Genomic DNA, 115343 nt, shown 5'->3' on the forward strand with positions numbered 1-115343 from the left:
CCGCACGGTCACCGAGCACACCGCCCGGGGCGCGCACTACGCCCTCGCGCTGGAGTGCGCACGTGAGAACGGAGACCTGGTCATCGCCCGCAAGGGCGTCGCCGACTTCCTTGTCACTGTGACCGGCCGCGCCGCACACTCGGGTATCGAACCCGAGCGCGGTGCGAACGCCGCTCTCGCCGCCGCACACCTGGTGGTCGCCCTACAAGCCCTGAACGGCCGCTGGGAGGATGTGACCGTCAACGTCGGTGTGGTCCGGGCCGGAACCCGTACCAACATTGTCTGTCCCGAGGCAGAACTGCGGGTCGAGGTCCGCTCGGCCACAGCGGCAGGAATCGTGCGGGCCCGGTCAGCCATCGAACGGGCCGCCGCCCGGCCCGCCGTAACCGGCACCTCTGTCGTCGTGGAGCAGCTCGACCTGTGCCCGCCCATGGAGGACACAGAGGCTACGCATCGCATGATGGCCCACGCACGCGCCCTGGGGGGCGAGTTGGGCATCGGTCTGGGAGCGGCCTCCACCGGCGGGGTCGGGGACGCCAACATCATCGCGGGCGTGGGCGTCCCGGTCCTCGACGGTCTCGGCCCCGTCGGCGGGGCCGACCACAGCCCCGAGGAGTGGCTCGACACCACGACCGTACCCGGCCGCGTCGCTCTCCTCGCCGCCCTCGTCGCCACGCTGGGCGACGCTCGGCACTGCTGACCCCCCTCAACGGCCTGTGCCGCATCGTCTCGTCAGGCGCCGCACAGGCACCACCAGCCCCGACACCCCGGAGGTCCCATGCACACCCCGACCTGCTCCCGGCGCACTGCCCTCACCAGCGGCACCGCCGTGCTTGCGCTAGCCCTGGCGGCCATCCCGGCAATCGCCGCGAACTCTCACCGCCCGTCGCCTCACAGCGGTTCACTGGTGCTCGTCGGCGGCGGCCTCAAGGATGACAACAAGCAGGTCTACGGCGAGATCATCGAACGGGCCGGAGGCGGCCGCGCGCGAATCGGCGTGCTCACCGCCTCCTCCGTTCCCGCCAGCCAGGACCCCGACGCCGCCGACCCCGAGAAGTGCAGCAACTCCGAGTGCAACGGCGTCTACTACGCCGGACTGTTCGAGCGGCACGGGGCGGCCAACGCCCAGTGGATCCCCGTCGACCTGGACCACATCACGAACGCCGACTCCGACGCCGTCGTCCGCCAGGTCGAGTCGATGACCGGCTTCTTCTTCGGCGGTGGCGACCAGTCCCGCTACCTCACCACCCTCCTGCACGGCTCCGCGCACACCGACTCCAAGGTGCTGGCCGCCATCCGGGCCAAGCTGGCAGCCGGCGCGGTGGTGGCCGGGTCCAGCGCCGGGGCGCAGATCGTCGCGGGAGCCGACATGGTCACGGGCGGCGAGTCGTACGAGGGTCTGCGGGACGGCAGCAGTCCGGGCTACTTCGCGGACGCGACCCGGCTCGGGTACGAGCCCGAAGGCGGCTTCGGCTTCCTCAAGTCCGGCCTGATCGACACCCACACCGGGGCGTACGGCCGCGAGGGCCGGGCGATACGGCTGGCCTCCGATACCGGCCACGACCGCGTATACGCCCTGGAGGAGAACACTGCCCTCGTCGTGGAACACTCCGGCAGAGTCCACGAACGGCTACGAGTCCTCGGACAGCGCGGGGTGGCCGTTCTCGACCTGCGCCGAGCCCGCACGGCACGCGAAGGGAACTGGTCGCTGAGGGGAGTGCGGTACAGCTATTTGACCGAGGGTGACCGGTACGATCCGCGCCGATGGCTTACTTTTCCGGCCGTAGACAAGCGCCCGCTCGCGCCGCGCTCGAACGCTCCTGTGCCTGCCAACGCCGACGTGTTCTACTCCGCGGCCAACCCGGCAGGCGTCCCCTATTCCTTCCTCACTACCGCCCGCTCCCTGGCCGCGACCAACGCCCAGCAAACTGCTGCGGCCACCACGTACGAGAACGGGCCGCGCTTCACGGTCACCTTCGCCAAGGTGCCGGGGTTCACCGCCTGGAGCGGCGACGGTTCAACCTCTCAGACCCTGACCGGAATGAGTATCAGCATCACCGCCCGCTAGCCGCCGCGCCCTGAAGCGGGACCGCTCGTGATCAGCGATCGGTCCCGCCAGTAGGCTCACCGGACACCCACATACCTAGAAGGGAGCCGTAGACGATGGCCTCAGGCGCCCTCGCCGACGACATCCGGGAGAAGCTGGGCGAACTCAGCCCCGCCGAACGCAAGGTCGCCCGCGTGCTCCTCGCCGGCTACCCGGCGGCCGGATTTGAGACTGTAGCCGTACTCGCCGGACGGGCCACCGTCAGCGCGCCCACGGTGATCCGCTTCGTAAACCGGCTCGGCTACCGAGGCTTCCCCGACTTCCAGGCCGCCCTGCGCGAGGAACTCGACGAACGCAACGCCTCGCCGCTCTCGCTCTACGAGTCAGCCGACTTCGGCCGCGCGGAGGAAGACCCGAACCCAGACTCGGCGCTCCTCAGGCACGGCAGTCAGGTCTTCACCGGCGCGGTCACCGCCACCCTGGCCGAGCTCCCGCCGCACGACTTCGAACACGCGGTGAGGCTCTTGGCCGACCGCAAACGCCGCATCACACTCGCCGGCGGTCGCTTCACGCACCTGCTCGCCCAGTACCTCGGCCTGCACCTGATGCAGCTGCGGGACGATGTGCGATTCCTCCCCGACCGCGACGTCGAGCGCACCGCCGTTCTCGCCGCTCTCACTCGGCGCGACGTCTTGGTCGTCTTCGATTATCGCCGCTACGAGAGCGACAAGACCACCCTGGCCGCCCTCGTACACGAGCAGGGCGGCAAGGTCGTCCTGTTCACCGACACCTGGCTCTCCCCCGCCGCACCGCACGCCGAGGTGGTCTTGCCCAGCCGGGTCACGGCTCCCTCCCCCTACGACAGCCTCGTGCCGACCCTCGCCGTCCTGGAAACCGTCGTAGCGGGCGTGATGACGGCGCTCGGCGACGACGCGCGCAACAGGATGCAGCACGGGGAGGACGTGGCGCGCCGGGCCGGCCTGTACTGACTGGGCACATGAGCTGTGGCACAGAGGCCCGCCGGGCTACTGCCAAACGGGCCCAGGTCGTGTCCGCCAAGCCATGGAGCCAGAGTTGCAGGCAGGCGAGGGCGACCCTGGCCTTGCGGACGCGGCCTAGGTGTATTGATCACGAGCGTTGTCGACACGGGGATCTTGATGTCCCACCGCAATGCCCGGCTGACTGTTCATGGCAGCCGGCTGTTGATCCAACGTGTCTGCTCCGGCCGCCCGGTCGCGCAGGTGGCCGACGGGATGGGAATCTCGCGTGCGACCGCCCACAAGTGGGTCTGACGGTGGCCTGCCGAGGGCGATCCGGGACTGTTCGACCGCTCGAGCCGCTGCGTGATCGCACAGGACGAGGCGCGCCAGCGCCTGGCGGGTGAATCGGGCACGGTCGCAGCCTCGATGCGGCGGACAGCGGGGTGCGCGGCCAGTTCGTCGACAGTCGCACTGTAGGCGTCGGCGATCCACGGTCCCAGCATGGGCACTGGCGAGGCCGCAGAGATGGCCTGCTGGAGATATTCGTCCAGCCCGTGGCCTTCGGGCAGGAAGAGCAGACCCGGCTTGGTGCACAGCTGGCCCTGGCTGCGGGTGACCGAGCCGATGTACTCGCCTACGAGGGTTGCCCCGCGTGCAGCGAGCGCGCCGGGGGTGATGACCACGGGGTTGCGCGAGCCGAGCTCTCCGTGCCCGGCTGACGGAGACGAACGGGGCCCAACAACAGCGTCGAATTGACGGCCGGGGGCGCCAACCGAAGCGAGGGCCGGAGATGTGCACTCCAGCCCTCGCCTCATGGGGTCAGGTCTCACCTTTAGATGCAATCGGGCCGCTGTGCTACGGCAGTGCCCACTTCTGGTTGGGACCGGTGTGGCAGGCCCACAGATGGACCGGTGTGCCGTCGTTCCAGACGCCCCCGGACGCGTCGAGGCATTTGCCGGACTGCGGGTTGAGTACAGTGCCGTCGGCCCGAGGCTGCCAGGTCTGGGCCGCACTGCCGTTGCAGCCGTAGAGCTGCACCTTCGTGCCGTCGGCAGTGCCGGCGTTGTCGATGTCCAGGCACTTGCCCAGGGCTCGCACGGTTCCGTCACCGGAAACCGTCCACTTCTGGGCCGCGGTGCCGTTGCAGTTCCACAGCTGGATCTTCGTGCCGTCGGCGGTGCTGCTGTTGTCCACGTCCAGGCACTTACCGTTGGCTCCCTTCACCTCGCCGGTCCGGGACGTCACTCCGGGCAGCTGGTTCATTGTGTACCAGGCCTCGGTGCTCCAGAGCTGTTTGCCGTCCGTCGCACTGAAGGGGCGGGCCGAGCGCACATGGACGACTCGGTCGGCCTTGAGCCCGGGGATCGTCAGCGTGACCGTCTTGCGGTCGGCGGAGAGGGTGGCCGACTGGGCGGTGAGGCTCTCCTCGTCGACCTTGGGGCCGCCGTACGCCGCGGTCGGCACGTAGCGCCACTGTTTGATCTTGTAGCGTCCGGCCAGGTTGGCCGCTGTCTCCGTCGACACCGGCTGGGTGTACTCCAGCTCGAAACCGCCCGGGACGGCGCGCATGGCGCGGATGTCGAAGGCGTTGGTGCCGTTCGGCGTCAGCTTCTGCAGGCCGTGGCTGAGCTTGCCCTCCTGGCCCCAGTTGCCGCCCGCACCCAGTCCGCCTGCGTAGAGGGCGCCGTCCGGGCCGACGCTGATCCGGGTGACACCGGCTTCCAGCCCTTGCGTGAGGCGGAAGACCGCCCCTTGGTACTCACCGCCGACCTTCTCCAGGAACGCGCGCTGGATGCCCCCGTACGTCACGTCGCCGAACAGCATCTGGCCGGCGAAGGGGCCATCTTTCAATTGAAGAGGCGTGCTGGGCGAGTTGGCTATCTCGTTCTGTGGGAGCCACAGCACCGGTTTAGTCACCGGCCGGGAGTCGAAGGGCCCGTCCGGGTTCATGTAGTGATTGAAGAAGCGGTCCTGCTTGATGTGCACCAGCTTCGACGAAGGCAGCCAGCCGCCCTGGTTGTCGGTGACGAACATGTCGCCGTCCGGTCCCCACCCGATGCCGTTGGGGGTGCGCAGGCCACCGGCGACGTAACTGACTTCTCCGTTCGCCTTGTTCACCTTGATCGTGGTTCCGCGGTTCGGTGCCGGCTGCGGGTCCGTGGTGGCGCCGCCGTAGTTGATGGACACCGACAGGTTCAGGTAGAAGAACCCGTCCTTGTACAGCAGGCCGAAGGCGAACTCGTGGAAGTTGTTACCGAACGGCCAGGTGGCTATCCGCTTGTACTGGTCGGTGACGCCGTCGCCGTTGGTGTCGTTCAGCTCCGTCAGCTCGTGCTTCTGGGAGACATAGAGTTTGCCGTCCACGTACTTGACGCCCATCGGCTCCTTCAGGCCGCTCGCGATCTTCTTGTACGTCACCTTGTCGGGTCCGGTGGCCCCGGTGACGTTGCTCAGCAGGTACACCTCGCCCGTACTGTTGTCCGTGCCGCCCCAGGTGGTCACCGCGAGGCGGCCGTCAGGCAACCAGTCCATGGCGGAGACCTGGGGTTCGAAGCCAGCCGGCCGTAGGTTCGTCAAGGTGTAGTTCGGGTGGACCTCGGTCAGCGGCAGACCGTCACCGGGCGCGTCGAGGGAGCCTTCACACTCTTTCCGGCCCGGCGATGTGACGCGTACAACGCCTGCGTCGGTGCTCAGCACAGAGTTCGGTACGACGTTGAAGCCGGAGGCGCCCGGGGGTTTCCAAGAGAGCGTGATCTGCTGGCCACCACCCGCCTCGAAGTGCTCGATCCGCAGGGAGTGGTAGCCGGCCGTCAGTGAGACCGTGCCGTCCTCGGGCAGGTCGGAGCCGTGCAGTCCGTCGTGGTCGATGACCAGCTTGTCATCGACGTAGAGGTGGGAACCGTCATCGCTGGCCAGGCGGAAGGTGTGGCTGCCGGCCGCGGCGACGTCGAGGTTCCCGGTGACCTGGGTGACGAAGTTGGACGCAAGCCCGAAGTCTGCGTCGGAGGTCCAGTTGATCACCGACATCTTCTTGTCGATGTTCGGGGTCTGTCCGGGCTTGAGGGTACAGATCGCCTTCAGCGACGTCTGCACGTCAAAGACGCGGAGTGTCACACCCGGTTCCTGCGGGGGAAGAGGTGCGGCCTGCGGGGCGGCCGCGCTCGCGGGGAGCGACAGGCCGAGGGCCAGTAACGGGACGGTGAGCGTGACGGCCAGACGTCTGCCGAGTCGGAGGGAGAACAGCCGTGGATACACGTGACCTCCTGTAGGTCCCCCGAGGTCGGGGAACGTAAATGGGGCTAAGCGCAGAATCCACCGCCGCCGGAGCGCGCCGTCGTTCCGGATACGGAGAGTTGCGGCAATGCGGACGGTGACGCTTGGGGCACGTACCGTCGTCTCATCCCCGCGTCGCACACAGTAGGGACTTCCCCCGGGCGCGTCCATACTTTGTCACGAGCATGCACAAAGTTTGCAGCAGATTCCCTGTAGTCCTTCTCCCCTGAGCCGACTTGGGATGGGAGAGGCGCATGAAGATCATCACCCCGGGGCCTCCTCCAGCCACTTTGTCTCTCGGCTGGAAAAAGTTACGGCCATGTATGTCAAAGGGGTTTCTGGTGCATGAAAAAGCTAATACCTTCCTGCCCTATACCGAACGACAAGGGCGGAACGCCCTCCCTCCGAGGTACCCCAGTCCCTCGGCGCGACAGCGTGCGCCTGTGCTCCAGACCTCGCCCCGTCATCACACGGAGGATGCGCGTGCACAGGAGACACACCAGACCCCACGCGGCGCTCGCCTGCACTTTGCTCGCCGCCGCGGGTGCCCACACCGCCCAGCCCGGCGAGCCCATGACCCGCGCCGTGCTGCCCGACCGGCCCGTCCTGCACACCCCACGGGACGGCACCCTCCGCCGCCGCCGCACCCGCCACCGGCTCTGCGGCTTCGCCCCCTTCGGCCTTCCGGCTGGCGCCGTCCTCCCTAAGGACCGACGGCCCACTCGACTCCGCCCGCGAGGAGCCGTGACCGGCGGCTGGGACACCTTCCGGGACGTGAGCGCGGTACCTGACCACCGCCCGGCTTGCACCTTCGCCGGCGGCAGCGGCCCCCTCTTCGACCTCGACGACTTCACCTTCACCACCAGCGGCGCCACCGCGCCCGGCGGTGTGCCCAAGGCAATCGGCGGCAAATGCGCGGAGGCCGCCGACGGAGCGAGCGCCGACGGGACACAGATCCAGTTGTCGACCTGCCACACCGGCGCCAATCAGAAGTGGACCCTGACATGAGCCGACGACTCACCCGTCTCGCCCGCTGGGCCGCCTGCGGCCTGCTCGGCGCCGCCGTCCTGCCCACGGCGGTCTCCACGGCCTCCGAACCGGCGCCGGCCGCCCACGTCCGCGCAGCGGCGGTGGCCGCGGACCCCGCGTACGACGTGCTGGTCTTCTCCAAGACCGCCGGCTTCCGCCACTCCTCCATCGACGAAGGCATCACCGCCCTGCGCCAGCTGGGCACCGCCAACAACTTCACTGTCACCGCGACCGAGGACGCCGCCGCCTTCACCCCGGCCAACCTCAGCGGTTACGAGGCCGTCGTCTTCCTCTCCACCACCGGAGACGTCCTCAACACCGCCCAGCAGAACGCCTTCGAGGGATACATCCAGTCGGGCGGCGGCTACGTCGGCATCCACGCGGCGGCCGACACCGAGTACGACTGGACCTGGTACAGCGGCCTGGCCGGCGCCCTGTTCAAGTCCCACCCACACATCCAGCCGGCCACCGTGAAGGTGGAGGACCGCGCCCACGACGCCACCGCCCACCTCGCCTCCACCTGGCAGCGGACCGACGAATGGTACGACTACCGCACCAACCCGCGGAGTTCGGCCCACGTCCTGGCCTCGCTCGACGAGTCCACCTACAGCGGCGGCACCATGGGAGGCGACCACCCCATCGCCTGGTGCAAGGACTACGAAGGAGGGCGCACCTTCTACACCGGCGGCGGCCACACCGAGGACTCCTACGCCGACCCCGTCTTCCGCCGCCATCTGCTCGGCGGCATCCGCTGGGCCGCGGAGATGACGGAGGCCGACTGCCGCCCGGAGACCGGCTACACCACCCTGTTCGGCACCTCCGGGACCACTGGCTGGAAGCAGGCCGGTCCGGGCTCCTTCGCCAACGCCGACAACACCCTGACCTCCCGGGGCGGCCTCGGCCTGTTCTGGTACCAGGCGAAGGAGTACAAGTCCTACTCCCTGAAGCTCGACTGGCGCCTGGCCGGTGACGACAACTCCGGTGTCTTCGTGGGCTTCCCCGCCTCCGACGACCCGTGGTCCGCTGTCAACAACGGGTACGAGATCCAGATCGACGCCACCGACACCCTCGAGCGCACCACCGGCTCCATCTACGGGTTCAAGTCCGCTGACCTCGCCGCCCGGGACGCGGCCCTGAACCCGCCGGGGGAGTGGAACACCTACGAGATCCGGGTCGAGGGCGAGCGCCTGCAGCTCCTCCTCAACGGCCACAAGATCAACGACTTCACCAACACCGATCCCGCCCGCAGCCTCCAACAGGGCCACATCGGCCTGCAGAACCACGGCGAGGGCGACGACGTGTCCTTCCGCAACATCCGCATCAAGGAACTAGCAGGCACGACCGGACCCCGGGAAGGCGCTGTCACCGGCATCGGCGGCAAGTGCGTCGACGTCGCCAACGGTTCGAGCGCCGACGGCACACAGATCCAGTTGTGGACGTGCAACCAGACAGCCGCCCAGAAGTGGACTGTCGGCACGGACGACACACTGCGCGCCCTGGGCAAGTGCATGGACGTCAGCGGCAGCGGCACGACCGACGGCACCAAGGTGCAGCTCTACGGCTGCAACAGCACCGGTGCCCAGAAATGGGTGCCTCAGACCGACGGCACGCTGAGGAACCCGCAGTCGGGCAAGTGCCTGGACGCTTCCGGGGTCTCCTCGGCGGACGGCACCAAGATCCACCTGTGGACCTGCCACACCGGTGCCAACCAGAAATGGGCGCTCCCCAGCTGAGCGACCCTCTTGAGACTTCGTCGGCACGCGGAACGCAGCGCCGACGAAACCGGCCGCGAGACCGGGCCGGTGACGGCGGCCGGGCGCCACGCCGAAGCGCCCGGCCGCCGCTCCCCCGCCCCCATGCCGAGCCATAGGAATACGAGGATGCGGTCACCAGCAAGGGCAGGGAGCCGATGAAACACGCGGTCGGCGGGCAGGTCGCCGCCCGTCGCCTGAGCCAGTCGCACCGTCAGTGGTAGGCCCGGGCCGTGGGCGGGGTGCAGGGAGCGGTGCTCGAGGTAGGCCGCCCACGTCTTTCGGAACGCCGGGTCGAAGACCTGCTGGTAGATGAGGCGGTCCTCGGTGGGCAGGTACAGCCCGTCGACGCTCTCGTGTGCGCAGGCGTTGGCCCAGCGCCGAAAGTACGTCGTGTCCCACACCGCACGCGGCACCCGGCCTGCGGCAGCGGGCCGGTAAGGGCAGTGCGTAGGGCCGCGAGGGCGTCCACGCGTTTGATGTCGCCGAAGTGCCGGTCCTGCTCACGCGCTGGAACTGTCCGCACCGACCAGCACCATGACCCGCTCCCTGCTCACCATCGACGCGGCCGCCTGCTTCCACCACGACGGCGACACCGAGCAAGCGTGCCGACGCATGGTCGCGACCCTGGACGCTCTCCCCGATGCCTACCGCACCGGACTCGTCCACCGCCGCGCGCTCGACCTGTACCGCTCGATGCCAGCCCCGAACCACAAGGAGCGCGCTGTACGCGAGCTGCGCGACATCCTCGCCGCTGAGTGACTTCTCTTCAGGGTCGCGGGCGGCGAAGGTTGTCCTGCGGCGAGTGTGTGGAGGCCGAGGAAGTCGTCTCGCCGGACGGCATCGAGCCACTACGGCAGCCTCAGGGCGCGGTCACATCAATGCCCGCCAGCGTCTCTCGCTTGGCGACCACCTCCACCTCGGTGATCAGCCCGCTCTCCCCCTGCACCGCAAACCGCAGCACCAGGCGCAGCCCTCGTCCCTCGGCCATCACCAGCCCGAATTCGCCATCCAGAAGCGCCACCCCGGTCGTCGCGGCCCGCCCGGTCGCGGCCATCGCACCCTTGGCGACGGTGTGCGCGCCGAGCACCACGACCGGTTCGGGTGTCGGGATCACGGCCGGGTCGGCGGTCAGCACCACGTCCGGGTGCAGCAGACCCACCAGTGCCTCGAAGTCCCCGGCTCTGGTCGCGGCGAGGAAGGCGTCGACGACTTCTCGCTTTCGGCCCTGGCGTTCCGGCCCGGTTGGGGGCTGGGTGCCGCGGACGCGCCGCCGGGCGCGGCTGGCCAGTTGGCGGGCGGCGGCCGGCGTCTTTTCCAGCATCACGGCGATGTCGTCGAACGACACCGCGAACAGATCGTGTAGAACGAACGCGAGCCGCTCCGCCGGTCCCAGTGCCTCCATGACGACAAGCAGCGCCACGCCGACCTCGTCCGCCATCTCGGCCTCGGCCGCCGGATCGATCGCCCCCGGCCCGGCCTGTGTGTGGGGTGCCCCGTCGATGTCTTCCTCGCGTCGAGTCTGCCGGGCGCGGAGCAGGTTCAGGCAGACTCGGGAGACGATTGTGGTCAGCCAGCCGCCGATGTTGCGGACATCGGCGATGTCGGTGGTACTCGCCCGCAACCAGGCTTCCTGGAGTGCGTCGTCGACCTCGGTGAGCGAGCCCAGCATGCGGTAGGCCACCGCCCGCAAGTGAGGGCGGTGCGCCTCGTACTGCTCGGACTGAAGAAATTTCTCCGCCATCTGTCACATCCCCTCGCGCGGCCGTGTCAGTGAAGCAGAACGACCACGGCAGACCCCGCACCGCTCACCACGGTGCCGTACCGAGGAGACACCATCATGACCCGCAAGATCAACACCCCCATCCTGGTCACCGGTGGCACCGGCACCATCGGCCGCCTCACCGTCCCGCTCCTGGTCGCGGCCGGTCGCACCGTCCGTATCCTGTCCCGCGGCGGCCGTCCCGAGAACATCGCACCGGACCCGCGCGTCGAGTACGTACAGGCTGATCTACTGGCAGACGGTGAACTGGACCCGGCGCTGGTCGGCGGCGCCGAGACCGTACTGCACCTGGCCGGTGGCCCGAAAGGCGACGATGCGGCGACTGCGCGACTGGTGCGGGCGGCACGGGCCGCCGGGACAGTGAAGCACCTGATCCTGGTGTCGGTGGTCGGCGCGGACGCGATGCCGATCGGGTACTTCCGGGCGAAAGCGGGCGCCGAGCGGGCCGTCATGGAGTCGGGGATCGGCTGGACCGTGCTGCGGGCCGCGCAGGTCAACGAGCTGCTGCTAAAGATGGTCGGGGCGATACGCCGGATGCCGCTGGTGCCGGCGCCGGGCGGTCTACGTTTCCAGCCCGTGGACGCCGCCAAAGTAGCTGCCCGGCTCGCCGAGTTGACCCTCGGGGATCCGGCAGGACGCGTATCCGACCTGGCCGGTCCGGGCGTGTACACGCTGCCCCAACTGGCCGCCGCGCAGCGCGTCGCCGCCGGTGCCAAGCCGCGCCGGACCCTGCCCATCCGTCTCCCCGGCAAGGTGGGCCGCGCCTACCGGGCCGGCGCCAACCTCACCGGCGACGACGCCCTGATCGCCGGCCGCGACTGGAAAGAGTTCCTCGCCGCGTAATCTGTCATCCGACGACAACAGCGGTACAGCGGATCGCAGACGAGATCGGCTTTCCCCAGCCGTTGCAGGCTCATCGACGACGTCTCCCAAGCCCAGACAGGCCCTGGACAGCTCCACCACACCGGAGGTCTTCGCCTTTGATCAAGACCCCCGTGTCAACAACGCTCGTGATCAATACACCTAGCCCTCGCTTGGCGTGTCGAATGATCACCCCCGCCCTATCCCCGGCGGGCACACCCCGTCGATGACGAGCGTCAGGAGGCGTTCGGTCTCGGCGGCGCCGTCGCTGTCAAATTCGGTAGCCAGCGCGATGGCTCCAACGAGTTTGAGCAGTTGGGTGATGGTGACGTCGGGGCGCACGGCGTGCGCCTGGTGAGCGCGCGCGAGTAGTTCGCTGCCGGCGTTCAGGATCATCGTGTGGCAGGTGTCCCCGAACGTCGGATCGCCGGCGTCGGCGCCGGGCATCAGGGATGCCCCCAGACCCTTGTTGGTGACGGCGTGTGCGCCGACGGCGTGGAGCCAGATGATGAGCGCGGCGCCCGCGTCGGGCTCGGCGGCCAGGTCGTGCGCCTTGGCGCACAAGGCCTCAACCCGGTCTTTGAAGACGGCCTCCAGCAGCGCCTGCCGGGAAGGGAAGTGCCGGTGCAGTGTGGCTGAGCCGACCCCGGCGTGTCGGGCGATCTCCTCCAGGGAGGCTTCGGCGCCGTGCTGGGCAATAGCGGCCCCGGCAGCGGCCAGGATTCGGTCGTAGTTGCGCCGCGCGTCGGCGCGCATGGGCCGCCTGGGTGAGGACGGCACTGTGGCGTCTTGGGGCACGGAATCTCCTGACGGCTTGCTAACCGGGGTGGCCCTCCATATCGTAACGACCATTAACCGGAGGGCCACCCCACTTACGGGGAGTCCTCCCTGGTGCGTGCGAAATCCAGGAGAGAAAGTGGAGTTGACGGACAAGACCATCGTGGTGACAGGCGCGACTGGCCTGCAGGGCCGGGCGGTGACCAGGCATTTGCTCGACGGTGGCTGGCAGGTGCGCGCGCTCACGCGCAATCCGGAGGGGGCACCGGCAAAGGCCCTGGCGCGTGCCGGAGCGCGGATCGTACGTGCGGAGATGGAGGACATCTCCTCTCTCGTAGATGCTGCCGAAGGCGCCTACGGTCTCTTCAGCGTCCAGCCCACGGTGGGTTCCCCCGGCACGGCACCCGACTTCTCTGCGGACGACGAGGTCCGCTGGGGAATGAACATCGCCGAGGCCGCCCAAATCGCCAACATCAGGCACCTCGTCTTCAGTTCGGTCGCCGGCGCGGACCGCCATGACAGTGAGATGTTGCCGCAGAACCTGATCAGTAAGTGGCGGATCGAACAACACCTCACGAAGCTCGGCCTGCCCGCCACGATTCTGCGGCCGGTCTCCTTCATGGAGAACTACACCGGTGAATATGCCCTCCAAGGTGGCAGCCTGGTCTCGGGCATCGCCCCGGACGTTGCGCTGCAGATCATGGCCGTGGACGACGTCGGCGTCGTCACCGCACTGGCCTTCTCCCGGCCCCAGGAGTGGATCGGGCGGGCGACGGCCCTTGCCGGCGACGAACTGACCCCGGTCCAGCTCGCCGCGCACATCGAAGCGGCCATCAATCGCCCGCTGCCTTACGCCCAGATCCCGATGGAAACGATCCGGGCTGTCAACGAGGAGTTCGCGTTCGCCCACGAGTGGCTGGGCGAACACGGCTACCGCGCCGACATCCCCGCCACACGACGGATCCACCCCGCTGCGATGGACTTCCCCACCTGGCTACAGCGAACCGGTGCAGCCCAGATCACGGAGTTCCTGGACACCCAGGGAGCACAGGGGCGTGACGCGTGAGCGGCCGACGGCCCCACCTCGGGCGCATCGGGATCTGGGCCTCGCGCCGAAGCGAAGGACACCACCGTGCGCGCAGCACCCAAGTACGACGGGACCGGCGAGGTCGCCGTAGCGGAATCCACGCCGCCCCGAGCTCGGGCGCTGCAGGGCGTCGGGGCGGCGATCCTGGCCCCCTCCGCTCTGTCGCTGCTCGCCCGCAGCTTCGCCGAGGGCCGGGCCCGTAACCGGGCGATGGCCGCCTACAGTGCGGTGGCCGGGCTCGGCGCGGCTCTCGGCCTGGTGGTGGGCGGCTTGGTCGCCGACCTGATCTCGTGGCGGGCGGGGTTCTTCCTCAATGTCCCGGTCGGCATCGCGATGGTGGCGCTGACCGTGCGGTTCCTGCCCGCGACCGAACGCCATGGCGGCCGCTTCGACGTCGCCGGGGCGCTCCTGGCGACTGCGGGCTCCACCGCTCTGGTCTTCGGCATCGTGGTCGCCACCGACATCGGCTGGACCGCTCCGGCCACCGCCGGCCCTGTTCGTCCTGGTGGAGCGGCGGGCCGCGCATCCCCTCATGCCACTGCGGCTGTTCGCCAGCCGTGAGCGCAGCGGCGCCTACGTCACCCGAATGCTCTACATGGGCGCGATGATCGGGTTCTTCTTCTTCACTGCGCAGTTCGTACGGAGCGTCTACCACTGGACGCCGCTGCGGGCCGGTCTCGCCTTCCTGCCGATGACGCTGGTCAACGTCGTCTTCGCCGTCCAGGTGCCGCGGCTGCTTGAGCGGGCGAGCAGGCCGCAGGTGCTCAGCACCGGCCTCGCCCTGACCATGGTGGGCATGGTGTGGCTCAGCCGGCTCGACATGCACACGCCCTACCCGACGGGCGTGGCGTTGCCGATGGTGCTCATCGGCGCCGGCCAGGGCCTGGTGCCGGCCCCGCTGACCTCCAGCGGCGTCGACGGCGTCGCCCCTGCGGACGCGGGGGCCGCCTCGGGCCTGGTCAACACCGTGCACCAGATCGGCAGCGCGCTGAGCCTGAGCATCCTGACCGCCCTGGCCGCCTCCGTCTCCACCGGTCACGGGGCCGCCGACATCGCGGCCCGCTCGGGTGCCGCGCTGACCGGATCCGCTGCCCTGCTTGCCCTGGCCCTCGGGGCCACCCTCACCCTCATCGTCCCCGCACGTACCCGGCCGCACGAAAGGTCCCTGTGATGCAGACCCTCACCCTCAACAACGGCGTCGAGATGCCCGCTCTCGGACTCGGTGTCTTCCAGACCCCGCCGGACGAGACCCGGGCCGCCGTCACCGCCGCGCTCGAACTCGGTTATCGCCACATCGACACCGCCGCCGCGTACGGCAACGAACGTGAGGTCGGCCAGGCCATCCGCGCCTCCGCCGTGCCCCGCGACGACATCTTCATCGAGACGAAGATCTGGATCAGCGACTACGGCTACGACGAGACCCTGCACGGCTTCGACAAGAGCGCCGCCAAGCTCGGCGTGGACCGGATCGACCTGCTGATCCTGCACCAGGCGCTGCCGTCGGACCTCGACAGGACCCTTGCCGCCTACCGCGCCCTGGAGCGGCTCCTGGCAGACGGCAAGGTCCGGGCGATCGGCGTCAGCAACTTCATGGTCGACCACCTGACGACGCTGCTCGACACCACCACGGTCGTGCCCGCTGTCAATCAGCTGGAGATCCACCCGTACTTCCAGCAGCGCGCGGTCCTCGACTTCGACGTCGAGCACGGCATCCTCAACCAGGCGTGGTCTCCCATCGGCGGCATCACCTTCTACCCGGGATACGGCGACGACCGCAGGAGCGTCCTTGAGGACCCGGCCGTCACTGCGATCGCCGAGGTGCACGGCAAGAGCCCGGCCCAGGTGCTGCTGCGCTGGGGCATCCAGCAGGGCCGCTCGGTGATCCCCAAGTCGACCAAGCCCCACCGCATCGCGGAGAACATCGACGTCTTCGACTTCGCCCTGACTGCGGACGAGTTGAAGTCCCTCGACGCCCTGGAGACCGGTCGGCGCGGCGGCCCCGAGCCCACGGACGTCACCCTCGCGGCCTACGGACGCGCCATCCCCGAAGCCTGACATCACCTCGTACCTGCGCAAAGGAATCACCATGCTCACCACCGTCAACGCGTTCGGCTCCCACGAAGCCGGAATGCCGTTCGTTCCCGTCACCATCGAGCCGTGACGTCGGCCCGCACGACGTCAAGCTCGACGTCCTGTACTGCGGGATCTGCCATTCCGACATGAACTACGTCGACGGCACGTTCGGCCCGCTGGCGGTCAGCCCGCTCGGCCCCGGTCACGAGATCGTCGGCCGGGTCACCGGGACCGGCCCCGACGTCACCCGTCACCAGTTCGGCGACCTGGTCGGCATCGGCTGCATGGTCAACTCCTGCCGCGCGGGTGAGAACTGCCAGGCAGGCCAGGCGCAGTACTGCCTCAAGGGACCCAGGCGGCTACTCCGAGGCGATGGTCGCCCCGAGGGCTTCGTCGTCCGCGTTCCCGGAACTCTCGACCCGGCCGCCGCCGCTCCGCTGCTGTGCGCCGGCATCATCGTCTACTCCCCGCTCAAGCGGTTCGGTGCCGGGCCCGGCACCGAGGTCGCGGTGGTCGGCCTCGGCGGGCTCGGCCACCTCGGCCGTGAAGATGGCCAAGGCCTTGGGCGCCGACGTGACCGTCCTGTCGCAGTCCAGGAGCAAGCGGGAGGCCGCCGCGGCCCTCGGCGCCGACCTCTACGCGGTGACCGGTGACGCTTCGGCGTTCACCGAGCTGGCCAACACCTTCGACATCATCCTGGACACCGCCAGCGCGCCTGTGTCCCACCCCCACCAGCTCGGGATGCTGCGCCTGCACGGCACCATGGTGAACGTCGGTGTGACGACTGAGCCGATGCCGATGGAGGTCTTCGCCCTCCTCCAGAACGGCCGGTCCTTCGCGGGATCGCTGTTCGGCGGCATCGCCGAAACGCAGGAGATGCTCGACTTCGCGGCCGAGCACGACGTCACGGCCGACATCGAGCTGATCGACGGCAGGACATCAACACCGCCTACGAGCGGATCCTCGCCTCCGAAGTCCGCTACCGGTTCGTGATCGACGGCGCGACGTCCGCGAAACCGAGACCGGGCGGACATACGGCTCTCCCGTCGGAACGTCCGCTCCCGCAGACGCGCTCGGCCCCGTAGGGTCACGGTTTCCCCGCCCCGCCCCGCCACGCTCGGGCGACGAGACTGCTGCGGCCGGAATCGTGCGCTGAGCCTCGGCAGGTCGACCGCAGACGCCGTACCCGGCTCCCGGCACGTAGCGACCCGCGGGACGGCGGACCACCCGGCCCCCGCGGCTACGACCCCGCTCGTCACTCTCGTCGGGGAGCGCCCGAACCGTTCCTCCCCTCGTTGCCGACCCGCAGTACCCGTCTCATAGGGCTCAGGGCAGTAGACCCACCAGAGTTGGCGGGGGGCGCGCGTCCGGCGCATGGGAGCTTGGTGCGATCTCTGTGTGTAACGGGAGTACGCGGGCGCACGCTGGACGATTTCCGAAAGTGCAGGGTCCAAATCAAGTTCTACCCGCACCATTGGGACATCGGGTGGCTGAATGTCTCTGTGCTTGCCCCATTGGCATATACCCGGGGCGGATTCACCTTCTTCCGGCCGATTTGATACTCATGAGTAACCAGGTGTATATACGCGTTTCGTTGCCTCGGGTCATCTAATATGACGGACGTGCGGGCGAGGTCGGGTTATCCCCGGATCGACCACAGGCACCTTGGCGGTACGCGGGGGCACAGCGAATCTCTGTTCCGCGTACCCGGGATCGCGCTGCGGGGTTTGGGGTTTCCGGTGGAATATCGCGGGAAGGCGACCGAAGCGGTATGCCCGGGCATAACGGATGAACATGTCGTGGAAAAAGTGAGAACCGAGGGGGACTGCCGTGACCAATCCTTTCGATGACGAATCGGGACGGTTCGTGGCGCTCGTGAACGACGAGGGTCAGTACTCGCTGTGGCCCGCGCGCATCGACGTTCCGGCCGGCTGGCGCGCCGAGGGGCCGGAAGGGTCACGTCAGGAATGTCTGGACGTGATCGAACGCGCCTGGACCGACATGCGGCCCGCCGGCCTGGTGCGGTTGACGAGGGCCGACGTCGGGTAGGCCGGCGGCCGGGCCGCTCAGGCTCTCCCCGGGCTGAGCGGCTCGGCGGCACTCCGGCCTGATCAATTTCGATCACGCCTGATCGAAATTGATCAGGCGTGAACAGGTATCCGCCATACCTAGCGCCTAAATACTCACGCCTCCTTCATGTGGCGTTCATTAATCATTACCAGGTCACCGTACGGCCTCCTTCGATGTGCGAAGACGTCGCGATCTCCTATCGGGACTCCATGCCCGGTACGCGATCCCGGCCGTGCCCGACGCCGAGGGTGCGGTGAGGTTTCTCTCCGCTTCCGCCTGCCCTGGCGTCGACGATCGGTGCACTGGTGTGGTCGGTTCACCCGGCCCTTCCCCAACGTCCCCGAAAACTCTCCCCCCAAAGGTGTGGACCGGCATGCAGGAAAATCGTTCTCTCCCGATGGACGCAGCTCTCGAAGGCTTTCTCGAACTGACCACGGCGCAGCAGGGCGTCTGGTATGGGCAACTCGTCGACCCGGACAGTCCGAAATACAACATCGGGGAATGCTTCGAGATCCACGGTGCCCTCGACGAGGAGTTATTCACCGCCGCGGTCGGGCGGGCCGTCGCTCTGTGCGACAGTCTTCACCTCGAGTTCGTCGCGCAGGGAGAGACGGTGCGTCAGCACGTCGCTCACCGCCCGTCGGCCGACCCGGACCGGCTCCACGTCGTCGACGTGTCCGACGCCGACGATCCCGCCGGCACCGCCGAGCGTTACATGGCCGACGACATGTGCACCGTCCACCGGATCGACGCTCCGCACCACCACTTCGCGCTGCTGCGTCTCGGCGTCCGGCTGCACTACTGGTACGTCCGCTTCCACCACATCGCGGTCGACGGCCTCGGCGGGGCCGTCTTCGGGCGCATCGTGGCCGACCTCTACGGGCGTGCCGTACGCGGCGAGGACATCGCCACGGTCGAACCGCCCCCCGCGCCCCTGCGCGAGCTCGTAGCCGACGAGGCGGCCTACCGGAGCTCGGACCGCTTCGACACCGACCGCGCCTACTGGACCGCCAAATTCGCCGACCTGGCAGGCACCGGTGCGGTCGGTGCGGCGGGCACAGCCGGTGCCGGAGACGGGGCGCAGGCGCGCGGCGGCACCGCGCTCATCCGCCGGCGCATCGACACGACAGCACCGGATGTGGCCGGAGCGGACGTCCGGATGCACGGTGGTGAGACCCTGCCCGTCACCGTGCTCGACGACATGCGCAGACTCGCCGCCGCCCACCGCACCAGGTGGTCCGCCGTTCTCGTGAGCGCGGTCGCCGCCTACGTCGGCCGGGTCACCGGGGCGCAGGACATCACCGTGGGCCTCGCCTCGAACGGCCGTCACGGCGGTCTGCGGCACATCGTGGGTATGACCGCCAACATCCTGCCGCTGCGGCTGGCCGTCACCGCAGACATGACGGTCGGCGCCCTCGTACGCGCCGTCGCCGGCGAGATGGGCGGCGCTCTGCGCCACCGGCGCTTCTCCCGCGAACAGCTCGCCCGTGAACTGAACATGAGCGACGGTGCGGCCCGCCTGACCGACGTCGTCGTCAACATCATGGGATATGACTACGACCTCGACTTCGGCGGCAGTCCCGCCGCCTCCCGCGTCCTGTCCATCGGCCCGGTCGACGACGTCTCCCTCTTCGTCTCCGAACGGGCCGAGGGCAAGGGGCCGTTGATCGGATTCGACGCCAACCCGGAGCTGTACCACCCCGAGGACGTACGGCTGCTCCAACAGGCGCTCGTATCCTTCGTCTCGGCCCTGGCCCGCGCAGACGCCGACACGGCTCTCCGCGACCTCCCGTACCTCGACGACACCGCGGCGGAGATACTGCTCACCCAGGGGCGTGGCGCCGGCCTGCCCGCCATGACGTCGTCACCGAGCCTGCCCGAGGCGTTCGGCGCGCGGGCGCGGCTGACTCCCGACGCCCCGGCAGTGACGGACGGTGCCGCCACGCTCTCCTACCGGGAACTGGCGCGGGCGGCGGAAGACCTCTCCGGCGCTCTGGCCGGCTGGGGCATCGGCGCCGAGGACGGCGTCGGTGTCCTCGTGGGCCGGTCGGCGGCGGTGGTGTCCGCCACACTCGGCACGGTCGGCGCGGGGGCCGCCTACGTACCGATGGACGCCGCCTGGCCGGCCGAGCGGCTCGGCCGGGTCGCCGAAGTGGCCCGTATCCGTGCCCTGGTGGTCGACGAGGCCGGCGCCGCCCAGGCCTGGGTCCAGGAGACGGCCGCCACCCTGCCGGTGATCGTCGTCGACGGTCTCGGCGGCGTCGTACGCGGCGCTCCGCCACGGCCGGGACCGCTGCCGGCAGTGATCCACACCGACGGGCTCGCCTACGTCATGTTCACCTCCGGCTCCACCGGCCTGCCCAAGGGCGTCGGTGTCACCCACGCCGACGTCCTGGCGCTGGCCGCCGACACCGCGTGGTCGGAGGGCGCGTGTGACGCGGTGCTGCTGCACTCGGCCTACGTGTTCGATGCCTCGACGTTCGAGATCTGGGTGCCGCTCCTGAACGGCGGCCGTGTGGTCGTCGCTCCTGGAGGCGTCCTGGAGGCGCCGGTCCTCGAAGACGTGGTGGAACGGCACGGAGTGACCGCGATCTTCCTGACGACGGCGCTGTTCAACGTGGTGGCCGAGGCCGAACCCGCGGCGTTCGCCGGGCTGCGGCTCGTCGCCGCGGGCGGTGAGGCCGCCACCCCGGACCTGATGCAGCAGGTGGCCGCCGCCGCGCCCGCCACGCGCGTCCTGCACGTGTACGGGCCCACGGAGAGCACGACCTTCGCCACCCGCCACCAGGTCGCCGCCGGCAGGCCGGGCGTGCCGCCCATAGGCCGGCCCCTCGACGGGATGCGCCTGTACGTGCTCGACGGTGCCCTCGCGCTGGTGCCGCCCGGCGTCGTGGGGGAGCTGTACGTCAGCGGCCGCGGCGTCGCCCGTGGCTACGAGGGCCACGCGGCGCTGACCGCCACCCGGTTCGTCGCCGACCCGTACGACGCACACGGTGGCCGGATGTACAGGACCGGCGACCTCGTGCGCTGGACCGCGGAAGGCGACATCGAGTACGTCGGCCGCGCGGACGGCCAGGTCAAACTCCGCGGCTTCCGCATCGAGCCCGCCGAGATCGAGAACACCCTGCTCGCCGACCCGGAGGTGCGCGCAGTTTGTGTCCTGGTCCGCGAGGACATACCGGGCGACCGGCGGCTCGTCGCCTACGTCGTGCGGACACCCGGCGCCCGGCCGGACGACGAAGGCCTGGCCCGCCGCGTGAGGCGCACCCTGCCCGCGTACATGGTGCCGTCCGCGTTCGTCCTGCTCGACGCGCTGCCCCTCAATCCCAACGGCAAGGTCGACCGCCGTGCCCTGCCCGCCCCTCGCGCCGTCGCCACCACGGGCCGCGCCCCCCGCACGGCCTACGAGGAGGTCCTGGCCGGCCTGTTCGCTGACGTCCTCGGTGTCGGTGGCGTCGGCATCGACGACAACTTCTTCTCCCTGGGCGGCCACTCCCTGCTCGCCACCCGCCTCACCGGTCGTGTGCGGGCTGCCCTGGGCGCCGAACTCGGCATGCGCACCCTCTTCGACCATCCCACCGTCGCCTCCCTCGCCGCGGCCCTCGACACCACCGGGGCGGCCCGGCCTGGGCTCACCCCGCAGCCACGGCCCGAAGCGGTTCCGCTGTCCTTCGCGCAGCAGCGCCTCTGGTTCCTCAACCGGGTCGAGGGACCCGGCGACACCTACACGATCCCGCTCGTGCTCGAATGCGAAGGCCCCCTGGACACTGAAGCCCTGCGCGGCGCGCTCGCCGACGTGGTCGCCCGGCACGAGAGCCTGCGTACCGTCTTCGCCGAGCACGACGGTGTGGCCCGCCAGGAAGTCCTCGACGCCTCCGCCGCCGAGGCACTCGTCCCCCTCGTCGTCGAGCTGCCCCCTGCCGAGGGAAGCGCCGACGCCTGGGCGGAGAGCATGGTGCGCCGCCTGTCCGCAGTGCCCTTCGACCTCGCCGGCGACATCGGTGTCCGCGCCCACCTGCTCCGCCTGGGCTCAGCCCGTCACATCCTGGTCCTCGTCCTGCACCACGTCGTCGCCGACGGCTGGTCCCTCGCCCCGCTCAGCCGTGACCTCGGCGCCGCCTACCGCGCCAGGAGCTCGGGCGCGAGCACGCCCGACTGGCCCGCGCTGCGTGTGCAGTACGCCGACTACACCCTGTGGCAGCGTGCGCTGCTCGGCGACGACGGCGACCCGGACAGCCTGGCAGCACGCCAGCTCGCCTTCTGGCAGGAGGCGCTGCGCGGCGCCCCCGACCTGCTCGACCTGCCCCTCGACCGGCCCCGCCAGGCCGTCGCCGGCCACCGGGGCGACGCGGTCCCCTTCGAGCTGCCCGCCCCCGCACACGCCGCACTCGTCGAGCTCGCCCGGGCCGCGGGCTGCACCCCGTTCATGGTGCTTCAGGCGGCCCTCGCCGTGACGCTGCACGCCCACGGCGCCGGCACCGACATCCCGCTGGGCACCGCGGTGGCGGGACGCACCGACGAGGCCCTCGACGACCTGGTCGGATTCTTCGTCAACACCGTCGTCCTGCGCGCGGACCTGTCGGGCGACCCGACTTTCCGCGAACTGCTGCAGAGGGTCAAGGAGTTCGACATTGCCGCCTTGGGCAACGTCGACATGCCCTTCGAACGGATCGTGGAGGCGCTCAATCCCGAACGGTCCGGCGACCACCACCCCCTCTTCCAGACCATGCTGGTCCTCCAGAACCAGGATCGGGCCGGGCTCGATCTCCCCGGCGTCACGGTCCGGGACCGGTCCCGGCACACCGGTGTCAGCAAGTTCGATCTGACGTTCTCGCTCACCGAAGTCACCGACGTCACCGCCGCGCGCGCGGCGAGGGTCGTCCCCGGCGCCGCGGGCGGCATCGGCGGTTACCTGGAATACGCCACCGACCTCTTCGACGAAGCCACCGCCCGCGCCCTGTGCGCCCGCTTCGCCCGCATACTCACCCTCGCCGTGACCGAACCCGACCGCGCCGTCGCCGACCTCGATCCGCTCGCGCCCGACGAGCGGGACCGCCTCCTCGCCCAGGGCCGAGGTGCGGAGCGTCCGCCGCCCGTACATACCGTCCCCGGCGCTGTCCGGGAGTGGGCCGCGCGCACACCCCACGCGGTCGCCGTGCGTGACGCGGACACGAGCCTCACCTACGCCGAGCTCGACGCCCGCGCCGACGCCCTCGCCCACGTCCTGCGCGAACGGGGCGCGGGCCGTGAGGACCGGGTGGCCCTCGCCGCGCCGCCGTCGGTGGACACCGTCGTCGCCATGCTGGCCGTCCTGCGGGCCGGCGCCGCCTACCTGCCCGTCGATCCGGAGTATCCGCCCGCCCGCATCCGGCACATGCTCGACGAAGCCCGGCCCGTACTGCTGTTGACCACCAAGGCCGTGCACGCGGACCTGCCCGCCTGCGACGTACCGTGGCTGGCCCTCGACGACCCGGCGGCCCGGCCCGAGCACCACGCCGTGGGCGGCGTCGGCACACCACACCCCGCGGACCCCGCGTACGTCATCTACACCTCCGGGTCCACCGGCCTCCCCAAGGGTGTGGTCGTGACGCACGAAGCGCTGGCCAACCACACCAACTGGATGGCGCGGTACCTCGCCGTCACCCCGGAGGACCGGGTCCTCGCCCGCACCTCCACCAGCTTCGACGCCTCCATATGGGAGTTGTGGCTGCCGTTGACGTACGGCGCCGAAGTCTGCGTACTGCCGGACGGCGCCAACCGGGAACCCCGCGCCCTCGTTTCCTGGATGAACCGGTTCGAGGTGACCGTCGCCCAGTTCGTGCCCTCGCATCTGGCCCTCGTCCTCTCCGAGGCCGCGCACGCCGAGCCGCTCCCTGCCCTGCGCGCCGTCCTGTGCGGCGGCGAACCACTTCCGCGGGCCCTCGCCCACGACGCCGCCGAGCTGTGGCGGGCCGAGGTGCACAACCTCTACGGGCCCACCGAGGCCACCATCGATGCCACCGCGCACCGCACGGGCGGCCCCGGGACCGGTGGACAGGAAGACGCCGGTACATCGTCCGAGACCGTGCCGATCGGCCTCCCCGTCGACACCATGCGCGCCTACGTCCTCGACGGCCGGCTGCGCCCCGTACCCCCCGGCGTGACAGGGGAGCTGTACCTCTCGGGTCCCAACCTCGCCCGCGGCTACCTGGGCCGGCACGCACTGACCGCCGCACGGTTCGTCGCGGACCCGTTCGACGCCACCGGCGCCCGTATGTACCGGACGGGCGATCTCGTACGGTGGAACGGGCAGGGTCTGCTCGACTACGTGGCCCGCGCCGACGACCAAGTCAAACTCCGCGGCTTCCGCATCGAGTTGGGCGAGGTCGAGGCCGCGCTGCTGGCGCGGCCCGGCGTCACGGCCGCCTGTGCCGTGATCCGCGAGGACATACCCGGCCGGCGCCTGCTCGTCGCCTACGCCGTCACCGGTGCCCCGGGCCCGCGGCCCGCCGCCCTGCGCGACGCCCTCGCCGAGACCCTGCCCCACTACATGGTGCCCGGCGCCGTCGTCGTACTGGACGCATTGCCCCTCCTGCCCAACGGCAAGGTGAACCGGCGGGCCCTGCCCCAGCCCGAGCACGACGCCGGCGCCCCCGCCGGGCCGGGGCGGCGCACCCTCCAGGAGGACCTGCTCGCCGGAATCTTCGCCGACGTCCTGCACCGGCCCCGGGTGGGCCCGCACGACAGCTTCTTCGACCTCGGTGGGCACTCGCTCCTCGCCATGCGCGTCATCAGCCGCGTGCGCGCCGTCCTGGGTGCCGAGATCGACGTACGTACCCTCTTCGAGCACCCGACCGTCGGGGGCCTCGCCCGCGTGCTCGACACGCCGGGCCGCGCCCGCCCGCCCGTGGTGCCCGCGACGCGGCGCCCCGACCCGTTGCCGCTGTCCTACGCGCAGCAGCGCCTGTGGTTCCTCAACCGGCTCGAAGGCCCCAGCTCCGCCTACAACATCCCGCTCGTCCTCGAACTCCACGGCACGCTGGACGCCGATGCCCTGTGCGCCGCCCTCCGTGACGTCGTGGAACGGCACGAGGCGTTACGCACCGTGTACCCGGAACGGGACGGCGTGCCGCACCAGTTGATCCTCCCCGCCGGCACCGCCGCACCCCACCTGCCGGTCAGGGTCCTGGCCCCCGCCGATCTGGAAGGGGCCGTCCTGGCAGCCGTGCGCGAGCCGTTCGACGTCGTGGCGGACGTGCCGCTGCGCGCCGGACTGCTGCGCTCCGCCCCCGGCCACCACGTCCTGGTGCTCGTCCTGCACCACATCGCGGCCGACGGCTGGTCCCTCGCCCCGCTCGCCCGCCACCTAGGCGACGCCTACCGGGCCCGTGTCGCGGGCCGGGAGCCCGAGCTCACGGTCGGCACCCCGGTCCAGTACGCCGACTACACCCTCTGGCAGCACGCCGCCCTGGGGGACGGCATCACGCCGGGGAGCGTGCTGAGGCGGCAGCTCGACCACTGGCACACCGCCCTCGCGGGTCTGCCCGGAGTGACCGACCTGCCGCTCGACCGGCCGCGCCCGGTCACCACCGATCCGAGGGGGGCCGTTCACACCTTCGACGTACCGCGCGCCGTCTACACACAACTCCTGCGTCTGGCCCGCGAGTCGGGCAGCAGCCTGTTCATGGTGCTCCAGGCGGCCGTGGCAACCCTGCTGCACCGTCACGGCGCGGGCGACGACATCCCGTTCGGTTCTCCCGTCGCAGGCCGCACGGACGAGGCGCTGGAGGACCTGGTCGGGTTCTTCGTCAACACACTCGTCCTGCGCACCGACCTGTCTGGCCATCCGTCGTTCCAAGAACTGCTCGTGCGCGTACGGGAGTTCGATCTGGCGGCCTACATGAACCAGGATGTGCCCTTCGAGCGCCTGGTCGAAAGCCTCAATCCCGCCCGGGCCCACAACCACCACCCGCTGTTCCAGACGATGCTGGTCCTGCAGAACCAGGAGACCGCGCGCCCCGACCTTCCGGGTCTCACCGTCGAGGACCGGCTCGTCCACAACGGCCTGAGCAAGTTCGACCTCACCTTCGCCTTCACCGAGGGGCAGGGCGAGGGCGGCCTCGACGCCGGGATCGAGTACGCCACCGCCCTCTTCGACCGGACCACCGTCGAAACGCTCGCGGCCCGCCTGGTCCGCCTCCTGGAGCAGGTGGCCGCCGACCCCGGTCTGCCCCTGTCGGACTACGACCTGATGACGCCGGACGAGCGCGCCCGCGTCACGGGCTGGGGGACCGGACGCGAGCTGCCGGCGGGCGCCGCGGACGGCACCCTGCCCGCCCTCTTCGCGGACCGGGCACGCCGCACTCCGGACGCCGTAGCCGTGACCGGCGACGACGTCAGCCTCACGTACGCCGAACTCGACGCCATCTCCGCCGGCCTCGCCCGCACGCTGGCGGGCCTCGGCGTCGGCCCCGAATCAGGGGTGGGCGTGCTGCTGACCCGGTCGCCGGCCGTGGTGGCGGTCTCGCTCGGCGCGGTCCGGGCAGCCGGCGCCTACGTTCCGCTGGACGCCCGCTGGCCCGAGGAACGGCTCGCACAGGTCGCCGGGGTGGCGGCCGTCCGCGTCCTCGTCGTCGACGAGGACGCCTACGCCTCCCCCTGGGTGGCCGCGGCGGCCCGTCGGATGCCGGTCGTGGTCGTGGACCGGCTCGGCCGGATCCTGCGGGGCGCGCCCGAGCGTCCGGGCCGCCCGGCCGCCGTGCCGGGTCCCGGCGCGCTCGCCTACGTGATGTTCACCTCCGGCTCGACCGGCCTGCCCAAGGGCGTCGGAGTCACGCACGCCGACGTGGTCGCGCTCGCGGCCGACTCGGCCTGGGACGACGGTGCCGCCGACGCGGTCCTGATGCACTCGGCCTACGTCTTCGACGCCTCCACGTTCGAGATCTGGGCCCCGCTCCTGCGCGGCGGCCGGGTCGTCGTCGCACCGGACGGCGTCCTGGAGGCCCGTGTCCTCGGCGACGCCGTGCATGCGCACGGGGTGACCGCCGTCTTCCTGACGACGGCCCTGTTCAACGTGATCGCCGAGACCGGCCCGGGCGCGTTCACCGGCCTCCGGCTCGTCTGTGCCGGCGGGGAGTTGGCCTCTCCCGACGCGATGCAGCGGGTCGCGGGCGCCGCGCCCGGCGTGCGCGTCCTGCACGTGTACGGGCCCACCGAGACCACCACCTTCGCCACCCGCTACGACGTGGCGGCCGAACTGGAGTCCGGCCCGCCGCCCATCGGGCGCGCCCTGGACGGCATGCGCCTGTACGTACTCGACGGCTCGCTGGGGCCGGTCCCGCCGGGAGTCGTGGGTGAGCTGTACCTCGCCGGCCGCGGCGTGGCACGCGGATACACCGGGCTCCCGGGCCTGACCGCCGCCCGCTTCGTCGCAGACCCGTACGGCCCGGCGGGCAGCCGGATGTACCGCACCGGTGACCTCGTCCGGTGGACCCACGACGGTCAGATCACCTACGTCAACCGTGCCGACGGCCAGGTCAAACTCCGCGGGCACCGGATCGAACCGGGCGAGATCGAGAGGGTGCTCGCCTGCGGCGAAGGCGTCGCCGACGCCTTCGCCGTCGTCCGCGAGGACACTCCCGGCGACCGGCGGCTGGTCGCGTACGTGGTGCCCGCCGCAGGCGCCCGCCCCGAACCCGGCGACCTCGCCCTGGCCGTGGGCCGGTCCCTGCCCGCCTACATGGTGCCCTCCGCGTTCGTCCTGCTCGACGCGCTGCCGCTGACCCTCAACGGCAAGGTGGACCGGCGTGCGCTGCCCGCCCCCGAGCGCCAGGCTCCGGTCCGTGGGCGCGCCGCCCGCACGGTCCGCGAGGAGATCCTGTGCGGGCTGTTCGCCGATGTGCTCGGCCTGGCAGGGGCGGGAGCCGACGACAACTTCTTCTCCCTGGGCGGCCACTCCCTGCTCGCCACCCGGCTCGTCGCCCGCATCCGTACCGCACTCGGTGTGGAGGTCCAGGTCAAGGCACTCTTCGAACACCCCACGCCGGCGGCGCTCGCAGCGGCGCTGGACGGCGCCGAAGCGGCCAGGAGGCCTCTGGAGCGCGCCCCGAGCCGCCCCGACCCGCTGCCGCTGTCGCATGCGCAGCGGCGCCTGTGGTTCCTCAACCGGTTCGAGGGGCCCAGCGCCACGTACAACGTGCCGCTCGTGCTCCGCCTTCACGGACCGCTCGACACGGAGGCCCTGGAGAGCGCCCTCTCGGACGTCGTCGAACGCCACGAGAGTCTTCGCACCGTGTTCCCCGACACCGACGGCGTGGCGCGTCAGGTCGTCCTCGACGCCGATGGCGCCGACCTCGACCTGACACCCCGCGACACCGGCCCCGCCCACCTCGACGAGGTCCTGCGCGCCGAGGTGTCGCACGCCTTCGACGTGAGTGCCGAGATTCCGGTACGGGCCAGGCTGCTGCGGCTCGGCGAAGAGGACCACGTCCTCGTGCTGGTCGTCCACCACATCGCAGGCGACGGCTGGTCCCTCGCCCCGCTCGCCCGCGACCTGGGCGAGGCGTACCGGGCACGGAGCGAGGGCGTGGAGCCCCCCTGGGCGGAACTGGGTGTCCAGTACGCCGACTACACCCTGTGGCAGCGCGCGCTGCTCGGCGACGAGGACGACCCGGACGGCCAGGCCTCCCGCCAGCTTGAGTTCTGGCGCACCGCGCTCGCCGGCGCCCCCGATCTGCTCGCCCTGCCGTACGACCGTCCCCGCCCCACCGTGACGGGACACCGAGGCGACGCGTTCGCCTTCCCCGTCGCCGCGGACACCCACCGGGAACTGGCGGATCTTGCCCGTGCCCGCGGGTGCAGCCTCTTCATGGTCCTCCAGGCGGCCCTGTCGGTGCTGCTCTCCCGGCACGGCGCCGGCGAGGACATCCCGCTCGGTACGGCAGTCGCCGGACGCACCGACGAAGCCCTCGACGACCTGGTGGGCTTCTTCGTCAACACCCTCGTCCTGCGCACCGACCTGAGCGGCGATCCCACCTTCGGCGACGTCCTCGACCGTGTCCGGGAGTTCGACCTGGCGGCCTACGCCCACCAGGACGTGCCGTTCGAGAGGCTGGTGGACTCCCTCAGCCCGGTCCGGGCCCAGAACCACCACCCGCTGTTCCAGACGATGCTCGTCCTCCAGAACCAGGCCGACGCGATGCTCGACCTGCCCGGGCTCACGGTGACGGAGCAGCCCGTTCGCACCGGCATCAGCAAGTTCGACCTGACCTTCACCTTCACCGAGACGCGTGACGAGGCGGGCGGGCCCGCCGGTCTCGACGGCGTCCTGGAGTTCTCCACCGAACTCTTCGCCCCCGCCACCGCGCACGCTCTCGCCGACCGGCTGACCCGCCTGCTCGCCTCGCTCGCAGCAGACCCCGGCCGCCGCGTCCACACCGCCGACGTCCTGGACGCGTCCGAGCGGCGGAGCCTCGAACGCGCCGCACACGGCCCGGTCCGGACCGGGGCGGCAGGCACGGCGCCCGAGGGGTTCCGCGCCCAGTGCGCCCGGACCCCGGCGGCGATCGCCGTGCTGGACGGCGCGCACCGCCTCACCTTCGGAGAACTGGACGCGCTGTCGGACGATCTGGCGCACCACCTGCACAGCCGGAACATCGGCCGCGGCGCCCTCGTCGCCCTCGCCCTCGAGGGCACCGCCGACCAAGTCGTCGCGATGCTGGCGGTGGCCAAGGCCGGGGCGGCGTACCTGCCCGTCGACCTGGAGTACCCCGAGGCACGTATCGCCCACATGCTCGACGACGCCCGCCCGGCACTGCTCCTCACCCACGGCACCGCCCGCGCCGCTCGGTACGGCCCGTCCGTACCCTGCCTCGCCCTCGACGACCGGGCCGCATGGTCCACCGGGGGCACGGTGCCGCCGGACGCCGCCCCGGACCCGCGCGACGCGGCGTACGTCATCTACACCTCGGGCTCCACCGGCCGCCCCAAGGGCGTCGTCGTCACCCACGCCTCCCTGACCAACCACATGGCGTGGATGGCGGAGCACCTCCGCCTCACCGACGACGACCGGGTCCTCGCCCGCACCTCGCCCAGCTTCGACGCCTCGGTCTGGGAAACATGGCTGCCGCTCCTGCACGGCGGCTCGACCTGCCCCGTGCCGGCCGCCGTCAACCACGACCCCGCGGGGCTGCTGGTCCGCATGCGCGAGGCGGGCACGACCCTCGCCCAGTTCGTGCCCTCGCACCTCTCGCTCGTCCTCACCGAGACGGCTCCCGACGAGGCACCCGCGACGCTGCGGGCCGTCCTGTGCGGCGGTGAACCCCTGCCCCGGCACCTGGCGGAGCGCGTCGGGCGGGCCTGGCGGGTCGAGGTGCACAACCTCTACGGGCCCACCGAGACGACCATCGACGCCACCGCCCACCACCACGGAGGGAAGACGGACGGCGCCGCGGGGGACGGAAACGTGCCGATCGGCCGCCCCGTCGACAACACCCGCGCCTACGTCCTGGACACCGGTCTCCAGCCGGTGCCGCCGGGCGTCACCGGCGAGCTCTACGTCGCGGGTGCGGGCCTCGCGCGCGGCTACCTCGGCCGACCGGGCCTGACCGCCGCACGGTTCGTCGCCGACCCGTACGGCCCCGCCGGCAGCCGCATGTACCGCACGGGCGACCTCGTCCGACGGGACGCCGACGGCCTGCTCAGCTACGTCTCGCGCGCCGACGACCAGGTCAAACTGCACGGCTTCCGCATCGAACTCGGCGAGATCGAGGCCGCGCTCACCGCGCTCGACGGCATCGCCGCCGCCTGCGCCCTCGTCCGTGAGGACCGTCAGGGAGAGCGGCGTCTGGTCGCCTACACCGTTTCCGACGTGCGCGGCGGCGCCGCAGCCCTCCCGGAGGGCGAGCTGCGCGCCCGGCTGATGTCGGTCCTGCCGCCGTACATGGTGCCCGCCGTCTTCGTACCCCTGGACGCGCTGCCGCTGCTGCCCAACGGCAAGACCGACCGTCGCGCCCTGCCCGTACCGGCGCGCCCCGCAACCAACCGGCCGGGCGGGGAGCCGCGCACCCCGAAGGAACGGGTCCTGTGCGATGTGTTCGCCTCCGTACTGCGCGCTCCCACCGTCCGTACCGACGACGACTTCTTCGCGCTCGGAGGCGACAGCATCCTCTCCATCCAGCTCGTCAGCCGCGTCCGCGGCGCCGGCCTCGGAGTCAGCCCGCGCGATGTCTTCGTCCACCGCACGCCGCAGGCCATCGCGGCCGTCGCCACCGCGCTCGGCGAGGACACCGCCGCGCCGGACGGGCAGGGCACCGGCGCGATGCCGCCGACGCCCATAGCCGCCTGGTTCCTGGAGCGGCCCGGCACCACGGACGGCTACAACCAGTCCGGGGTGCTGCGTACGCCCGCGGAGGCCGACGAGGACACGCTCGTAGCCACCCTCCAACTCCTCGTCGACCACCACGACATGCTCCGTCTGCGGACCACGCGGTCCGCCGACGGCGCACCCGCCCTCGAAGCCCTGCCGCCCGGTGCCGTGCAGGCCCGGCACCGCTTCACCCGGGTGGACGTAGCGGGCCTGGACGCCGACGCCGTCCGTGCCGTCGTCACCGAGGCGGGCGAACTCGCGCGCAGACGGCTGCGGCCCGCGCACGGTGAGGTGATCGAGGCCGTCTGGTGCGACGCCGGGCCGGGCAGGCGCGGGCAACTGCTGCTCGTCGTGCACCACCTGGCCGTGGACGCGGTCTCCTGGCGCATCCTCGCCACCGATGTGGCCACCGCCTGGCAGGCCGTCACCGGGCCTGCGAACGCCGACGGCCGGCCGTCGGCACTGCCCCCGGCCACCACGTCCTACCGGCACTGGGCACGACTCCTGTCCTCCCAGGCGCGAGAGCCCGCACGTGAGGCGGAACTGGATCTGTGGCAGCAGACGGTGAGAACACCCGACCCGCAGCTGGGTTACCGGCCGCTCGACCCCGACCTGGACACGGCCGACCGGACACGCACCCTGGTCACCCACCTGCCCGCGGCGTGGACGAAGCCCCTGCTCACCACCGTTCCGGCCGCTTTCCACGCCGGGGTGGACGATGTGCTGCTCACGGGCCTCGCTCTGGCCGTCTGCTCCTGGCGTGCGCAACGGGCGGACGCCGCCGGCGGGCCCCGGACGGGCGGCACCGCCGTCCTCCTCGACCTGGAGGGCCATGGCCGCGAGCAGATCGCCGACCACCTGGACCTGTCCCGTACGGTCGGCTGGTTCACCAGTCTCTACCCGGTCCGGCTCGACCCCGGGACCGTCGACGTCCGCGATCCCGGACGCTTCGACGCCACACTGGTCGAACGCGCCCTCAAACGGGTCAAGGAGCAGCTGAGGACCATCCCCGACCACGGGGTCGGCTACGGAATGCTGCGCCACCTCAACCCGGCCACCCGGCCACTGCTGGCAGGCGCACCCCACCCCCAGATCGGTTTCAACTACCTCGGCCGGTACGCCGCTTCGCCCCGGCCGACGGACGGGCGGGACGGCGCCGACTGGGACGTACTGCTCGACGGCGGCGGGCCGCGCAGCCAGGACCCCGACATGCCCGTCCACCACGTCCTCGACATCAACGCGCACGCCGAGGACCTGGCGGACGGTCCGCGCCTGGTGACCCGCTGGACCTGGCCCAGCGACCTCCTCAAGGAGGAGGACGTGGAATCCCTGTCCGACGCCTTCACCCGCGCCCTGCGGGCCGTCGTGGAACACGCCGAACGACCTGACGCGGGCGGCTGGACGCCGTCCGACCTTCCCCTGGTCGCGCTCGACCAGGCCCAGATCGACCGACTGCAGAACAAGTGGGGTGGACGCAAGTGACCGGGTTCCGACTGGAAGACGTACTGCCGCTGACGCCGTTGCAGGCAGGCATGCTCTTCCACGCGCTGTACGACTCCCGCGCCGTGGACGTCTACACCGCGCAGTTCGTCTTCGACCTCGAAGGCCCCGTGAGCGTCCCCGCCCTGCATGCCGCCGTCGGTGGTCTGCTGCGGCGGCACGCCAACCTGCGGGTCGGTTTCCTCCACGAGGACCTGGACGAGCCCGTGCAGGCCGTCGCCGCCGAGGTGCCGGTACCGCTGGAGGAACTGGACCTGACCGGGGCGGCCGGCACGGACACGGCACAGGAGCGCCTCAGCGCGTTCCTCGCCGCCGACCGCACCCGCCGCTTCGACCTCACCAGCCCGCCGCTGATGCGTTTCACCCTCGTACGTATCGCCCCGCAGCGGCATCGCCTCGTCATGACGAGTCATCACATCCTGCTCGACGGATGGTCGATGCCCGTGCTCGTGCGGGAACTCTTCGAGCTGTACGCACTCCAGGGCGACGACAGCGCCCTGCCACGCGTCGTTCCCTACCGCACCTACCTCGCCTGGCTGGCGCAGCAGGACCGCGCCGGGTCCCTGGACGCCTGGAGAGCCGCCCTCGCCGGAATCGAGGCTCCCACCCTGCTCGCCGGGCGCGGCGGGCAGGACGCCCCGGGCGCGGGCGACCTGCCCGAGACCCTCGTCCTCGACCTGGACACGGCCACGACGCACCGGCTTCGCGAGGTGGCCCGGGCCCACCGGCTCACCCTCAACACACTGATCCAGGGAGCCTGGGGTCTGCTGCTCGCGCACCTCACGGGGCGCCCCGACGTCGTGTTCGGCACCACCGTCTCCGGCCGCCCGCCGGAGATTCCGGGCATCGAGTCGATGGTCGGCCTCTTCATCAACACCGTGCCGGTACGTCTCCGGCCTGCACCCGGCGAAACCCTGGCCGTGCTGCTGACCCGGCTGCAGGAGGAACAGGGCCGTCTCCTCGGCCACCAGTACCTGGGTCTGACCGAGATACGCGGCCTCACGGGCTTGGACGAACTCTTCGACACCCTGGCCGTGTTCGAGAACTACCCCATGGACGCCGAAGCCCTGCGCACCGCGCAGCGGGCACTGCCCGGCCTCGCCGTCACCGGCTTCAGCGGCTCGGACGCGGCCCACTATCCGCTCACCCTCACCATCGCTCCGGGCGACGCCCTGAGGATCACCTTCGGCTACCGGGCCGCCGCCCTCGAACGCGACGAGGTCGCCCGCACGGTCGCCCGCATGCGGCGCCTGCTGATGGCGATGGCGGAAGGGCTCGGCCACCGCGCCGACGCCGTCCCGATCCTCCTGGACGGTGAGCGTGAGAAGCTGCTCTCGCAAGGTCGCGGCGCCGAACTGACGTGCGGCACCCTGGACGAAAGCATCCCGGCCGCAGTCTCCCGGCGCGCCGCCCGGCACCCGGACGCGGTCGCCGTCTCAGGAACTACGGAACACCTGACGTACCGACAACTCGACACGGAAGCAGCAGCATTGGGCGCAGCCCTGACGGGGCTGGGCGTCGGGGCTGAGGACGGCGTCGGTATCCTCATGGGCCGCTCCACGGCCCTGGTGACCGCCTCCCTGGCCGCCCTGCGCGCGGGCGCCGCCTACGTGCCGCTCGACCCGCGCTGGCCCGCCGAACGTCTCACCCGCGTCGCCGAGGTGTCGGCCCTTCGCGCTCTGATCGTCGACGAGACCACCCGCACGCACCACTGGGTACGCCGACTCGGCCCTGACGTACGGGTGGTGACCGTCGACGCGGCAGGACGGGTCCGGCAGGGCGGACCGGACGTTCCGGGAACCCTCCCCGCCCTCACGGGCGGCGCCCGGCTCGCCTACGTGATGTTCACCTCCGGCTCCACCGGCCTGCCCAAGGGCGTCGGCGTCACCCACGCCGACATCACCGCCCTCGCGTCCGACCGGACGTGGGGTGACGGAGCGGCCGACGCGGTCCTCCTGCACTCGGCGTACGTCTTCGACGCCTCCACCTTCGAGATCTGGGCCCCCCTCCTCAACGGGGGCCGTGTCGTCGTAGCCCCCGAGGGTGCCCTCCAGCCCGCCACGCTCCGAGACCTCGTCACCCGGGACGGCGTGACTGCGGCGTTCCTGACGACGGCCCTGTTCAACGTCATCGCGGAAACCGACCCGAGCGCCCTCGGCCTGCTGCGCCTCGTCGCGTCCGGAGGCGAGACCGCGGCGCCCGGCGTCCTCCAGCGCCTCGCCTCGGCGCACCCCGGCACAGCCTTCCTGAACGTCTACGGGCCCACCGAGACCACCACCTTCGCCACCTCCCACCGCGTCCGCCCCGGCGGCGCCCCCGGGGGTGTACCCCCGATCGGCCGGGCGCTCGACGGCATGCGCGTCTACGTCCTCGACGCGGCGATGCGGCTCGTGCCGCCCGGCGCGGAAGGCGAACTGTATGTCGCGGGCGCCGGTGTCGCGCGCGGCTACCTGGGACGCCCCGGCCTCACCTCCACCCGGTTCGTCGCCGACCCGTTCACCGGCGCCGGTGGACGGATGTACCGAACCGGTGACCTCGTGCGCCAGGGCGCAGACGGCACCCTGCACTACGTCGCCCGGGCCGACCACCAGATCAAACTGCGCGGCCACCGCATCGAGCCCGCCGAGATCGAAGCGGTCCTCTGCGCCGACCCGTCCGTGCGCGCCGCCTGCGTCCTGGTCCGCGAGGACCTGCCCGGCGACCGCACCCTGACGGCCTACGTCGTCCCGGCCCCCGGACGGACCCCGGACCCGGACCTGCTCGCCGCACACGTCGGCCGTCAGCTGCCCGCCTACATGGTGCCGACCGCCATCCAGCCACTCGACGTGCTGCCGCTGACCCCGAACGGCAAGCTCGACCGGTCCGCCCTCCCCGCGCCCGCCACCGGGCCCGGCTCGGGGGGCGGGCGGCCGCGCGGCGCCCACGAGGAGATCCTCGCCGGCATCTTCGCCGACGTGCTGGGTGTGGCCCGCGTCGGCATCGACGACAACTTCTTCGCCCTGGGCGGCCACTCCCTGCTCGCCACCCGCCTCGTCGGCCGCGTCCGCACCGCCCTGGGCACGGAAACCGAGATCCGCACCCTCTTCGACAACCCCACCGTCGCCACGCTCGCCAGGGCACTGCAGGGCGCGGACCGTTCCGCCCGCCCCGCCCTCGTACCGCAGGAACGCCCCGCAGCGCTCCCGCTGTCCTACGCCCAGCAGCGCCTGTGGTTCCTCCACCGCCTCGAAGGCCCTTCCGCCACCTACAACATCCCCTTCGCCCTGCGCATCGACGGACCGCTCGACACGGAAGCCCTGCGCCAGGCTCTCCGCGACGTCATCACCCGGCACGCCGCACTGCGTACCGTCTTCCCCGAACACGACAGCAGACCGCGCCAGCACATCACCGCCCCGGAGGACGTCCGGCTCCCGTTCGCACTCGAAGCCGTCGACGAGCACGGACTCGCCAACCGGATCAGGGCCGCCGCGACCGCGCCGATCGACATCGAGCACCGCCTCCCTCTCCGGGCGACCCTGCTGCGCCTGGCCGACGACGCACACGTCCTGGTCCTCGTGGTCCACCACATCGCAGCCGACGGTTCGTCCCTGGCCCCCCTCACCCGCGACCTCGGCGTCGCCTACCGTGCCCGCATGGACGGCGAGGGGCCGGCCTGGACACGACCGCCCGTCGACTACGCCGACTACACTCTCTGGCAACGCCGCCTGCTCGGCGACGAACACGACCCCGAAAGCCTCGTCTCACGACAGCTGGCCTACTGGAAAAGCGCGTTGGACGGGCTTCCCGAGATGGTCGAACTGCCCCGGGACCGCTCACGCCCCGCCGCTCCCCGGCACACCGGCGCCACCCACGACTTCGCCCTCGACCCCACCACCTCCCGGGCGGTCGCGGACCTCGCCCGCGCCAGCGGATGCAGCGTCTTCATGGTGCTCCAGGCCGCCCTGTCGACCGTCCTGTCCCGGCACGGTGCCGGCGACGACATCCCGCTGGGCACAGCCGTCGCAGGACGCACCGACGAGGCGGCCTCCGACCTCGTCGGGTTCTTCGTCAACACGCTCGTGCTGCGCACGGACCTGACAGGTGACCCCACGTTCCTGGAACTCCTCGACCGTGTGAAGCAGTTCGACCTCTCCGCGTACGCGCACCAGGACGTGCCGTTCGAGCGCCTGGTGGAACTGCTCAACCCCACGCGCTCGCAGAACCACCACCCGCTCTTCCAGACCATGCTCATCCTCCAGAACCACACCCCTGCCGCGCCTCTGGAACTGCCCGGCCTCACAGCCGACGGCGTGCCGGTCGACCCCGGAGTCAGCAAGTTCGACCTGTCGTTCACCTTCACCGAGACGACCGACGCCGACGGCCGGCCCAGCGGTATGAAGGCTGCCGTGGACTACGCGACGGAGCTCTTCGACGCCGCCACGGTCCGCGACCTCGCCGAACGGCTCATCCTGCTGATCGGCTCGGTGACCGCGGAGCCCGAGCGCCCGCTGAGCACGTACGACGTGCTCACCGCCTCCGAGCACACCCGCCTCGCCGCCTGGGGGACCGGGCCCGTCGAGAACCTGCCGGAGGCGACCGTCCCCGCGCTCTTCGAGCAGCGGGTCCGGCTCACCCCGGACGCCCCTGCGGTTCGCGACGCCGGCACCACCCTCACCTACGGTGAGCTCGACGCCCGCGCCGAGATCCTCGCCCACCACCTCTCGGCGCGGGGCATCGGCCCCGAGGACCGGGTGGCCGTCGCTCTGCCCCGCACCCACGACCTCGTCGTGGCACTCCTCGGCGTCCTCAAGGCCGGGGCGGCATACGTTCCGCTCGACCCGGACTACCCGGCCCAGCGCCTGTCGTACATGCTCGACGACGCCCGGCCGCGCCTGCTCCTCACCACGCCCGCCATCCGCGCCCGTCTCCCGGAGACCCCGGTGCCCTGCCTGCACGTCGGTGACCTCGGGGAGGAGGCTCTGCCGTCGGCGCACGCCACGGGCCCCGTCCCGGCCCTGCTCCCGGCGCACCCGGCGTACGTCATCTACACCTCCGGGTCCACCGGCCGCCCCAAAGGGGTCGTGGTCACCCACCGGGGCGCCGGAGCCATGGCCAGGACGCAGAGCGAGCGGCTGCGCGTCGTCCCGGGCAGCCGGGTGCTCCACATGGCGTCCGTCAGCTTCGACGCCGCGTTCTGGGAACTGTGCATGGGGCTGCTCTCCGGGGCCTGCCTGGAGATCGCCGAACGCGATGCCCTGCTTCCCGGCCCCACCCTCGCGGCCCTGGTCCGTGAGAGGGGCATCACCCATCTCACCCTGCCGCCCGCCGCCCTCGCGGTGATGCCGCCGGGCTCGCTGCCCGCGGGGACCACGATGGTCCTCGCCGGCGAGGCCTGCCCGCCCGCACTGGTGCACGCCTGGGCTCGGGACCGGTTCCTCGTCAACGCCTACGGCCCGACGGAGACCACCGTCTGCGCGACCATGAGCACCTTCCAGCACGCGGACGGGCCGCTCGCCCCCGACCGGACCGTGTCCATCGGCGTCCCCGTCAACGGCACCCGTGTCCACGTCCTGGACGACCGGCTGGCCCCCGTGGCGCCCGGCGTCATCGGCGAACTGTACGTCTCCGGCGAGGGAGTGGCCCGCGGGTACCACGGCCGGGCCGCCCTGACCGCGTCCCGCTTCGTGGCCGATCCCTTCGACCGGTCGGGGGGCCGCATGTACCGCACCGGTGACCTGGTGCGCTGGAGTGCCGACGGGGAGCTCGTCTACGTCTCCAGGGTCGACGACCAGGTCAAACTGCGCGGCTTCCGCATCGAGCTGGGTGAGATCGAGGCCGCTCTCACCACCCTGCCGGGCGTCGCCGCGGCCTGTGCCGTCGTCCGTGAGGACCGGCCCGGCGACCGGCGCCTGGTCGCCTACACCGTGGCCGCGGACGGGACGGCGGGCCCGGCCGACGGCGAGGTGCGCGCGCACCTCGCCACCACCCTGCCCGCTCACATGCTCCCCTCCGCCCACGTGCGGCTCGACGTCCTGCCGGTCACCCCCAACGGCAAGACCGACCGGCGTGCCCTGCCCGCACCCGACCAGGCCGTACCGGCCGGAGGCCGGGCCCCGGCCACCGCTCGCGAACGCGCCCTCTGCGAGGCCTTCGCGGAGGCACTCGGCGTACCCGAGGTCGGCGTCACGGACGACTTCTTCGCCCTCGGCGGCCACTCGCTGCTCGTCGTGACCCTGGCCCAGCGGATCGGAGAACGCTTCGGTCGCCGCCCCTCCCTGCGCGCCCTGTTCGCGGCGCCCACCGTCGAGGGGGTCGCCCGTCTCCTGGACGGCGAGGCGGGGCAGGAGAACCATGAGGGCGCCGGCACACCGGACCTCGCAGCCGAGGTCCGCCTGGCGGCGGACATCACGGGCGCGGGCAGGGCCGGAGCGGCCCCGGTGCCCGCCCCTGCCCGCAAGCCCTCCCGCCCTTCCGCCCGGCCCCTTCTGACCGGCGCTTCCGGGTTCCTCGGCGCCTTCCTCCTGCGCGACCTCATCGAGGCCACCGACGGCCCGGTCGACTGCCTCGTACGGGCCGAGGACGAGCGGCGCGGTGCGGACCGGCTGCGGGCCAACCTGGAGCACTACGGCCTCTGGCGCCCCCGGTACGCGGACCTGATCCGCCCAGTCCCCGGGGACCTCGGCGCCCCGGGCCTCGGTCTGGCCCCCCAAGACCGGACCGCCCTGGTGCGCCGTCTCGGCCTCGTCATCCACAACGGCGCACGCGTCAACTTCGCCGCCACGTACGACGATCTGCGCGCCCCCAACGTGGCCGGCACCGAGGAACTGTTGCGCCTGCTGGCCGACTCAGCCTCACCCGGGATGCATTACGTCTCGACCACGAGCGTCTACGCCCCGGTGTCCGGCTCCGATTCCGCCGCCATCACGGAGTCGACCCCGACGGGTCCCGCCTGCGACCTGCCCGACGGATACGCGCAGAGCAAGTGGGTCGCCGAACAACTCATCGGCCTGGCCCGCGAACGCGGCCTGCCGGTGACCGTCTACCGACCCGGTCGCATCAGCGGCGACACCACCACCGGCGCCTGCCAGGACCGCGACCTGCTGTGGCGGCTCATCAAGGGGTGCCTCCAGGCGGGCGCGGTACCGGACCTGGCGCACGGGTCGACCGACTGGGTGCCCGTGGACCACGTCAGCGCGGCGGTGGTGGCGCTCTCCGCCTCCGGCCCGGCCGGTGCCGAGACCTATCACCTCACCAACCCGGACGCACCGGGTCTGGCCAGCGTCTTCGAAGCGGCGGCCCGCCTGGGCCACGAGCTGCGCACCGTCCCCGCGCCGCACTGGCAGGACCGCGTCGCGGCGCAGCACGACAACGCGGCGCAACTGTTCCTCGGCGACGGGGGGCAGACCCGGCACGAGGCGATGGACCACCGCGACTTCGACTCCAGCCGGACGGCCAAGGCCGCAGCGTCCCTGGGCGTACACCTGCCACTCCTGACCGACGACACCCTGACCCGCTACCTGACCTACTTCCAGGAAACGGGCTTCCTGCCCACTCCGCGGGGGGTGCGCGCCACGCGGTGAGCCGGCCGTGGCCCCGACGGGCGAGGGTGCCGGAGCCAGGGAAGCGTGCGGCCTTGCGACGAGGCCGCGCCTCCCCCACGCCGGGCGGAAGCCGCAGCCGGTGGACAGAGGACGGCACGTAGGGAATGAGGGCGCTGAATCCCGCGGTCCCGGGCGTCGGTGACGCTGTGTCCGAACGGTTCAGGGGGCGACGGATGAGGCACGCAGGCCGCAGCATGCAACGGATCGTGCGGCTGGCGGCCGTCGGCGGACTGCTCTGCGGCGGGCTGATGATGACCAGCGCCGTGGCGAGCGAACCGACGGCCCCTGCGGATGGAGGAGGCGGCACCGTTCAGCCTCCCGACCTCGGCGCGAGTCTGGTCTCGCGGCTCGCGATGACCTCAGTTCCTTCCGCCGTGATGAACGAGTGTGCGGGTGCGCCGGTCTGGGTGCTCACCCCAGCAGGACGTCATCGTCGCCCAGGCGTTTGAGCTCGCGGTACAGGATCGCGAGACCGGTGACGATCTTGGCGGTCGAGATCACGGCGTCGGCCAGGCGGAGGGTGTCGCTCTCCTTCCGAGCGAGTTTGGCCTGCTTGACGACGCTCAGGGCGCCGAAGGCTGTGCTGCCGAGGGACAGGTACACGCTGGACTTGGACTTCTTCTTGGCTGCTGCGCTCACTGGTGATGAACCTTCCTGGGCTGCGGACGCCCCTATTCGCTCGTGGACCGGCTGCTCGCTCCGGCGAAGGCCATGCGCTTCAGGCGGCAGCGGTGTAGGCCGTATCGATCGCGACATCAACTCGAGGATGGACGACGAGCCTCGGCCCACCTGAGCCGGCATTGTCTTCCAAAAGCCGCCGCGTGGGGGCGTCGTGAGTGGCGACCGACAGCAGGGTCTTCAGATTGCCGCACTGACGGTGGGCACGTAGGACGGCGCTGGCCGTGGCAGGGGTGGCTGCGGCGTTGTCGATGACGACAAGCACGGGTGAGGGATGGTGAGCATGGACGAGGTCCGTGATCTCTGTGGCAAGCCCGGCCCGCCCGCTCACCCCCGGGTCCTCCTGAACGGTGATGAGAAGGACGTCGTGTTCAAGTCTGTGGGACAGCATCGTGGTCTCCGTTCCAGGCTTCGACGGGTTCGTGTGACTGCGTCTGCCCTGCACGCTGGCACCCATGCAGGCGGCCCGGCCCAGCCCCCGACCGGCTGGACCGGTACGAACCCACAACGGCGTCAGCGGCCACACCCCAGCCGGCCGCATGGCCCACCGTCCGAACCAGACACCCTGGCCATGCCGCCGTGTCCTGTGCTGATCTCACGGGCAAGCCGTGCCCATGGCTCGATCACGACTGCACCGACGGTTCATTCCGGCGCGAACATGAGGGCGCCCCACTGCTCGTCCCACGCTTCGAAGGCGTCGTCGAAGTCCTCGATCATGTCGAAGTCCTTCCTTCTCGACGCTGGGCGAACAGGGCCTCAAGGGCTTTGGGTTCCGGACCCAGGCCAGGGAATGGCTCGGCGACCGCGAAGGGTCGGCCGGGCCGGCGCCGTCGCCTTCCCAGCGCCATCGGCCCTCCACACGTCGTACGGGGAAGAGGCCGTAAGAGCGCCGGGGTGTCCGCCGGTCCGCACCCGGTCGTACGCGTCGACGCGCCGCTGAACGGGCAACGCTCAAAAGCTGAGCAGCCACCTGTCGCGCTCCGTCACGCGCGACCTGAGGCTGTGCAGCTGCGTTGGCAATGCTCACCATCTGAGCGCGCGTGAGAACGCGTCTGCACCTGGACCCCGTGCGCCGTGGCGGCACCGCTTCGCCGAGCAGAGTTCGGCAGCGGTTCTCCTTTCCCGAGCGTTCGCAATGACACCACGGCCGCAAACTCAGTAGCTTCGGAGCAGCAGTTCAGTGAGTTCAGGTTCAGGAGTACAAGAGGTGTCGCGCGCGCCGGGTGCGGAACGCGGCGAGGTCGTCCTGCCACAGGGCCACGATGTCGTCGACGGGCGCGCCCGCCTCCACCGCGAGCCGCACCTCGCGGTTACCGCTGAGTTTGTCGAGCCAGTAGGCACTGCCTCCGTCCTGGCTGCGCCAGCCGTACTGCGGGAAGAGGCGGCGCTGCTCCAGGATCATCACCAGCGCGGTTCGTATCGGGTCGAACCGGTCCACGTCAGTGATCTGGAGTTCCACGCCGCCGCAGGTCTTGCCGGCCTGCTTGGAGAAGGTGGGGTTGAAGTACGCCTCCCGGAAGCGGGCCCCCGGCAGGTCGAGCGCGTTGAGGGCCTCCTGCCAGCGATGGTCGATGCCGGGCGCGCCGACCATCTGGAACGGCATGGTGGTGCCGCGCCCCTCGGACAGGGCGGTGGCCTCGAAGTAGCAGGTCCCCACGTACACCTCGGCCGTGGCGACCGTCGGCATGTTCGGTGACGGTGGCACCCACGGCAGGCCGGTCTCGGAGTACCGCATCCGGCGCTTCCAGCCTGACATCCGCTCCACGTGCAGGTCGGCGCGTTTGCCGCCGGTCGCCTCGGGGACGAACGTGTCGTTGAAGAGACCGGCCAGTTCGCCGACGGTCATGCCGTACTGCTGCGCGATGGGTTTCAGCCCTACGAAGGTGGAGTGCTCAGGGTGCAGGACCGGGCCGTGCGCGTCCTGGGCGGACAGGACGTTCGGGCGGTCGAGTACCACGAAGCGCAGACCCAGTTCGGCCGCCGCTTCCAGGGCCAGATACATCGTCCAGATGTAGGTGTAGAAGCGGGCCCCGATCTCCTGGATGTCGAACACCACGGTGTCCAGATTCAGTTCGGAGAAGAGCCCCGCCATGGTGGTGGAGCTGTTGTAGGCGTTGTAGACGGGCAGTCCGGTCTTGGCGTCGGTGTAGAAGTCCTCGCCCTCTCCGGCCTGCGAGATGCCGCGGAAGCCGTGCTCGGGGCCGAACACGGCGACCATGTCCACCTTCCCGTCGGCGGCCATCGCGTCGACGATGTGGCCGAGGTCGGGAGTGACGCCGGTCGGGTTGGAGATGACGCCCACCCGCTGTCCCGCCAGCGAGGCGTAGCCGCTCGCGCGCAGCCGCTCGAAGCCGGTGCGCACACGGGCGTGTCTGCCCGCCTCGGCCGGGCCGTCGGGGGTGGCGGCCGAGGCCCGGGTGGCGAGGGCCGGGGTGGCGGCGAGCGCCGCCGACGCCGTCAGGAGGTCTCTGCGTCTCACGGTGGTGGGTCTCCCTCGTAGGGCCAGGTGGGGATCGGACGGGCGCAGCGCTCGTCCGTCAGTTCTTGTACGTCAGGCCGTGGCCGAACGGAAACAGCGGGGTCCCCGGGGCGTCGGCCCGCGGGATGCTCACCGGGAGGCTGCCACGGGGGGAGACCTCGCCGAAGAGGACGCGGGCGGCGGACTCCAGCGCGATCGCGTTGTTCGAGTACGCGGCCAGGTGGACGTCTGCCTGCGGGTAGGAGGCGATGTCGTAGGGGACTCCGACCGAGATGGTGACGACCGGCGTGCCGGTGGCGGTCAGGGCTTGGACGAGGGTGGCCTGGCCGGGGTTGGTGCGGGCCGAGTTGGTGAGCACCACCACGGTGTCCTGGCCGGCGGCGGCGGTGACGGCTGTGGCGATGTCCGCCGTCGTCGGGTCGGCGGCCGTCGCGAGGGCGGTCCCGGTCCCGCCCTGCGCGGTGACCGCACCGGCGAGGGTCCGGGTGACGGCCGCGGTCGAACCGGTGACCAGGACCCGGTTGCCGTCCGCCGTCAGCGGCAGCAGCCCTCCGTCGTTCTTGATCAGGGTCGTGGTGCGGTCGGTGATCGTCCGTGCTTCCCTGAGGTGGCGGGCGTTGCCGACCACGCTGTCGACCGCGGCCCGGTCGGTGTACGGGGCGTCGGCGATGCCCTGCTTCTGCTTGAGGGTGAGGATCCGGCGCACGGAGGTGTCGATGCGGTCCTCAGTCAGCTCCCCGGAGGCGACTGCGGTGAGCACCGAGCGGTAGGCCAGGTCGAGGTTCGGGGGCATGAGGAGCATGTCGACGCCCGCTTGGAGGGCACGGACGGGAACCTCCGCGTCGGGGTACGTCTTCCGGACCCCGGCCATCGCCAGCGAGTCGGTGACGACCACGCCGTCGTAGCCCATTTCCTCGCGCAACAGGCCTGTCATGATCGGCTTCGACAGGGTGGCGGGGGTGCCGGACGGATCGAGCGAGGGGAACTGGAGGTGTGCGGTCATGATCGAGCCGACGCCGGCGTCGATGGCCGCGCGGAACGGCGGCGCGTCCAGCCGCTCCCACTCCTCCTCGGTGTGGGTGATCACCGGCAGGTCGGTGTGACTGTCGACGTCGGTGTCGCCGTGCCCGGGGAAGTGCTTGGCCGTGGCGACGGTGCCGGCCTTCTGGTAGCCCCGTACCTGGGCGGCCGTCAGGTCGGCGGCGAGCTGCGGGTCGCTGCTGAAGGACCGTACGCCGATGACGGGGTTCATCGGGTTGACGTTCACGTCCGCGACGGGGGCGTAGTCCTGGTTGATGCCGACGGCGCGCAGCTCCGTACCGCTGATCCGCCCCGCCTTGTAGGCGTCCTTCGACCTTCCGGAGGCCCCGAGCGCCATGCTGCCCGGGAACTGGGTGGCGGGCGGGCCGAACCGGACGACCCGGCCGTGCTCCTGGTCGGTGGAGATCAGTAGCGGCACCTGGGCGCCGCTCCCCAGCGCGGCCCGCTGGAGCCCGTCGGACAGGTCGGCGACCTGGCCCGGGTTCTGGAAACTGTCGGTCCAGGCGAAGTAGATGATCCCGCCGAGGTGGTACTTCTCCACCGCCTGCAGGCCGTTGTCCACCCCCAGCCACGTACGGTTGCGGGCCACGTCATCGGCGTCGCTGTCCTCGGCGGTCTCGCCGTAGGCGTAGGTGACGAAGAGTTGACCGACCTTCTCCTCCAGCGTCATGGCGTCCAGGCGGTCCTCGACCCAGCGGCCCTTGTCCCCGCCTTGCCGGCCGCCTTGGCTGTCCTGGGCGGATCCCTGACCGGCCGCGGCGCCCTGCGGCAGGCCCAGGAGCAACCCGACAGCGGCGGTCGCTGCCACCATCGACCTGCACAGGGCACCACATCCCCGGACGCTCATCCGGCACTCCTTCGATCGACGCACCCGGCGGGCGGGCAGAGTAGGGCGCACCCAGTGGATGGCCAGTACACCTCAAGGGTCAAGAGGGAAGGGGAAGTGTTATTGGTGCCACCAATGACAGGGCCTCATGAAGTCGAAGTCCGCACATCACAGCGACACATGAGCCTGTTGACGTGGGCATGCAATGTCGGTTGAAGTGGCTCCCTACACGCACCGGAACGTCGTGCCGCAGTCCTACCCGGATCGCCGGCCGACACCGTTTGATTCGACGCCGACGAGGGGACACCACCGATGTACCGACGCCCGCGATCATGGAGACACACCACCTCGCTCATACTCAGTACCGCCGTCGCCGTCCTGTTCACCGGTACGGGCGGGCCTTCCGCCGCCGCGACGCCCGCCGCGCACGACACCGTCGGCCGGTCCTTCGCCCGGGCCGGCGCCGAGTTCGACGTCCCCCGCGATCTGCTCGTGGCGATCGGGTACGGCGAGAGCCGACTCGACCCTCACGACGGCAAGCCCAGTCACGCGAACGGGTACGGCGTGATGCACCTGGTCAGCAACCCCCGCTCGCACACCCTGGAACGGGCCGCGGAGCTGACGGGCGCGGCACCGGACGCGCTGCGGCACAGCACCGCCGCCAACATCCGTGGCGCCGCAGCCGTCCTGCGCTCGTACGCCGACCGGCTGGGACTGGACGCGGAGGACCGCGACGACGCCGGCGCCTGGTACCCGGCGGTGGCCGAGTACAGCGGCAGCGCGGACGACCGCACGGCCCGGCTCTACGCGGACTCCGTCTACGACTTCCTGGCGAACGGCGTCCGCGCCACCACGACCCCGGGCGAGACCGTCGCCGTACGCCCGCAGGCCGTACGTCCCGAGCGGGGTCGCTACACGGATGTGCCCGCCCTGGACGAGGGGGGCTCGGCCGCCGTGGGGCCCCTGAGCACCGACTACCCGCCCGCACTGTGGGTGGCCGCGAACAGCGGGAACTACACCGTGGGCCGATCCGCCGCGATCTCCGCCGTCGTCATCCACGTCACCCAGGGGTCGTACGCCGGGTCCATCAGCTGGTTCCAGAACCCGAGCTCGAACGTCAGCGCGCACTACGTGATCCGTTCGTCCGACGGGCAGGTCACACAGACTGTCCGCGACAAGGACACCGCCTACCACGCACGTTCGGGCAACGCCTACAGCGTCGGCATCGAGCACGAGGGGTACGTCGACAACCCTGCCTGGTTCACCGACGCCATGTACCGGTCGTCCGCCACCCTCACGCGTCACCTGGCCGACAAGTACGGCATCCCCAAGGATCGGGCGCACATCGTCGGGCACTCCGAGGTCCCGAACAACGACCACACCGATCCGGGGGCGAACTGGAACTGGACCTACTACATGCAGCTCGTCGGGGGCAGCACAGGCGTGCCGGTCAACCTCGACTTCCCGGCCTACGACACGCTCCGCAGCGGGTCCACCGGCCCCCAGGTCGCGGCGGCGCAGACACTGCTCAACGCGCAGGGGTTCGCCGCCGGTACTGCGGACGGCGTCTTCGGCACGAAGACCGGGACCGCCGTGAAGGCGTTCCAGAGTGCGCGCGGTCTGTCGTCCGACGGGGTCATCGGCCGTCAGTCCTGGACCGCGCTGCTCTCGGCCGGGACCAAGCCCGTCCTGCAGGAGGGGTCCTCGGGCGCCGACGTCAAGCGCCTCCAGCGGTCGCTGACGGCCGCACTGGGCCGGACCGTAGGGATCGACGGCAGCTTCGGCCCCAGCACCGCGCAGGCGGTCAGGGACTTCCAGAGCAGCCGGTCGTTGACAGTGGACGGCATCGTGGGCTCGGCGACCTGGACGGCTCTGCAGGCCGGTCGGTGAGGTGAACGCGCGAGCCGGGGGGTCGGACGCCGGCCACCCGGCTCGCAGGGGTTTGTCCATGGGAACGGGTTCTGGCTCAGGTTCCGTGCGGCAGTGACCGGGCGTCGTGGGCCGGGAGGCGGATGCCTCGCTGGTCAGGGCCGGATCTGCTGCGGCCCTTCGAGGTTGAGGTGCTGATTCACGAAGCGAGGAAAGCTGGCGTGCACGACAGACCGCGGATGGAGGAAGCCCTCGATCCCCTGCGTGCCGAGCCGGAGTCGGGCGATCGACGAAGACCGAGTCGACCACTCGAGCTGCTGCGAACGTCGGATCCGTTCGCCACTCGCCCACGTCACACCACCCCACCGCTGACCCCGACGGCCTTCCTGTTCGGAGCGGGATGTTGAACGACAAGCTAAATGCCCGGCCGATAGCGCATCGGGTGGTCCTTGGGCACTTCGACGATGTAGATCTTTACGCCGTCCGGATCGGCGGTCCACATCTCGATCAGTCCCCAGGGCTCTCTCTCGGGAGGTCGAAGCATCTCGACACCCTGCCGGGCTAGCTGCTCGTAGGCCGCCTGCGCGTCTCCCACCTGTAGCCACAGTTCCAGGCCTGGGGACGGCGGGGTGTCGCAGCGGCCCGAGACCTCGAGGAAGCCACCGCCGAGAAAGTAGACGGTGCCCCGCTCGGGTCCGGTGCCGAATTCCCTGTAAACCTCCAGGCCCAGCTTCGTCCCGTAGAAGTCCCGTGAGCGCTCGGGATCGGTGGGCCGAAGGAGGGTCCTGCTGCTCAGCACATGCACCATGTGATCTCACCCTGTCCAGAGATGATCGATTCCACAGGAAGCCCGGGAGACGGGTTGCCGCCAGGTCAGCACCCCGCAGCGACGCCCTCGTAGCATCCTCTCCGGAGACTGACAGGGAGACGGTGTCAACGGCACGCGACGTCATACCCCGCCTCACCGTCAATCAAGACCACGAGTTGCGCCGCCGACTGCGTGCTGGTCTGCCCGGTTGACGGTGGAGTCGACCGGAGACAGTCCATTCCACCCGGCCCACGGCGTCATCGCGGACCTGGACGTGCGCCAGTAGCTTCGGCCACGTCCCGTCCGCCTCCCAGCGGGCGAACCGCTCGTAGTCGGTCTGCGGACGGCCACGCTCGTTTACCTGCGGTAGCAGCGGCTCTATCTGCCTCCATGCCGTATCCGTCCACTCACCTCGAACTGCCACAAGAGCAATGATCGTCCCCATTGCCGCTCGGCTACGGCCGCACGCCGAGCGCGGCGGTCGACCATGCACTTCAGGGCCTCGCTTCAGCTGGCGACAGTGTGGGCGCGACAGGCGCGCCAGCATCGTCGACAACAGCCTGCGGCACCGCCGTGGTGGGCTTCCCCTTCTCGATCCGGCCGAGACCACTCAGTCCCCAATGGATGACCTCCAAAAGCAGATTCGGCCCGGCGGTCTCCCGCCACGACATCAGGAGCTGCTCAGCGATGTCCGGCCGCCCGGTCTACGCCTTGCTGATCTGCAGCCTTGTCCCCAGCTCCCGACAGATGACGAAGTACGCGTAGCGCGGTGCGCCGACGCCTTGGGCGGCCCGGCCGTTGCGGTGCGCAGCCGGGTAGCTGGAGGTTGGGGCGGTGGTGCGCGCGGGACGCCTGCCACCGCCCGAGCGGGTGGTGCCTCGCTGGGGCTACGCGGTGCGTTCCAGGAGCATGGCCATGCCCTGGCCGCCTGCGGCGACGACCGTGACCAGGGCGGTGGTGAGGTCGTCGTGGCGCAGGGTGGTGAGTGCGGTGGTAGTCAGTCGGGCTCCGGCCGCGCCGTAGGGCTCGCCGAGGGCGATCGAGCCGCCGTGCGGGTTCATCCGGTCCGGGTCCAGGCCCAGTTCGGCGCAGTAGGCCAGGACCTGCGCGGCGAAGGGCTCGTTGCCCGCGAAGGTGCCGACATCGGCCAGGGACAGACCGCTCCGAGTGAGTACGGTCCGGGTCGCGGCGGCGGGGACGGGGCCTTCCGTCTCCGGGGTGCCGGCCGAGACCGCGGTGGCGAGGATCCGGGCCAGCGGTGTGTGTCCGTGGGCGCGCGCGTAGTCCTCGGACATGACGACCACCGCGGCAGCCCCGTCGGACAGCGGTGCGCTGTTGCCGGCGGTGACCCGTCCGTCGGGGCGGAAGCGCGGCGGCAGCGCGGCGAGGCTCTGCTGGGTCACTCCCCCGCGCGGGCAGTCGTCGGTGGTGACGGTCGTGCCGTCGGGAACCTTGACCGGGACGATGTCGCCGAAGTGGAACCCGCCGGCGAGCGACCGTTGGGTGAGATCGTGGGAGCGGGCCGCGTAGGCGTCCATGTCGGTGCGGGTGATGCCGTAGAGGTCGGCGGTGTTCTCGGCTGCCAGACCGACCGGGATGTACGGGTCGGGGAGCTCGCCCCGCGCGCGCGGATCGGTCCACGGGCTCACCCCGTGGCCCGAGCGCTGCACCGTGCGCCCGCCGGCCTGCTGGAAGGCCGGGTTCTCGGTGTGGGGCCAGGTGTCGGAGCTGCCGTGGGCGAGCCGGGACTGGGACTCGACGCCGGCTGCGACGACCACGTCGGCATCGCCGCAGCGCACGGCTTGCGCGGCCATCCGGATTGCCTGGAGCGAGGAGGTGCAGAAGCGGTTGACGGTGGCTCCCGGTACGTGGTCCCAGCCGAGCAGAACGGCGGCGATCCGGGCGATGTTGAATCCCTGCTCACCCCCGGGCAGGGCGCAGCCGACCACGAGGTCGTCCACGTCGGCCGGCTCCAGGCCGGGTGTGCGGACAAGAGTCTCGGCGACCGTGCGGGCGAGCAGGTCGTCGGGGCGCACCCCGGTGAGTGAGCCTTTGTGGGCGCGGCCGATGGGGGTACGGACGGCGGAGGTGATCACGGCGTGCTGCATGAGGGACTGTCCTGTCGGAGGGGCCGAGTTCGGTGTGTTCAGAGCTGCAGGGCGGGGCGGTGTCTGCGTAGCCACTGGTCCAGGTCCAGGACGAGTTCGAGTCCCTCACGGGGGAAGCGGTGCTCGCCGGAGGCATCCAGCAGCAGGCGGCGTACGGTGCCGGTGTCCAGCAGGTCGGTCGCGGGACCGCCGTCGGCCAGGAGGCGGCCGACCTGGCGGGTGAGGGCTGCCCGGTAAGCGGGGTCGCGGACCACGGGGTAGGGGCTCTTCCGACGGGCCAGTACCGGCTCGGGGAGGAGGTCGGTGACGGCGGCGCGCAGGAGGCTCTTCTCCCGGCCGTCGAAGGTCTTGAACGCCCAAGGGGTGTTGAAGACGTACTCGACCAGGTGGTGGTCGAGGAAGGGGACCCGGACCTCCAGGCCCACTCCCATGCTGAGGCGGTCGGCCCGGTCCAGCAGGCAGGGCAGGAAGCGGGTCAGGTTGAGATAGCCGGCGCGCCGCAGGGCGGCCTCGGCGGGAGTGGTTCCCGGCAGGTGGTCGAGTTCGGTGACCGCGGACGCGTGGAGGTCCGCGCGGTGTGCGGGCAGGTCCAGGGACGCGGCCAGGGACGGGTCGAGCAGTTGGGTGAGGTCGGCACGGTCCAGCACGCTGTCCCAGGGAAAGGATTCTGCCGCGGTGGCCTGGGGGGTGAACCAGCGGTAGCCGCCGAAGAGTTCGTCCGCCCCGTCTCCGGCCAGGGTGACGGGGAAGTGTTCGCGCACCGCGGTGAAGAGCCGCAGCAGGGATGTGTCGAAGTCTCCCAGGGTGAGTCCGTCGCGTAGATGCCCCACCCTGGTGCGTCGGGCGGGGTCGGACAGATCGCGGGCGTTCAGCGACACCCGGCGGTGCGAGCTGTCCAGGTGGCGCACCATCAGTTCGGCATAGGGGCCGTCCGGGTCGCGCTCCATCGCGTCCTGGGTCGACGCGCGCGAGCCGAGGTCCACCGAGAGGGTGTGCAGGGTGCCGGCCCCGGGCCGGGCGAGGGCGGCGATGGCGCTGGAGTCGAGTCCTCCGGAGAGCAGCACGCTCACGGGCACGTCGGCCTGCAGCTGGCGGGTGACGGATCCTTCCAGCAGCGAGCGCACCCGGGTGATCGTCGTCGGCAGATCGTCGCGGTGCTCGGCCGGGGTCAGCGACCAGTACCGGCGCCTTCGCACCCCTTCGGGCGTGTACACGGACACGGTTCCCGGTGCGATCTCGTCCAGGCCGGAGAAGGCGCTGCGTCCGGGGGTGCTGATCATCGGGTGGGCGGACAGCAGCAGTTCACGCATTCCGTCCAGATCGAGCCGGGCGGGCACGGCGGGGTGTGCCAGTACGGCCTTGGGCTCGGAGCCGAACACCACGCCCTCGCCCGCGCGGGCGTAGTACAGGGGCTTGATTCCGAGGCGGTCGCGCACCAGCGTCAGCCGCCTGGGTTCCGGTTCCCAGGCCGCGTACGCGAACATGCCCTCCAGCCGCTCGGCCGCCTCCGCGCCCCACGCGTCGAAGGCCCGGAGCACCACCTCGCCGTCGCTGCGTGTTGCGAACCGGTGCCCGCGCGCGGTCATCTCCGCACGCAACCGTCCATGGTTGTAGATCTCGCCGGTGAACGCCATCACCAGCACCACGCGCCCGTCGCGCTCGAGCAGGAGCGGCTGCCGGCCGCCGACGAGGTCGACCGTCGCCAGGCGGGTGTGCCCCAGGCCCGCCGCCCCCTCGGCCCAGACCGCGGAAGCGTCCGGGCCGCGGCAGGCCAGGGTCTCGGTCATCTCCTTCAGCGAGGTGTCCTCGGTCCCCACGGGCACATGCCCGGCGAACCCGGCGAAGCCGACCAGCCCACACATCGTCGCAACTCCCCGCGCACGACAGCCTCGGGGCTCGTCGCACGGTCAATGACCAGGACGTCTCTTCGCCCTGATTCGTGCGAGAGGTAGGTCCATGGCCGGACAGTTCACCGGCCACCGTGACTGCAACGAGCAGACATGGGCGAGGTCACCGCCTCGCCGATGTCTGCCCCGAACGAGTCGGCCTGTTGAGTGATCCGGTCACGAGCGACCTTGTGCGTGTGGGGGTGTAGCACCGTCGACGATCTCCTCCTGGACGACCGCCTTGATGAGCGCCTTCACCGTACCGGGGCCTGCGGTGGATCGGGAGTGACGTCGATGCCCGAGATCTGCAGGGCATCCGTGGGCGCGCCCATGTCGCTGTAGTTCCCACCAGTGAGGACGCGGCCTCCGCCGTCGGCCCCAGCGCCATGACGGGGCGAAGTGCTTGCGGCTCGCGGGGTTCTCGGTCACTGCATGTCCGCCCGCATACGCGAGGTGTGCGGGCGGACGGGCGCGAACGGGGCATTTCATACCCATGGGAGTGATTCAGCCTGATTTGGGTGGGAGGCGGGCGCGGGCGCCGACACGATGGCGGTGATCACCATGATCGTCCGCACCACCAAGGAGACGCCGAACCATGTCCAAGCCTGTCGTCAACATCTGGGGCACCTCTGAAGAGGCTGCGTCCGCAGCCGCGCAAGCCGCCCCCGCCCCTTGGGACGCGAAGTGGGACCTCGGGAGCAGGACCGTCAGCGGGACCGCGTGGGTCTTCTACAGCTCACCTGACGAGAAGGTTCTCAAGCGTCCGGTCATCCTCGCCGACGGCTTCGCCCCCGGCGGGACCAAGGTCGACGATCTGTACGACGGCTTGGAGAACGGGGAGTATCCGTTCGTCTCCTCGCTGCGCGGGGCCGGCTTCGACGTCGTGCTGCTGGGTTTCGCCGACCGCACCGCGTCCATCCTCGACAACGCCGAGGTCGCGATCCAGTGCATCATGCGGGCGATCGCCGACCGGGAGGGCGACGCCCCTCTGACGGTCGGCGGCTTCAGCATGGGAGGGCTGATCACCCGCTACGCCCTGGCCAAGCTGGAGCGCCAGCGGATGCGGCACGAGACCGCCACCTACCTCTCCTACGACACCCCGCACCGCGGTGCGTGGCTGCCTCTGGGCGTCCAGGCTTTCGCCCACTACGTGAAGGACAACTGGGGCGGCGCCGGCAAGCCGGTCCTCAACTCCTTCTCCGATCTGGTCAACAGCCCCGCCGCGCGCCAGATGCTGCGCTGGCACCTGGAGAGCGCCGCCGGGACCACCCTCGACGTCGCCGACGGCCAGCACCAGGACCGGGCCGACTTCCTGGAAGCCCTGGAGCGGATGGGTGACTGGCCCCAGATTCCCCGCCTGCTCGGCGTCGCCAACGGCACCGGCACCGGCACCGGAAACGACATCCCCGCCGGCCACGCCGCGATGGAAGCCTACGGACCGCATCTGATCGGCCGGCTCGACGCCCAGGGCACGGGCGCGCAGACCGTCGCCCGGATGGACAAGCCGGGCCAGGAACCGACGGAGATCCGCACCACCGGCTTCCCCGAACTCGACGGCGCACCCGGTGGCCTCTTCCCCCAGGCCCCCGTCTTCAACCACGCCGCCAACTTCGGCATCGCCGCCATGCTGGCCGGCCTCGTCAACAAGACCGAGGCGGAACTCACGCACAACGCCTCCACCTTCGTCCCCACCGTCAGCGCCGTGTCCTCGGCCCGCATCGACGACCACGACACCCTCTACAGCAAGATCGACCCCGACACCAGCGACCTCCACGACTACCACTGCGCCACCACCAACGAAGGCCACACCACCATGACCCGAGAGCTCGGCGAGTGGATCGTGAACAAGCTCAAGGAAGCGTGACCCCCGGCAAACCACCGACGGAAGTGATCCCCTTGTGGGGCCCGGAACCGTACGGTCCCGGGCCCCACAGGTACGGATGCACGCCACGTCCGGTCTCACACAGACCGGCGACTCGACCCTGCCAGCCAAAAGATGCTCTCGCCAGACCGGCCCCGTGCCCACTGTCGACCGCGAGCTCCCCCACGGCTGAGGTGAGCACCAGTCCACGAACAGCTCCCCCACGCGTACGGGCGCACGCAAAGGAGTACCGGTGCCACCTGTGATGCTCAGTCACAGTCACAGAGCCCCTTCCAACTTCGTGCAGCTGCTGGTCAGCACCATGTCATTGGGCATCTGACAGACCCTGGCTATGACGTTCGTGGCGGTGGCCGAGGGTGATGCGGGCGGATGGCGCGCCGAACGGGGTGCGCTGACCGAGGTGATCCGTGCTCGGTGGGCTGAGGTCGAGATCGATTGGTCGGCCCGTATTGCAGTGCGCAGTCTCATCTGGGAGCTCGATACGGCGAACGGCCCGGGTGAGGCCTATCCGCACGAGGACGGTACCTGCCTGTACATGGACGTGTGGGAGGAGGACGCGATCTGGATTGATTGCTACGCCTGGCTTGCCAGCTCCCTCCACCACAACGGATGCTCGACGACTATGTGTCGCACCGTCGGGCTGTGCTCAAGAATGAAACGGCAGTAGTCCCGCCAGTCGTCGTACGACTCAGTTTCCGGAATCCGGCGCGTGGCCATCAGTCCCGTTTCCAGAACATCGGCCAGCATCTCTGCCAAGATCAAGATGCGTTCGCGTTCTTCCCCCTGCTCCGGGCACGGCTTGTTGTCGTAGAAGTACGCCCTCGTCCCGGGGTACTCGAGCATCTTGAAATAGATCTCTCGTAGGTTGCCCAGGCAGGTGTCCACACCGGTGGTGCCGTTGATGACGTTGCTCATACGAACCTGCTCGGATACAGCTTTCGTTTGCTTCGCCAGAAACAGAAGCGACACGATCAGCCCTATCAGGCCCCCGATCGCACTCACGGTCGCTACCACGGTTGTCCCCCTCCGTCAGCGGAGTGAATTCTTGCCCAGACGTGGCCTGTTCACTCCGTCGTGACGGCTAGAGCCCCTGACCCGTCACCACACGCACGCGGGTGGTGAGCCGGCCATGGACCGCACCTTCGGGGCCTGGAGTTCGACTAGTCAATCCGGTCCCGGCAGACCGTGAGGCGACCGCGAGGACCTGACCGCCAAGCCATCGCAGCGAAGACACTGATCGAGTGGGGTGTGTACGGCCCCTCCGCCCTCGCGGCTAGGACTTGTCCGGTCGATCATGGCGTTGAACCGGCAGATGCTTTGCCTATGGGGTGGGCTCGCCCGGTCCGGCCAGGATGGTTGCTGAGGTCGTCCTGCTGGGGGTCACACCCAATGTGCTCGGTGGTCACAGTCCTGGTTTCCCATGTTGAATACGTAGGCGGGTTACGGGATACCTGGCTACCCACGGCAACGGTGTCGGCCCACACAACTAAGGTTGCTGACCACTGATCGCAAGGGGCTCCACCATGGGCATTCATCCCGACGTCGCCGTACTGCTCGACCTCGTGCCAGCAGACTTCGCAGGCGGCGAGCAGATCGACTGGGCTGCGGCCGAAGTCGCGCTCGGCACCGAGCTACCGAGTGACTACAAGGCTTTGCTGGACACGTACGGCGTGGGTGATATCGGAGAGCTCGTCATTCTGCCCCCACTCCCGAGTGACGTGCGCGGGTGGGAAGGATGCCACATCGGAGGCATGACGGACGGCCTGCGCGGGCTCTGGGAGGACGGCGCAGGAATCCCAGGCGGGACGCTGGGTGCCGATGCGGTCCTCCCCTGGGGTTCTGGGATGAACGCCAACGAGATGGCTTGGCTCAAGAACGACCCAGATCCGGACAAGTGGCCTGTCATAGCCTGGCGCCGACACCACTCGTGGGGCGAGTCGCCGTGGGCCCTGTTCGACTGCAACATGGTCCAGTTCATCACCCGCATGATGCTGGGCCAGTTCGACGCCTGTCCACTCGGCGATGCCTCGCTCTGGAAGCGGACCGACACATTCGTCAGCTGGCGAGAGCAACATCGACGGCTTCGGGCCGGACTGGACCCTTCTACAGGCGAGCCCGATCCCTACGCCCACATGTACCCCATCACCGAGGACTGGCCCTGATCAGGACCGGAGCCGGATCGCGAGGGCTGCCGCTGTCGCGGTGCCAAGGAAGACGTAACCGCGCTTGTCGTTGCGAGGGGCGACCGCCCGGGACTGCTTCAGGAGGTTGATCGCACGCTCGACGGTGTTGCGCTTCCTGTAGCGGACCTCATCAAAGCCGGGCGGCCGTCCACCGCGTGCGCCCCTTGCGCAGGCGGACCGCCTGGCTGTCGGTCTTCTCCGGGATGGTGGGGCGGATTCCCCGCCGTCGCAGGTACTCGCGGATGGGGCCGTTGCTGTAAGCCCTGTCGGCCGCAAGGCTGTCGGGCTTCTTGCGCGGGCTGCCCAGGCCAGATCTGAGCACCCGGATCTTCTCCAGGACTACACGGCGTTCGGCCCGTTCCACTTCGGCCGCCACCAATACGACGACGCCTTGCGCGCTCGGAGCGCGACAATCAGTTCCGTCCACAGGTGAGTTCACCCGCCTGGTCCCATAAGTGCAGCAGGAGTCGCCGCAAATGGATCCGGCAGACAGCCACACGGACGACATCGCTCTGAGCGCTGAAGAGTACGACGCCGTCAGCGCAGCCCTCGCCCGTGTCACCAGCACTGGAGGTGGAGCACAAGCTCATTCCCTCAGCTCCCTCCTCGCACAGTGGAGCACCTTGGCGGACGAGGTGGAAGAGGGCTACTCCTGGTGCGCGCCGGAGCTCGACCACGATCTCTCGTGTCGGAACGCGCTCGCGGAAGTCTGGCCACTGCTGCCCCCACGTGTTGGCGCGCTCAGGCAACCGGAACTCGATCGCATCGACGTTCGCTATCGCCGCGCGACGATTCCTTGGCCTGACCGCCTCGAGGATGGTGCTCGATGGTGGACATGGCGTGTTCCCCGGCGCCTCGAGATCGAGGCCGCGGAGCAACGAGATCCGGACTGGCCCTTGGGATGGGAGATGATGCCGTTCCCTCGACCCGCTTCCGTGGAAGTCGTCACGTGACAGTGACGATCAGACCTCAACCAAGCGAGTGGTTCGGAGACCTTGCGTCAGATGCTCACCCCTACGGCCGGATCCGGCCCGACGGGCACGGCTCGTCGATCTGCGACCACCTCCTTGCCCACATCGACGAAGCCGAGACGTAAGGCTGGCCCGACGAGGTCGAAGGTCTCCAGGTCAGCCGGTCCGGCGCTGAGGAGAAGCTCCGCGTTCAAGGAAGCGTGCGTCAAACGCCTGCCAGAACACGATCAAGTGCCGCCCGGCCTGCAGGTCCCCAGTTCGGCTTGCCGCCGGGAAGCCCCCGATCTCCGTTCTGCCCCATGAGTATCAGGAAGAGGCTCTTCATAGCGGCCAGCCCGCGGGCGCGCCGGATCGCCGCCTCGTCTGCATACGCGTACATGTCGAAGAACCGTGAGGCCGTGCCCGCAGGCAGCAGCACCCATGCGGCGGCGAGGTCCCACGCCGGATCGCCGGCGAACATGTCACCGAAATCGACAATGCCCGAGAGCGTTCCGTCCGAGACAACGACGTTCGCGGGATGAAGGTCGCCGTGTACCCACACCCGCGGGCCCTCCCACGCATGGGCCGCAACGGCATCGTCCCAGACGGCCCGGACATCGGCAGCGATGTCGTCGGGGGCAACGGCCTGGAAGAAGCTCTCGAAGCCGTCCGTACAGTTCTTGGGATGGGCACCGCGGTCCGTAGCGATCGGCGCCTCGGCGGGCGCCTCCACATGGAGCGCCCGGAGGAAGCCCGCCAGCGTGTCGGCCGCATGGTCGCCGCGGCTGATCGAGCCGTGGTCCAGCGGCTCACCGGGAACCCACGTCATCACGGTCCAGTGCTTGGGGAAGCGCCCGGACGGTTCACCGAACCGCACCGGCGTCGGCACCGGGAGCGGCAGGCGCGGGGCCAGCACAGGTAGCCACCGCCTCTCCTTGAGCTGGAGCTCCGGGGTGCGGTCCATGCGTTGCATGCGCACGGCCAACTCGTCCCCGAGACGCCACATTTGGTTGCCCCAGCCACCCGCCACCTCGCGGATGGCCAGCCCTGCGAGGTCTGGATGTTGCTCCTCCAGCAGGACGCGGACCAGGTCTGCGGTGATCTCGATCTCGGTGTCGGTCATGCGAAGTCACAGTACTGAGGGGGCAGACGGAGCGGGCTCTCGCTCTCCGGAACGTCTCGATCCGGCCCAGATGCCACGCCTGTTGGAGATCCACGCCAACCTCCTCGACCGATCGCGGAGGCCAGGGAGCAGGGTTGGCTCGCCGAGGTGGCAGCCATCGAGACCACCGTGGCTGCCGCCACGCAGAAGCTGGAGGCGATGCGCGTGCGTGCAGCCGATCCGTCCACCTCGGCATGCCCGGCTTCCACGCGAGCGCCGGCCGACTCACCCGTGAGCTCTGACCGTGGCTGACGGCCGCCCCGCCGCCATCTCGCACCGGCCTGGCCCAGTGGCCTCACCTGCGAGGCGGCAAGACCTCGATGATCTCGGCGATGCCGGCGACAGGTTGGGCTTCGTGCATAAGGATCACGTCACCGGGCTTGCCGCCACTGCTCTGACTGGAGGGGGCCAGGCGAACGTCTGCGGTCTCTCCAGGGCCGAGCTGCGGCTCGAACTCCACCCATAGCTACGCGATGCTGAGTGCTGGATTCCCATCGGTGGCGCAATTCCGATGTCCCACGTGGGCCTGAGCCGACCGTCCCCGGAAAAGGCAGTTCGGCGTCCGCCCTCCTTCGGATCCATCAAACTCAACGTTGCCCGGACAGTGCCGTGCTGGACTTCCCAGCCCCGCCACTGACACCAACGGTGGCTGCGGTCGAGCATCATCTGCCGAGCAGCTTCGGCAAGAAGCTCCCAGAAGTCCACGGACACGGGGTGGCCATCCCCGATCTCTTCGAGAAGGCCGAGCACCATCTCCCACTCCTGGCGCCTGATGTCCTCGCGAACATCCCCGACCGTCTGGCCGTTCTCTGCCACGGCATCCTCGGGCAGCAGATCGACGGCCTGTCGAAGGAGTGTGAACGCCTCATCCATACCGTGCATTGTTCCTTGCTCCCGGACGGGCGCCAGGACTTCTGCCCACTGCTTTCAGCAACTCCACTGCGGTCCTGCTAGCCCAGCCCGACCGACCGCATCAAGGGGGCCAAACTCAATGGGGTCACGTCCCCTGTCGTGGTGTAGCCGATCATGGCCTGTCGTATCCGCTCCGGGCTCGTCCGACCCTTCGCGTCACCGGGCGCCCGCCGGTCGTCGCCGGTCCCGGCTTCGCGAGCCCTGACTGAGAATTCTCGCCTTCGCGCCAGCAGCCGACCTGCATATCTATCGCCCCTATGAGCGGGGTCCTGGCTGCGACTGTCCGACCGGCTGGGAGAACTCTGGGGCCGCCTGGCGTTCGAGGCAGCGGACTGTCGGCCCCTCGTCCGGGACGGACGGCACCGCGGCAGGGCCCTCCCGCGTCGGTTCCCAGGCTGCCGCGCACAGGGATTCGGCCACGGCGGCTGTGTAACGGGCGGCGGTGAGCCAGTACATGGCGAAGCCGTCGGTGTCGGCAGGGAGGAGACGGCCGAAGAGATCACGATCGCGTCGGGCCGCCGAGGTGCACAGGGCGGTGAGGAGTCCGGCGGCCGTGGGGAGGCCCGCGCGGCGCAGGCGCCAGGTCTCGGCGGTGACGTCGCCGAGCATGCCGAGGGCGGCGCGGCCCGCCGGGACCGTCTGCTCGACCCGGCGCTCCAGGAGGTACAGCGGCGAGTGCGCGCCGGACTCCCCGGGCTGTGGCGGGGCGGGACGCACATGGGCAGCCGGGTCCGGGAGGTCGGCACGGCGCAGTCGGTCGAGGCCGAGGTCGATCGTGCCCTCGCCGGTGGGGTGCGAGCAGGCGAGGAGGGTGAGCCGGGGGTGGAGGGCGGGCACCAGGCGGCCGATGATCCTCAGCCGTGTCCCCGGCGCCGCGGCCAGCAGCATCAGGTTGTCGCGATGGGCCAGCGCGGGATCGTCGTCGGCGACGGCGAGCCGGACGGGAACGCTTCCCTCGCACAGCGCGAGCAGGGAGGTGCCGCCCGACTCCCGTACCGGACCGAGGAGTTCGGCTTCCAGGAAGAGCAGGTCGCTGCCGCCGCCGTCCGGGTCCGCGTAACGGGAGGTGGACCGCAGGGCGCGGGCGGCCTGTTCGGACGGCGGCGTCTCCCACAGCGCGGCGAGCGGCGGCTCCGTCCACGCCGCACCCCTGGCGCTGACGGCCTTGACGCCCTTCCCGGCGCCCAGTCTCCCCTCCGGCGAGACCGTCGCCCCCGAGATCGCCAGGCCTGCCCGGCCCAGCTCCCGGTGGGTGAGCGAGCAGTCCCCCAGGCGCACGGCCCGGTCGGCCACGCCCACGGCGCGACCGACGCCGCCGGGTGCCACGTCACCGACCGTGCAGAGGCGCCCGTCGGATCCAGCGACCCAGGTGCGGACGCCGCCGTGCCCCGAGTCGGTGACCACGGGTTCGGTGAACAGGCCGTACAGGCGCAGCGAGCCGTCCGGGCTGTACGGGCGGCGCGCACGGCCTCTGACAGCGGCAAGCTCCGCCCCGGACGCCGTCCCCACCCGGTGTGCGGTGCCGAGCAGTTCGGCCAGAGCCGTGACGAGCCCGGCGGTGCGGTAGGACGGGTCCCCGGCGCGGGCCGCGCGCAGCAGCGTGACGACGGACAGCGCGGCGCCCGCGGCGCGCGGCAGCTGCCGGAGCCGGGCGGTGTGCGCGGCGCGGAGGAGGGCCGACTGGGTGACGGCGCCGGCCCCGTCGACACCGGCCTCCAGCACGGCGGCGCCCGCCGACCACAGGGCGTCGGCCGCGGCACGCTGGGCTGGGCTCGCCACCTCGGGCGAGGGGGCGGAACCGGAGGTGCCGGGGTCCGTTGCGGAGGCGGATCCGGGAACCTCCCGGGTGGGCCGGTCGGCGGGCTCGGGCTCCGGTTCCGCCGTGGGGGCGGCGCAGGCGGCGGCCGCGCGGTGGACACATGCCGGGGCGAGGAGGCAACCGCAGGTGATGGCGTCCGCCGTCGCCACCACACCGCCGGGGGCGTGCAGGCGCAACTCGGTGTCGTCGTCGACCGCGATCGTCACCGTGTCCCCGACGCGGTGCGTCGGGCGGGCGCCGAGCTTGGTGACTGCCGCGTCCAGCCGCTTGCGCAGCCGGGGCGAGAGGTCCTCCACCAGCGTCGCCGTGACCTCCGGCGCGACGGGTGGCAACTGGGCGGCGGTCATGCGGTCTTCTCCCCTATCCAGCGGGCCAGTTCGAGTGGGTTGAGGGCCGCCACGGGCATGCCGGCGGCTACGAGCTGCCCGGCGACGCCCGTCGAGTAGCGGGGCCGACCGGCGTCGTCGAGACTCGCGCACCCCAGGACGTGGCAGCCGGTGGTCACCAGTGCCCGTACCTCGGCCAGCAGTCCGCCGAGCGGCGCGCCCTCCTCGAAGTCGCTGATGACGACGACGAGGGTGCGGGTGGGCACCGTGATCAGGCTGCGGGCGTGCCGCAGCCCGGCGGCAATGTGCGTGCCCCCGCCCACGCTCACCTCCAGCAGGAGGGACAGGGGATCGTGCACGTGGCCGGTGAGGTCGACGACCTCCGTGGAGAAGGCCAGGAAATGGGTGCTCAGGGTCGGCACCCCGGCGAGCACGGAGGCGGTCAGCGCGGACCAGATCGTGGACGCCTCCATGGATCCGGAGACGTCGGTTACCAGGATCAGGCGCCAGTCGGCCGACCGGCGGACGCGGCTGCGGAACACCGGCTTCTCGGGGATCACCTGGACCGTTCCGTCGGCCGTCCGGCGTGCGGTGGCCAGGTTGGCACGCAGCGTGCGCGGCAGGTCCAGCCGGCCTCCGGGGCGGCGGGTGGGCCGGGCCGCCATCGTGCCGGTGAGGGCGGGTCGCAGCCGGGTGGCGAGCTGCCGGGTCAGTTCGTCGACCAGGTGGCGGACCAGCGGCCGGAGCGCCGCGATGCGGGCTTCGGGGAGGCCGCCGGCGTACCGCAGGATCGTCCGGAGCAGTTCCACGGAGGGGGTGGCGGCCGCCGGGTCGAGCTCGGCGAGGACGTCCTGCCGGCCTGTCACGGCTGCGGCGGCGAGGACCTCCTCGCGGATGCCTGGGCCGAACAGCGCGGCCAGTTCCTCGGACCACTCGCGGACGCCGGGGAACGACGGTTCCCGGCCGCCGCGCGATCCGGAGCCGCCACCGTGACCGGGGGCGGGCATGCCGCTGCGGGACCCCTCGCCGTGCCCCGCGCCGTAGAGCTCGTCCAGAGCGGTCGCCAGGCGGGCGGCGCCGGGGGGCAGTTGGTCGGGACGCCGGCCGAGCACGAGCCGCCACCGGTCGGCGGCCGCTAGGGTCCGCGCGGGGGTGGCCCCGGTGGAGGGCGCTGGCGCGGGTGTGAGGACGCGCGTTGCGGCAGGGTGGCCCGACAGTGGTGGGAACCGGTCGTCGTGGGCGGGTGGCGGGACGGGCAGGCCGAGGCCTGTCAGGAGCTCGCGGGCCGCGAGGTCGGCCGCCGTCCGGCGGGCCAGCTCGGCCGGATCGTCCGCGTCGAGGGTGTCCACCCGTTCGCCCAGCCGCTCCTCGACGGTGTCCAGCAGCCGGTCCCGGGCGGCCGGGCTCAGGGTGTCGAAGCCACCGCGCAGGGCCGGCAGCCGGGCCAGGAACGCGGCGTCGTCCAGCTCGACGACCCGGAGCAGCAACGGGTCCAGGGCTCCGACACCGACGGTCAGGAGCGGGCCCGCCACCGTCAGCACACCGGTGAGGCGGGCGGTGAGCGCGGCCCGGGAGGTGCTGTCCACGGCTCCGTCCACCCAGGAGGCGACGCGCCCCCCGAACCTCTCGGCCTCTTCGTGGCCCGTGAGCACCCTGACCGCTCCGGCGGCCGCGGCGATCAGCGGGGTGCCGTCGGCGGCCAGCCGGGCGAGGGCGTCGGTGAGCCGGATGCCGCCCACCCGGTCGGCACGCTGGGCCAGTTCGAGCAGTGCCCGGGCGTCCTCGGGCTCCTCGGAGCCGGCCAGGCCGTCGACCTGGCGGACCGCAGCCGAAGTCAGGAGTTCGGCCTCGGGCGCGGTGCGGGAGGCACGGGCGGAGACGGTGGTGGCGGCGTCGTCCGGGGCTGAGGGGTCCTCGGGCGCGGCCAGGCCCGGCAGGTGGCCGGCGTCGATGCGATCCAGCAGGTCGAGCCCGGTGAGGAGTTCGGGAAGGGTGCCGCTCGCGGGGAGTACGGCCGCCAGTTCCGTCAGCCGTTCGTCGGCCAGGGCCAGAAGCCCGCACTCGGCGGCCTCCGTGAGGCCGCGGACGACCTGGGCGGCCGTCGGACCGCCCTCCGCGCGCTCGGCCGCGTGCCGCTGCCGCAGCACGCCCTCGGCCGCCTGGGCGGGGGTGACGCCGCGGGCGCCGGCCGCAGTGAGCATCGCGGCCGTCGCCGGGGTCCACCTCACCTGCCAGCGCGTCGTGAGTCCTTCCGTGCCCGCCGCGCCGGTCACCTCCTGCTCCTGCGCGTAAGGGATGCCGCACACCGTCAGCCTGCGCAGCAGCAGTTCGCGGCGCCGGTCCAGGGTGGAGCGCGCCGGGTCGAGCCGCAGGTCGCGCGGTGTCTTCTCGCGCGTGTCCTGCGGGCCGGGGAGGGAGAGCGCCGCGGTCTCGGCCTCGACGGCGGGGCTCAGTCCGCTGCGCGGAGCGGCAGGCGCGGGCCGTCCCGTGCGAGCTCCGACGAGTACGCGTTCGAGGGCCAGGGCGACGGCGCGGCCCGTGCCGTAGGTCTCGCCGCGCCCCAGCACCGTCTGCACGGCTTCCAGGAGTTCACCGCGGCCGGGGGCGGGCAGACCGCGCAGGCGGGCCAGGTCACCGGCCACCCGGACGACCTCCCTGCCCTCCGCCGGGCCGTAGGGGTGGCCCTGTTCGCGCAGGGTGGCGCAGACGCGGACCGCGGTGCGGATCAGCGCCTCGTGGAGCGCGGCCGGGTCTCCGGCGGCGTCCAGGACGGTGTGCTGCCACTCCGGGTCCCGGATGCCGGCCGGGTATCCGGACCGCGAGTCGAGCAGCGGGTACGTGTACGGGACGAGGGAGACCGTGCACGCCGCCGTTCCGGACGCGCCGCTCAGGTGGCCGTCCGCGCCCGGCTCGGGCGCGGCGGCGGACGCGTCCGGAACGACCGGCACGTCCGCCACATCCGGCGCGGGGCCCCCGGCGGCCCCGGCGGCCGATGGCAGCAGCGCCGGGGTGTGGAAGGCTCCCACCACCACGGCCGGCCGCCGCCCGCTTGCCAGGGCCTCGGCGACATGTCCGCGCATACATGCCTCGCGTACCAGGTCCGTGCCCTGCACCCCGTCCCGCGACTCGGCCTCGTGGCGCAGTGCCCAGCCGGCGAGCAGGGCGGCACGGCGTAGCGCCTCGGGTGTCGAACCGGGCGCGAGGGCCTCCACCAGTCGGTCCCACAGGTCGTCGCCGTCCCGGCCTGTGAGCCGGGACCGGAGCGCGGCGGACAGCCCGTGCCCCTCCCCCGGCCTGGGAGCGGAGTCGGCGCCCGGGACGGGGGCAGGGGTGTCCGGACGGCCCCCCGCCCACGCCCGGTCCGCCAGCGGCAGGTCGCAGGCCACAGCCGGGACCCCGTTCCTTGCCGCCCAGCGCAGAGCGACCAGCTCGGGCGAGAAGTCCGCGAACGGGTAGAACGCCGGGCCCCGTTCGCCTGCCGGGCCGGGCCCGTCGACGGGCACGGCGGCCAGCGCCACCGGGGCCTCGGTCTCCTCGTGGGCGAGCCAGCCCAGCCAGGGCTGGAACTCGGCGGGCAGTTCGACGAGAAGGACGTCGGGGGCAGCCGCGTCCAGCAGTGCGGGGAGGACGGCCGCCAGCGAGGGCGCGTGGTGGCGCACCCCGATCAGGTACGGCAACCCGGGTCCGGTCGCCGCCAGGGCCGCCACCGCGGCCTCCGGGGTGGCGGGCCGGGCCGCCGGACCCGGCGCCTGGGAAGCGGCCGGCGCCCCTGCGGTGGGCGACGCCTCGGCGGTGGACCGCACCTCGGCGGTGGTCGACTCGCTCATCCGTCAGTTCTCCAGTACCGCGCGCAGATCCCACAGGGCACGCCAGGTGGCCGACCCCTGCTCCGCCCGCCTGCGCACCGGCCCGTCCCAGTACCCCAGCAGCCGTGCCGCGTCGGCGGGGTCGTCCTTTCGGACGACGCCGAGCAGATGTCCTGGCAGGAGGGAGAGCACGTCCCGGTCGCCGGGGAAATAGGCGGCGGCCAGGCCCATGGAGCCCGCGACGGAGACCGCCTCCGCCGTGCTCATCACCGTGGAGGGGCGCTCAACTTCCCAGCCCTCCACGGAGCGGCCCTCGCGCAGGTCCCGGAAAGCGGTGACGAGGGCTTCGAGAACCGCGTCGTCCACCTGGTAGGCGGCGCCCACGCGTTCGACGGCTGCCCGCGACTGGCGCCGCACGAGCGCGGTCTCGGCGTCCACGTCCCCGATGGGGCCCACGGTCTCGAAGTTGAAGCGCCGCTTCAGCGCGGCGGACATCTCCGAGACACCCTTGTCCCGCAGGTTGGCTGTGGCGATGAGGGTGAACCCGGGGGCCGCGTACACCTGGGCGCCCTCCCCGCCCGCGAGTTCGGGGACCGCGATCCGCCGCTCGGAGAGGAGTGACACGAGGGCGTCCTGTACCTCCGGCAGGCAGCGGGTGACCTCCTCGACGCGGGCGACGGCCCCCCGGGTCATGGCGGTGAGTACCGGGGAGGGCACCAGGGCATGCTCGGTGGGGCCCTGGGCGAGCAGCAGCGCGTAGTTCCAGCCGTACTTGAGCTGGTCCTCGGTGGTGCCCGCGGTGCCCTGCACGGTGAGCGCACTGGTCCCGCAGACGGCCGCCGACAGCAGCTCGGAGAGCATGGACTTCGCGGTGCCGGGTTCGCCCACGAGGAGAAGCCCGCGCTCTCCGGCAAGGGTGACCACGCACCGTTCGACCAAGGCGCGCTCGCCGACGAACTTCTGCTCGATGACCAGGCGGCGCGGCACCCCGGCCCGGGGCCGGGCGTCCTTCGGCAGGCTCAGTGCCTCGCCCGCGCTGCCCATCACGAACGTGACGACGGCGCGCGGGGTGAGCAGCCAGCCGGGTGGGCGGGGCCCGGAGTCCTGGGCGGCGAGGAAGGCCAGTTCGGTGGCGTACCGGTCCTCGGGCAGCGTGACCTGGCGGTGTTCCCGGCCGGGCGCCGCCGCCCGGTCCGGGACACCGCCCGTGCCGGCGTCCATGGTGGTCATGGTGTCGTTCGTCATCGGCGGCGGCCCTTCCGGGTTGCGCGGGTGTCCAGTTCTTCGAAGGCGGGGGCGTCGCCGTCGCGGACCCGTGCCCAGGCTGCTGCGAACAGCGCGGGCACGGGGAGGTGGGGCAGGGTCCGGGCGGACCCTGCCACGGGATACAGGCTTTCCTTCCAGGTCTCCAGCGGCAGCCCGGGGGCGCCGCGTTCGAGCCAACCGCAGGGGAGGAACAGGGTGCGGCCGGCCCGGGAGCGCTGCGCCTCCACGACGATGTCGGTGGCGGCGAGTTCCGCCCGGGCCTTCTTGATCCGTGCCGGCTTCCACTCGGTCCAGCGCACGCAGTTGCGGTCCGTCGGGTCGGGCAGGGCGAGCAGCATCAGGTAGAGGGCGGCGGCGTCCGCGCCCAGGCCGAGGGCATCGACGACCTCGGCCACCAGGTCCGGCACCGAGCGCGTCGGGTCCTGGGCCGGGTGGTGCGGGGAGCCGTCGGGGGCGCCCGCCGAGGTCAACGCGTCGATCTCCTCACCCTGCAGCGCACGCAGGGCGAGCAGATCGCCGGTGTAGTACCCGCCGACGGTGCCCTCGACAAGGCCGAACGCCGGGTCGTCGGGGCCTGCCAGTCCGACCGGGCGAATCAGCAGCTTCTCGTTGTTGCCGTGGCCGGGCGCGAGGAGCAGCGCCGCGCCGGCCCGGACCAGACCGTCGGCGCCGGCGCCGCCGGACTCGGGGAGCCCGTGGGCGGCGCGGACCACGGGGCCGATCGAGCCCCCCGACTCGGTCCAGTCCAGACCGAGGTCCAGCACCAGGTCCGGGTCGGCGAGGCGGCCACGCAGGGCCGCGAGCCCGACGGGCAGGTGCGCCCGAAGCGGGTGCCCGTACGGCAGTGTGTAGGCGAGGGTGCGCAGGGCGGTCAGGGACGAGGAGACCGCACCGCGTGCGCCCACCCGGCGCAGACCCGGGCGACCGGTGCCGTCCTGGACATCGGTGCCGTGGGCGAGCCAGGTCCGGGAGCCCGCGTTGAGGACCAAATCGACGGCGCCCGGGTCGGTGCCCGACAGGTCGAGGTCCAGTTCCTCGGGGACGCGGACGAGGGAGGCCAGACGCTCCTGCCAGACCTCGGCGGCGGCCCGGACGTCGGGGCCCGTGGACCACAGCTCTGCCGGGTCCGCGGGCAGCATTGCTCGGAGCACAGCGTGCCGGTCGTCGCGGGGCAGCGCGTTCAGCCTGGCCTGGGCCGCCTCAAACGCACGTGTCTTCATCCCGAGCAGCGCGAGCGCCTCGGCGCCGGGCTCCTCGACGGCCGCCGACAGCAGGGCGGCGGACTGGAGGGCACCGATCCGGGTGGCCGTGTGGAACGCTTCGGCGGCTTCCGGACGCCAGGGGGCCGGGCCCTGCTCCCGTACCAGGGCGGTGAGCCGGGTGAGCCGGTCGCGGGCGATGCCCTGCCGGTGGACGTGCTCGTGGTCCAGGGTGAAGCCGGGAACGGGGCCGAAGGCGCCGGTCGGGTCGTGGTCCAGGGCGAGCCAGCGTGCCGCGTCGTTGCGCGAGTTCCGGCCGCGGTTGGCGATGACCACGACGGTGCGGCTGCCCTTGCGCAGCACCTGGCCGAGGCGGTGCAGGACCTCGTGGCTTCCCGGCCTCCCGGCCGTCCCTGCGCCGAACGGCTCGACAAGCTCCACCTGCCGGACCGTGCCGGCCGGGTCGGCCAGCGGTCCCGCGGCGAGGGTTTCCAGCAGTACGAGGAGTCCGGCGCGGTGCTCGGGCGAGGTGGTCGCCGAGGCGGCCCGGTAGGCCAGTTCGGGCAGCTTGTCGAGGAGGGAGGTCCAGGCCAGGGAGTCACCGGGCACGGTGTACTCGTCCCGCTGCCAGCCGTCCGCGGGGACGAACGGGACCGTGGACGGGGTGGGCGGGCCGAACGCCGGCTCGCCGCCGAGGACATGGTTGACGGCGAGGATCTGCCGGACCGCGGTCCACCGGCTCACGGCTCCCCACCAGTTGCCGTGCATCTGGTCGGAGCCCCAGACGGTGGCGTTCCGCAGGGTCGTGTCGTCGCCGTGCTCCGGCTCGTGATCGTAGAACATGCCCTGGGTGCGCGCCGGGTCCCGGGGGGTGGCCGGCTGTACGGGCTTCGGCGGTTCCAGGTACCGGGCGGCTGCGACAGCCCGGTCCACCGCGTTCCGGACGAGCCCGGTGACGCCCGCGAGGAGCCGTGCGTCGGACACCTCCGGAAGCACCTGGGCGACGGCCTCCTGGCTCATCTCCCGCGATGAGGGCCCGGTGTACTCCTTGACGGCCCGGAACGCCTCCAGGTGCCGGGCGACCGCTTCGGCGACCACCTTGAACAGCTCCCCCGCCCGGGAGTCCGTCAGGTTCCGCAGGGCGGTGGAGCCCCGCTCGTCCCTCGGGCGCAGGGCGTGCCAGTAGGCGACGGGTGGCACGTAGGGGGTGCCCGCCGCGTCGTTCCCACCGGAGGAGTCGGGGGTGACGGACCACAAGCCGCCACCGGTGCCGTCCGTGTCCGCCGGGTACGCCTCGACGGAGCGGTGGTGCAGGGCCGCGACCGGCCGTGACCCGCCGGGCAGGGTGAGGGCGCCGAGCGGAACCGGAGAGCCGCCGCCGGGCAGCGGCTGCGGCAGGGCAACCGTGTGGCCGTCGGGGGTGCCGGCGACGATCCGGTGCCCGTCGGCGGGGGCGGCCGTGCCGGACTCGGTGACGGTGCGACGGACCCAGCGGCCGAGGACCGTGCCGTCCGTGCCGAACGGAGTGGTCTGGAGGCCGGGCTGGAGGGGCAGCACCTGGCAGCGCTCGGTGAGCAGCCGGGTGCCGTCCTGCACTCCGGAGCGGAGGAAGGCGGGGAGGGATGCGCGGCCGTGCGTGCCGCCGGCCGGGTCGTACTCCAGCCACACCCGCTGCGTGCCCTGGTGGCCCTCCCGCCAGTGGCCCGTGCCGTCGGAGATGACGGCGCGCTGAGGCGGGAGGGAGGTGTCGCCCGCGTGCAGGGCCTTGCCGCCGGTGGCGCGGCCACCGCTGGACAGCGGCAGGCAGACCTCGTCCGAAGGGCCGGAGCCGCCCCAGCGAGGGATCTGCTCGCCGCCGACGGTGAACACCTCGGCGGGGCGGTGCGACCAGTAGCCGCGCTGCTTGCCGTCCTCCCACCAGATGACCAGCAACTCGCCGTCGACGTAACGGAAGGCGAGCGTCCGCCAGTGGTCGACCGTGGCGGGCACCCGCAGGGTGTGCCGCAGCAGGACGCCTTCCGGGCCGATGACGACGGCCCGTTCGAGAGTGTTCAGGATCAGGGCGGGCCAGGCGCCGGTGACACCGACGCTCTCCGACCGGTGGCGCTGCTGACGCGTGGCGACCTCAGCGGCCAGTTCGGTGTAGGTCACGTCGAGCGCGGGCCAGCCCAGTTCGTCGAGGACGCCGGTACGCAGGGTGGAGGCGAGCAGCGGCACGACATCGTGGCCCGTGAGGAGTCGCATGGCCTCCGGGGCGACGTCTGCGACCACGGCGCGGAACAACGAGAGCCTGTTGAGAGCGGAGTGCAGCCCGGGAAGCCCTCGCGCGGCCGTGTACTCCTCGGCGCGGGCGGTCAGCCACTCCCGCAGGATTCCGGAGAGCACCGGGTGCGCCGCCAGCTCCGCCATGCCGACGTCGCCCAGCCGCTGACCGTGTCCGTCGCCGAGGCTGCCGATGTTCCGGCTCAGAAGGGCGCGGAAGAACCGCTGTTCGGCGACGGCGGCGAGATCCCGCGCGCCGGGCGCGGTGTCGGTGAGCCACGGGCCGACCAGGACACCGGAGGACCGCGCGGTGCCCGTGTCCTGGCCGTCCGGCTCTGCGACGGGGACGCCGGAGGCCAGGCAGAGATCGAGAAGGTCCAGGTCGGCGGTGCGCTGCCAGCGGCCCTGGAACAGCTCGACGGGGCGCCCGTCGGCGCGCAGCCGGTCCGCCATCCGGGCGGCCAGGTCCAGGGTCTGCGGGCTGCGGCCCGAGGTGCCCCGGTTACGCCGGCGGTGCGCCTCCCAGCGGGCGAGCCAGTCCGCCGGGGAGACGGACGGGGCGGCAGAGTCGGAGGGAGCGTTGTCGGAGGTGTCCGGGAGGGCGGTCAGCAGGTTCTCGGCGCCGGACTCGGCCAGCAACGCGAGCCAGCCGGATTCGCTGTCCTCGTCCCGCTCGCTCTCGTCGAAGGTATCCGGGAAGAAGCTGAGGAGTCGGAGCCGCACGGCCGCATCCCGTCGGGCGAGGGCGATGAGCGCCGAGCGGTAGGTCGCCCAGAACGAGGCGGGGGCGCGGACGACTCCCGGGGAGCCGATCAGATCCGCCACGAGCTCGCGTTCGGCGGCCTCGCGGTCCAGCCCGGCGGCCTTGACCAGCGCGCGCACGTCCTGCGGCAGCGCCGCGTACGGCGACATGCCTGCCGCGCAGCGCTCGACCAGCAGACGGCGGTACTGCGCCCAGGCGTCGGCCGGTGCGAGCCGGGCCACCAAGTCCCGCACGTACTGCCGCAGCGCCTTGACGGTCAGCGCGCCGGCGAAGGCGAACTCCAGGAAGACGGCCCGCTGCCGGTCCTCGTCCACGACCAGCCCGTGCACCCGCTCGGCCTCGCGGGCCTTGCCGAAGAAGGAAGCGGCGTAGGTGGTGTTCTCGGCCTGGAGGTAGAGGCGTGCCACCTGCTCGTAGAAGGTGGGGAGGAAGTGGGGCACGGCCCGGCCGAGCCGGGTGCCGAGTGCGTCGAAGCCGTCCTTAGCCGCTCCGGCGCGGGTCCTGGCCTGCCGGCCCAGCCGCTCGATGTCCTTGACCAGGGCCAGGGCGTGGTGCCCGTTGGCCGGGTCGTTGACCAGCGCCCAGGCCGGGAAGCCCAGCGTCTCGCGGCGCACTTGGCCCACGAGGGGGGCATCGGCGGTCCGGGCCAGCCCGAGGAACTCCAGGGCCAGGTCCTCGGCTTCGCCGAGAGTGCCGGGCACGAGCCGGACCACGGGGCGGTCACCGAGGGCGGTGTGCGTGTAGGTGCGGGCGGTCAGCGCGTCGGCGTCGTCCCGGTCGGTGGTGCCGGCCGGAAGGATTGCGCCCGCGTCCAGCAGGGCCGCCGCGCGGGCCTCGGCGGCGGAGGTGCTCCCGCCTCGGGCCTGGGCGGGGAGGAACGCCGCGCCCGCTTCCGTCGTGTTCTCGTCGGTGTTCGTCGTCGTGATGCTCATGCCGCCCGCTCCTCGTCCTCCACGTCGCGGCCGGCGTAGAGTGCCGCCGCCATGCGCATGCCCTCGGACCATGCGACGGGGCCGACCTCGGCGGCCGTCAGCGCGCGCCCCGCGGGGTCGGTCCAGCCCAGGGGGCCCGTCTCGGTGCCGTAGTCGTCGTATCCGTCGTGCTCGCCGATCCAGATGCGCGCCTCGGCGGTGGCGCCGTCCTCGACGACCGGGCAGACCGCGTATCCGCCGCGCGACCGGTACCCGAGTTGAGTGACGCGGCCGTGCAGGAAGCGCACTTCCTTGAACACGCCGCCGGCGTAGGTGTCCACGGAGGTGGTCTCCGGGGTGAGGCCCGGCGGACGGCGCCACACCTCGCGGAACAACTGCTCCACGTTCTGGCGCACCCCCAGTTCGACGGCGAACTCCCTCAGATCGTCGAGGTCTTCGAGGAGGACGGGGTGGGGCACGCTGACGACGTCCGGGGTGATGCGGACCGTGTCGCCGTCCAGGTCGACGAGGCCGAGACCCCGGTCTGGGTCGACATCGCGCAGGAACCCGGCGACCCCACCGTCCGCGCCGGTGACCACCACGTCCCGCAGGGCCGCCTGCCACGCCGGGTCGGGCCAGACCTGGGCGAGCACGGCCGTGGGGACGGGCAACGAACGCACCATCCACTGCTCGACGTCGGTCCGGCACTGGCGTTCGTGCCGCTCCAGCCACTCGGTCAACTGCCGGAGTCCGACGACCGCCGGATCGTCCTTCAATTTGGCCGGGACGGACTTCAGCCGTCGGCCTTTCCCGTTGCGGCAGACCACCTGGCCCGCCTCCAGGGCGACTTCGTAGTCGCCCGCCGGAACCCACCCCATGCGCTGTTCTCCCCGTTGTTCCGGACGGCCGCCGAACCGGCGGCACGCTGATGAAGCCCGTCTACGGCAACGCACCGTGACGAGTGGGAGAGACTCTAGGCGTCCCCAGTGACAACGGGTCCGGGCCCCCTGCGCTTCGTCATACGGGCCCGCACCCCAGAAGTGACGCTATTGGGTCCCCCAGTGGTGAACGGTGGAGACAGCCATCGCGACGTCGAAGGAGCGGTCCTTCGAACGGCAGGCCCTCCGCGGCCGCAGCCACACACGGCGCCGAGCCGACAGGTCGCAGTCCTCGTTCCCGGAGCATCACTCGAAACCTTGACTTCGAAAGCTGCAACCTCCGGCTCGCACTTTGCAGGGCTTCGAACTGAACGCCGCCGCGTTCCTGCGACGACACGGCTGACCGGTCCGCTCGGCATCTCCCTCGCAGTCGGGGCAGGTGCGAGCGCTGCCCCTGGCCGAGGTCGGTCACGCCAGCGGGTGTGCCGACGGGACCGGAATGTGCCGGGTCGCCCGCTGGTAAACTGGGGACACGCATCGAAACCGTTGGGGCCCGTACCGAGGGGTACGGGCCCCGACGCGTTCCGGGCGCCAGACCGAGGAAGGTTCCCCCCATGAACGCGAAGCCTCCGGCCCCGAAGGGCGAACTCACGACACCGCAGACGGCTGCCCCTGGCCTGCCGCCGGTCGAGTCCTTCGACGCACTCGGGCTGCCGTCGGAGCTGACGGCGACGATGAGCGGCCTCGGCGTGACGGAGCCGTTCCCGATCCAGGCGGCGACCCTGCCCAACGCGCTGGCCGGCCGTGATGTCCTCGGCCGTGCGCGGACCGGTTCCGGCAAGACACTTGCCTTCGGGCTTGCGCTGCTGGCGCGGACGGCAGGTATGCGAGCGGAGTCGAAGCGGCCGCTCGCACTGGTCCTGGTGCCGACCCGGGAGCTGGCGCAACAGGTGAGCGACGCGCTGGCGCCGTACGCGCAGGCGCTGAACGTACGGCTGGCGACAGTGGTCGGAGGGCTGGCGATCAATAAGCAGGCGGCACTGCTGCGGACCGGCGCCGAAGTGGTCGTCGCGACGCCGGGGCGGCTCGCCGACCTCGTATCGCGTCGGTCCTGCGATCTGCAGCAGGTGCGGATCACGGTGCTGGACGAGGCGGACCAGATGTGCGACCTGGGGTTCCTGCCGCAGGTCTCGGAAATCCTGGACCAGGTACGCCCCGACGGGCAGCGGCTGCTGTTCTCGGCCACGCTCGACCGCAATGTCGACCAGTTGGTGCGGAACTATCTGCACGAGCCGGTCGTCGCCTCGCTCGACCGTGTGGCGGGTTCGGTCACCACGATGGAACACCATGTGCTGAACGTCCACCCCGCCGACAAGTACGCGACCGCGACCGAAATCGCCGCGCGGGACGGCCGGGTCCTGATGTTCCTGGACACCAAGGCCGGCGTGGACCAGTTCACCCGGCACCTGCGGGCCAGCGGCGTACGGGCTGCCGCCCTGCACAGCGGGAAGTCGCAGCCGCAGCGCACACACACGCTCGCGCAGTTCAAGGACGGCGAGATCACCGTGCTGGTGGCCACCAATGTCGCGGCGCGAGGCATTCACATCGAGGCGCTCGACCTCGTCGTCAACGTCGACCCGCCGGCCGACGCGAAGGACTACCTGCACCGTGGCGGGCGTACGGCTCGCGCCGGGGAATCCGGGAACGTGGTCACGCTGGTCACCCCGAACCAGCGGCGGGACGTGAACCGGATCATGACCGACGCCCGGATCCGCCCGACTGTCACCCAGGTGCGCTCCGGCGAAGAGAAGCTGACCGCCATCACCGGGGCGAAGCGCCCGCCGATCGAAGGTAAGGGAAAAGGCAACGCTCCCTTCCGCGGCATGGGCACTCATCCGGGCCGCCCCAAGGAGTCCCGCAAAACGGCCGACGCCCGCAAGACAGCGGAAGCACGCGCGGCGGCCCGGGTGCGCAAGGGCCGCTGACCCGGACGGACTTGCCGGGGCCTGGGCGCGGAGCCTGACCCGGCATAGGAGAATCTTCGCTTCCTGGCATCGCTTGAATTCAGTCGGGGACTGGTGCGGTGGCTCGTGAAGGCTTCATCTCCGGCCCTCGCTTGTGAAACCGTGCATCTGCACGGTGGCCCGTCGTCCGCACTGCCCGACCCGATGCTCGATAAGCCCTGTTGGGACGGACCTGGGCCGCGCTCAAGAGCATCCGGTCCGCCCGCCGGGCAGCGCCCCGATGTACGGGATCCTGGACAACCTCTCCGCCCACAAGAACGGTCGCATCCTGCGCTGCGCAGGCCAGAATCAGGTCGAGCTCAGCTTCACGCCGACGAACCCGTCCTGAGCCAACCCGATCGAGGCGCGCTTCGGGCCGCTGCGGCAGTTCACACGGGCCAACTCGCGTTATGCCAACCGCACCGTTCGGACACGGGAGTTGCACCGCTGTCTGCGCCGGCGCAACCAGAACGTCCGGCACCCGACTCCACGTTGGCCGGGGTGATGGCACCTTTTCGGTCGACGCGGAGAGCAAAGGGCAAAGAATCAGGCCAGTCCGTTCCAGCCCCACCTGGGCGTGGGGCCGGGGTCACCGACGTCGGTGCCGACCGGATCAGCTGACACCTCGCGGGCGATCTTGGTGCCCCAGTCGAAGTATTCAATGACACGGAACCGCAGCATTTCGTCGTCCGGGAGTTCCTTCTCGACAGCACGTGTCATCAGCTCCATCCAGCGCAGGCGCTGCTCCTCGGTGATCGCCAGACCGAGGTGGGCGCGCAGCAAAGCCTGGTGGCCGCCGAATTCGTCAGTGAACCGGGCCGGGCCCCCGAAGACCTCGGCGAGCCACACGGCGACGTGCTCGGTGTGCGTGCGGCTGAAGTTGGCGAAGACAGGCGCGAGCAAAGGATCCGCCAGGACATCGTCATAGAAGTGTTGCTCAGGCGGCGGAGCGCATCAAGACCGCCGACGGCCTCGACCAGAGGTTTCGTGCTGTCGGTCATTCCGCCTCTTCTGGGGTGGATGTCACGGTGGACTGCTCGTGGTGCTTCATTTCCACGACCCTCGTCGCATTCAACCCGCCGAGCGACTCGTTTGTCCGAGGATCACGCGAACCCGGGCCGGCTTCTCGTGACCTGGTGAGAAGATGCCCAGCCAGACGGTGCATCCGTAGGCGGGTGATGTCGTCGAGGACCAGGAGCCAGGTCCTGTGGTCGATCAGAACCTGTCCTACCTTCCAGGCCTGGGTCTGAGGCGGTCACTCGTGGGATCGTCGGCCCCACGGGTTCCGGTATGGCTCTGGGGTGGGCCGTGCAGCCACCTCGGCCACTCGCGGGTGGGTGTCCCGACGCGCGAGGCGTTGTGATGCTGCGTAGCGTGGGAGGTTCAGGGCCTCCGGCGGCCGAGGATGCGCACAGGGTTGAAGCACGTGAAGCCCGAGCTGGACTACAGGTCGTTGTTCGCGGCGACGCCGAGCCCGTATTTGGTGCTGGGGCCGGATTTGGTGATCGTCGAGTTCAACGAGGCGTATCTGCGGGCGACCGGACGTACCGGGGAGGACTTGGTCGGCCAGTACGTGTTCGATGCGTTCCCGGACAACCCGGCCGACCCGGGTGCGGACGGGGTGCGGAATCTGAAGGCCTCGTGGGGGCGGGTGCTGGCCACGGGGGAGGCAGACGTGCTGGCGGCGCAGAGATACGACATCCCCGTGGTCGCGCGGCCGGGGGTGTTCGAGGAGCGCTGGTGGTCGACGGTCAACACTCCCGTTCTCGACCGGGACGGGCATGTTGCGTGGATCATCCACCGCGTGGAGGACGTCACCACCTTCATGCACGCCCGCCGTGCCCGCAACCGGAATGCGGGTGAACCGCTGACCGAGCGCGAGGAGGGGATGGAGGCCGAGCTGTACCTACGGGCCCGCGAGCTGCAACGTCTGAACGAGGATCTGCGGACAGCGCATGCGCGGGAGCGGAAAGTCGCTGTCACGTTGCAGGAGGCAATGCTGCAATCCCCGGATCTGGCCCATCACGAGAACGTGGCGGTGCGGTACCTGCCTGCGATCGGCTCCTTGAACGTGTGCGGCGACTGGTACGACACCGTTGACCTGGCCGACGGCCATTTCTCCGTTGCCGTCGGCGACGTCGTCGGGCACGGCCTGGGGGCCGCCACTGTGATGGGGATGCTCCGCAGCGCGCTGTCCGCGGCAAGCCGGGCGGCGACCGGGCCTGCCCAGGCTCTGGAGGTGCTGGGCATGTATGCCCGCTCCGTGGAGGGCGCGCTGGCGGCCACCGCGGTCACGGTGCTCGTCGACCCCCGGTCGAAACTGCTGGTCTACTCCAGCGCCGGCCACCCTCGTGCCGGTGCTGCTGCACAGCGACGGCACGTGCGAGCTGCTGGAGAATGCCACCGATCCGCCCCTGGGCGCGCGACCGGAACATGTGCCGCGCCCGCAGGCCAGCACCGCCTATCGCCGTGGCGACATCCTGGTCTTGTATACCGACGGGCTGATCGAACGTCGGGGAGAGGACATCTACACCAGTCTGGATCGCCTCCAGGAAGCGCTGGGCGGGATGACCGACCTTGCTCCTGACCAGCTGGCGGACGCCTTGCTCGAGCGGCTCGGCGTGGCAGGGGGCGGCGACGACGACATCTCCGTGGTCATCGTCCGCCTGTGAACGCAGCGTCCGCGAACAGCTCCTCGCCCTGGGTGCCGCCGAACTCGCCCGCGCCCGCAGCTGCGAAAGCCGGCCCGCAACTGCCGAGGACGTCCGCCCTCACGGGCTTCAGGACGCGGCGGCCACTGTCCCGGCCCAGAACGGAGGACGGTGTACTGCGGCTGCAGCGCCGAGCTCTGGCCCACCGGGTGGACACGTTCTTTGGGACGCGAAGAGCTCATCCACGGTCACAAGTCCGCCCTCCTGCTCGAGACGGGACAGCTCAGGCGATCATGGCTGCGTCGAGATAGTCCTGAACCGGCTCGACCAACCCGTACGGCACGTACTGAGGGATCTCGCCATGGGCCGCCCAAGCGAGCTCGGCCAACTCCTCGGCGCTTGCGATAAGGGAAGTACCCGAGAAGATCACCGCCCCCACCGGGCTGCCCAGCCATGGCCTGCCGACCTCCCGAGAGCGCTTCCTGCCCTGGGCTGGCGCCCCATCCCAGCGTCACAGCTGGTGACGGACTCCGGCCTCCTGCTGCGCGGCGGTGAGCTGCTCACGAAGGCCGCCCTCGATGGACCTGCGGGCAGCGCCACGCCGGAACAGTGGCAGTACGGTGCGCTGCTTGCCGTCTTCCACGAGGAGCGCCAGCCCGCCGTACAACGCGTAGGCACCGATACCGAGACCCGTCCAGCCCGCCGCGACCTGCAGTGCGTTTCCCAGGCCCGCCTCATAAAGGCCTGTGAGGCCGAAGCGCAGTGCGGTGAGGGTGAGCAGCACCGCGAACAGGGGCTTCGACTGCGCCGCCGCACCCGCGAGGGCGAGGACGAAGGGAACCAGCGCCAGAAGGAAGACGGCTTGTGCCACCACCGGCCGGCCCGGTGGGGAGTCGAGCGAGGTCACGCTCGTTCCGGCCCAGGCGGCACCGAGGAGGAGCATTGCAGTGCCGGCGCCGGCGTCGCGGGCGAGGAAGGCGAACAGTCCGGCGACTGACTGCAGGGGCACGACGAAGATGAGGACCAGAAGCAGCAGGATGCTGCTCTGTCCTGCCGGGACCCAGGCCAGCTGGAGTGAGGAAAGGACCACGCTGCCGACACCGAGGGCGAAGAACCCCAGCGGCAGAGGGCTGGCGATCGGGCGGAGCACGATTCGGGTCACCGCGTCAGTGGTCAGCGGTTCGGACGGGCCGGATGAGTCGGAAGCTTGGGGCACAGTTGCAGCGTACGGGCCGGCGAGTATGCCGCCGCAAGGACCGGACTCGGCCGCGGGAGTGAACCCTCCCGTACCCGATCCGTCGGCCTGGATACGACAGGGCCCGCCCCGTCCCGCGACCGGAGGCCCCCGTCGGCGTACCACCCGATCACCGGAACTTGCAGGAGACAACCACAATTTGCAGGCTGTCCGTTGCTGATCAACGCTGACGGGCAGTCGGTCCGGGACAGCAATCAGCCGAGGAGAGGAACCCGTCCAGTGTCCGCCGAACTTTCCGACGACCTGAAGACGCTCATCGACGACACCCCGGTCTTCGCGACCGTGGCCACGATCCAGCCCGACGGCAGCCCGCAATTGTCCATCACCTGGCTCGCCAGGGACGGCGACGATCTGCTGGTCTCCACGACCACCGGCCGTCGCAAGGAGAAGAACCTGCGTACCGATCCCCGGATCACCGTCATGATCAACCCCGCGAACGCGCCCTACACCTACGCCGAGATCCGCGGTTCGGCCACGCTGACCACTCAAGGCGGCCGGCAACTGATCGACACACTCTCGCGCAAGTACACGGGGAAGGACTACTCGGACTTCAACCCGGCGTCGAAGGACGACTCCGACCGCGTCGTCATCCGTATCACCCCGCGCAAGGTCGTCGGCTCGATCTGACACGCCCGCGCAGCGCACCTGGCAGAACCCGCCGGAGGGGCTCGCAGGAACAACCCCTGCGGGTCCCTGGCCCGCCCGCCCCGAACCCTGGCCTGCGCCCATCCCCGGGAGTCCAGTTCGACCCCCGCCGGGCGGAACACCGGCCGTCCCCGACCAACTGACCGCCGCGCCCGGTCGCCCCGGGGTGACCGGAACCCGCTCCCGGAGACATGGGCGAGACGGTCCCGAGAGCGGTCGCCGGTTCCGCACTGGAGGCGGGATGGACAACGGGGCAGCTCTACTCACGGCAAGCGGCCAACACCCAGGAGGCAGCAGACGACGGCTTGGAAGCAAAGGCCGGAAGACGTGTCCGGGCCTCGGCGCGTTGGGCCCGTTCGGCGGATGCCCGCCTCGCGACCGGACGGGGCCATGGTCGCGTCAGGGCGTTGTGGGCTCCTACGAGCCTGCCGACCCCACTGGCTCAGCTGACCCACCCTGAGGTGCCAGAGCCCCGTCCAGCACCGCCCGGCCGAGCCCGGTCCGGTGGTGGAGCACGCGTACACCTTGGCGCTGGGAAAGGAGCAGCCCCGCCTCTCGGAGAACGGTGGCGTGCCGGCTGGCCGTCGACGGTGCGAGTCGCAACGCCGCGGCGATGTCCATGGTGGTCATCGGACGGTCCAGCACCCTGAGGAGTTCGGCACGCGAGGCGCCGATGAGCTGGGCCACCGGGGCGTCCCCGCCGTGGTGGCGGCGTTCGAACCAGCCGGGCGCGGGCGAGAGGGGGTGGACGAGCACCGGGGGCAGTTCCTCATCAACGAGGGCGAGCGGGGCGCGAACGCAGAAGAAGGCCGGGATGAGTGTCAATACCCGTCCATGCAGGGTGAGTTCGCGTTCGATGGGGTAGGGGGCGTGGAGCCTCTGGTCCTGGTAGCGCCACCCGGGCAGTTGGTCGTACCCGGTGAGCAGGCCCTCCGCGCCATGCGTGAGGACGGCTTGGACGCGTATGGTCCGGTCGGCCGCCGCCTGAGCGCGCATCGAGGCGAGGTAGGGCTCGACGGCCACCTGGTGATAGGCGCGCAGAGCGGTGCCGAGGCGGTGCAGCGCCTTCGGGCAGCCGTCGGCGAGCGGGCGGAGGCCGGCCGGTGCGGGGTGTCCGGTGTGGGCGTGCAGACGGGTGAGCTCGGCCCGCAATCGGTGCCGGGGGGTGGACAGCAGCCGGTCGAGCCCGGTTTCGAGATCGGCGTCACCGCGGCCGGGCGTCAGGAAATCGGGGAAGTAGGAGCCGTCCGGGCAGAGTCGCGTCAGGGCGCGTGTCAGGGAGACCAGGCCGGATTGCCGCAGAGCTGTCCCCACCTCGCGGCGCCAGGCTCCGAACGCGAGGGGTGCCTGGCGGTTCTGCAGGAGGTGCAGACTCAATGCGGTTTCCCAGAGCGGGTCCACGCCGGACGCGACGCGTAAGCGGGCCAGCTCCTGGCTCGTGAATTCCACCCGTAGCACAGCGCACCCCCGGTGGTCGCAGGCGCTTGACGGCGCCCACCCTGCGGAATTCTACGCGCATCACAGATGTGACGCATGCATGTCAGCAACTTGAGGTGATCGAACGAGGGTCCGACCGGAACTCGTGGAGGCCCGACCGGAATTCGCCCCGGGCCGGGCCCCCACGATGCACTGTCACGGTTCAGCAGAGAGGGACCCCGGGCAGTTTCGCGTCCGGGTGGTCGATGTAGATGTTGCTGATGAAGCCGTTCTGGTCGCGCAGTTTGCTCCACCAGTTGTTGCTGTAGCCCTCGGCGTTGACGGTGTCACCCTGCTTCTGGCACAGCACCCGCACAGCCGTCGGACCCGCGAGGGTGGTGACGACCGTGGCGTTGACGCGCGCGTCGGCACGGACGTTCACCCCGCTCCCCCAGGTGTTGAAGGGGAAGCCGCTGCCACCGCAGCCGTTGTCACTGGTCAGGTACGCCTGGTTGTAGCTGCCGGGGTAGGAGAGGCCGGCGCCGTTGATCACGATGTTCTGGCCCACTCCGTTGAGCAGCTGCTCGTAGTGAATGTGCGCCCCGGAGGAGTTGCCCGTGCTGCCGGTGACGCCGATCTGCTGTCCTTGGGCGACGGACGCACCGCTCGGCACGGAGTACGCGGAGAGGTGGAAGTAGTACGTCGTCCAGCCGCCGCCGTGGTTGATGGCTATGTAGTTGCCGGCACCGCTCGGCTGTGAGTAGCGGGTGGCCGTGCCGGCGGCCGAGGCGAGCACCGGGGTGCCGGCCGTCGTACCACCGTCGGAGCGCACGAAGTCCAGCGCTCGGCGCACCTCGGCCGAGTGGTGGCTGTACGTCCATCGCTGGCCGCAGGGGTAGGGCGCCTTGAAGACGGGCGCGGCCGTCGCACCGGCCTCCCCGGCCTGCGCCGGGGCGACCGACAGTCCGGCCAGGGCCATGAGTGCCGCGACGAACAGAGCCGGAAGACGTCTGAGAAACCTCACGAATGCTCCTAGGTGGGGGAGGCGCCCGGACGGAACCGGGCGGAGGCGCGGTAAGACGTCGGGAACGTAGCGGCGGCCCGTGCCGGTGACAAGCGTGCGGCGGCCTCCTTCGACCAGGAACGAATTGCTTGCGTCTCGTGGCCGCCCCCACCACCGTTTGCTCACGTGCCACAGCGTCACCAGGCCGCCTGCTCGGTGCGTCCGTGCCCCGAAGGAGCCCCCCATTCATGTTTCCGCTCCGTCCCGCCCGCCGTATGTCGCTGCTCGGCGCCGCCCTCATGTCTGCCGCGCTGATCGCCGCGTGCGCCGGCTCCGCGGTGGCCGAACCTCTCGTGTCTCCCTCCGCCGCCGCTCGTAACGGTCCGCAGTCCGCCGGCTCCGCGCACCTCCCGTCCACCGGGTCCGCTGTCACGGGAGCCGGGCCGGCGGCGGCAGTTGAAGCGGAGACCCGAACCGTCGTGGACATCCCCGCCGACGTCACAGCGGGCGTCGCGGTGTTCGATCGGCTCACCGGCCGCTTCACCGAATCGCACCAGCCGGACCGCGCCTTCCGCTCCGCATCGGTGGTCAAGTTGCTGCTCGCACTGGACCACATGTGGAATCGGGGGCCGGCCTACGATCTGCCGCAGGCGGACCGGGACCGGCTCGGGGCGATGCTCAGCAGCAGCGACGACGCCGCCGCGAGTCACTACTGGTCCACCGGTGGCGGCAGTGCCGTGATCTCGCGCATGGTGCCCCGCCTGGGGCTCACCGGTACAGCACCTCCTCCGGCCGGCTATCCCGGCTACTGGGGCTACACGGCGACCACGGCCGCCGACACCGTCCGCGTCTACCGCTATCTCCTCGACCAGGCGCCGGCACCCGTGCGGGACCTCGTCCTGGGGGCGTTGCACCGGTCCACACGCTGTGCCGCCGACGGCTTCGACCAAGGCTTCGGGCTGCCTTCCGCGTTCGAGACGCCAGGGGCGGTCAAGCAGGGCTGGTCGGGCTTCACTTCCGGGGGCTGTGTCGCTCCTGAGGCACCGGCCGGCATCGCCTCAGGCAAGGCTCCCGGCCCGACCCTGCCCGGGAACGACACCGCGAGGCCCGGATCCCGAAGGACGCCCACCGACGCTGCTGCCCCCTTCGCGCCGCCTTCCGGCGATGTCGCGGCGCCCGCGCTGGATCTGACGTCCGAGGCCCTGCACACCACCGGAACCGTGGGCCCCGACGACCGTACGGTGGTCGCCGTCCTCACCCTGCACCCCGATGGCACCCCGTACGGAGCCGCCTACAGCAAGGTCACCGCACTCACCGGTTCCCTGAACGTGCCCGGAGCCGTCCGCCCCTCCGGCACCCGGTTCACCACCTGGGGCAGCGGCGTCCGTGTCCGCGCGGCCGCCACCACTTCCTCCGCCGCCCTCACCACTCTGCCCGCCGGAGTGGACGTCCTCGTCCGCTGCCAGAAGCAGGGCGGACAGGTATCTGTTCCGCCCTACCTCAACGACTGGTGGGCCTATCTGCCCCAGTACGGCGGCTGGATCACCAACATCTACATCAGTACCCCCGGCAACACACTCCCGGGCGTACCCAACTGCCCGTAAATGCCTTCCCCGCCCCCCACCGCGAAGGAGGCGCACAGTGCGCCGCAACCAGAGACCGAACGCCCGCCCCCTACCCGTGGGACGAGGGCCGGCCATCGCCGTCTCCCTGCTGGCCGTGGTGGCTCTCACGCTCGCCGCCGGCCCCGCCGCCGCCCGCGTTTCCGCGCCCGCCGACGCCCCGCTCGGGGGCGTCAGCTGGCGGACGGACCTGTCCGCACCCACCGGTGACGAGACCAACGTCCGCCGTGTGGACGGCAGTCTGCGTCTCCGCGATCCCGGCCTGCGGCCCGCCTCCGCCCGTGTCGCCCGCGGACAGGGCACGGTCCTGCTGCCCGCGCGAATACTCGACCGCGCGGTCGACCTGATCACCTCGGACCTCGACGCCACCGTTCCCACCGGCTCCCAGGTCGCCGTCGACGTACGCGGACAGGACGGGCTGGGCCGGTGGACCGAGTGGCGCGAAGCGCGGGACGACTCCCCCGCGCTGCTGCCCCGGGCCGTCACCCGCGTGCAGACCCGTATCACCCTGGTCTCCGCGCCGGACGGCACCGCGCCGACTGTGCACGCCCTGGCACTGAGCGCAGAACTCGACAGCACGCTGAACGAAGCGGCGGCCGCGGAAGCCGTAACGGCCAACGTCTACGCAACCCGTGAGGGCCTGGTCGGCGGCACCACCGCGAACGGGCACGTGATCGTCCCCAACGATCACTTCGTGGCGCTCCCCTCCCGGCGGGGCCTCTCACCGAAGGGCAGCGGTCAGTATTCGGTCCGCGTCTGCGGCCCCGCGCGCTGCGAGACCGCCCCGGTCTGGGACGTCGGCCCGTGGAACACTCGCGACGACTACTGGAACCCGTCCTCCGTCCGCGAGTCCTTCAAGAACCTGCCGCAGGGAAAGCCCGAGGCCCAGGCTGCCTACCAAGAGGGCTACAACGGCGGGCTGGACGGGTCCGGTCGCAGGGTGCTCAACCCGGCAGGCATAGATCTTGCCGACGGTACGTTCTACAACGTCGGTCTGAACAACAACGGCTGGGTCACCGTCACCTACCTGTGGACCGGCAGCGGCGCTCCGACCACGTCCTTCCCGACCTGGGGCACCGACGTCAACATTCGTCAGCAGCCCACCAGCGCATCCACCCGGGTCGCACAGCTCCCCGGTCCCACGACGGTGCGTGTGCAGTGCCAGGTACACGGCCAGCTCGTCCAGGTCGACGGCCACAGCAATGACGCCTGGTCCTACCTGCCGGACTACGGCGGTTACGTGTCCAACATCTTCATCGACGTGGCCGACAGCTGGCTTCCCGGTGTTCCGAACTGCTGATCCACCAAGTCCGTCTTTCCCGTTCGTGAGGCAGATCGCCGCGCCCTTCTGTGCGGCGGCACTCCTCGTGGGCCGGCCGCCGGTGGCACCGGCGGCCGGCTCTGTCGCGTCCGGCGGTCCACGGGCGGTCCGGGCGGCCGCGCGCCGCTGCCCGGTGAGGTGCCGAGGTCGTTCAGGCGCCCGGGAGGAAGAGGCAGAACGGATGACCATGAGGGTCCCGGAATACCCGTACTCCCTCTTGAGGCTGGTGCTCCTCCAGCGTCGCGCCCAGGGCTCAAGCTCGCTCGGTCTCCACTTCGAGGCCAGGCTCGGTGCAATTCCGCCGCTCGACGGGGGCGTGAGGGGGTGCCTGTGCGGAGTGACCGGCGCGGCGCCCTGGTCACCATGGAAGGTGTCGGCTGTCTGAGCGGAGGCGCTTCTTCGGTCGCTGCGGACACTGACAGGTCGAGGCATGCATCACGTGAGAGACGTGACCTTCACAGTTCACGGGCAAGCAACTGGACGGGCCCCGGCTGATCGACGCCGTGCTCATGCCCGGCTCGACGGGGACGCCACACGTCGCGCTCCCCTCCTTCACGTGCCCGTCACGACGAACTGCTGGAGCTCCTGACCACCTTGACGATGGGCCACCGCCGTCTCGATCACTCCCGCGTGAAGCCCTGACCGACACTGGCGTAGCCACCATTGCCAGACCCATGAAGCGGTGGGCCGCCCAGCTCGAAACAGTCCCATCGAAGCGCGAAGCCCTCAAGGTCCTCCTCACTCCCGTGATCTGTCGACATCGGCAACCTCGCCAGCTCCCGCAGATTCAGCTTGGCGGTACTTCGTAGGCTTGCTCAATGGTTTGTGACGGCACAGCAGGGCCTGGAAATGTGCTCGCATCCGACGCCGGCATGCAGTACTGCGCACGCGTAGTTCCCTGCGCGCCACGAGTCCAGGGTCAATGATCACAGCACTACCACCGAGCGGGCGCGTGGGAGACTGCAGCCGAAGGCGTGGAACGGACGGGCGGTGATAGTCGCCATCGCAGTAACCACCGTGATCCTCGCGGTGGTGTCCGTCGCCGTGCGTGACCCTTCGGGGTGAGCGTCTACGAGCTGTTCGGCCAGCCGGTGGTGCGCTGCTGGCGTGCCGTGTCCGGCCAGCTGCCGCCAAGGCAGCAGGGTGACGAGACGGGCGGGCGCACCGGGCGCCAGCCCTCGTCGCCTCCGCAGGCCGCGGAACCGCCCGCGCGGCTGAACCGTACTCCCAGCGGTGCAGCCGCGCAGTGCCCGCGTGCCGCGTGCGCGGACGGGAAACCATTCCAGGGTGGTGAGGTGGTCGGAGGCACCTGCTCGCCATTCGATCAGGAAGACGGTCGCGTCGTCACTGGTACGCCCGCCGCGTTCCTCCTTCAGCGCGCGCGAGAGCTTGATGGCTGCTGACCTCATCCCGCCTTCGGTCTGCCCGAGCCGGTTCACGCAGCGAAGGAGGCGCTCCTCGCCGAACGGTTCTCCGTCTTCGTCGCGTTCCTCGATGACACCGTCGGTGTAGCACAGCACCCGGTCTCCGCGCCGGAGTTGCTGCTCGCCGACGACCGGGCGCTCACCACCGAGGCCGACCGGGAGGGTGGGTGGGTGGGCTCTCCAGCTTCGCCGTCGGCACCAGCCTGCTGGTCATCATCGCCAACGCCCTGGTCGCACTCGCGGCCCGCGCGTCCACCACGGTCAGCCTGGACTGGGCTTTGATCATGCCGTTCATCGCGACGGCAGTCCTGGGAGCCTGGGACGGCAAACGGCTGTCCGCGAAGGTCCGGCCCGCCATCCTGCAGCGGGTCTTCGGCACGTTGCTGCTGACCGTGGCCGCGGTGATGACGACCGGCGTCCTGTTGTGAAAAACCCGTGGGGGCCTGCCGCGGGATTCGAAAGCTCTCAGGCCAGCGAAAGGAACAGCTTCTCCAGTCGGGCGCGCATCTGCACGGAGTCCCGTACCTCGGGATCCTCGCTGGTCATGCACTGCTGCAGACCCGTCGCGATGAGCGAAAACCCAGCCCGGTCCAGCGCCTTGGAGACCGCCGACAACTGCGTAATAACGTCCTCGCAGTCCCGGCCCTCCTCCATCATCTTGATCACTCCCGCGAGCTGCCCCTGCGCCCGTCGCAGTCGGTTCAGCGCCGACTTCAGCTCCTCGGCACTCATGTCGAGTTGCACACCAACCTCCTCACATACCCCCACGGGTATCTTACCGTGGGGGGAACCGCCCAGAAAGGCCGCACTCACCCCCGCCCAGGCCACCGCCCGCTTCGGCGAGTTCACCGTGATCGACGTCCGCACCCCCGGCGAGTACGCCACCGGCCACCTGCCCGGCGCCCACAACATCCCCCTGGACCGCCTGGACGAGGCCGCCGACGCCCTGAAGAACGCCGCGCAGCGCACGCCGCTGCTCATCGTCTGCGCCTCCGGAGCCCGATCCGCCAAGGGCTGCGCCCAGCTGGCCACCCAGGGAATCGACGCCGCCACCCTCGAAGGCGGCACCACCGCCTGGGCCGCCGCAGGCCACGAGGTCGAGCGCCCGGCGGGTGCCCGCGCGACATGGCCCATGGACCGCCAGGTCCGCCTCGCCGCCGGCAGCCTGGTCCTCGCCGGCTTCGTGGCCGGCCTCGCCTGGACGCCCGCACATTGGTTGTCCGGGGCCATCGGCGCCGGACTCGTCTTCTCCGGCGTGACCAACACCTGCGGCATGGCTGCAGCCCTGGCCAAGCTGCCCCACAACCGGCCCGCCAGGAACGCGGTCTCCTTCCAGGAAACCCTGCTGCGTCTGGCCGCCTGATCTCAGCGCGGCGCGGCTTCGCAGCGGTTCCTGGCTGGTCACCGCCGTCCGCAGAGGGGCCGAACGGCACTGACGTCGCTGCCAGCCGCTTGAGTCGGCCCGCTGCCGCCGCTCAGGAGCGGACCATGCGGGCGATCGCCTGCTCCGAGTGCGTGACCCGCTCGATTACGCCGTGTGGCCGATGAGCTTTCCCGCGCCCCGGTCGGACGAGGGGATCAGCGCAGTCCGGCGAAGAGATCGTTCTCGGGTACGGCCGCGCCGGTGGCGTCCTTGACGCGTACGAAGGTCTCCGTGCCCATCAACTCGCCGAACCTCTCCTTGCCCATCTTGAGGAAGAAGATGTTCTCGCCCTGACTGGCGTGCGCGGCCAGCGCATCGAACTTCTGACCGCTGAATGCGGTGGTGTCCACCCAGGTGGTGATCTCATCGTCGGGGAGGCCGATCTCGGCCATCGCGGCGGCCTCGGCAGGATCCGGCTCCGGCATGTCCTCATGGAACTCGCGCATGGTCTCCCCGAACCGCTGCATCATCGAGCGGGGCATCGTCGTCCAGTACACCTTCGGTGTCAGCGCGGTCATCTCCAGCGCCGCCATCGTGATGCGGTGGGCCTGGATGTGGTCGGGGTGGCCGTAGAAGCCGTTCTCGTCGTAGGTGACGACCACATCGGGTCGGTAGTGCCGCATGAGTTCCGCAAGTCGGGCAGCGCCTTCCTCCACGGGGGTCTGCCAGAAGGATCCGGGGGCGTCGTTGCTCGGCCAGCCCGTCATCCCGGAGTCGGCATAGTCCAGCATCTCCAGATCGCTGACCTTCAGGACGTCACAGCTCGCCTTGAGCTCTTGGCGGCGCATCAGGGCGACGGTCGCCGGATCGTGCCCGGGATCGCCCGGCTTGACGCCCCCCGTTCCGTCACCGCAACCGCCGTCCGTACACGTCACGAGAACGGTGCGGATGCCTTCCGCCGCGTACCGCGCGAGGACCCCTCCGGTTCCGGTGGCCTCGTCGTCGGGGTGGGCGTGCACTGCCATGAGCGTCAACGGCCGGTCAGTCATGAAACAGTCCTCTGCAGAGAGTACGTCTTGGTCCAAGTGCGCGGCGTGCGTACCGCGATCCTGGGGCCCGGATCCTGGCGGGGCGGACGACCTTGCGGTCTCCGTGTTCCCCGCCCGTGCGGCGCCGGTCCCTCGGTCGATGCAACCGTGCCGACCCGACCGGCTGTTCCCGGCGCAGCCAATTGGCCGTCCAGGCTTCGGAGTTTCAACGCGAACGAGGTACAGGCGCGTCCTGCACGTCTCAGCGCCACGTCGGCCTCTGCGGACCGACATCCTGCGCTGCGAGGTCGGCGACGACTCCCCGGCAGCTGTCTCCGCGGGCAGCGACTCGCTCGGCCCTGATACGGACCCGCCATCGAAGCCTGGGATGAGCAGTGGGACGCCCTCATGATCGCGCCCGAGCGCGCCGCCGGCGCTTTCGTGATCTCACCGAAGCTGCCCCCTGCGCGAGTGGCTGAGCATCAGTGGCAGCCGCCGAGGGACAGTCTGGTCCGACCGCCAGGTAGACGACTCCGACCTCGTACCGCTCCTCGACGATGGCAAGAAGCCGGTGGCCTTCGCCCGCTGTACACAGGCTGGCTGGAGTGGGCCGAGCGCGCGGTACTGGCGACATCGTCGAGCGTGCGCCTGCCGTGAGGGACGCATCAGCCGCAGCACTCACGTCGTCACCGCCTACCTCCCGCACAGGGTCGAGAGCGACGAACCGTAGCGAGCCAAGACCGCGTCGAACACCCGCAACGCACCCCACCGTCATACGCAGAACCCCCGCCGGAGCAAGCCGACGGGGGTTCCTCATCCATCACGCACTATCACACGCGTGTCACCAACCCTATAGGCGCTCTCACATCGCAGGGACCTGACCTGGACTTACGCGTTCGTTCTGGACCAGCTGGATCCTCATGGACGGCTTCTACGACATGTGCCATGTGGGGCCGGCCCGTGCCGGACTGAGCCTCTTGGCCGCGTTGGTCAGCCACCGACGCGCGACGCGATGCGGCCTGCGGTGGGGCAGCCGCTATCCCGGGCAGTCACTCAACGTGCTGACCCGAGAGCCGCAGGCGAACCAACTCACTCGCCTCAACACAGCTACGCCAGACGCACCTCTGGAGAGGATTTGGGGAGTATCGACGGCCCTGGGGAGCTCGTGGGGAGAATCGGCTGCGTAACACGGTACGAAGCTGACGGCACTGAAAGACGCATCCCTGCAGGTCAGCAGCCCGTAGAACCTCAACGCCGAAGGTCAGCGCCACCAGGTAGACAACTTCATGACGTGATCCACTGGTTCAACGAGGTCGGCCTGGACGAATCCATGCAGACCAATCACAGGATCCGGAACACTCACGGTCCAGAGTCAACGAACTGGCTGGCGCGACAGCCATTCCTTCTGGTCAGTCCAGTAGGAGCCTGAGCCACGGCAGACTACGAATCCCGGCTACCAGACAGGTCACCATTGTGGGATCACCACAACACTCTGTTCCCTCTGGGTGAAATCCCGGCCCCTGGTGGGCCATGTGCAATTACCCCTCGTTCGCTCAACTGCCACGAGTCAGGAAAAGCTCCAACCCCAGGCGCCCAGTCCGCTCATCACAGACAGCAGACCAGCCAGACCATGACGCGAAATCGCCTGACACCCCGTCAGTAAAGTCAGCATTGGGTCAGCATCAGGTCTACTAGAGCTGCTCGCACACGACCACACTTTGGAATCCCGGGCACGTGCGGCGGAAGCTTCCAGAGAAGCGCTGGACCGATTCCGCTTCTGAGTATGGGGCCGAGCTGCCGCGACCAGGAGCGTGCCGGGACCCGGCCACATCAGTGCAGCTCAGCGCACCCTTCCCCGCGGTTTCAGCGCCACAGGCGGCAGTTCAGGAGCAGGGAGCCGACCTCCGTCGTAGCCATGCACTTCCCCGAACCGGGCACCGTCCGCCCAGTCCGCACGCGCCTGTGCGATATCCTCATGGGACCGCCCGATGAAGTTCCACCACATGACGATCTCCTCCTCGAAGGGCTCACCGCCGAGGAGCATGAGCCCGGCGTCGGAGACCGCACGCAGGGGCAGTTCGGTCCGGCCGCAGCCGAGGTAGAGCATCGAGCCGGGCAGTACCGGGACGCCGTCGACCTCCGCCTCGCCGGACATGGACAGCACCGCGTACTCGAAGTCGGGATCGAGCGGCAGCCGGGCTTCGGCGCCGCCCGTCAGGGCCAGGTCCGCACCCACGATCGGTGTGTACACCGTGCCGGGCGACGTGGCGCCGTCGAGTTCGCCGAGGATGACGGTTGCGGTGACCCCCGGCGCGGTGACCTCGGGGAGGTCTGCGTGGTGCTGGAAGTGCGGTTCGACGTTCCTGTGGGCGTCAGGCAGAGCCACCCACAGCTGCGCTCCGTGCAGAAGCCTGGCATGCGGCTCAGGGCTCTCCTCGGAGTGACTGATCGCCCGCCCCGAGGTCATCAGACCCAGCTCGCGGGGGCGCACCGTCCGGAGGCTGCCCAGGCTGTCGCGGTGCAGGACCTCCCCGTCGTGCAGCCAGCTGACAGTCTGCAGGCCCATGTGGGGGTGCGGCGGTACCTGCATCCCGGGCTCGTCGGCGATGTCGTCGGGGCCGTAGTGATCCACGAAGGCCCAGGCGCCGACCATGCGGCGGCCCAGGTTGGGCAGGAGTCGGCGGACCTCGGTGGACTCGCCGAGCTGAACATGCCGCGGCGTCAGGAGTTCACGCACCGGCTCGGCGACGACGAAGCCCCGTCCTCCGCAGACGGAGAGTGCGGCCTGGCGATCGAGATTGCTCATGGCGCTCAACCTATTCCCGTGCGGACGCGGAGTGTCGGTCCCCACGCCGAAAATTTAGTGGAATATTAAACTACACCCCTGTGTTGACGCGTCCGCAGGACCCGATTCGCTCCAGGAGGAGAAGTGAACGACACCTACTACGAGTTCGGCACCGCGGCCGAACGCTGGGACCGTGCGCAGATGTTCTTCGACGCCAAGGAGTACCTGACGGCGGCGCGGATCCTCGGCGGGCTGGTGGACGAGGCGCCGGAGCTGGTCGCACCGCGGCTGCTGCTGGCGCGCGCCTACTACCACTCCGCGCGGCTCGCGAAGGCCGAAGCCGAGTTGCTCGCCGTCCTGGAACGCGATCCGGTCGAGGAGTACGCGCGGCTCATGCTCGGTCGCACACTTGAACGCCAGGGGCGGGCCTCGGAAGCGGCCCCGCATCTGAGGATGGCCGCGGCGCTGGTCGGGGACGTCCAGCCAAGGGATGTCCCTTAGTCCCTGATGGATCATGTGCCCGCCCGTCGACGTCCGCACCCGCCTCGGCGACGCTGGTCCGTCGTCCGCACCGCAGGCCTGACCGCCCGGGTCGCCGACGGAGCGGACCAGTTCGCCGGACCGGACCGCAGCGCCGCCGTGACGGTTTTCACGGACGACGTCCCGGGACGTACCCCCGAGGACTTCCTCGCCGTACTGCTCGACGGCGCTCCCGACAGGCTTCCCGCGCAGCGGCTCACCGAGCCTCTGCGCGGCGGACTCCGCCACGCCTTCTGGATGGCCTCGGACGACCGCGGCGGGGAGCGGCACGAGTTCTACGGCTTCACGGAGTCGGCTGTCGGCACCGCCGCCGGGCTGTGCCGCACCCATGAAGGGAAAAGTAGCGAAACTCGCGTGCATCTGCCCCTGCCGAGGTGATAGTCCGGGCTGTCATGGACAACCTCATGACGACACGCCTCCTGCTGCACCCGCTGAGCGCGGCCGAAGCCGCATCGGTGGAGGCGGGCGAACCGCCGGCAGGCACCCTCTGGGCACCCGGATACCCCGGGGACGGCGACCGCGGGGTCGCCCGCCGTTTCCTGGAGACCTGCGCGGACGCCGGCAGCCCCCAGCCGTTCGGCGCCTACGAGATCCGCCGCCGTGCGGACGGGCACGTGATAGGCGGCGTGGGCTTTCACGGAAGGCCCGATTCCGACGGCCGGGTGACGATCGGCTACGGACTGATCCCCTCGGTACGCGGTCTGGGCTACGCCTCCGAAGCGCTCCGTGCCCTTCTGGCCTTCGCGCGTTCCCAGGGGGTCGTGTCCGTGAAGGGCGACGCTGACCTCGACAACACCCGGTCGCACCACGTCATGGCAGCGGCCGGTATGCGGCTGGTCGGCGAGGACGACCGGCTCAAGCACTTCCGTATCGACTGGACGGGAACCGGCCGGACACCCGACGCCTGACACGACACCTGAACATGGGGCTCGGCCCTGAGCCCGCACATGACGGAACCCGCCGGGGACTCCCCGGCGGGTTCACTTGTCGTAGGCCCCCTGCGGGCTCGAGGGTCAGCCCACGGCATCGGCCGGGCGAGGTGCCGTACGGTCACCCGCCGACGACGCGGTACGCGCGGCCGGTACGAGAAGCCGCTCGGTCAGGTAACCGAAGACGAGACCGAAGGCGGTCCAGAGCGTCGCCTGGACGGCGAGCGTGGACAACCGGAACTCCCACAGCAGGCTGGCCGGGAAGTCCGTTCCGACCTCGTTGAACGAGGGCAGGAAGGCGTAGGCGAGCCCGATCAGCAGGACGTAGCCGGCGCCTGCGGCAGTCGTCGCGTTCCAGTTGCCCAGGCGGGGTGCGAGACGTTTGCCGAAGATCACGGCGGCTACGGCCAGCAGCACGCTGAGAGCGACCATCAGGAAGAACAGGCCGGTGCGCTGTCCGATGGTGTCGGGGTTCCCGACAGCCGGCGGGTTCGCCGGGTACTTCAGGAACGGCACGACGTACACCGTCAGCAGGGCCGCACCCGCGACGAGCGCGGCCGTGGCCCTGGGGCCGAAGCTGCCGATGCGGCCCAGGGCGTAACAGAAGACGAGTGCGGCGATGCCGCCGATGGCCACGCCGAATACGAGGACACCGGTGGCGAGACCGCCGGTGGCCTGCATCGTGCGGCTGACGAGTTCCTCGCCGCCGCCGTGGTCGTGGGCGTGTGACTCCTCCAGCGCGATGGCGGCGTCCACGCGGGACTCACCGAGGAAGTAGGCCACGGCAAGGGCGAGCGCACCGGCCACGAGGCCGGCCAGCATCCCGCGGACGAGCAGAGCTCTGACCGATACGGAGTTCATGGAACGTTCCCCTGATTCCCGGAATCTCAGTGGCAGGGGAATCCGAGGAGGTGGCGTCCGTCGTGGACCCACTCGTGCACGGACTCACCCGCGAAGACCGCGGTGGCGCCCTGCTCGGCTCCGACGAAGTACAGCAGGACCAGCATCAGGATGCCGAAGAAGACGGCCCAGGGGGCAATGGCCTTCAGGGAGATGGGGGTGATCGCGGGTGCGATCGCAGCTGGGGCAGCAGAATGTGCCATGGCAGAACCTCCTGTGGGAACACGCGTCCCTGTCGTGGTGCCTGAGACGAAGGTGCCGGGTCTGACTTTCCCGCAGAACGAGCGGGTACACAGTGGCGCGACCGTGCCGGATTCTCACCGGACTTCCGTTCACACCTCGTCTTGGTTGCCGCGACCATACCGCCTGTTGCTCGGGCGCCGCCACGGTGCAACCGTCCCGGTCGCGGCCCGCGGCGCGAGCCGTGTTCCCATGGGGCGCCTACGCATCGGGCAGTTGTTGAAGAAGGGGAGGCGGAGCATGACGGTACGGGTGATGTTGATCTCACCGGCCATGAACGCGGCGTCGAGAGAGGCACGCTTCGAGGGTGACGCACCGTTGGACGAGGCAGGTCTGCGCAGGGCCGAGGACGCCGCCGGTGACGTACCGGGAGCCGACCGGTATGCGCGCGGCCCTTCGGAGCGCTGCCTGCAGACCGCTCAGGCGCTCGGACTTGCCCCCAGTGCCGAACCCGCGCTCCGCGACTGGCACATGGGGCGCTGGAGCGGTCAACGACTGTCGGACGTCGGCGCCGCTGAACCCGACGCCGTGTCCGCCTGGCTGGCCGACCCATCGGCCGCCCCGCACGGGGGCGAGTCGCTCCTGGACCTGGCTGCCCGGGTGGGCAGTTGGCTGGAGACCCTGGCCGGGGACCGCGACGTGCGGGTCATGGCCGTGGTCGAACCCGCGGTCGTCCGCGCGGCGGTGGTCCAGGCGCTGGCTCTGCCGGTACAGGCCTTCTGGCGGCTGGACGTTCCCCCGCTCGCGCTCACCGAGCTCAGCGGGCGGTCCGGCCGGTGGAACCTGCGGTGCGGTCGCCCTCCGGAGGAACGCGGGGAGCGTGGGGCAGGGCGATCGCGGTAACCGCGAACCCGTCCTGGACCAGCCACCTTCCCTCGAACGTGCCCGGTATCCCGGGCGCCGTCCGCAACAGCTGCGCCGTGAAGGTGCCCCGGTGCCAAGCCCCTTCGCTCCGGCGGAATTCGATCTCCGCCTCGTCGAAGTCGAGCTCGATGCCTGTGAGCGGGTACCACGTCTTGAAAACACTCTCCTTGGCGCTGAAGACCAGCCGATCCCAGTGGGGGGCCGCGCCGCCCGCGACCGGGCCGATCCGCCGCCTCTCCGAGGGGAGCGAGATGACCTCCCACACGTCGGTCGGCAGAGCTTCGTCCGGTTCCGCGTCGATGCCCAGCGCGCGCACGTCGGACGCCCGGGCCAGCGCTGCGGCTCGGTAGCCCTCGCAGTGCGTCATGCTGCCCACGATCCCCTCGGGCCACAGGGGCGCCCCACGGTGGCCACGCAGCACCGGCGTGGGAGGCAGCCCGAGGGCCGCCATGGCCCGTCTCGCGCAGGCGCGCACGGCCGCGAACTCGTGCCGGCGCCGGTCCACGCTGCGAGCCACCAGTTCCGCTTCCTCGGGGTAGAGCGTCCCCACCGGAGCGTCCACCTCGAAGGTGTCCGCGCAGGCGATGTACTCGGGGAACAGCCGCTCGATCACGCCTCCTCCCCCGGCTCGCCCGGGGGCTGTTCGCCCGCGTAGGGAAGGATCTGACGCAGGAGGCCCTGGGGGTGGCCGCGTTTGCGCCACTCCCTGGGGTAACCGATCGAGACCTCCTCGAAACGCACCCCGTCGTACCAGGTCGTACGGGGGATGTGGAGATGCCCGTAGACGACGGCGGCGACGTTGAAGCGGCGGTGCCAGTCGGCCGTCAGTTCCGTGCCGCACCACTGGGCGAACTCCGGGTACCACATGATGGATGTGGGTTCGCGCACCAGCGGCCAGTGACCGGCGATCACCAGGGGGACCTCCGGGTCGTGCGCGGCCAGCCGCTCCTCGGTCTGCGCCACCCGCGCCCGGCACCAGTCGTCCCGGGCGGGATAGGGGTCGGGGTGGAGCAGATACTCGTCGGTGCAGACGACTCCGGCCTCATGCGCCTTGGCCAGGGATTCTTCCTTGGTCGTCGTTCCGGGGGCCCTGAACGTGTAGTCGTACAGCAGGAACACGGGGGCGACGGCCACCGGCCCGTCCGCTCCCTGCCACCGGGGGTACGGATCCTCCGGCGTCGTCACGCCGAGCTCGCGGCACACCTGGACGAGGTACTCGTATCGCGCCTGTCCGCGTAGTCGTACGGGATCCTTGTCCAGGGTCCACAGTTCGTGGTTGCCGGGGGTCCACACCACGTGGGCGAAGCGGCCCGCCAGCATTTCCAGAGCCTGTGCGACCTCCTCGGCCTGTTCCGCCACGTCGCCGGCGACGATGAGCCAGTCATCGTCGTGCGACGGGTGCAGTTTGTCGGCGATCGGACGGTTGTCGGTGATCCCGATATGGAGATCGCTGACGGCGAGAAGCCGGCCCCGCTCCGGCGGCGATTGACGTACGAGGTCGCTCAGTTGACTCATTGTTCGAATTTACCGTCCTGCTCGCTCCGCCGGGCCTCTTGCCCGCGGCGCGTCTCAGGCATGGCACAGCTCCTGCGGCCGACGTGGAACGCCCCTGCGAGACCGTCGACCTCCTCCGGGCAGCACGCCTCGAAAGCCGGTGCCTCAGGTCACTGCCGGAGGCGTCTCATGCACTGCTTTCCGGCCGAAGCCTGCGGTTTCATGCGGGAACCGGGTCGACATCATCGCAGGTCAAACGATAGTTCGCGGTTGCACCACTGCAATCTGTCCACATGGCGGACACCTGACGCGAGGCGTGCGCACCGCTTCCGAGCTGGCCGAACGGCCATTCGGTAGGTCCGCTTCCTGGGGGTTGGGCCGGAAAGAACTGATCGATGTGCACTCACTCCCTGCAGGCGCAAGACTCCCCACCGCAATCGCCACTCCCCGCGAAGGAGCTTCACGCATGCGTTACAACCTCGGCAGATTCTGCGTAATCACCACGGTCTCCACACTCGTCCTGTCGGGTACGGCAGCCATGGGCGTCGCGCAGGACCGGCCCACTCGGTCGACCGGCCTCTACGCCCCGTCTGCCCTCGTCCTGTCGGTCGGCAGGGGCAGCGCCGACTCGGTCACCGTCCAGCGGGCCGTCACCCTGAGCTGCGCGCCCCGCCCACAGGGCACTCACCCCGCGCCCGCGGCGGCCTGTTCCGAACTGCGCGCGGTCAACGGTGAGTTCGCCCGGCTGACCACGCCTCAGTCGCCTGGGAACTGCACGCGCCAGTGGGACCCCGTCGTCCTCGACGTGACCGGTGTGTGGCAGGGCCGCAGCGTCTCCTGGTCGGCCGGCTTCGGCAATGCGTGTGAGATGCAGGCAAGCCTCGGCGAAGGACCGGTCTTCGCCTTCTGACCGAGCCGTCCGCCCTACGCGGTCGAAGCGCCCCCGGTCGGCGGGGACGCCGACGACCGGGCGACGGGACGGGCCGACTTCCGCAATCCGTCGTCGCGACACCGTCGCCGCCGTCCCGACCCGCCGCCGGGGCAGCCTCGTTGCCCCGGCGGCGGTGGCCTCCCCCGACGAGGAGGCCGTCAGCTGACTGTTGACGCAGCGGCGTCCACCCGCCGCCGGTGCAACCGGCTCCGACGCGACTCCACCCACAGAGCGCGGTGCTCGGCCCGACGGACATCGCCCGCCGCACGTCGGGATGCGGGTGGTATGGAGATGGGCAACTGGGGTACACGGGTCGCCGAATGACTCGTGAGCAAGCGAATTGGAGACTCCGGTGCTGATGGCCCATCCCGCGGTCCTGCGGAACCTTGTCGATCAGTACGACACCCTGCGCATTCTGCAAGCTGAGAACGGCGAAGCAGAGGTGCAACGACGGATGGACGACATCGCCTACACGCTCTGCGTGGCCACGGGCACCCGGGACATCGACGCCGCGCTCATCGCCGCACGTCACCAGTTGCCCGGCGCACGCCCTCAGGACGACTCCGTCCTCACGACCTGAGGAAACCGAGCGCACGAGCCGCTCCTGCAGGATGCCGGGCGGCAGCGTTGCACGTCGCCCGACAAAGCCTGAGCCCTATGGCCCTGAACGAAAACCTCTTTCCTGTGACCAACGGCGATGTGCCGGCCGGGGGCGGTTTCCGGGATCTGCCGACGGTGCGGCAGCACTCCTCCAACAGGCAGCACCTCACACTGCAGGCCGGCATGAGCAGGACCGGGTGCCGGGCCGGTCGGCGCCCGGTCGGTCGGCGCCCGGTCGGTCGGCACCCGGTCGGCGTCAACCTCGTGCACGGACACCCGCGACAGCCGTCAATGCCGCTCGTACGCGGCGGGCTCGTGAGCGCCTCATCCAGAAGTCCCCAGCCGCGTTCCACCATGTGACGACGGCGACCGTCGAGGGCTGCCTGCACAGATGGGTACCCAAGGGCCGGCGACCAACGATCCCGCGCATCCGGACACTCCTCGAACGCGAACCGGTGGCCCCGGGGCCGGGGGTGCGCAAAGCAATTCAAGCGGCGGGCATGAAGCGCACATTGAGGACAAGTGACGAAAGCCGTGCAGCGTTTAGGAAACGTTAAGTAAATAATGTTGTCGGCAAGTAACGGAAGGCTCCGGGAACCATTGACGGGCGCCGAGAAAGCGGCCACCTTCATGGCATCAAGCATTTCCGATCCTCAGCGAAAGCCGGGATGCCCATGAGAAGAACTCAACGCTTCATCACCTCCGCGATGACTTCCGCGGCCGTCTTCACGGCAGTATTCGCCTGGCCGGCGACGGAATCTGCGCAAGCGTTTCCCGCGACCCCCAAGCAGACTGTGGTGAACTATCTGCGCTCCATCTCCGGAAACAACATCGTTTCCGGGCAGCACAACAAGGAGCCTGCTTCCGCTCCCGGGCAGTACACGCAACAGGTCAAAGACGTCACCGGACAGTACCCCGGCCTGTGGGGCGGTGACCTGATGTTCAACGCCGCGGACGTGGCCAATCGCCAGCGCGTGGTGGACCAGGCGAAGACCGAGTGGGCAAACGGGTCCCTCGTCTCTCTGACCTGGCATGTCTGTCCGCCGACCGGCGGAAGCACCTGCGCGTTCGAGGGCGGTGTGAAGTCGAACCTGTCGAACGCGCAGTTCTCGCAGATCCTCACCGACGGCAGCGCACTCAACAAGGCGTGGAAGCAGCGTCTCGACGAGGTCGTTCCGTACCTGCAACAGTTGAAGAACGCGGGAGTCCCGGTCCTTTTCCGGCCGTTCCACGAGATGAACGAATCGTGGAACTGGTGGGGGAACCGGCCGGGTTCCAACGGCAGCGCACGCCTCTTCCAGATCACGCGTGACTACCTCGCAGGAAGCAAGGGTCTGGACAATCTGATCTGGGTGTGGAACGTGCAGGACAACCCGGCCGGCGGGTGGAGCAATTACTATCCCGGAAATCAGTACGCCGACGTCGTTTCACTGGACGTCTGGTACAAGAGCCACCCGAGTTCCGCCGATTACCAGCAGATGAGGAACATCGCCGGGACGAAGCCCATGGCGATCGGGGAAATAGGCAAGATGCCGACCGCCGCGATGCTCCAGAGCCAGCCTCAATGGGCGTGGTTCATGATGTGGTCCGAGCACCTGCGCGGAAACAACACCAACGCCGAAACGCAAGCGGCGTACTTCCATCCCCGCGTCCTGAACCAGGGCGAGGTCAGTCTCCCCTGAGCGCAACGGCCGCCGCCGCAGACTGACGGCTCCCGACCGGGACGGTGTCATCGGGCGCGGCGGCTGTCGCTCCCGTCCTGAGCCACATCGGTGCCGGGCGGTCACAGCCATCCGCGCAACCCGTGGAGAAAGCCGACAGGATCGTCACGGTGGACGGTGTGCCCCGCACCGTCCACCGTCCGCGTGTGCCAGCCCCTGCTGCGCAGTGTCGCGGCCTCGGTCGGTGGGATCCGCTCGCTGGGGTCGGCCAGTAGGACCAGTGAGGGTGCGGCCGGTGCGTCGGGCAGGCCAGGCAGGTGCCGGAGGGCGGCGACGGAAGCCGGGTCCCAGGTCGCGAGGGCTTGATGCTCGGCGGTGATGTCGTCGTCGTGCCAGCGCGGGTGCGCGGTACGCAGTTCCCCCCAGGTGGCGTGCTTGGCGGCGCGCAGGGCGCTCAGGTCCCGGGGCCGGCTCAGCCATGCGGGGTCGCAGTGGATCGTGCGGGCGCAGCGCAGCTGGGGTACGGCGAGCAGCAGTGCGGCTGAGCCCAGTGAGTGCCCGATGGCGAGGTCGGGAGCCGGCGGCAGGGTTTCGATCAGGTCGGCGGCCAGGGCGGCGGGGGTGTAGGTGTCGGCACGGAGGCTTGCGCCGTGGCCGCGCAGGTCGACGGCGACAACCCGGTAGCCATGGTCTGCGATGGATGGGGCGACACGGATCCAGGTGCGTGAGTTCGTCATGATGCCGTGCACCAGCACCGCCGTGCGGGCGCCGTTCCCCCAGACCCGGGTGGCGAGCCTCACGAGGCCGCGCCGAAGGGGACCCGAGCACGGTGGAGCACCGCTCCCGCGCCGGTCACCTCACCAGGGCTCCCGGTCCCGAACACGGCGGCGCCCGTCAGGAGGGCGGCCAGGGCTCGTCGGAGGTGTCGGGGCATGGCGGACCTGACTTTCGACTCGAAGGAGGAGTGGGAGGGAAGTCGCAGAAGGTCGGCCCGGTCCGGAGAGTTGCGTATCCGGGCCGGGCCACTGGTCCAGCGGTTGCCGTCAGTCGGTGGTTCCCTGCGGAGGAGCGCTGCTGCCGCGGGGCAGCAGTACGGGGGGCGCCGCCGGACCGGACGACGGGTTGCGGCGCTGAACGACGTCGAACAGCCGACGGGTCACCTCGGCGCCGAAGCCGAACACGTCATGACTCATGGCGGACAGGGTCGGGTGCGTGAGTTGGCACAGTTGCGAGTCGTCCCAGGCGATCAGGCTGATGTCCCTCGGCACGCTCAGGCCCATCTCGGCGGCCACCGACAAACCGGCGACCGCCATGATGTCGTTGTCGTAGACGATCGCCGTGGGTCGTTGTGGGGAGGCGAGCAGCGAACGGGTGGCCCGGGCGCCCTGCTCCCCGGAGTAGTCGGTGGTGACGCTGCGGGCCGGTTCCAGCCCGAGTTCCGTCACGATCGCGTTGAGTGCGGCAGTTCGGATGAGGGTGTGCCCGAGCGCCGCATGGCCGCCCACCCGCGCTATCCGTCTGTGCCCGAGGGTGGCGAGATAGCGCACCGCCTCGTGGACGGCGGCCTCGTCGTCGGTCCACACCGAGGTGAAACCGCCTGTCAGGGACGGATGTCCGACCGCGACGGCCGGCAGCCCGATCGTCGACAGCGCGGTGACCCGGGGGTCGTTCTGCTGGATGTCGACCAGGATGGAACCGGCGATGCGGCGGGCTTGCCACCATGCGCGATGGACGGCGATCTCCTGGTCGGTGTCGCGTACCAGTTGGAGCAGCAGGGAGCACCCGTGCTCCTCCAGGATGGACTCGACCCCTGAGATGAACTCCATGTAGAACGGCTCGAGTCCGAGCTGTCGAGCGGGGCGGGCGATGACCAGGCCGATGGTGTCCGCCGCGCCGGTCACCGATCCGGACAGCTTGATCGCTGTCTGGCTCGGTACCCAGCCCAGCTCGGCGACCGCCGCCATGATGCGTGTCCGAGTGGCTTCTGAGACGCCGGGTCGGTTGTTGAAGGCCAGGGACACGGCTCCTCGGGACACGCCGGCCAGGGCCGCCACGTCGTTGATCGTGACGCGCCCCGACCGGCGTGTACGGGCATCATCCACGGCCGGCTCCGCCGTCGACGCAGAACAGCGCCGCGCGAGCGGCCTCCGCGTCGGGCTGCGACCAGCCGGTGACCCGCCAGGTGGTGCTTTCGCCGGGCAGCAGTGTCACGCGTCCGCGATCGCAGCGGGCGTCCGGGTCCAGCCGGTCGGCCTGGAGCAGCAGGTCCCGTACGAGTCCGGTGGCAGTGACCGTGACCACCACGCCGTTCTCGCCCTCTGCGGCGATGCGGACATCGTAGGAGGCGGCCGGATAGGCGAACTCGCGGTCCGTACAGGCGAAGTGGACCGCACGCAGGCCGTCCGCGTCGGCGACCAGGAATTCTCGGCGCGCGTCGCCGAACTCCGTGACCGAGTCCGGCAGCCTCTCCAGGGCCACGCTGCGCTCCGTGGCTTCGAGGGCGACCTCCGCGCTTGCCAGCACGATGCCGTCCGCGCCCACCCGGCGGACGGTGACGGAGGTGCTCCAGGGCGAGGAGCCCTGATTGCAGCCCGCGATCACCAGGTCGCCCTCGCGGTCCTGGATCGTCAGCAGCCGGTCGGCGTACAGGCGGCGCATCTCGAAGTAGAGGGGCTTGAGCCGGGCGTCGCCGTCGATCGCCGCCCAGGAGGTGACCGGCCAGCAGTCGTTGAGCTGCCACAGCACCGTGCCGGCGCAGCGGGGCCAGTGGGAGCGCCAGTGCTCGACCCCTGCGGCGACGGCACGCGCCTGATTCAGTTGGGTCAGATAGTGCCAGGTGTCGAAGTCGGTGGGTGCCTCGAAGTGCGGGGCAAGCCCTCGATTCAGTTTGCCGTTGCCGTCTTCCGCCTTCTGGTGGTGCAGCATGCCGGGGGAATCGGCGCTCAGCGGCCTTTCGGACAGGGCGCGTTCCAGGGTGGCGAGCGTCGGCGGGGCCTGCCAGCCGAACTCCGCGACGAAGCGGGGCACCGTGGTGAGGTAGTCGCTGTAGTCGCGGCGGTTCCACACCTCCCACGAGTGCGCGGTGCCGTGGTCGGGGTCGTTCGGCGTGTGGTCCCATGACCCCGACCACGGGCTGCCTGCCCTGTACGGACGGGTCGGGTCCGTCTGCGCGACGACGCGGGGCAGCATTCCCAGGTAGTAGCCCTCGCCCCAGGAGTCGCCGGAGAGCGCCTGCTCCCACTCCCAGTCGGCGAAGCCCCACAGGTTCTCGTTGTTGCCGTTCCACAGGATCAGCGACGGGTGGGGCATCAGCCGGGCGACGTTCTCCCGGGCTTCGGCCTCGATCTCCGAACGCAGCGGCTGCTCCTCCGGGTAGGCGGCGCAGGCGAACAGGAAGTCCTGCCAGACCATCAGGCCCAACTCGTCGCAGACGTCGTAGAAGGCCCGGTCCTCGTAGATTCCGCCGCCCCACACGCGTACCAGGTCGACGCCCGCCTCGGCGGCCTGGGTGAGACGGGTGCGGTAGCGGTCGTCCGTGACCCGGGTGGGGAAGACGTCGTCAGGGATCCAGTTCACCCCACGGGCGAAGATCGGAGTGCCGTTGACGACCAGGGTGAAGGCGCTGCCGTGTACGTCTGCGGACGTGTCGAGGTCAATCGTGCGGAAGCCTATGCGTCGCTCCCAGGCGTCGAGGACCCGGCCGCCGTCCTCCTCCGTCAGCGCGACCGTGCACCCGTACAGCGACTGGTCGCCGTAGCCGCGCGGCCACCACAGCGCCGCGTCCGGGACCCGCACGGTGAGCGTCGCGGTGTCTTCCCCGGGGGCGACGGTGACCTCCGAGGAGACGTCGCCGACAGCGGCCACCAGCCGCAGGGGCCGGTTTCGGCCGGTTGCCGTGCGGTCCAGCTCGACGGTGATCTCGACGATGCCGCTCCCGTCGCCTTCGACGGTGACCTGCGGACGGACCTCGGCCAGTCGGGCTGTGGACCACTGCTCGATGCGCGCCTCGCGCCACACGCCGGCCGTCACCAGGGTGGGGCCCCAGTCCCATCCGAACGAGCAGGCCATCTTGCGGATGTAGTTGAACGGCTCGGGGTAGGAGTTGGGCCGCGCACCCAGCGCCGCGCGGACCGCCTCGGCCTCGGTGTAGGCGGAGGTGAAGACGACCTCGAGAGGCGCAGGACCGGCCTCCAGCAGATCGGTGACGTCGAACCGGTAGGAGCGGTGCATGTTCCGGGTACCCCCCAGCAGCCGGCCGGCAGCGTGGACGGCGGCGACCGTGTCCAGCCCGTCGAAGACCAGGTCGGCCCGCTCGAAGGTATTGTCGCGCCGGGGCAGTTCGGTCGCGTAGGTCCAGTCGGCGCGGCCCACCCAGGCGGCCTCCGACTCGTTGCGGTCCAGATACGGGTCGGCCAGCAGGTCCGCCGCCATCAGGTCGGTGTGGACGCAGCCGGGCACCTGCGCCGGCACGGTGGTTCCGGCCAGCGCCGGGGGCGCGCCCTCGGGGGTGCCGCGGTCGGTGTTCAGGCGCAGCGTCCAGCCCTGGGACAGCGGCGTGCGGACCTTCATGCGTACTCCTTGAGATGTAGTGCGGGGCGCGATGGGCGGGCAGGTCATTTGGTGGAACCGGCCGCGAAACCGCTGTAGATGAAGCGCTGCAGCGCAAGGAAGACGATCAGGGTGGGCACGATCACGACGATCGTGCCGGCGGAGATGGTCTCCCAGTGGGCGCCGAAGGGTCCCTTGAACCGGAACAGGGCGGTGGAGATGGTGCCGAGTTCGGGGTCCGGCATGTAGAGGAAGGGAACGTAGAAGTCGTTGTAGATCGCGATGCCCTTGACGATGACGACGGTGGCGATGGCAGGTCGCAGCATCGGGAGGATGATCTTCCGGTAGATCGTCCAGGAGTTGGCGCCGTCGATGCGCGCGGCCTCGTCCAGGGAGACGGGGATGGACCGGATGAACTGCAGGAAGATGTAGATCGAGACGATGTCGGTGCCGGTGTACAGCAGGATCGGTGCCCAGCGGCTGTTGAAGGCGCCGAGATCGTCGATCACCTGGAACGTCGCGACCTGTGTGGTCACGCTGGGCACCAGCGTGGCCAGCAGGAAGAGGCCCATCACCAGTTTCTTGAGGCGGAACCGGAAGCGGTCGATGGCATAGGCGGTCATCGAGCCGATCAGTACGGTCCCCGCAGTGGATACCACGAGGATCAGCGTCGTGTTACCGAACGCCCGCAGCATCGCACCCTGTTCGATGGCGGTGGCGTAGTTGGCGAAGTTGAACCAGTCACCGGGCAGAGACAGCGGTCCGCTGTTCGCCACCTCCGACTCGGTCTTGAGCGAGGTCAGCAGAACGACGACCAGGGGAACGAGGACGACGGCCGAAGCCAGGAGCAGTGACAGGTACTTGAGGACGACGGGAATCCTGGCCGGTACGGTGCGGTCGGCGCGGACCGTACGCCGGGACGGAGCGGACATGTCGGTGGTCACGAGAGCTCCACCCTCTCCTCGGGGAACAGCCGGCGCTGGACCCAGGTGATCAGCAGGATCAGGGCCAGCAGCACGACGGCCGACGCCGACGCCAGGCCGACCTTGTCGAACTGGAAGGCCAGCTTGACCGTCTGGATGACGAACGTCTCCGTGCCGTTGGCGCCACCGGTCATGATGTAGGGGATCTCGAAGACGGCCAGGGAACCGGAAACGGCGAGGATGAAACTCAGGCTGATGATCGGCTTGATGCTGGGCGCGATGATGTGGCGGAACTGCTGCCAGCGGTTCGCCCCGTCCAGCTCCGCCGCCTCGTACAGGTGCGGCGGAATGGACTGGATCGCACCCAGGAACAGCACCATGTTCAGACCCGTGAAGCGCCAGACCGACACCCCCGCGAGCGAGGGGTTGGCCAGGTCCGGGTCGCCGAGCCACAGGTGCTTGCCCTCCGCCCCCACCAGGCGCAGCAGCGTGTCGAGCGTGCCGTCGGGCTGGAAGAAGTACAGGAACACGAATCCGACGGCCACCCCGTTGATCAGGTAGGGAAAGAACAGCAGGCCCTTGAACAGGTTGCGGTACCGGGTGTCGAAACTGAGGACCGTGGCGAAGTACAGGGCAAGCGCGATCTGGAGGAACGACGCCGCCAGGTAGAACCCGCTGACGAGGAACACCTCGAACCGCGCGGGCTGTGTCACCAGGTCGGTGTAGTTCTCCCCGCCGACGTAGGAACGCCAGGGGCTGATGCCGTCCCAGTCGGTGAAGCTGTAACCGATCATGTCGGCCACCGGCAGGAACGTGAACGTCAGCAGCAGCGCCAGGGGTGCGGACAGGAAGAGCCAGGGGGTCAGGGCGGCGGCATGGCGGCGCCTGCCGGCGCGTGGCCTGCCGGGGGCGGATTCCGTCGGCGGTGTGCTTCGCCGGCCGCCGGCCTGCCCCCGGGCACGGGTCTTGTGGGCAACGGTCATCTCATGGTTCCTCGTGGTGGGTTCCCTGTCGGGCGGAGATCGGGGCCGGGGCACGGCGAGCGGTTCACACGGCCCCCCGCCCGGGCGGGCAGGAGCACGCCTGCCCTGGTCGGGGTCTCACCGTGCCGCGGCATGGTCAGCCGCCGAGGGTCTGCTGGGCCTCGGCCCACTTGCCGTTCAGCTCGCCGAAGTAGCTGTCCACGTCACCGTCGGCCGCGCCCCGTGCGATGTCGACCAGCTTCTGCCGGTAGCCCTGCCCGGTGATGCCGATCTCGGACGCCTTGTCGACCTTGTTGACCTCGACGATGTTCTCCTGGTTCTGCGGGATCATCATGACATCGTTGTCGGAGAACGTCTTGAGTGTGTCCGGCAGCGGAGCGCCCTTGACCGAGGAGATGGACCCTTCACTGGCGGCCTGGCCCGACCTGGTGATGAACCAGTCAAGCCACGCCCGGGCCGCTTCCTTGTTGTCGGAGTGCGAGTTGACCGCGTACTGGTAGTCAGGACGCAGTACGGAGCAGAACGTTCCGTCGCGCTGTGCCGGGAACGGCATGAACGCGATGTCGTCGGGGTTCTTCCCTGCGGCCTCCGCACCGGCCCGCATCTGGGAGATCGCCCAGGACCCCAGCCACATCGACGCGACCTTGCCGGATCCGATCTGCGCCTTGGAGTCTTCCCAGTTGGTCGTGGTCGGGTCGGGCTCTGCCAGCTTCTTCTCGACGATCTCGTAGAGGAGCTTGTCGATCTGGTACAGGTCCGATCCACTGCTCCAGGGCTTCTTGGTCTTCGCCAGCGAGTCGTAGGCCCCGGAGTCACAGGAGGGCGAGCCGATGGCGTTCGTCCAGTTGGTGAGCGGCCACCCGTCCTTGTAGTTCGTGTAGTAAGGGACGGCGTCCGTCTTCGCCTTGATCGTCGCCAGGTCCGCGACGAACTCCTCGGGCGTAGTGGGCCAGTCCTTGACGCCGGCCTTCTCCCAGACCGCCTTGTTGTAGACGAACCCGTTGGCCACCCCGATGTTGGCCAGGCCGTAGACCATGCCGTCCACCGTGGCGTGGTCGGTGTAGTCGAACTTGGCCGACAGGCCGACGGAACCGCCGAGCGGAGCGAAGAAGTTGGGGTACTGCTCGACGGAAAGGGAGTTGGGGATCAGGAGGACGTCACCGTAGTTCTCGGTGTTCATCCGGATCTTGGTCTCGCCCTCGTAGTCGGTCAGGCCCTCGAACTTGACCTTCACGCCCGGGTAGAGCTTGTTGAACTCGGCCGCGTACTTCTTCAACGAGCCGTCAGCGATCTGGTCCGTCCTGTTGGTCAGGACCGTGATGCTGCCCGACACCTTCGCGGGATCGCTCGGTGGAGCCGCGATCTCGCCATTCGGCGCGTCCCCCTGACCACTACATGCTGTGACAGCGACCAACGTCGCGGCCACCAGAACAACGCGCACTCTGCGCATTTCCTCCACCCCTCACTGAACGGCTTTCGGTGTCACGCCCAGGTTGGGTGCCGAATCGGCGCCCGCTGTCCCGGCCTGATGAGCGCTCAACGTAGGGGTAACACGGCAGCAATGTCCATAGACCGGTCCACCTGAATTTGACGCCTCCCTAGCCCCCTGAACAGCGGCTTTACTAAACGTTGGCTAAATCGATCGCAACGTGAACGCGCTTTTCGAGAAGGATTCGACGAGGACTGGACAACGTTGTCAGACGGTGGTCGGATGTGGTGTCCCCAACCGGACCACGCATGCCACTCCGATCCAGAGGGTCATCACCATGAGTAGTCATCGGTCGGCAGTTCAATCCCCGGACAGTGACCTGATCGCCGCCCTCGACATCGGCGGAACCAAGATCGCGGGTGCCCTGGTCGACCGGGACGGCGTCCTGTTCCACCGCGTGCGCCGCTCCACCCCGGCGAAGGAATCCGCTGACGCACTCCTCGACGCGGTGTACGAGGTGGTGGGCAGCCTGGCCGCCAACCCCCTCTGGGGACGTGTACGCGCAATGGGCATCGGCAGCGCCGGCCCGATCGACCTGGCACGCGGAACCGTGAGCCCCGTCAACATCCCTGCCTGGCGGAACTATCCCCTCGTCGAGTCCGTCGGAAGGCATCCAGCTCTCTCCCGCCGGCACGTGATGCTGGCGGGCGACGCCGTGGCAATGACCGCAGCCGAGCACCGCCATGGCGCGGCACGCGGACACAAGAACGCACTGTGCCTCGTGGTGTCCACCGGTGTGGGCGCGGGCCTGGTTATCAACGGCGGCGTGCACCACGGGATCACAGGTAATGCCGGCCATCTCGGGCACATCAGCATCGACTTCGACGGTGACCCCTGTCCGTGCGGCGCGAGAGGTTGTCTGGAAGCCATCGCCAGCGGTACCGCCATCAGCCGGCACGCCCTTGCCCTCGGCTGGCAACCGCCACTGACAGCGGACGCAGACGCGACGGCGGTGGCGGTGGCGGCTCGAGCCGGGGAACCGGCTGCTCTCGCCGCGTTCGATCGGGCGGCGCGCGCACTGGCGGCGGGTATAGCCGCCACGGCAGCGCTGGTCGAGATCGACATCGCCGTGGTCGGCGGCGGTGTGGCTCAGTCCGGCGAGGTGCTCTTCGAACCGCTCGCTCGCCACCTGCGACGCTACGCGGCCATGCCGTTCCTGCAGGAGCTGCGCGCCGTGCCGGCTGAACTGGGGCCCGACGCCGGTCTTGTGGGCGCCGCGGTGCTGGCGGCAGCCGGAGTGCCGGCCGTCACGACAATGCTGGTTGACGGCCGCCGGTAGCCGGTCGCCGGTCGCCGGTCGCCGGTCGCCGACAATGTACTGGTCGACGCGTCTACGGTGTCAGTAGTCCTACTGCCCCTGTTCCCACGAACGCGGACCACGCGTCACCCCGTCGACTCGTCCGGGGTCGGATGTTCCGGGTGGACGCCTGCGTTGCGGGCGGCGCTGCGGCCCGAGCCGGCTTCGTCGGGGTCCGGCTTTTCGTCGTCGGGCTCGGCATCCGGTTCCGCTTCGGGACGTTCGGCACCCGGCGGGAGGACCACGTCGAGCGCGTCCTCGCCCTCCTGTACCTGCTGGTCGGGCATGTCAGCGGGTATCGGGGGCGGGCTGCCCTCCGCCCCGGTGTAGGCCGTTCCCTTGGGCCTGCGGTCGGTCATGTCGTTGCTCCTGTCGGTGCAGGCCCCTCCTGGTGCGGGTGGGCCGGTGTCGCACCTCGCGTACCCCCTGCGCCCCGGACGACGCGTGTGCCCATCGTCACCAGCGCGCCGCCGAACGAGAACACCGACATGACCTGGCCGGAACAAGCCGGGAACGCTACGGCTGAGAGCCGACGCCGATCGGCGACGCATCCACTTCCGGCTCCTCCTGCGGAACGCTGAGCTGCTCGCGCAGGTAGTTCCAGACCACCGCGATCAGGGCGGCGACGGGTACGGCGAGCAGGCTGCCCACGATGCCGGCGAGACTGCCGCCCAGGGTCACCGCCAGCAGGACCACCGCAGCGTGCAGGCCGAGTCCGCGACTCTGGATCATGGGCTGGAACACATTGCCCTCGAGCTGTTGCACCACGACGATGATCGCCAGCACGATCAGCGCGTCGGTCAGCCCGTTCGACACCAGGGCGATGAGAACCGCGACGAAGCCGGCGAACAGAGCACCCACAATGGGCACGAATGCGGAGACGAAGGTCAGCACCGCGAGAGGCAGCACCAGCGGCACTCCCACGATCCACAGGCCGATGCCGATGAGGACCGCGTCGAGCAGGCCGACGTACGCCTGGGAGCGCACGAACTCACCCAGAGTCCGCCAGCCACGCGCCGCGACGGTCGGAACGTCGGTGGCGAGCCGGCCGGGCAGCTGGCGGGCGAGCCACGGCAGGAACCGGGGGCCGTCCTTGAGCATGAAGAACATCAGGAAGATCGCCAGGACGGCGGTGACCACGCCGTTGACCACGGTGCTCACGCCGGTGACGACGGTGGTGACCATGCTGCCGATGCTGTCCTGGATGCGGGCGGCCGCGGAATCGGACGCACCGGCGATCTGGTCGTCACCGATGTTGAGAGGCGGTCCGGATGCCCACTCGCGCAGTTTCTGGATGCCTTCGACCACGCCGTCGGCCAGCTCACCGGACTGGGAGGCCACCGGCACCGCGATCAGCGCCGCGACCCCTGCGGCAACCAGGAGGAACAGCACGGTCACCACGGAAGCGGCGAGGGCCGGGGGCCACCCGCGTCGGCGCAGGTAATGCGCCAGGGGCCAGGTCAGGGTGGTGAGCAGCAAGCCGACTATGAGCGGCCAGATGACCGACCACATGCGACCCAGTGTCCATACCGCCACCGAGGCCATGACGATGACGAGCAGCAACTCGCCTGAGACACGCGCCGAAACGCGGAGCGCGGCGCGGGATTTGGTGGAGCTCAACGTGGCAGACATGCGAGCCACCCTATGGGCCGCCTGTCCCTGCCCGGATCGAGCCCTCCTTCCAGGGGTGACGTGAAGCTACGCCCCGCCCCCACGCTCCTCATTGAGCCTCGCGTCCAGGGTGATCGCCGCGTCGATCAGGGCCAGGTGCGTGAAGGCCTGCGGGAAATTGCCCAACTGCCGCCCCGTCAGGCCGATCTCCTCCGAATACAGGCCCAGGTGGTTGGCGTAGGTGAGCATCTTCTCGAGCACCAGCCTGGCCTGGTCGGTGCGTCCCGCCCGCGCCAGGGCGTCGACGTACATGAACGTGCACAGGGAGAAGGTGCCCTCGGAGCCGCGCAACCCGTCAGGTGACGCCTCGGGGTTGTAGCGGTAGACCAGGCTGTCGCTGACCAGTTCGCTCTCCATCGCGTCGAGCGTGGACTTCCACATCGGATCGGCCGGCGTGATGAAGCCGACCGTCGGCATGCGCAGCAGCGACGAGTCGAGCACGTCGTCGCCGTAATGCTGTACGAACGCCTGCTTCTTGGGGTCCCATCCCCGGCTGAGCACCTGCGCGTAGATCTCGTCACGCGCGTCCACCCAGCGGCCGCGGGCCGCGGGGCGGCCGTCGTCGGTGGCGATCCGGACGGCCCGGTCGAAGGCCACCCACGACATCACGCGTCCGTAGGTGAAGTCCTTCTGGCCGCCACGGGTCTCCCACAGACCTTCGCCGGGCTGGTCCCAGTGGTCGACCAGCCAGTCGAGAAGGGTGTGCAGCGCGGTCCAGCCCCCGTGGTCGAGGTGCATGCCGTGCTGGTGCGCGAAGTAGATGCTGTCGAGTGCCTCACCGTAGATGTCCAGTTGCCGTTGGGTCGCTGCTCCGTTGCCGATGCGGACCGGGGCGGAGCCGCGGTATCCCTCCCAGTGGTCGAGGGTCTCCTCGACCATGTCGGAGGAACCGTCGACGCGGTACATGATGTTCAGTGGCCCGGTACTGCCTTCGCCTTCACCGGCCTTTTCCTTCACGCGCTCGTGCAGCCAGCTGATGAACGCCGCCGCCTCTTCCTTGAATCCCATGCCCAGCAGGGCGTACACGGAGAAGGACGCGTCGCGGATCCAGGTGAACCGGTAGTCCCAGTTGCGCTCTCCGCCCAGTTGCTCGGGCAGAGCCGCTGTGGGGGCGGCGACCAGGGCGCCGGTCGGTGCGTAGGTCATGAGCTTCAGCGCCACAGCCGAACGCTCCACCGCCTCCCGCCAACGGCCCGAGTAGGTGGACTGACCCAGCCACGAGCGCCAGAACTGAACTGTCTCGTCGAAGAGTTGCTCGAACTCCTCCACTCGGACCTCGTGCGGCGGCCCGCCCGGTGACGATTCCATGACCAGTCCGCGCTGCTGTCCTGCCTGCAGGGTCAGAGTGAAGCGCAGGTCGTTGTCACTCGGGTGAATGGTCAGCAGCCGCTCGTCCTGCGGCTCACGGACGGCATGAATCGCAAGGTCCATGTCCTGTGAAGTGAACACGGCCCCGTGCTCCGTGATGTGCAACTCGTGCGGCGTGCGGCCGTAGTCGAAGCGCGGAGCGATCTCCCCTTGGAACGTCATGCTGCCCCGGACACAGCGCAGCATGCGGACCAGACGGTGCCGGTCGGTCGCGGTCTTGCCGGTGATCGGCATGAAGTCGACCACCTCGCCCGCCCCGGCTTCGGTCATGAAACGCGTGACCAGCACGGCGGTGTCCGGGTGGTAGAGCTGCTTGGTGGTGTAGGTGTCCGCGGCCGGCCCGACGGTGAAGTGCCCGCCCTTCCGCCGGTCGAGCAGGGCACCGAAGATGCTGGGCGAATCGAAGCGCGGACAGCAGAACCAGTCGATCGTCGCATCCGTGGTCACGAGAGCCGCGGTCTGCAGATCACCGATCAGACCATGGTTCTCGATCAGGGGGTATTCATCCATTTTGTGCCCCTTTCGGCCCCGGTGGGCAAGCCTAGGTCAGCGAGGGCCCCCCGTCCTGGCGAGGATGCGACGCGAGGTGGCGCGGCGGAGACCGTAGTCTCTGCACATGGCGAGCATGCAGGCGGACGGGGCCGTACGAGGGCCGGGGCGACCGCGCGAGGAGCGGGTCACCGGAGCCGTTCTCAACGCTGTTGTGGACCTGGTCACCGAGCAGGGGATCGCGGCGGTCACGATGGACACCGTCGCGGCACGGGCCGGGGTGAGCAAGCCCGCCATATACCGGCGGTGGCCCACCAAGCAGGATTTGATCATCGCCGCCGCGGAAACCCGCATCGGCACCCTGTCGGTGCCCGACCTGGGCGACTTCCGCGCCGAGCTCCGCTTCGTACTCACCGCTCGTCTGGAGGCTTACCGGCTGCCGGGTTCGGACCGGCTGATCGCAGGTCTCATCGGGGCGTCGGCCGACGCGGGTGCGGCGCGGGGCCAGTACGCGGAGTACACCGAGCGGATCACGAGCGAGACGAGGCGCATCCTCGAACGCGGGATCACCCGCGGCGACGTGGCCCCGGACACCGACGTCCGGGCCGCGGCCACCCTGGTGGCCGCACCACTGCTCTTCCGGCTGATCGGCGAGCTGGAGATGCCCGACGCCCGCCTCGTGGACGCCTTGGTCGACCTCGTCGCCCGGGCGGTCGGCACGGGCGGCTGACGGCTCCCGGCCTCGGCTTTTCCGGCTTTTCATTTTCATGTCGCACGGACCCTTGCTTCCCCACGCCCTAATAACGATACTCCCCGTAACGATATTCAGGCCCCCCAGGCCGCCACCGTGGAGGACTCATGGACAGCGTCGTCACCAGCCCCGCCCCCGCGCTCGACAAGCCGCTGATGCACTATGGCAAGCGGACGCTCGACCGCATCGCACCGGGCACCGAGCAGCCCGCCTACGGACTTCTGGACGTCTACCCGCTCACCCCGCACATCGGCGCCGAGGTCGAGGGCGTCGATCTCTCGCGCCCGATCGGCGAGGACCTCGCGGATGAGATCCGGCAGGCCCTGCTGGAGTGGAAGGTGCTCTTCTTCCGCGACCAGCACGCCTTCGACCCGCAGTCCCAGCTCGCGTTCTCCGCCCTGTGGGGCGAGCCGGAAGCCAACCCCTTCTTCCCCAAGGGCGACACCGTCGGCGTCTCCCGTCTGGCCAAGGACGCCATGGCCACCGGTACCGAGAACATCTGGCACAGCGACCACTCGTTCATGGCCGCGCCGGCGCTCGGCTCCGTCCTGCGTGCCGTCGAGGTCCCCTCCGCCGGTGGGGACACCATGTGGGCGGACATGGCGGCCGCCTACGACAACCTCACCGAGTCCATGAAGGCCCGCATCGAGGGCCTCACCGCCGTGCACGACTGGGTGCCGAGCTGGGGCGCACTGATGACCGAGGCCCAGGTCGCGGTGCACCGGGCGAACCTGCCTGCCGTCGAGCACCCGGTGGTCGTCCGCCACCCGCGCACCGGCCGCAAGCTGCTCTACGTCAACGAGCCCTTCACGACCCGGATCGTCGGCGTTTCGGACCTGGAGAGCCGTGAGCTGCTCGACGAGCTCGTCCTCCAGGCCCGTATCCCCGAGTACCAGGTGCGCTTCCGCTGGCAGCCGGGCTCCGTCGCGATCTGGGACAACATCGCCACCCAGCACTACGCGATCAGCGACTACTACCCGCAGCGCCGTGTCATGGAGCGCATCGCCATCGCCGGCGTCCCGCTCTCCTGAACGTCCTCCCAGCCCCTCCTCCCCTCCCATCCAGTCTCCGCGGAGCCCTTGTGACCGACACCGATGTCGCACCCGCTGTGCCCGCCGGCCCCCCGAAGGCGCCGAGCAGTACGAGACGCCGAGCGTGGATCGTCACCGCGCTGCTCGTCGTCTTCATGATGATCAACTTCGCCGACAAGTCCGTGCTCGGTCTCGCCGCGGAGGAGATCCGACAGGACCTCGACCTGTCCGCGTCGGCCTTCGGACTCGCCAGCAGCGCCTTCTTCCTGCTGTTCTCGATCTCCGGTGCCGCGGTGGGGCTGCTCGCGGACCGCGTACGGCCCAAGTGGCTGATCCTGGCGATGGCCGTGCTCTGGTCCATTTCCCAGGCCCCGATGGCGGTGGGAGGAGGGCTCGCGGTGCTCATCACCTCACGTGTCCTGCTCGGCGCTGCCGAGGGCCCCGCCTTCCCCGTCGCCCAGCAGGCCACCCTGTCCTGGTTCCCCAACCACCGGCGCAACCTGCCCGGGGCCTTGATCGTCCTCGGGATCACCCTGGGGGTCCTGGTCGCCGCTCCCGTGCTGACGTGGGTGATCCAGAACCACGGTTGGCGCTCGGCGGTCGCCGCCGTGGCGCTCGTCGGTGTCGTGTGGGCACTGCTGTGGATCCCCTTCGGCGGGGAGGGGCCGTACGCGGTCGCCTCGGACACCGGCCGAGGGAAGGACGAGAAGGCGGTGGCAGAAGCGGGGCAGGGTCCGGACCGGCCCAAGATGCCGTACCGGCGGATCCTCGCGACACGGACCTGGATCGGTGCCACGGCCGCCTATTTCGGAACCTACTGGGTCATCGCGTTCGCCCTGGTCTGGCTCCCCTCCTACCTCCAGGACGCGCTGGGCTACAGCTCGGGAGGGTCCACCCAGGTGGTGATGCTGGTCTGGGGTCTGGGCGGGGTCGTGGTGCTCGGGCAGGCAGGCCTGACCGGATGGCTGTTGCGCCGCGGGACCGCGAGCCGGTGGGCGCGCGGCGGAGTCGGCGGCGTTCTGCTTCTCGTCGGCGCAGCGGCATGCCTCGCCCTGCCGGTGGCCCCGGCCGGTGTCGTGACCGCCGTACTCCTGGTCGCGGGATTCGGGCTCGCCGGAGCGATGAGCAGCGTCGCCGTCACCACCGTCACGGAACTGGCTCCGGCCGACCGTCGCGGCGGCGCCCTGGGCATCATGAACGCCGTGGTGACCACCGCCGGTCTGATCGCCCCGACGCTGATCGGGCGCCTCGTGGACACCCACGGTACGGAGGGTTACACGTACGCGGTCCTGATCACCGGCGCCGTGCTCCTGCTGAGCGGAGCGGCCGCCCTCACGTTGATCGACCCGGACCGCGACGCCCGTCGGCTGTCCGTGTGACCACTCGCGCGGGCCTGCTCCTCGCACTGCGCACGGGACAGGCCCGCGCCTCCCACTCCCCCACCTTCCGCAAGGAACGACGTTGAACACAAGCGCCCTCGACACCTCCTTCCTCGACCGCACGGTGGCCCACGTACGCGGCAACGCCGAGTCCTGGTCCACCACCCCGCTCACCGAACGCATCGCCCTCCTGGAGAGGCTGCAGCCCCGCATCGTCGCGCGTGCGGCCGACATGGCCGGCGCGGGCGCCCGGGCGAAGGGGTACGGACCGGACTCCCCCTGGGCGGCCGAGGACTGGATCGGCGGCCCCTGGGCCCTTTCCCAGAACACCGCGGCGTATCTCCACGTCCTTCGACGGATCGCCGCGGGCCGGGACCCCCTGGCCGACAGAACGGTTCACGAGGAGAACGGTCGCACCCGCGTGAACGTTTTCCCCGCCACGGGTTGGGACTCCTTGCTGCTCAACGGGTTCAAGGCCGAGGTGTGGATGCGCCCCGGCGTCACCGCGGAGCAGACGCGTGCCTGCGCCGCGGGCGAGTACCGGGGCAGGCAGGGGGCCCCGGCCCTGG

The 115343-nt window shown here is 70.4% G+C and carries 75 protein-coding genes, 9 pseudogenes and 1 riboswitch (2 of these 85 cut by a window edge); of the genes and pseudogenes, 40 read left to right on the plus strand and 44 right to left on the minus strand.

Features of this window, described 5'->3' with window-relative positions; genetic code table 11:
* From OG844_RS12895 to OG844_RS12910, 4 genes and pseudogenes are all read left to right on the plus strand, one after another.
* On the plus strand, window positions 1-700 hold the 3' portion of the coding sequence (locus tag OG844_RS12895; RefSeq protein ID WP_406390028.1) for a M20/M25/M40 family metallo-hydrolase. 515 nt of this gene lie to the left of the window's left edge; the window shows 700 of its 1215 coding nt (coding positions 516-1215); the start codon falls outside the window, past its left edge; the stop codon is at window positions 698-700.
* Window positions 701-778: 78 nt separating this feature from the next.
* Entirely contained in the window at window positions 779-2068 is a 1290-nt protein-coding gene (locus OG844_RS12900) for a cyanophycinase (protein WP_406390029.1), read from the plus strand.
* A gap of 95 nt (window positions 2069-2163) precedes the next feature.
* Window positions 2164-3036 (plus strand): MurR/RpiR family transcriptional regulator, encoded by an 873-nt coding sequence (locus OG844_RS12905; RefSeq protein ID WP_406390030.1) that lies wholly within the window; start codon window positions 2164-2166, stop codon window positions 3034-3036.
* 168 nt (window positions 3037-3204) lie between these two features.
* Window positions 3205-3336 (plus strand): annotated as a pseudogene (locus OG844_RS12910) (IS481 family transposase); the annotation flags it as partial.
* A gap of 546 nt (window positions 3337-3882) precedes the next feature.
* On the opposite strand, the gene OG844_RS12915 reads toward OG844_RS12910, so the two are convergent.
* Window positions 3883-6282, minus strand: a complete 2400-nt coding sequence (locus OG844_RS12915; protein WP_406390031.1) for a ricin-type beta-trefoil lectin domain protein — start codon at window positions 6280-6282, stop codon at window positions 3883-3885.
* A 501-nt stretch (window positions 6283-6783) separates the two neighbouring features.
* Between OG844_RS12915 and OG844_RS12920 the strand changes: the two genes are divergently transcribed.
* The 3 genes from OG844_RS12920 to OG844_RS12930 all read left to right on the plus strand — a co-directional run bounded on the left by OG844_RS12920 (window position 6784) and on the right by OG844_RS12930 (window position 9842).
* Window positions 6784-7308 (plus strand): hypothetical protein, encoded by a 525-nt coding sequence (locus OG844_RS12920; RefSeq protein WP_406390032.1) that lies wholly within the window; start codon window positions 6784-6786, stop codon window positions 7306-7308.
* Entirely contained in the window at window positions 7305-9062 is a 1758-nt protein-coding gene (locus tag OG844_RS12925) for a ThuA domain-containing protein (RefSeq protein ID WP_406390033.1), read from the plus strand. The genes OG844_RS12920 and OG844_RS12925 overlap by 4 nt, the downstream gene beginning before the upstream one ends.
* A gap of 555 nt (window positions 9063-9617) precedes the next feature.
* A complete protein-coding gene (locus tag OG844_RS12930) occupies window positions 9618-9842 on the plus strand; it encodes a hypothetical protein (RefSeq protein WP_406390034.1) in 225 nt (74 codons plus the stop codon).
* Window positions 9843-9942: 100 nt separating this feature from the next.
* Here OG844_RS12930 and OG844_RS12935 read toward each other — a convergent pair whose 3' ends face one another.
* Window positions 9943-10824 carry a sigma-70 family RNA polymerase sigma factor gene (locus OG844_RS12935; RefSeq protein WP_406390035.1) on the minus strand — a complete coding sequence of 294 codons (882 nt, stop codon included), beginning with the start codon at window positions 10822-10824 and terminating at the stop codon, window positions 9943-9945.
* Window positions 10825-10920: 96 nt separating this feature from the next.
* On the opposite strand from OG844_RS12935, the gene OG844_RS12940 reads away from it, so the two are divergent.
* Window positions 10921-11706 carry an SDR family oxidoreductase gene (locus OG844_RS12940; RefSeq protein ID WP_406390036.1) on the plus strand — a complete coding sequence of 262 codons (786 nt, stop codon included), beginning with the start codon at window positions 10921-10923 and terminating at the stop codon, window positions 11704-11706.
* A 207-nt stretch (window positions 11707-11913) separates the two neighbouring features.
* On the opposite strand, the gene OG844_RS12945 is transcribed toward OG844_RS12940, so the two are convergent.
* Window positions 11914-12480: a TetR/AcrR family transcriptional regulator gene (locus OG844_RS12945; protein WP_406390037.1), complete on the minus strand. Its 567-nt coding sequence runs from the start codon at window positions 12478-12480 to the stop codon at window positions 11914-11916.
* A 160-nt stretch (window positions 12481-12640) separates the two neighbouring features.
* Here OG844_RS12945 and OG844_RS12950 point away from each other — a divergent pair, with 160 nt between their 5' ends.
* The 8 genes and pseudogenes from OG844_RS12950 (at window position 12641) to OG844_RS12985 (ending at window position 40135) form a co-directional block, all read left to right on the plus strand.
* Entirely contained in the window at window positions 12641-13567 is a 927-nt protein-coding gene (locus OG844_RS12950) for an NmrA/HSCARG family protein (protein ID WP_406390038.1), read from the plus strand.
* Between the two features lie 66 nt (window positions 13568-13633).
* Window positions 13634-14149: an MFS transporter gene (locus OG844_RS12955; protein WP_406390039.1), complete on the plus strand. Its 516-nt coding sequence runs from the start codon at window positions 13634-13636 to the stop codon at window positions 14147-14149.
* Window positions 14121-14759 carry an MFS transporter gene (locus tag OG844_RS12960; RefSeq protein ID WP_406390040.1) on the plus strand — a complete coding sequence of 213 codons (639 nt, stop codon included), beginning with the start codon at window positions 14121-14123 and terminating at the stop codon, window positions 14757-14759. Before OG844_RS12955 ends, OG844_RS12960 begins: the two co-directional genes overlap by 29 nt.
* Entirely contained in the window at window positions 14759-15643 is an 885-nt protein-coding gene (locus tag OG844_RS12965; RefSeq protein WP_406390041.1) for an aldo/keto reductase, read from the plus strand. The genes OG844_RS12960 and OG844_RS12965 overlap by 1 nt, the downstream gene beginning before the upstream one ends.
* Before the next feature lie 31 nt (window positions 15644-15674).
* Window positions 15675-16746 (plus strand): annotated as a pseudogene (locus OG844_RS12970) (NAD(P)-dependent alcohol dehydrogenase).
* A gap of 745 nt (window positions 16747-17491) precedes the next feature.
* Window positions 17492-17710: an MbtH family protein gene (locus OG844_RS12975; protein WP_406390042.1), complete on the plus strand. Its 219-nt coding sequence runs from the start codon at window positions 17492-17494 to the stop codon at window positions 17708-17710.
* A 394-nt stretch (window positions 17711-18104) separates the two neighbouring features.
* Entirely contained in the window at window positions 18105-32558 is a 14454-nt protein-coding gene (locus tag OG844_RS12980) for an amino acid adenylation domain-containing protein (RefSeq protein WP_406390043.1), read from the plus strand.
* Window positions 32555-40135 (plus strand): amino acid adenylation domain-containing protein, encoded by a 7581-nt coding sequence (locus OG844_RS12985; protein WP_406390044.1) that lies wholly within the window; start codon window positions 32555-32557, stop codon window positions 40133-40135. The genes OG844_RS12980 and OG844_RS12985 overlap by 4 nt, the downstream gene beginning before the upstream one ends.
* Window positions 40136-40567: 432 nt before the next feature.
* On the opposite strand, the gene OG844_RS12990 is transcribed toward OG844_RS12985, so the two are convergent.
* The 4 genes from OG844_RS12990 to OG844_RS13005 form a co-directional block, all read right to left on the minus strand.
* On the minus strand, window positions 40568-40795 hold the full coding sequence (locus tag OG844_RS12990) for a hypothetical protein (protein ID WP_351180958.1): 228 nt from the start codon (window positions 40793-40795) through the stop codon (window positions 40568-40570).
* 79 nt (window positions 40796-40874) lie between these two features.
* Window positions 40875-41225, minus strand: a complete 351-nt coding sequence (locus OG844_RS12995) for a hypothetical protein (RefSeq protein ID WP_406390045.1) — start codon at window positions 41223-41225, stop codon at window positions 40875-40877.
* 801 nt (window positions 41226-42026) lie between these two features.
* Window positions 42027-43313, minus strand: coding sequence for an exo-beta-N-acetylmuramidase NamZ domain-containing protein (locus OG844_RS13000; RefSeq protein ID WP_406390046.1), 1287 nt, complete (start codon window positions 43311-43313; stop codon window positions 42027-42029).
* A gap of 58 nt (window positions 43314-43371) precedes the next feature.
* Window positions 43372-45201, minus strand: a complete 1830-nt coding sequence (locus OG844_RS13005; RefSeq protein ID WP_406390047.1) for a glycoside hydrolase family 3 protein — start codon at window positions 45199-45201, stop codon at window positions 43372-43374.
* A gap of 291 nt (window positions 45202-45492) precedes the next feature.
* Between OG844_RS13005 and OG844_RS13010 the strand changes: the two genes are divergently transcribed.
* Entirely contained in the window at window positions 45493-47070 is a 1578-nt protein-coding gene (locus OG844_RS13010) for a peptidoglycan-binding protein (protein ID WP_406390048.1), read from the plus strand.
* A 394-nt stretch (window positions 47071-47464) separates the two neighbouring features.
* On the opposite strand, the gene OG844_RS13015 is transcribed toward OG844_RS13010, so the two are convergent.
* The 4 genes and pseudogenes from OG844_RS13015 to asnB all read right to left on the minus strand — a co-directional run bounded on the left by OG844_RS13015 (window position 47465) and on the right by asnB (window position 51827).
* Complete coding sequence (locus OG844_RS13015) at window positions 47465-47857, minus strand: VOC family protein (protein ID WP_406390049.1); 393 nt, start codon at window positions 47855-47857, stop codon at window positions 47465-47467.
* Window positions 47858-48025: 168 nt separating this feature from the next.
* Window positions 48026-48281: pseudogene (locus OG844_RS13020) on the minus strand (IS5/IS1182 family transposase); the annotation flags it as partial.
* 463 nt (window positions 48282-48744) lie between these two features.
* The gene (locus OG844_RS13025; RefSeq protein ID WP_406390050.1) at window positions 48745-49965 is read right to left on the minus strand and encodes an acetyl-CoA C-acyltransferase; all 1221 of its coding nucleotides are present in this window, start codon (window positions 49963-49965) and stop codon (window positions 48745-48747) included.
* 38 nt (window positions 49966-50003) lie between these two features.
* A complete protein-coding gene (asnB, locus tag OG844_RS13030) occupies window positions 50004-51827 on the minus strand; it encodes an asparagine synthase (glutamine-hydrolyzing) (RefSeq protein WP_406390051.1) in 1824 nt (607 codons plus the stop codon).
* A 619-nt stretch (window positions 51828-52446) separates the two neighbouring features.
* On the opposite strand from asnB, the gene OG844_RS13035 reads away from it, so the two are divergent.
* The gene (locus OG844_RS13035; RefSeq protein ID WP_406390053.1) at window positions 52447-53715 is read left to right on the plus strand and encodes an esterase/lipase family protein; all 1269 of its coding nucleotides are present in this window, start codon (window positions 52447-52449) and stop codon (window positions 53713-53715) included.
* A gap of 591 nt (window positions 53716-54306) precedes the next feature.
* Here the strand turns inward: OG844_RS13035 and OG844_RS13040 are convergent.
* Window positions 54307-54735, minus strand: coding sequence for a hypothetical protein (locus OG844_RS13040; protein WP_406390055.1), 429 nt, complete (start codon window positions 54733-54735; stop codon window positions 54307-54309).
* 521 nt (window positions 54736-55256) lie between these two features.
* On the opposite strand from OG844_RS13040, the gene OG844_RS13045 reads away from it, so the two are divergent.
* Entirely contained in the window at window positions 55257-55895 is a 639-nt protein-coding gene (locus OG844_RS13045) for a hypothetical protein (RefSeq protein ID WP_406390057.1), read from the plus strand.
* Window positions 55896-56046: 151 nt separating this feature from the next.
* Here the strand turns inward: OG844_RS13045 and OG844_RS13050 are convergent, their stop codons facing one another.
* On the minus strand, window positions 56047-56292 hold the full coding sequence (locus tag OG844_RS13050) for a hypothetical protein (RefSeq protein WP_406390059.1): 246 nt from the start codon (window positions 56290-56292) through the stop codon (window positions 56047-56049).
* A 100-nt stretch (window positions 56293-56392) separates the two neighbouring features.
* On the opposite strand from OG844_RS13050, the gene OG844_RS13055 reads away from it, so the two are divergent.
* Window positions 56393-56869, plus strand: coding sequence for a hypothetical protein (locus OG844_RS13055; protein WP_406390061.1), 477 nt, complete (start codon window positions 56393-56395; stop codon window positions 56867-56869).
* A gap of 223 nt (window positions 56870-57092) precedes the next feature.
* On the opposite strand, the gene OG844_RS13060 is transcribed toward OG844_RS13055, so the two are convergent.
* The 8 genes and pseudogenes from OG844_RS13060 to OG844_RS13095 form a co-directional block, all read right to left on the minus strand.
* Window positions 57093-57989, minus strand: a complete 897-nt coding sequence (locus OG844_RS13060; protein WP_406390063.1) for an aminoglycoside phosphotransferase family protein — start codon at window positions 57987-57989, stop codon at window positions 57093-57095.
* A 405-nt stretch (window positions 57990-58394) separates the two neighbouring features.
* Window positions 58395-58901: a hypothetical protein gene (locus OG844_RS13065; protein WP_406390065.1), complete on the minus strand. Its 507-nt coding sequence runs from the start codon at window positions 58899-58901 to the stop codon at window positions 58395-58397.
* Between the two features lie 294 nt (window positions 58902-59195).
* The gene (locus tag OG844_RS13070; RefSeq protein ID WP_406390067.1) at window positions 59196-61106 is read right to left on the minus strand and encodes a hypothetical protein; all 1911 of its coding nucleotides are present in this window, start codon (window positions 61104-61106) and stop codon (window positions 59196-59198) included.
* Window positions 61103-64912 carry a vWA domain-containing protein gene (locus OG844_RS13075; protein WP_406390069.1) on the minus strand — a complete coding sequence of 1270 codons (3810 nt, stop codon included), beginning with the start codon at window positions 64910-64912 and terminating at the stop codon, window positions 61103-61105. The genes OG844_RS13070 and OG844_RS13075 overlap by 4 nt, the downstream gene beginning before the upstream one ends.
* A gap of 3 nt (window positions 64913-64915) precedes the next feature.
* Window positions 64916-66136, minus strand: a complete 1221-nt coding sequence (locus tag OG844_RS13080) for an AAA family ATPase (protein WP_406390071.1) — start codon at window positions 66134-66136, stop codon at window positions 64916-64918.
* Window positions 66133-71313 carry a hypothetical protein gene (locus OG844_RS13085; protein ID WP_406390073.1) on the minus strand — a complete coding sequence of 1727 codons (5181 nt, stop codon included), beginning with the start codon at window positions 71311-71313 and terminating at the stop codon, window positions 66133-66135. The genes OG844_RS13080 and OG844_RS13085 overlap by 4 nt, the downstream gene beginning before the upstream one ends.
* Entirely contained in the window at window positions 71310-72170 is an 861-nt protein-coding gene (locus OG844_RS13090; RefSeq protein WP_329204846.1) for a DUF4132 domain-containing protein, read from the minus strand. The genes OG844_RS13085 and OG844_RS13090 overlap by 4 nt, the downstream gene beginning before the upstream one ends.
* Window positions 72171-72347: 177 nt before the next feature.
* Window positions 72348-72465: pseudogene (locus OG844_RS13095) on the minus strand (methyltransferase domain-containing protein); the annotation flags it as partial.
* 319 nt (window positions 72466-72784) lie between these two features.
* Between OG844_RS13095 and OG844_RS13100 the strand changes: the two are divergent.
* Both OG844_RS13100 and OG844_RS13105 read left to right on the plus strand, forming a co-directional pair.
* Complete coding sequence (locus tag OG844_RS13100) at window positions 72785-74155, plus strand: DEAD/DEAH box helicase (RefSeq protein ID WP_406390075.1); 1371 nt, start codon at window positions 72785-72787, stop codon at window positions 74153-74155.
* Between the two features lie 203 nt (window positions 74156-74358).
* Window positions 74359-74678 (plus strand): annotated as a pseudogene (locus OG844_RS13105) (IS630 family transposase); the annotation flags it as partial.
* A gap of 41 nt (window positions 74679-74719) precedes the next feature.
* Here the strand turns inward: OG844_RS13105 and OG844_RS13110 are convergent.
* Window positions 74720-75076, minus strand: a complete 357-nt coding sequence (locus tag OG844_RS13110) for a globin (RefSeq protein WP_406390077.1) — start codon at window positions 75074-75076, stop codon at window positions 74720-74722.
* A 523-nt stretch (window positions 75077-75599) separates the two neighbouring features.
* On the opposite strand from OG844_RS13110, the pseudogene OG844_RS13115 reads away from it, so the two are divergent.
* Window positions 75600-76845 (plus strand): annotated as a pseudogene (locus OG844_RS13115) (PP2C family protein-serine/threonine phosphatase).
* Between the two features lie 262 nt (window positions 76846-77107).
* Here the strand turns inward: OG844_RS13115 and OG844_RS13120 are convergent.
* A pseudogene (locus tag OG844_RS13120) lies at window positions 77108-77227 on the minus strand (NUDIX hydrolase); the annotation flags it as partial.
* 108 nt (window positions 77228-77335) lie between these two features.
* Window positions 77336-77986, minus strand: coding sequence for an acetate uptake transporter family protein (locus OG844_RS13125; RefSeq protein WP_383806828.1), 651 nt, complete (start codon window positions 77984-77986; stop codon window positions 77336-77338).
* Between the two features lie 312 nt (window positions 77987-78298).
* Between OG844_RS13125 and OG844_RS13130 the strand changes: the two genes are divergently transcribed.
* Complete coding sequence (locus OG844_RS13130) at window positions 78299-78706, plus strand: PPOX class F420-dependent oxidoreductase (protein WP_406390079.1); 408 nt, start codon at window positions 78299-78301, stop codon at window positions 78704-78706.
* A 435-nt stretch (window positions 78707-79141) separates the two neighbouring features.
* Here the strand turns inward: OG844_RS13130 and OG844_RS13135 are convergent, their stop codons facing one another.
* Together OG844_RS13135 and OG844_RS13140 are read right to left on the minus strand one after the other, a co-directional pair.
* A complete protein-coding gene (locus tag OG844_RS13135; RefSeq protein WP_406390081.1) occupies window positions 79142-80173 on the minus strand; it encodes an ArsR/SmtB family transcription factor in 1032 nt (343 codons plus the stop codon).
* Window positions 80174-80363: 190 nt separating this feature from the next.
* Window positions 80364-81164 (minus strand): peptidoglycan DD-metalloendopeptidase family protein, encoded by an 801-nt coding sequence (locus tag OG844_RS13140; RefSeq protein ID WP_384615294.1) that lies wholly within the window; start codon window positions 81162-81164, stop codon window positions 80364-80366.
* A gap of 227 nt (window positions 81165-81391) precedes the next feature.
* On the opposite strand from OG844_RS13140, the gene OG844_RS13145 reads away from it, so the two are divergent.
* Window positions 81392-82747, plus strand: a complete 1356-nt coding sequence (locus OG844_RS13145; RefSeq protein ID WP_406390083.1) for a hypothetical protein — start codon at window positions 81392-81394, stop codon at window positions 82745-82747.
* Window positions 82748-82784: 37 nt separating this feature from the next.
* Window positions 82785-84065: a hypothetical protein gene (locus OG844_RS13150; RefSeq protein WP_406390085.1), complete on the plus strand. Its 1281-nt coding sequence runs from the start codon at window positions 82785-82787 to the stop codon at window positions 84063-84065.
* Window positions 84066-84237: 172 nt separating this feature from the next.
* On the opposite strand, the gene OG844_RS13155 is transcribed toward OG844_RS13150, so the two are convergent.
* Together OG844_RS13155 and OG844_RS13160 are read right to left on the minus strand one after the other, a co-directional pair.
* Window positions 84238-84336: a VOC family protein gene (locus OG844_RS13155; RefSeq protein ID WP_406396104.1), complete on the minus strand. Its 99-nt coding sequence runs from the start codon at window positions 84334-84336 to the stop codon at window positions 84238-84240.
* Between the two features lie 676 nt (window positions 84337-85012).
* Window positions 85013-85627: pseudogene (locus OG844_RS13160) on the minus strand (SpoIIE family protein phosphatase); the annotation flags it as partial.
* A 71-nt stretch (window positions 85628-85698) separates the two neighbouring features.
* On the opposite strand from OG844_RS13160, the pseudogene OG844_RS13165 reads away from it, so the two are divergent.
* Window positions 85699-85938, plus strand: a pseudogene (locus OG844_RS13165) (TSUP family transporter); the annotation flags it as partial.
* 37 nt (window positions 85939-85975) lie between these two features.
* Here the strand turns inward: OG844_RS13165 and OG844_RS13170 are convergent.
* Window positions 85976-86242 (minus strand): metal-sensitive transcriptional regulator, encoded by a 267-nt coding sequence (locus OG844_RS13170; protein ID WP_406396106.1) that lies wholly within the window; start codon window positions 86240-86242, stop codon window positions 85976-85978.
* On the opposite strand from OG844_RS13170, the gene OG844_RS13175 reads away from it, so the two are divergent.
* Window positions 86241-86873 carry a rhodanese-like domain-containing protein gene (locus tag OG844_RS13175; protein WP_406390087.1) on the plus strand — a complete coding sequence of 211 codons (633 nt, stop codon included), beginning with the start codon at window positions 86241-86243 and terminating at the stop codon, window positions 86871-86873. The two genes, OG844_RS13170 and OG844_RS13175, sit on opposite strands and share 2 nt — an antisense overlap.
* Window positions 86874-87088: 215 nt before the next feature.
* Here OG844_RS13175 and OG844_RS13180 read toward each other — a convergent pair whose 3' ends face one another.
* Window positions 87089-87922, minus strand: coding sequence for a PIG-L family deacetylase (locus tag OG844_RS13180; protein WP_406390089.1), 834 nt, complete (start codon window positions 87920-87922; stop codon window positions 87089-87091).
* A gap of 1819 nt (window positions 87923-89741) precedes the next feature.
* Window positions 89742-90707, minus strand: a complete 966-nt coding sequence (locus tag OG844_RS13185) for a pirin family protein (protein WP_406390091.1) — start codon at window positions 90705-90707, stop codon at window positions 89742-89744.
* Window positions 90708-90830: 123 nt separating this feature from the next.
* On the opposite strand from OG844_RS13185, the gene OG844_RS13190 reads away from it, so the two are divergent.
* The 3 genes from OG844_RS13190 to OG844_RS13200 are packed head-to-tail and all read left to right on the plus strand — an operon-like array spanning window position 90831 to window position 92134.
* On the plus strand, window positions 90831-91187 hold the full coding sequence (locus OG844_RS13190) for a tetratricopeptide repeat protein (RefSeq protein WP_406390093.1): 357 nt from the start codon (window positions 90831-90833) through the stop codon (window positions 91185-91187).
* Between the two features lie 6 nt (window positions 91188-91193).
* Entirely contained in the window at window positions 91194-91604 is a 411-nt protein-coding gene (locus tag OG844_RS13195) for a hypothetical protein (protein ID WP_406390095.1), read from the plus strand.
* Window positions 91605-91618: 14 nt separating this feature from the next.
* The gene (locus tag OG844_RS13200; RefSeq protein ID WP_406390097.1) at window positions 91619-92134 is read left to right on the plus strand and encodes a GNAT family N-acetyltransferase; all 516 of its coding nucleotides are present in this window, start codon (window positions 91619-91621) and stop codon (window positions 92132-92134) included.
* 105 nt (window positions 92135-92239) lie between these two features.
* Here OG844_RS13200 and OG844_RS13205 read toward each other — a convergent pair whose 3' ends face one another.
* Window positions 92240-93016: a CbtA family protein gene (locus OG844_RS13205; protein ID WP_406390099.1), complete on the minus strand. Its 777-nt coding sequence runs from the start codon at window positions 93014-93016 to the stop codon at window positions 92240-92242.
* A gap of 26 nt (window positions 93017-93042) precedes the next feature.
* The gene (locus tag OG844_RS13210) at window positions 93043-93258 is read right to left on the minus strand and encodes a CbtB-domain containing protein (protein ID WP_351172319.1); all 216 of its coding nucleotides are present in this window, start codon (window positions 93256-93258) and stop codon (window positions 93043-93045) included.
* A gap of 44 nt (window positions 93259-93302) precedes the next feature.
* Window positions 93303-93400, minus strand: a riboswitch (adenosylcobalamin (AdoCbl) riboswitch).
* 135 nt (window positions 93401-93535) lie between these two features.
* Here OG844_RS13210 and OG844_RS13215 point away from each other — a divergent pair.
* The gene (locus tag OG844_RS13215; protein ID WP_406390101.1) at window positions 93536-94138 is read left to right on the plus strand and encodes a histidine phosphatase family protein; all 603 of its coding nucleotides are present in this window, start codon (window positions 93536-93538) and stop codon (window positions 94136-94138) included.
* Here OG844_RS13215 and OG844_RS13220 read toward each other — a convergent pair.
* Both OG844_RS13220 and OG844_RS13225 read right to left on the minus strand, forming a co-directional pair.
* On the minus strand, window positions 94053-94772 hold the full coding sequence (locus OG844_RS13220; RefSeq protein WP_406390103.1) for a 4'-phosphopantetheinyl transferase: 720 nt from the start codon (window positions 94770-94772) through the stop codon (window positions 94053-94055). The genes OG844_RS13215 and OG844_RS13220 overlap by 86 nt on opposite strands.
* Window positions 94769-95674: a metallophosphoesterase family protein gene (locus tag OG844_RS13225; protein WP_406390105.1), complete on the minus strand. Its 906-nt coding sequence runs from the start codon at window positions 95672-95674 to the stop codon at window positions 94769-94771. The genes OG844_RS13220 and OG844_RS13225 overlap by 4 nt, the downstream gene beginning before the upstream one ends.
* Window positions 95675-96119: 445 nt before the next feature.
* Here OG844_RS13225 and OG844_RS13230 point away from each other — a divergent pair, with 445 nt between their 5' ends.
* The 3 genes from OG844_RS13230 (at window position 96120) to OG844_RS13240 (ending at window position 98866) form a co-directional block, all read left to right on the plus strand.
* Window positions 96120-96563 carry a subtilase-type protease inhibitor gene (locus OG844_RS13230; protein WP_406390107.1) on the plus strand — a complete coding sequence of 148 codons (444 nt, stop codon included), beginning with the start codon at window positions 96120-96122 and terminating at the stop codon, window positions 96561-96563.
* Window positions 96564-96936: 373 nt separating this feature from the next.
* Window positions 96937-97164 (plus strand): DUF5133 domain-containing protein, encoded by a 228-nt coding sequence (locus tag OG844_RS13235; RefSeq protein WP_406390109.1) that lies wholly within the window; start codon window positions 96937-96939, stop codon window positions 97162-97164.
* Between the two features lie 727 nt (window positions 97165-97891).
* The gene (locus OG844_RS13240; RefSeq protein WP_406390111.1) at window positions 97892-98866 is read left to right on the plus strand and encodes a glycosyl hydrolase; all 975 of its coding nucleotides are present in this window, start codon (window positions 97892-97894) and stop codon (window positions 98864-98866) included.
* Window positions 98867-98967: 101 nt separating this feature from the next.
* Here the strand turns inward: OG844_RS13240 and OG844_RS13245 are convergent, their stop codons facing one another.
* The 6 genes from OG844_RS13245 to OG844_RS13270 all read right to left on the minus strand — a co-directional run bounded on the left by OG844_RS13245 (window position 98968) and on the right by OG844_RS13270 (window position 106749).
* Window positions 98968-99645, minus strand: coding sequence for an alpha/beta fold hydrolase (locus tag OG844_RS13245; RefSeq protein WP_406390113.1), 678 nt, complete (start codon window positions 99643-99645; stop codon window positions 98968-98970).
* A gap of 243 nt (window positions 99646-99888) precedes the next feature.
* Entirely contained in the window at window positions 99889-100947 is a 1059-nt protein-coding gene (locus tag OG844_RS13250; protein ID WP_406390115.1) for a LacI family DNA-binding transcriptional regulator, read from the minus strand.
* Window positions 100940-103414 carry a glycoside hydrolase family 2 protein gene (locus tag OG844_RS13255; protein WP_406390117.1) on the minus strand — a complete coding sequence of 825 codons (2475 nt, stop codon included), beginning with the start codon at window positions 103412-103414 and terminating at the stop codon, window positions 100940-100942. The genes OG844_RS13250 and OG844_RS13255 overlap by 8 nt, the downstream gene beginning before the upstream one ends.
* A gap of 44 nt (window positions 103415-103458) precedes the next feature.
* Window positions 103459-104325 carry a carbohydrate ABC transporter permease gene (locus tag OG844_RS13260; protein WP_406396108.1) on the minus strand — a complete coding sequence of 289 codons (867 nt, stop codon included), beginning with the start codon at window positions 104323-104325 and terminating at the stop codon, window positions 103459-103461.
* Between the two features lie 8 nt (window positions 104326-104333).
* The gene (locus tag OG844_RS13265) at window positions 104334-105299 is read right to left on the minus strand and encodes a carbohydrate ABC transporter permease (RefSeq protein WP_406390119.1); all 966 of its coding nucleotides are present in this window, start codon (window positions 105297-105299) and stop codon (window positions 104334-104336) included.
* A 136-nt stretch (window positions 105300-105435) separates the two neighbouring features.
* Window positions 105436-106749 (minus strand): extracellular solute-binding protein, encoded by a 1314-nt coding sequence (locus OG844_RS13270; protein WP_406390121.1) that lies wholly within the window; start codon window positions 106747-106749, stop codon window positions 105436-105438.
* Between the two features lie 316 nt (window positions 106750-107065).
* Here OG844_RS13270 and OG844_RS13275 point away from each other — a divergent pair, with 316 nt between their 5' ends.
* Window positions 107066-108067 carry an ROK family protein gene (locus OG844_RS13275; protein ID WP_406390123.1) on the plus strand — a complete coding sequence of 334 codons (1002 nt, stop codon included), beginning with the start codon at window positions 107066-107068 and terminating at the stop codon, window positions 108065-108067.
* A gap of 104 nt (window positions 108068-108171) precedes the next feature.
* Here OG844_RS13275 and OG844_RS13280 read toward each other — a convergent pair whose 3' ends face one another.
* The 3 genes from OG844_RS13280 to OG844_RS13290 all read right to left on the minus strand — a co-directional run bounded on the left by OG844_RS13280 (window position 108172) and on the right by OG844_RS13290 (window position 111634).
* Complete coding sequence (locus tag OG844_RS13280) at window positions 108172-108444, minus strand: hypothetical protein (protein ID WP_406390125.1); 273 nt, start codon at window positions 108442-108444, stop codon at window positions 108172-108174.
* A gap of 157 nt (window positions 108445-108601) precedes the next feature.
* Window positions 108602-109717, minus strand: a complete 1116-nt coding sequence (locus OG844_RS13285; RefSeq protein ID WP_406390127.1) for an AI-2E family transporter — start codon at window positions 109715-109717, stop codon at window positions 108602-108604.
* 66 nt (window positions 109718-109783) lie between these two features.
* Entirely contained in the window at window positions 109784-111634 is a 1851-nt protein-coding gene (locus OG844_RS13290; protein ID WP_406390129.1) for a glycoside hydrolase family 15 protein, read from the minus strand.
* A gap of 106 nt (window positions 111635-111740) precedes the next feature.
* Between OG844_RS13290 and OG844_RS13295 the strand changes: the two genes are divergently transcribed.
* The 4 genes from OG844_RS13295 to OG844_RS13310 all read left to right on the plus strand — a co-directional run.
* The gene (locus OG844_RS13295; RefSeq protein WP_406390131.1) at window positions 111741-112343 is read left to right on the plus strand and encodes a TetR/AcrR family transcriptional regulator; all 603 of its coding nucleotides are present in this window, start codon (window positions 111741-111743) and stop codon (window positions 112341-112343) included.
* A gap of 128 nt (window positions 112344-112471) precedes the next feature.
* A complete protein-coding gene (locus OG844_RS13300; RefSeq protein WP_406390133.1) occupies window positions 112472-113395 on the plus strand; it encodes a TauD/TfdA dioxygenase family protein in 924 nt (307 codons plus the stop codon).
* A gap of 50 nt (window positions 113396-113445) precedes the next feature.
* Window positions 113446-114774 carry an MFS transporter gene (locus OG844_RS13305; protein ID WP_406390135.1) on the plus strand — a complete coding sequence of 443 codons (1329 nt, stop codon included), beginning with the start codon at window positions 113446-113448 and terminating at the stop codon, window positions 114772-114774.
* 82 nt (window positions 114775-114856) lie between these two features.
* Window positions 114857-115343, plus strand: partial view of an aldehyde dehydrogenase family protein gene (locus tag OG844_RS13310; RefSeq protein ID WP_406390137.1) — the 5' end (the start) only. It continues 1220 nt past the right edge of the window; 487 of the gene's 1707 nt are visible here — the first part of the coding sequence; it begins with the start codon at window positions 114857-114859; the stop codon falls past the right edge of the window.

This window comes from Streptomyces sp. NBC_00887, assembly GCF_045207585.1.

What these genes read in the sequence shown, in the direction of transcription:
- OG844_RS12900 (WP_406390029.1), top strand. Translation starts at nt 779, where the DNA reads ATGCACACCCCGACCTGCTCCCGGCGCACTGCCCTCACCAGCGGCACC.
- OG844_RS12905 (WP_406390030.1), top strand. Translation starts at nt 2,164, where the DNA reads ATGGCCTCAGGCGCCCTCGCCGACGACATCCGGGAGAAGCTGGGCGAA.
- OG844_RS12925 (WP_406390033.1), top strand. Translation starts at nt 7,305, where the DNA reads ATGAGCCGACGACTCACCCGTCTCGCCCGCTGGGCCGCCTGCGGCCTG.
- OG844_RS12930 (WP_406390034.1), top strand. Translation starts at nt 9,618, where the DNA reads ATGACCCGCTCCCTGCTCACCATCGACGCGGCCGCCTGCTTCCACCAC.
- OG844_RS12935 (WP_406390035.1), bottom strand. Translation starts at nt 10,824, where the DNA reads ATGGCGGAGAAATTTCTTCAGTCCGAGCAGTACGAGGCGCACCGCCCT.
- OG844_RS12940 (WP_406390036.1), top strand. Translation starts at nt 10,921, where the DNA reads ATGACCCGCAAGATCAACACCCCCATCCTGGTCACCGGTGGCACCGGC.
- OG844_RS12945 (WP_406390037.1), bottom strand. Translation starts at nt 12,480, where the DNA reads ATGCGCGCCGACGCGCGGCGCAACTACGACCGAATCCTGGCCGCTGCC.
- OG844_RS12960 (WP_406390040.1), top strand. Translation starts at nt 14,121, where the DNA reads ATGCCACTGCGGCTGTTCGCCAGCCGTGAGCGCAGCGGCGCCTACGTC.
- OG844_RS12965 (WP_406390041.1), top strand. Translation starts at nt 14,759, where the DNA reads ATGCAGACCCTCACCCTCAACAACGGCGTCGAGATGCCCGCTCTCGGA.
- OG844_RS12980 (WP_406390043.1), top strand. Translation starts at nt 18,105, where the DNA reads ATGCAGGAAAATCGTTCTCTCCCGATGGACGCAGCTCTCGAAGGCTTT.
- OG844_RS12995 (WP_406390045.1), bottom strand. Translation starts at nt 41,225, where the DNA reads ATGCTGTCCCACAGACTTGAACACGACGTCCTTCTCATCACCGTTCAG.
- OG844_RS13005 (WP_406390047.1), bottom strand. Translation starts at nt 45,201, where the DNA reads ATGAGCGTCCGGGGATGTGGTGCCCTGTGCAGGTCGATGGTGGCAGCG.
- OG844_RS13010 (WP_406390048.1), top strand. Translation starts at nt 45,493, where the DNA reads ATGTACCGACGCCCGCGATCATGGAGACACACCACCTCGCTCATACTC.
- OG844_RS13015 (WP_406390049.1), bottom strand. Translation starts at nt 47,857, where the DNA reads ATGGTGCATGTGCTGAGCAGCAGGACCCTCCTTCGGCCCACCGATCCC.
- OG844_RS13025 (WP_406390050.1), bottom strand. Translation starts at nt 49,965, where the DNA reads ATGCAGCACGCCGTGATCACCTCCGCCGTCCGTACCCCCATCGGCCGC.
- asnB (WP_406390051.1), bottom strand. Translation starts at nt 51,827, where the DNA reads ATGTGTGGGCTGGTCGGCTTCGCCGGGTTCGCCGGGCATGTGCCCGTG.
- OG844_RS13035 (WP_406390053.1), top strand. Translation starts at nt 52,447, where the DNA reads ATGTCCAAGCCTGTCGTCAACATCTGGGGCACCTCTGAAGAGGCTGCG.
- OG844_RS13045 (WP_406390057.1), top strand. Translation starts at nt 55,257, where the DNA reads ATGGGCATTCATCCCGACGTCGCCGTACTGCTCGACCTCGTGCCAGCA.
- OG844_RS13055 (WP_406390061.1), top strand. Translation starts at nt 56,393, where the DNA reads ATGGATCCGGCAGACAGCCACACGGACGACATCGCTCTGAGCGCTGAA.
- OG844_RS13060 (WP_406390063.1), bottom strand. Translation starts at nt 57,989, where the DNA reads ATGACCGACACCGAGATCGAGATCACCGCAGACCTGGTCCGCGTCCTG.
- OG844_RS13065 (WP_406390065.1), bottom strand. Translation starts at nt 58,901, where the DNA reads ATGGATGAGGCGTTCACACTCCTTCGACAGGCCGTCGATCTGCTGCCC.
- OG844_RS13070 (WP_406390067.1), bottom strand. Translation starts at nt 61,106, where the DNA reads ATGACCGCCGCCCAGTTGCCACCCGTCGCGCCGGAGGTCACGGCGACG.
- OG844_RS13075 (WP_406390069.1), bottom strand. Translation starts at nt 64,912, where the DNA reads ATGAGCGAGTCGACCACCGCCGAGGTGCGGTCCACCGCCGAGGCGTCG.
- OG844_RS13080 (WP_406390071.1), bottom strand. Translation starts at nt 66,136, where the DNA reads ATGACGAACGACACCATGACCACCATGGACGCCGGCACGGGCGGTGTC.
- OG844_RS13085 (WP_406390073.1), bottom strand. Translation starts at nt 71,313, where the DNA reads ATGAGCATCACGACGACGAACACCGACGAGAACACGACGGAAGCGGGC.
- OG844_RS13090 (WP_329204846.1), bottom strand. Translation starts at nt 72,170, where the DNA reads ATGGGGTGGGTTCCGGCGGGCGACTACGAAGTCGCCCTGGAGGCGGGC.
- OG844_RS13100 (WP_406390075.1), top strand. Translation starts at nt 72,785, where the DNA reads ATGAACGCGAAGCCTCCGGCCCCGAAGGGCGAACTCACGACACCGCAG.
- OG844_RS13145 (WP_406390083.1), top strand. Translation starts at nt 81,392, where the DNA reads ATGTTTCCGCTCCGTCCCGCCCGCCGTATGTCGCTGCTCGGCGCCGCC.
- OG844_RS13175 (WP_406390087.1), top strand. Translation starts at nt 86,241, where the DNA reads ATGTCGAGTTGCACACCAACCTCCTCACATACCCCCACGGGTATCTTA.
- OG844_RS13170 (WP_406396106.1), bottom strand. Translation starts at nt 86,242, where the DNA reads ATGAGTGCCGAGGAGCTGAAGTCGGCGCTGAACCGACTGCGACGGGCG.
- OG844_RS13180 (WP_406390089.1), bottom strand. Translation starts at nt 87,922, where the DNA reads ATGACTGACCGGCCGTTGACGCTCATGGCAGTGCACGCCCACCCCGAC.
- OG844_RS13185 (WP_406390091.1), bottom strand. Translation starts at nt 90,707, where the DNA reads ATGAGCAATCTCGATCGCCAGGCCGCACTCTCCGTCTGCGGAGGACGG.
- OG844_RS13195 (WP_406390095.1), top strand. Translation starts at nt 91,194, where the DNA reads ATGGATCATGTGCCCGCCCGTCGACGTCCGCACCCGCCTCGGCGACGC.
- OG844_RS13200 (WP_406390097.1), top strand. Translation starts at nt 91,619, where the DNA reads ATGGACAACCTCATGACGACACGCCTCCTGCTGCACCCGCTGAGCGCG.
- OG844_RS13205 (WP_406390099.1), bottom strand. Translation starts at nt 93,016, where the DNA reads ATGAACTCCGTATCGGTCAGAGCTCTGCTCGTCCGCGGGATGCTGGCC.
- OG844_RS13210 (WP_351172319.1), bottom strand. Translation starts at nt 93,258, where the DNA reads ATGGCACATTCTGCTGCCCCAGCTGCGATCGCACCCGCGATCACCCCC.
- OG844_RS13215 (WP_406390101.1), top strand. Translation starts at nt 93,536, where the DNA reads ATGACGGTACGGGTGATGTTGATCTCACCGGCCATGAACGCGGCGTCG.
- OG844_RS13225 (WP_406390105.1), bottom strand. Translation starts at nt 95,674, where the DNA reads ATGAGTCAACTGAGCGACCTCGTACGTCAATCGCCGCCGGAGCGGGGC.
- OG844_RS13230 (WP_406390107.1), top strand. Translation starts at nt 96,120, where the DNA reads ATGCGTTACAACCTCGGCAGATTCTGCGTAATCACCACGGTCTCCACA.
- OG844_RS13240 (WP_406390111.1), top strand. Translation starts at nt 97,892, where the DNA reads ATGACTTCCGCGGCCGTCTTCACGGCAGTATTCGCCTGGCCGGCGACG.
- OG844_RS13255 (WP_406390117.1), bottom strand. Translation starts at nt 103,414, where the DNA reads ATGAAGGTCCGCACGCCGCTGTCCCAGGGCTGGACGCTGCGCCTGAAC.
- OG844_RS13260 (WP_406396108.1), bottom strand. Translation starts at nt 104,325, where the DNA reads ATGTCCGCTCCGTCCCGGCGTACGGTCCGCGCCGACCGCACCGTACCG.
- OG844_RS13265 (WP_406390119.1), bottom strand. Translation starts at nt 105,299, where the DNA reads ATGACCGTTGCCCACAAGACCCGTGCCCGGGGGCAGGCCGGCGGCCGG.
- OG844_RS13270 (WP_406390121.1), bottom strand. Translation starts at nt 106,749, where the DNA reads ATGCGCAGAGTGCGCGTTGTTCTGGTGGCCGCGACGTTGGTCGCTGTC.
- OG844_RS13275 (WP_406390123.1), top strand. Translation starts at nt 107,066, where the DNA reads ATGAGTAGTCATCGGTCGGCAGTTCAATCCCCGGACAGTGACCTGATC.
- OG844_RS13280 (WP_406390125.1), bottom strand. Translation starts at nt 108,444, where the DNA reads ATGACCGACCGCAGGCCCAAGGGAACGGCCTACACCGGGGCGGAGGGC.
- OG844_RS13285 (WP_406390127.1), bottom strand. Translation starts at nt 109,717, where the DNA reads ATGTCTGCCACGTTGAGCTCCACCAAATCCCGCGCCGCGCTCCGCGTT.
- OG844_RS13290 (WP_406390129.1), bottom strand. Translation starts at nt 111,634, where the DNA reads ATGGATGAATACCCCCTGATCGAGAACCATGGTCTGATCGGTGATCTG.
- OG844_RS13295 (WP_406390131.1), top strand. Translation starts at nt 111,741, where the DNA reads ATGGCGAGCATGCAGGCGGACGGGGCCGTACGAGGGCCGGGGCGACCG.
- OG844_RS13300 (WP_406390133.1), top strand. Translation starts at nt 112,472, where the DNA reads ATGGACAGCGTCGTCACCAGCCCCGCCCCCGCGCTCGACAAGCCGCTG.